This is a genomic window from Epilithonimonas sp., from assembly GCF_056329745.1.
The window spans coordinates 1-115,343 of record NZ_JBWEYV010000011.1; the positions used below are offsets into that span (position 1 = coordinate 1).

General features: G+C 37.8%; 95 protein-coding genes and 2 pseudogenes (1 of these 97 running past the window's edge). 31 read left to right on the forward strand and 66 right to left on the reverse strand.

Features of this window, described 5'->3' with window-relative positions:
* Positions 1–35: 35 nt before the first annotated feature.
* The 10 genes and pseudogenes from AC00Y6_RS09180 to AC00Y6_RS09225 form a co-directional block, all read right to left on the reverse strand.
* Positions 36–419: pseudogene (locus AC00Y6_RS09180) on the reverse strand (transposase); the annotation flags it as partial.
* A gap of 199 nt (positions 420–618) precedes the next feature.
* Entirely contained in the window at positions 619–1,908 is a 1,290-nt protein-coding gene (locus AC00Y6_RS09185; protein WP_474490321.1) for a site-specific integrase, read from the reverse strand.
* Between the two features lie 231 nt (positions 1,909–2,139).
* Entirely contained in the window at positions 2,140–4,161 is a 2,022-nt protein-coding gene (locus AC00Y6_RS09190; RefSeq protein WP_474490322.1) for a kojibiose hydrolase, read from the reverse strand.
* Between the two features lie 182 nt (positions 4,162–4,343).
* Entirely contained in the window at positions 4,344–6,500 is a 2,157-nt protein-coding gene (locus AC00Y6_RS09195; protein WP_474490323.1) for a glycoside hydrolase family 97 protein, read from the reverse strand.
* 6 nt (positions 6,501–6,506) lie between these two features.
* Entirely contained in the window at positions 6,507–8,981 is a 2,475-nt protein-coding gene (locus AC00Y6_RS09200) for a glycoside hydrolase family 31 protein (protein ID WP_474490324.1), read from the reverse strand.
* Positions 8,982–9,068: 87 nt separating this feature from the next.
* On the reverse strand, positions 9,069–10,535 hold the full coding sequence (locus AC00Y6_RS09205; protein WP_474490325.1) for a SusF/SusE family carbohydrate-binding protein: 1,467 nt from the start codon (positions 10,533–10,535) through the stop codon (positions 9,069–9,071).
* A gap of 21 nt (positions 10,536–10,556) precedes the next feature.
* Positions 10,557–12,032: a RagB/SusD family nutrient uptake outer membrane protein gene (locus AC00Y6_RS09210; RefSeq protein WP_474490326.1), complete on the reverse strand. Its 1,476-nt coding sequence runs from the start codon at positions 12,030–12,032 to the stop codon at positions 10,557–10,559.
* A 12-nt stretch (positions 12,033–12,044) separates the two neighbouring features.
* Complete coding sequence (locus tag AC00Y6_RS09215; RefSeq protein ID WP_474490327.1) at positions 12,045–14,843, reverse strand: SusC/RagA family TonB-linked outer membrane protein; 2,799 nt, start codon at positions 14,841–14,843, stop codon at positions 12,045–12,047.
* Between the two features lie 19 nt (positions 14,844–14,862).
* The gene (locus AC00Y6_RS09220) at positions 14,863–17,346 is read right to left on the reverse strand and encodes a T9SS type A sorting domain-containing protein (RefSeq protein WP_474490328.1); all 2,484 of its coding nucleotides are present in this window, start codon (positions 17,344–17,346) and stop codon (positions 14,863–14,865) included.
* Positions 17,347–17,550: 204 nt separating this feature from the next.
* Positions 17,551–19,152, reverse strand: a complete 1,602-nt coding sequence (locus tag AC00Y6_RS09225) for a DUF6377 domain-containing protein (RefSeq protein ID WP_476589240.1) — start codon at positions 19,150–19,152, stop codon at positions 17,551–17,553.
* Positions 19,153–19,334: 182 nt separating this feature from the next.
* Between AC00Y6_RS09225 and deoD the strand changes: the two genes are divergently transcribed.
* Positions 19,335–20,042 (forward strand): purine-nucleoside phosphorylase, encoded by a 708-nt coding sequence (gene deoD, locus AC00Y6_RS09230; protein ID WP_474490330.1) that lies wholly within the window; start codon positions 19,335–19,337, stop codon positions 20,040–20,042.
* Between the two features lie 41 nt (positions 20,043–20,083).
* Here the strand turns inward: deoD and AC00Y6_RS09235 are convergent, their stop codons facing one another.
* The 3 genes from AC00Y6_RS09235 to AC00Y6_RS09245 all read right to left on the reverse strand — a co-directional run bounded on the left by AC00Y6_RS09235 (position 20,084) and on the right by AC00Y6_RS09245 (position 23,000).
* Entirely contained in the window at positions 20,084–21,457 is a 1,374-nt protein-coding gene (locus tag AC00Y6_RS09235; protein ID WP_474490331.1) for a DUF4403 family protein, read from the reverse strand.
* Between the two features lie 96 nt (positions 21,458–21,553).
* A complete protein-coding gene (locus AC00Y6_RS09240; protein WP_474490332.1) occupies positions 21,554–21,886 on the reverse strand; it encodes a YkvA family protein in 333 nt (110 codons plus the stop codon).
* Between the two features lie 97 nt (positions 21,887–21,983).
* Positions 21,984–23,000 (reverse strand): NAD(P)H-dependent glycerol-3-phosphate dehydrogenase, encoded by a 1,017-nt coding sequence (locus AC00Y6_RS09245; RefSeq protein WP_474490333.1) that lies wholly within the window; start codon positions 22,998–23,000, stop codon positions 21,984–21,986.
* A 225-nt stretch (positions 23,001–23,225) separates the two neighbouring features.
* Between AC00Y6_RS09245 and AC00Y6_RS09250 the strand changes: the two genes are divergently transcribed.
* A complete protein-coding gene (locus tag AC00Y6_RS09250; RefSeq protein WP_474490334.1) occupies positions 23,226–24,101 on the forward strand; it encodes a M23 family metallopeptidase in 876 nt (291 codons plus the stop codon).
* Positions 24,102–24,196: 95 nt separating this feature from the next.
* Here AC00Y6_RS09250 and AC00Y6_RS09255 read toward each other — a convergent pair whose 3' ends face one another.
* The 7 genes from AC00Y6_RS09255 to smpB all read right to left on the reverse strand — a co-directional run bounded on the left by AC00Y6_RS09255 (position 24,197) and on the right by smpB (position 32,681).
* Entirely contained in the window at positions 24,197–25,531 is a 1,335-nt protein-coding gene (locus AC00Y6_RS09255) for a trigger factor (protein WP_474490335.1), read from the reverse strand.
* Between the two features lie 118 nt (positions 25,532–25,649).
* Positions 25,650–28,106 (reverse strand): TonB-dependent receptor, encoded by a 2,457-nt coding sequence (locus AC00Y6_RS09260; RefSeq protein WP_474490336.1) that lies wholly within the window; start codon positions 28,104–28,106, stop codon positions 25,650–25,652.
* Between the two features lie 134 nt (positions 28,107–28,240).
* Entirely contained in the window at positions 28,241–28,600 is a 360-nt protein-coding gene (locus tag AC00Y6_RS09265; RefSeq protein WP_474490337.1) for a hypothetical protein, read from the reverse strand.
* A gap of 50 nt (positions 28,601–28,650) precedes the next feature.
* A complete protein-coding gene (locus tag AC00Y6_RS09270; RefSeq protein WP_474490338.1) occupies positions 28,651–29,679 on the reverse strand; it encodes a nucleoid-associated protein in 1,029 nt (342 codons plus the stop codon).
* A 105-nt stretch (positions 29,680–29,784) separates the two neighbouring features.
* Positions 29,785–30,525 (reverse strand): YebC/PmpR family DNA-binding transcriptional regulator, encoded by a 741-nt coding sequence (locus AC00Y6_RS09275; protein ID WP_474490339.1) that lies wholly within the window; start codon positions 30,523–30,525, stop codon positions 29,785–29,787.
* A gap of 94 nt (positions 30,526–30,619) precedes the next feature.
* Positions 30,620–32,149 (reverse strand): OmpA family protein, encoded by a 1,530-nt coding sequence (locus tag AC00Y6_RS09280; protein ID WP_474490340.1) that lies wholly within the window; start codon positions 32,147–32,149, stop codon positions 30,620–30,622.
* Positions 32,150–32,216: 67 nt separating this feature from the next.
* Positions 32,217–32,681 carry an SsrA-binding protein SmpB gene (gene smpB / locus AC00Y6_RS09285; RefSeq protein WP_474490341.1) on the reverse strand — a complete coding sequence of 155 codons (465 nt, stop codon included), beginning with the start codon at positions 32,679–32,681 and terminating at the stop codon, positions 32,217–32,219.
* 72 nt (positions 32,682–32,753) lie between these two features.
* On the opposite strand from smpB, the gene AC00Y6_RS09290 reads away from it, so the two are divergent.
* The 3 genes and pseudogenes from AC00Y6_RS09290 to AC00Y6_RS09300 all read left to right on the forward strand — a co-directional run bounded on the left by AC00Y6_RS09290 (position 32,754) and on the right by AC00Y6_RS09300 (position 35,401).
* Positions 32,754–34,376: an ABC-F family ATP-binding cassette domain-containing protein gene (locus AC00Y6_RS09290; RefSeq protein WP_474490342.1), complete on the forward strand. Its 1,623-nt coding sequence runs from the start codon at positions 32,754–32,756 to the stop codon at positions 34,374–34,376.
* A gap of 77 nt (positions 34,377–34,453) precedes the next feature.
* Positions 34,454–34,969 carry a hypothetical protein gene (locus AC00Y6_RS09295; RefSeq protein WP_474490343.1) on the forward strand — a complete coding sequence of 172 codons (516 nt, stop codon included), beginning with the start codon at positions 34,454–34,456 and terminating at the stop codon, positions 34,967–34,969.
* A 96-nt stretch (positions 34,970–35,065) separates the two neighbouring features.
* A pseudogene (locus AC00Y6_RS09300) lies at positions 35,066–35,401 on the forward strand (tRNA-binding protein).
* An 8-nt stretch (positions 35,402–35,409) separates the two neighbouring features.
* Here the strand turns inward: AC00Y6_RS09300 and AC00Y6_RS09305 are convergent.
* The 6 genes from AC00Y6_RS09305 to AC00Y6_RS09330 form a co-directional block, all read right to left on the reverse strand.
* Positions 35,410–35,760: a hypothetical protein gene (locus AC00Y6_RS09305; protein WP_474490344.1), complete on the reverse strand. Its 351-nt coding sequence runs from the start codon at positions 35,758–35,760 to the stop codon at positions 35,410–35,412.
* Between the two features lie 16 nt (positions 35,761–35,776).
* Entirely contained in the window at positions 35,777–36,121 is a 345-nt protein-coding gene (locus AC00Y6_RS09310; protein WP_474490345.1) for a DUF1801 domain-containing protein, read from the reverse strand.
* Entirely contained in the window at positions 36,121–37,959 is a 1,839-nt protein-coding gene (locus AC00Y6_RS09315) for an ABC transporter ATP-binding protein (RefSeq protein WP_474490346.1), read from the reverse strand. Before AC00Y6_RS09315 ends, AC00Y6_RS09310 begins: the two co-directional genes overlap by 1 nt.
* Before the next feature lie 227 nt (positions 37,960–38,186).
* The gene (locus AC00Y6_RS09320; RefSeq protein ID WP_474490347.1) at positions 38,187–38,396 is read right to left on the reverse strand and encodes a hypothetical protein; all 210 of its coding nucleotides are present in this window, start codon (positions 38,394–38,396) and stop codon (positions 38,187–38,189) included.
* Between the two features lie 51 nt (positions 38,397–38,447).
* Entirely contained in the window at positions 38,448–38,618 is a 171-nt protein-coding gene (locus AC00Y6_RS09325) for a hypothetical protein (protein WP_474490348.1), read from the reverse strand.
* A gap of 87 nt (positions 38,619–38,705) precedes the next feature.
* On the reverse strand, positions 38,706–39,095 hold the full coding sequence (locus tag AC00Y6_RS09330; protein ID WP_474490349.1) for a DUF4293 family protein: 390 nt from the start codon (positions 39,093–39,095) through the stop codon (positions 38,706–38,708).
* Between the two features lie 174 nt (positions 39,096–39,269).
* Between AC00Y6_RS09330 and rho the strand changes: the two genes are divergently transcribed.
* Positions 39,270–41,018: a transcription termination factor Rho gene (gene rho, locus AC00Y6_RS09335; RefSeq protein ID WP_474490350.1), complete on the forward strand. Its 1,749-nt coding sequence runs from the start codon at positions 39,270–39,272 to the stop codon at positions 41,016–41,018.
* A gap of 111 nt (positions 41,019–41,129) precedes the next feature.
* Here the strand turns inward: rho and AC00Y6_RS09340 are convergent, their stop codons facing one another.
* Both AC00Y6_RS09340 and AC00Y6_RS09345 read right to left on the reverse strand, forming a co-directional pair.
* Positions 41,130–41,423 (reverse strand): GNAT family N-acetyltransferase, encoded by a 294-nt coding sequence (locus tag AC00Y6_RS09340; protein WP_474490351.1) that lies wholly within the window; start codon positions 41,421–41,423, stop codon positions 41,130–41,132.
* A 45-nt stretch (positions 41,424–41,468) separates the two neighbouring features.
* A complete protein-coding gene (locus AC00Y6_RS09345; protein WP_474490352.1) occupies positions 41,469–42,680 on the reverse strand; it encodes a type IX secretion system plug protein in 1,212 nt (403 codons plus the stop codon).
* A gap of 100 nt (positions 42,681–42,780) precedes the next feature.
* Here AC00Y6_RS09345 and AC00Y6_RS09350 point away from each other — a divergent pair, with 100 nt between their 5' ends.
* Entirely contained in the window at positions 42,781–43,419 is a 639-nt protein-coding gene (locus AC00Y6_RS09350; RefSeq protein WP_474490353.1) for an MBL fold metallo-hydrolase, read from the forward strand.
* Between the two features lie 131 nt (positions 43,420–43,550).
* Here the strand turns inward: AC00Y6_RS09350 and pckA are convergent, their stop codons facing one another.
* The 30 genes from pckA to AC00Y6_RS09500 all read right to left on the reverse strand — a co-directional run bounded on the left by pckA (position 43,551) and on the right by AC00Y6_RS09500 (position 77,079).
* Positions 43,551–45,149, reverse strand: coding sequence for a phosphoenolpyruvate carboxykinase (ATP) (pckA, locus tag AC00Y6_RS09355; RefSeq protein ID WP_474490354.1), 1,599 nt, complete (start codon positions 45,147–45,149; stop codon positions 43,551–43,553).
* 116 nt (positions 45,150–45,265) lie between these two features.
* Entirely contained in the window at positions 45,266–46,168 is a 903-nt protein-coding gene (locus AC00Y6_RS09360) for a GYDIA family GHMP kinase (RefSeq protein ID WP_474490355.1), read from the reverse strand.
* Between the two features lie 73 nt (positions 46,169–46,241).
* A complete protein-coding gene (gene fabD, locus AC00Y6_RS09365; protein WP_474490356.1) occupies positions 46,242–47,117 on the reverse strand; it encodes an ACP S-malonyltransferase in 876 nt (291 codons plus the stop codon).
* Positions 47,118–47,202: 85 nt separating this feature from the next.
* Positions 47,203–49,212, reverse strand: coding sequence for an amino acid ABC transporter substrate-binding protein (locus AC00Y6_RS09370; RefSeq protein WP_474490357.1), 2,010 nt, complete (start codon positions 49,210–49,212; stop codon positions 47,203–47,205).
* Positions 49,213–49,250: 38 nt separating this feature from the next.
* A complete protein-coding gene (gene bshC, locus AC00Y6_RS09375) occupies positions 49,251–50,825 on the reverse strand; it encodes a bacillithiol biosynthesis cysteine-adding enzyme BshC (RefSeq protein WP_474490358.1) in 1,575 nt (524 codons plus the stop codon).
* A 211-nt stretch (positions 50,826–51,036) separates the two neighbouring features.
* The gene (locus AC00Y6_RS09380) at positions 51,037–52,959 is read right to left on the reverse strand and encodes a putative porin (protein ID WP_474490359.1); all 1,923 of its coding nucleotides are present in this window, start codon (positions 52,957–52,959) and stop codon (positions 51,037–51,039) included.
* Between the two features lie 210 nt (positions 52,960–53,169).
* Positions 53,170–54,306, reverse strand: a complete 1,137-nt coding sequence (locus AC00Y6_RS09385) for a glycosyltransferase (protein WP_474490360.1) — start codon at positions 54,304–54,306, stop codon at positions 53,170–53,172.
* A 2-nt stretch (positions 54,307–54,308) separates the two neighbouring features.
* A complete protein-coding gene (locus tag AC00Y6_RS09390; protein ID WP_474490361.1) occupies positions 54,309–55,226 on the reverse strand; it encodes a glycosyltransferase family A protein in 918 nt (305 codons plus the stop codon).
* Positions 55,213–56,394 carry a glycosyltransferase gene (locus AC00Y6_RS09395; RefSeq protein ID WP_474490362.1) on the reverse strand — a complete coding sequence of 394 codons (1,182 nt, stop codon included), beginning with the start codon at positions 56,392–56,394 and terminating at the stop codon, positions 55,213–55,215. The genes AC00Y6_RS09390 and AC00Y6_RS09395 overlap by 14 nt, the downstream gene beginning before the upstream one ends.
* Before the next feature lie 15 nt (positions 56,395–56,409).
* Positions 56,410–57,435, reverse strand: a complete 1,026-nt coding sequence (locus AC00Y6_RS09400) for a glycosyltransferase family 2 protein (protein ID WP_474490363.1) — start codon at positions 57,433–57,435, stop codon at positions 56,410–56,412.
* The gene (locus AC00Y6_RS09405; RefSeq protein ID WP_474490364.1) at positions 57,432–58,241 is read right to left on the reverse strand and encodes a glycosyltransferase family 2 protein; all 810 of its coding nucleotides are present in this window, start codon (positions 58,239–58,241) and stop codon (positions 57,432–57,434) included. The genes AC00Y6_RS09400 and AC00Y6_RS09405 overlap by 4 nt, the downstream gene beginning before the upstream one ends.
* Before the next feature lies 1 nt (position 58,242).
* Entirely contained in the window at positions 58,243–58,800 is a 558-nt protein-coding gene (locus AC00Y6_RS09410) for an acyltransferase (RefSeq protein ID WP_474490365.1), read from the reverse strand.
* A gap of 56 nt (positions 58,801–58,856) precedes the next feature.
* Positions 58,857–59,864, reverse strand: coding sequence for a glycosyltransferase (locus AC00Y6_RS09415; protein WP_474490366.1), 1,008 nt, complete (start codon positions 59,862–59,864; stop codon positions 58,857–58,859).
* Positions 59,865–59,869: 5 nt separating this feature from the next.
* Positions 59,870–60,940, reverse strand: a complete 1,071-nt coding sequence (locus tag AC00Y6_RS09420; protein WP_474490367.1) for an acyltransferase family protein — start codon at positions 60,938–60,940, stop codon at positions 59,870–59,872.
* On the reverse strand, positions 60,940–62,094 hold the full coding sequence (locus AC00Y6_RS09425; RefSeq protein ID WP_474490368.1) for a glycosyltransferase family 4 protein: 1,155 nt from the start codon (positions 62,092–62,094) through the stop codon (positions 60,940–60,942). The genes AC00Y6_RS09420 and AC00Y6_RS09425 overlap by 1 nt, the downstream gene beginning before the upstream one ends.
* An 18-nt stretch (positions 62,095–62,112) precedes the next feature.
* Positions 62,113–62,961, reverse strand: a complete 849-nt coding sequence (locus tag AC00Y6_RS09430; protein ID WP_474490369.1) for a capsular polysaccharide synthesis protein — start codon at positions 62,959–62,961, stop codon at positions 62,113–62,115.
* A 20-nt stretch (positions 62,962–62,981) separates the two neighbouring features.
* On the reverse strand, positions 62,982–63,956 hold the full coding sequence (locus AC00Y6_RS09435; protein ID WP_474490370.1) for a glycosyltransferase family 2 protein: 975 nt from the start codon (positions 63,954–63,956) through the stop codon (positions 62,982–62,984).
* Between the two features lie 24 nt (positions 63,957–63,980).
* Positions 63,981–64,943, reverse strand: a complete 963-nt coding sequence (locus tag AC00Y6_RS09440; protein WP_474490371.1) for a glycosyltransferase family 8 protein — start codon at positions 64,941–64,943, stop codon at positions 63,981–63,983.
* Positions 64,944–64,955: 12 nt separating this feature from the next.
* Positions 64,956–65,939, reverse strand: coding sequence for a glycosyltransferase family 2 protein (locus AC00Y6_RS09445; RefSeq protein WP_474490372.1), 984 nt, complete (start codon positions 65,937–65,939; stop codon positions 64,956–64,958).
* Positions 65,932–67,050: a UDP-galactopyranose mutase gene (gene glf / locus AC00Y6_RS09450; protein ID WP_474490373.1), complete on the reverse strand. Its 1,119-nt coding sequence runs from the start codon at positions 67,048–67,050 to the stop codon at positions 65,932–65,934. The genes AC00Y6_RS09445 and glf overlap by 8 nt, the downstream gene beginning before the upstream one ends.
* A gap of 45 nt (positions 67,051–67,095) precedes the next feature.
* A complete protein-coding gene (locus AC00Y6_RS09455; protein ID WP_474490374.1) occupies positions 67,096–67,977 on the reverse strand; it encodes a glycosyltransferase family 2 protein in 882 nt (293 codons plus the stop codon).
* Positions 67,974–68,771, reverse strand: a complete 798-nt coding sequence (locus AC00Y6_RS09460; RefSeq protein WP_474490375.1) for a glycosyltransferase — start codon at positions 68,769–68,771, stop codon at positions 67,974–67,976. Before AC00Y6_RS09460 ends, AC00Y6_RS09455 begins: the two co-directional genes overlap by 4 nt.
* Before the next feature lie 112 nt (positions 68,772–68,883).
* The gene (locus AC00Y6_RS09465; protein WP_474490376.1) at positions 68,884–69,741 is read right to left on the reverse strand and encodes a glycosyltransferase family 2 protein; all 858 of its coding nucleotides are present in this window, start codon (positions 69,739–69,741) and stop codon (positions 68,884–68,886) included.
* The gene (locus AC00Y6_RS09470; protein WP_474490377.1) at positions 69,738–70,619 is read right to left on the reverse strand and encodes a glycosyltransferase; all 882 of its coding nucleotides are present in this window, start codon (positions 70,617–70,619) and stop codon (positions 69,738–69,740) included. Before AC00Y6_RS09470 ends, AC00Y6_RS09465 begins: the two co-directional genes overlap by 4 nt.
* An 11-nt stretch (positions 70,620–70,630) precedes the next feature.
* The gene (locus AC00Y6_RS09475) at positions 70,631–71,521 is read right to left on the reverse strand and encodes a hypothetical protein (RefSeq protein WP_474490378.1); all 891 of its coding nucleotides are present in this window, start codon (positions 71,519–71,521) and stop codon (positions 70,631–70,633) included.
* A gap of 149 nt (positions 71,522–71,670) precedes the next feature.
* Positions 71,671–72,924: an ABC transporter ATP-binding protein gene (locus AC00Y6_RS09480; RefSeq protein ID WP_474490379.1), complete on the reverse strand. Its 1,254-nt coding sequence runs from the start codon at positions 72,922–72,924 to the stop codon at positions 71,671–71,673.
* A gap of 54 nt (positions 72,925–72,978) precedes the next feature.
* A complete protein-coding gene (locus tag AC00Y6_RS09485; protein ID WP_474490380.1) occupies positions 72,979–73,830 on the reverse strand; it encodes an ABC transporter permease in 852 nt (283 codons plus the stop codon).
* Positions 73,831–73,852: 22 nt separating this feature from the next.
* Positions 73,853–74,713 carry a glucose-1-phosphate thymidylyltransferase RfbA gene (rfbA, locus tag AC00Y6_RS09490; RefSeq protein WP_474490381.1) on the reverse strand — a complete coding sequence of 287 codons (861 nt, stop codon included), beginning with the start codon at positions 74,711–74,713 and terminating at the stop codon, positions 73,853–73,855.
* An 18-nt stretch (positions 74,714–74,731) separates the two neighbouring features.
* A complete protein-coding gene (gene rfbB, locus AC00Y6_RS09495) occupies positions 74,732–75,811 on the reverse strand; it encodes a dTDP-glucose 4,6-dehydratase (protein ID WP_474490382.1) in 1,080 nt (359 codons plus the stop codon).
* Between the two features lie 101 nt (positions 75,812–75,912).
* Positions 75,913–77,079, reverse strand: a complete 1,167-nt coding sequence (locus AC00Y6_RS09500; protein WP_474490383.1) for a nucleotide sugar dehydrogenase — start codon at positions 77,077–77,079, stop codon at positions 75,913–75,915.
* A gap of 185 nt (positions 77,080–77,264) precedes the next feature.
* Here AC00Y6_RS09500 and rimP point away from each other — a divergent pair, with 185 nt between their 5' ends.
* The 10 genes from rimP to AC00Y6_RS09550 all read left to right on the forward strand — a co-directional run bounded on the left by rimP (position 77,265) and on the right by AC00Y6_RS09550 (position 88,372).
* Positions 77,265–77,732, forward strand: a complete 468-nt coding sequence (gene rimP, locus AC00Y6_RS09505) for a ribosome assembly cofactor RimP (RefSeq protein WP_474490416.1) — start codon at positions 77,265–77,267, stop codon at positions 77,730–77,732.
* A 68-nt stretch (positions 77,733–77,800) separates the two neighbouring features.
* Positions 77,801–79,036, forward strand: a complete 1,236-nt coding sequence (nusA, locus tag AC00Y6_RS09510) for a transcription termination factor NusA (RefSeq protein WP_474490384.1) — start codon at positions 77,801–77,803, stop codon at positions 79,034–79,036.
* Between the two features lie 108 nt (positions 79,037–79,144).
* Positions 79,145–81,988, forward strand: coding sequence for a translation initiation factor IF-2 (gene infB, locus AC00Y6_RS09515; protein WP_474490385.1), 2,844 nt, complete (start codon positions 79,145–79,147; stop codon positions 81,986–81,988).
* 110 nt (positions 81,989–82,098) lie between these two features.
* Complete coding sequence (locus AC00Y6_RS09520; protein ID WP_474490386.1) at positions 82,099–83,052, forward strand: ketoacyl-ACP synthase III; 954 nt, start codon at positions 82,099–82,101, stop codon at positions 83,050–83,052.
* An 8-nt stretch (positions 83,053–83,060) separates the two neighbouring features.
* Positions 83,061–84,212, forward strand: coding sequence for a glycosyltransferase (locus AC00Y6_RS09525; protein ID WP_474490387.1), 1,152 nt, complete (start codon positions 83,061–83,063; stop codon positions 84,210–84,212).
* Between the two features lie 9 nt (positions 84,213–84,221).
* Positions 84,222–84,773 carry a serine O-acetyltransferase gene (locus AC00Y6_RS09530; protein ID WP_474490388.1) on the forward strand — a complete coding sequence of 184 codons (552 nt, stop codon included), beginning with the start codon at positions 84,222–84,224 and terminating at the stop codon, positions 84,771–84,773.
* Positions 84,774–84,926: 153 nt separating this feature from the next.
* Entirely contained in the window at positions 84,927–85,592 is a 666-nt protein-coding gene (locus AC00Y6_RS09535; protein WP_474490389.1) for a carbonic anhydrase, read from the forward strand.
* Between the two features lie 12 nt (positions 85,593–85,604).
* Positions 85,605–85,901, forward strand: a complete 297-nt coding sequence (locus AC00Y6_RS09540; protein WP_474490390.1) for a hypothetical protein — start codon at positions 85,605–85,607, stop codon at positions 85,899–85,901.
* Between the two features lie 189 nt (positions 85,902–86,090).
* A complete protein-coding gene (locus AC00Y6_RS09545; protein WP_474490391.1) occupies positions 86,091–87,686 on the forward strand; it encodes a SulP family inorganic anion transporter in 1,596 nt (531 codons plus the stop codon).
* Positions 87,687–87,736: 50 nt separating this feature from the next.
* Positions 87,737–88,372, forward strand: a complete 636-nt coding sequence (locus AC00Y6_RS09550) for a carbonic anhydrase family protein (protein WP_474490392.1) — start codon at positions 87,737–87,739, stop codon at positions 88,370–88,372.
* 70 nt (positions 88,373–88,442) lie between these two features.
* Here the strand turns inward: AC00Y6_RS09550 and pth are convergent, their stop codons facing one another.
* Positions 88,443–89,006: an aminoacyl-tRNA hydrolase gene (gene pth, locus AC00Y6_RS09555; RefSeq protein ID WP_474490393.1), complete on the reverse strand. Its 564-nt coding sequence runs from the start codon at positions 89,004–89,006 to the stop codon at positions 88,443–88,445.
* Between the two features lie 98 nt (positions 89,007–89,104).
* The gene (locus tag AC00Y6_RS09560; RefSeq protein WP_474490394.1) at positions 89,105–89,827 is read right to left on the reverse strand and encodes a hypothetical protein; all 723 of its coding nucleotides are present in this window, start codon (positions 89,825–89,827) and stop codon (positions 89,105–89,107) included.
* Between the two features lie 360 nt (positions 89,828–90,187).
* On the opposite strand from AC00Y6_RS09560, the gene AC00Y6_RS09565 reads away from it, so the two are divergent.
* Complete coding sequence (locus tag AC00Y6_RS09565; RefSeq protein ID WP_474490395.1) at positions 90,188–91,834, forward strand: helix-turn-helix domain-containing protein; 1,647 nt, start codon at positions 90,188–90,190, stop codon at positions 91,832–91,834.
* 52 nt (positions 91,835–91,886) lie between these two features.
* Here the strand turns inward: AC00Y6_RS09565 and AC00Y6_RS09570 are convergent, their stop codons facing one another.
* Positions 91,887–93,308: a T9SS type A sorting domain-containing protein gene (locus AC00Y6_RS09570; RefSeq protein WP_474490396.1), complete on the reverse strand. Its 1,422-nt coding sequence runs from the start codon at positions 93,306–93,308 to the stop codon at positions 91,887–91,889.
* Between the two features lie 220 nt (positions 93,309–93,528).
* The gene (mfd, locus tag AC00Y6_RS09575; RefSeq protein WP_474490397.1) at positions 93,529–96,876 is read right to left on the reverse strand and encodes a transcription-repair coupling factor; all 3,348 of its coding nucleotides are present in this window, start codon (positions 96,874–96,876) and stop codon (positions 93,529–93,531) included.
* Positions 96,877–97,101: 225 nt separating this feature from the next.
* Between mfd and AC00Y6_RS09580 the strand changes: the two genes are divergently transcribed.
* From AC00Y6_RS09580 to AC00Y6_RS09600, 5 genes are all read left to right on the forward strand, one after another.
* Positions 97,102–97,491: a hypothetical protein gene (locus tag AC00Y6_RS09580; RefSeq protein ID WP_474490398.1), complete on the forward strand. Its 390-nt coding sequence runs from the start codon at positions 97,102–97,104 to the stop codon at positions 97,489–97,491.
* Between the two features lie 98 nt (positions 97,492–97,589).
* Positions 97,590–97,967, forward strand: coding sequence for a hypothetical protein (locus AC00Y6_RS09585; RefSeq protein ID WP_474490399.1), 378 nt, complete (start codon positions 97,590–97,592; stop codon positions 97,965–97,967).
* Positions 97,967–98,578, forward strand: coding sequence for a hypothetical protein (locus AC00Y6_RS09590; protein WP_474490400.1), 612 nt, complete (start codon positions 97,967–97,969; stop codon positions 98,576–98,578). The genes AC00Y6_RS09585 and AC00Y6_RS09590 overlap by 1 nt, the downstream gene beginning before the upstream one ends.
* Positions 98,579–98,683: 105 nt before the next feature.
* The gene (locus AC00Y6_RS09595; protein WP_474490401.1) at positions 98,684–98,944 is read left to right on the forward strand and encodes a hypothetical protein; all 261 of its coding nucleotides are present in this window, start codon (positions 98,684–98,686) and stop codon (positions 98,942–98,944) included.
* A gap of 139 nt (positions 98,945–99,083) precedes the next feature.
* Positions 99,084–99,422 carry a hypothetical protein gene (locus AC00Y6_RS09600; RefSeq protein ID WP_474490402.1) on the forward strand — a complete coding sequence of 113 codons (339 nt, stop codon included), beginning with the start codon at positions 99,084–99,086 and terminating at the stop codon, positions 99,420–99,422.
* An 11-nt stretch (positions 99,423–99,433) separates the two neighbouring features.
* On the opposite strand, the gene AC00Y6_RS09605 is transcribed toward AC00Y6_RS09600, so the two are convergent.
* Together AC00Y6_RS09605 and AC00Y6_RS09610 are read right to left on the reverse strand one after the other, a co-directional pair.
* Complete coding sequence (locus AC00Y6_RS09605) at positions 99,434–101,446, reverse strand: AsmA family protein (protein WP_474490403.1); 2,013 nt, start codon at positions 101,444–101,446, stop codon at positions 99,434–99,436.
* A 43-nt stretch (positions 101,447–101,489) separates the two neighbouring features.
* Positions 101,490–102,281, reverse strand: coding sequence for a DUF2797 domain-containing protein (locus AC00Y6_RS09610; protein ID WP_474490404.1), 792 nt, complete (start codon positions 102,279–102,281; stop codon positions 101,490–101,492).
* 117 nt (positions 102,282–102,398) lie between these two features.
* Here AC00Y6_RS09610 and AC00Y6_RS09615 point away from each other — a divergent pair, with 117 nt between their 5' ends.
* The 8 genes from AC00Y6_RS09615 (at position 102,399) to msrA (ending at position 113,417) form a co-directional block, all read left to right on the forward strand.
* Positions 102,399–103,424: a GDP-mannose 4,6-dehydratase gene (locus AC00Y6_RS09615; RefSeq protein WP_474490405.1), complete on the forward strand. Its 1,026-nt coding sequence runs from the start codon at positions 102,399–102,401 to the stop codon at positions 103,422–103,424.
* Between the two features lie 121 nt (positions 103,425–103,545).
* Positions 103,546–103,767: a DUF2795 domain-containing protein gene (locus AC00Y6_RS09620; protein WP_072997379.1), complete on the forward strand. Its 222-nt coding sequence runs from the start codon at positions 103,546–103,548 to the stop codon at positions 103,765–103,767.
* 89 nt (positions 103,768–103,856) lie between these two features.
* Positions 103,857–106,928 (forward strand): preprotein translocase subunit SecA, encoded by a 3,072-nt coding sequence (secA, locus tag AC00Y6_RS09625; protein WP_474490406.1) that lies wholly within the window; start codon positions 103,857–103,859, stop codon positions 106,926–106,928.
* Between the two features lie 147 nt (positions 106,929–107,075).
* Positions 107,076–109,226, forward strand: a complete 2,151-nt coding sequence (locus tag AC00Y6_RS09630; RefSeq protein WP_474490407.1) for a TonB-dependent siderophore receptor — start codon at positions 107,076–107,078, stop codon at positions 109,224–109,226.
* Positions 109,227–109,257: 31 nt separating this feature from the next.
* On the forward strand, positions 109,258–110,460 hold the full coding sequence (locus AC00Y6_RS09635) for a PepSY-associated TM helix domain-containing protein (protein WP_474490408.1): 1,203 nt from the start codon (positions 109,258–109,260) through the stop codon (positions 110,458–110,460).
* A 68-nt stretch (positions 110,461–110,528) separates the two neighbouring features.
* Positions 110,529–111,506, forward strand: a complete 978-nt coding sequence (locus AC00Y6_RS09640) for an ROK family protein (protein WP_474490409.1) — start codon at positions 110,529–110,531, stop codon at positions 111,504–111,506.
* 133 nt (positions 111,507–111,639) lie between these two features.
* Complete coding sequence (locus AC00Y6_RS09645) at positions 111,640–112,533, forward strand: hypothetical protein (RefSeq protein ID WP_474490410.1); 894 nt, start codon at positions 111,640–111,642, stop codon at positions 112,531–112,533.
* Positions 112,534–112,868: 335 nt separating this feature from the next.
* A complete protein-coding gene (gene msrA, locus AC00Y6_RS09650) occupies positions 112,869–113,417 on the forward strand; it encodes a peptide-methionine (S)-S-oxide reductase MsrA (RefSeq protein ID WP_474490411.1) in 549 nt (182 codons plus the stop codon).
* Between the two features lie 32 nt (positions 113,418–113,449).
* Here msrA and AC00Y6_RS09655 read toward each other — a convergent pair whose 3' ends face one another.
* The gene (locus AC00Y6_RS09655) at positions 113,450–114,358 is read right to left on the reverse strand and encodes a DUF3078 domain-containing protein (protein ID WP_474490412.1); all 909 of its coding nucleotides are present in this window, start codon (positions 114,356–114,358) and stop codon (positions 113,450–113,452) included.
* A 21-nt stretch (positions 114,359–114,379) separates the two neighbouring features.
* Positions 114,380–115,343, reverse strand: the 3' portion of a protein-coding gene (locus AC00Y6_RS09660) for a DUF3078 domain-containing protein (protein ID WP_474490413.1). The gene runs 149 nt beyond the window's last position; 964 of the gene's 1,113 nt are visible here — the last part of the coding sequence; its start codon lies off the right edge, out of view; its stop codon occupies positions 114,380–114,382.

The following is a 115,343-nucleotide window of genomic DNA, read 5'->3' on the forward strand; positions in this document are numbered from 1 at the left end:
TTTTTCTAAAAAAAACAAAAAAAATCGGAAGAAAAAATCTTCCGACCATGACTAGCTTTGACTTCACCCTTTAATCGCTCGCTACGAAACCTGTTCAACGTATTATGATCAGGACGGCTCATTGCCGAAAGCCACATAAAATGGATGTTTTCCTTCAATGCCTGTTCCATTTTCCGACTTGAATAAATGTTACTCAAATAGCCATAAATCAATACTTTCAAAAGCATTTTCGGGTGGTAAGATGAAGTTCCTCCCGGTTTATAGCTTTTGATTAAGTTTTTAATATCCAAACCATCGATGATGTTTGAAACTATTTTCACAGGATGCTTGTCATCAATCAACTCCGATAAATTCGGAGGAAAAAGCAAATTTTGTTTGGGATTGTAATCTTTAAAGACTACTTTTGACTTAGTTACCACACAGCAAATTACGAAATTTGCAACTATTAGGAAAGCCGAGGCTTTCCTTTTTTGCATAAAAAAGGCTATCTCGCTTTTGAGACAGCCTCATTATATTGTGGTAATACATCGATAATCTGATATAAAGAATCGTTTTGTTGATTATTGTTTTCTCCCATCAATCAAATAATTTGAATTTTACAAACTTACAATAGAAATATTATAGCTGATTAAATTTATCCATTGCACTAGCTTTGATTTCATCGGCAATGTCAATATAGGGTTTCATTGCCTTATAATCGCTATGCCCAGTCCATTTCATGACCACTTGCGCAGGAATACCCAATGACAGGGCATTACAGATAAATGTTCGCCTTCCTGCGTGAGTCCCCAAAAGAGCATGTTTCGGAGTCACTTCATCAATGCGTTTGTTACCTTTGTAATAGACCTCTCGTACAGGCTCGTCAATTTCAGCCAATTCCGCCAGCTCTTTCAAATAATCATTCATCTTCTGATTGGTGATGACGGGAAGAACTTTATCATATTCAAAATTAACTTCTTTATACTTGTCCAGTATTGCCTTGCTGTGATTGTTCAATTCGATGATTAAGCTATCTGCAGTTTTGACAGTGGTAATTTCGATATGGTTCTCTTTTATATCACTTCTTCTAAGATTGAATACATCGGAATACCGAAGCCCCGTAAAGCATTGGAATAAAAAAACATCTCGAACTCTTTCCAGATATTTTTTTGTTTCGGGGATTTTATATTCTCTCAATTTCGTTAGTTCTGCCCAGGTCAGAAATATAACTTTCTTTTGAGTGGTCTTTAATTTTGGCTTGAATAATTCAAAGGCAAAATTAGACGTATATCCTTTCTTTTTGCTCCAGCGAAGAAACCATTTTAGAAATCCCATCTGCTTACCGATGGTACTATTTCGAAAACTCTTTTTATCACGGAGATAGTGTACAAATTCGGTCAGTTTTTTCTCGTCCCATGATTCGAAAGTCAAATTTTTGTCAAAATCTTCCAAATGCTTTTTCGTGGTGGCAAATTTTTCATAGGTAGCTTCTGTCCAATTGTTATGAACCCCACAATCCCGTACAAATTCGTCAAATTTATCCATAAACGAGAGGATGCCTGTTTCTAGCATCAGATTATTGGGCAATTCCTTATTTTGTCGATTATTGAATGCTACTTTAAGTTGTTCAGGATTAGGAATGATTTCATTTACTTCACACTCTTTGAAAATATCCTGAATATCCGAATAGTATTTTAAAAGGTCTGAATTGATTTCGGCTGCGGCCTGCTTGAGTTTATTGGTACAGCCATTTTTTACACGTTGCTTGTCTTCATCCCATTTGGAAATGTCGATACGGTAACCTGTTGTAAACTCTATCCTTTTATTATGGTAAATAACACGCATACGGATGGGAACATTCTCTACCACAGGGACACCTTCTTTCTTTCTTTTTTCAAGCGCAAAAACTATATTTCGTTTGATATTCATGGGTGTAAAACTTAATAATCGACACCCAAATTTACACCCAATTTTTAATATGTACAAAGATTATTTATGATACTTTATCATAATCATAAAAAATGTTATCTATTGATTATCAATATTTTGATATTTTGTGATTACCTAAAAGAGTTCAGGAGAAAGAGCCTCCAACTCCACTTAAAAAACCATCTCAATTGAGATGGTTTTTTTAATTAAATAAGTATTAAAAAGTAATGCTTACTGCATCACAGAATAATCCTTCCTATCCACACCAATACCTTTCAGTGTCAATTTTTTCCAGTGTTTTGGAAGTACGCTTTTATGCTGAATAATACCTTTATCTGTTATATCAAGTCCTCCAAAACCATTAATGAAGGTTTGCAAAATTCCGCCTGCTCCTGTCATAAAATAAGGATTGGAGCTGGATGGCGTTTCTGCCAACACGCCAAAAGGTGGTCTTTGGTTCGGTTGATATGCTTTTTTGAACATCGCATACGCTTTATCAGCATCGCCTAATCTTGCATATTGAACAGAAAAAGCTGAAAATGTCATTGCCGGCCCGTGGTCTTTGTCAATTTTTGACGTGTAATATTCCAGATCTTTTTTAATTTGATTGGCATCGGTAATGATCCCCAAAGGATACGCCAACAGATTGACATCTGCCTGCTTAATCATTTCACCTTTATAGCCTTTATATTCCTGCGTTACACCATTACTCATTTTAGAAATCACCAAATGATCACTGATGTCTTTCCATATTTTAGGGGCTGTTTTCCCAACAATTACAGCAGCATTGGTGGCATATTCCAGTGCTTTTTTAGCAGCAGCATTGGTATAAGCATTGTCATCCACCCCTTCGGCATATTCATCGGCGCCAATCACGTATTTGATAGAATAGCTTCCGTCCTCATTTCTACTTGCTCTGGAAGTCCAGAATTCAGCAATCTTTTGCATAACAGGATAAGCTTCTTTTGTAAGCCAGTCCTTATCTTGAGTCATTAGATAATAATTCCAAAATGCGATGGCAATATCTGCCGTAATATGATGTTCAAACTGACCTGTGAGTGCATTAATTGGCGTTGCTTCTTCACCTTTATCATCAGATTCCCAAGGGAACATGGCGCCTTTGTAACCGTAGGACATAGCTCTGTTTTCAGCCGCTTTCAGGCGATCTGTACGGTAATCAATCATCGATTTGGCGATACCCTGATTCATAAAGAGCATTGGTGGATACATCCAGATTTCGGTATCCCAAAAAATATGACCGCTGTAAAAAGTGCCAGACAATCCCATCGGAGAAATACTCAACCTAGAGTTTTCCAACGCATTAGAATACAGATTAAACAAAGCGGACCTTGCTACCAATTGTGCTTCATCATCGCCTTCAACCACAATATCACCTTTCCAAAGATCTTCCCAAAGGGCATAATGATCTTTCAGAATACGGTCTGTTCCTAAATAAGAGACATAGATCACTTCCCTCTCGGACTCACTTTTTGGATCGTTAAAATCTCGGGATGTACAAATGGATCCTACCAATGAAAATTGGATGGTTTCGCCCTTTTTCAAACTGCCTTCAACGATGTTCTTAATCTGATCTTCATTTCGGGAAATGAGTTTTTTATGATCGAACAAAAATTCTGACGACGCCACAACTTTATGGGCTTTTTGGGCAGATTGGGCTTCGGTTTGCAGAATTATTTCCTTACCGGCATCCAGGCCAACGTGAGCTTCTTTTACCCGCTTTTTAACATCGATATAAGAATCGGGCACATCCATTTGATTGATGCATTGCATCTGGATCTGATCTAATGCTTTTACTTCAACCGTAATCAATCCCGAATAAGGTAGATTGCGAAGAGCGGTAATGGTATACTTGATTTCGGCTTTCCCAGGAATGGTAAATGAAGTGGTGTGGGTGGCTTTTTTAAGATCTAAAGACTGCTTCCATTGGGTGATGGAACCCATCTCGACTTTTTGATTATTCAAAAACATCTCCATATGAAAGGGATTAATCCCCTGCAAAGCCTGATTAACACCGGCATCTCCAATATCGAAAACGTGATTGAGCATCACATGTCGCACAGAGAATGGCTCCTTCCAAGGTAAAATACCTATTTTTCCACTGGCAATAGGGGCGCCTACATAATTATCCGAATTCTTGGCTTCTATAGTCCACAATGATTTTTGGTTTTGCGCGAAACTATTAACCGCTAAAAATAGAACCAAAAACAGTGTGATCCTGAATCTTTTATTCATACTTCAGTTTTACTAATTTTATTATTGAGCTTTTTGTCTGCATCAATTTTATATTAAAAACGGCTCCGTTTAATCTGACAATCAATTATAAAAAATATCAAAATGTCAATCTAAGCGGAGCCGAATTAATAATCAATTGATTATGGTTTTAAACCATTTCTACATATCCTATAAATGATGAATTACAATGATTTAAGACCTTTTGTTTCTGCTTTATCTTTTACAGGAACAATGCTTACGGCATAACCGCCACCTGCTACAGACACCTGCTCCAATTTTGATTTTTTAGTTACCAAAACTTTGCGAATGTTATAAGCCTGAGGATTTTTAAGATAATCTGCATCTTTTGCATCAGAATAAATAGTTGCGATGTACTGCTTACCAGCATCTAGGAAATCCAAAGAAATTTTTGATGTAAAAGGTGTATAACCTGCTACATTCCCTACAAACCATTTGTCAGATCCTTTTGCTTTTCTAGCTACGGTAATATATTGTCCTGGTTCAGCTTCTAGGTACTTGCTTTCATCCCAATCGATTGCGACATCTTTGATAAACTGAAAAGCATCGGCAAATTTCTCATAATTCTCTGGGAAATCTGCAGCCATTTGCAATGGACTGTACATGGTAACATATAATGCCAATTGGTTAGCAATAGTTGCATTAACATGGGAGCCATTGGTAACATCCATCTGGAAAATACCTGGCGTGTAATCCATTGGGCCACCTATTAACCTTGTGAAAGGTAGAATGGTAACGTGGTTTGGATTGTTTCTTTCATTTCCAAAAGCTTGGTATTCTGTTCCCCTGGCAGACTCGTTGCCGATAAGGTTAGGATACGTTCGCGCAATTCCAGTTGGGCGTACAGCCTCGTGAGCGTTCACCATAATTTTGTAATCTGCAGCTTTTTCTATCGCATACTGGTAGTGGTTATTTGTCCATTGGCTGTAGTGTGTTTCTCCCACAGGAAGGATGTTTCCTACATATCCACTTTTCACGGCATCATAACCATACTTGTTCATCAGTTTATAGGCAGCATCCATGTGGCGCTCATAATTTCTTACAGAACCTGATGTCTCATGGTGCATGATCAATTTAACACCTTTTGAATGCGCATAAGCATTAAGGGCTGCAATATCAAAATCTGGATACGCTGTTACAAAATCAAAAACATAATCTTTATCGTGGCCAAACCAGTCTTCCCAACCAATGTTCCAGCCTTCTACCAAAACGGCATCAAAACCATTTTTTGCAGCAAAATCAATGTACTTTCTTACGTTAGCATTGTTGGCACCATGCTTTCCATTAGGCTTAGCTTTAGCATAATCGGTAACACCTAGCTGTACAGACGGGAACTCATCTGTATATGACCAACTGCTTTTCCCGGAAATCATTTCCCACCAAACGCCTACATACTTCGTTGGTTTAATCCACGATGTATCGGTAATTTTGCTAGGGTCATTCAAGTTATAAGTCATTTTGGAGGCCAAGATATTTCTGGCATCATCGCTTACGATAATCGTTCTCCAAGGTGTGTGGCGTGGTGCCTGCATTTTACCTTTGTCCCCATGAGAATCCGGCGTTAACCAAGACTCGAAAACCATGTTTTTGTCATCCAGATTAAGGTGCATACAAGAATAATCAATCAAAGCTGCCTCGTGAAGGTTGATGTATACGCCATCTTTGGTTTTCATCATTAATGAAGTCTGTACTCCTGTTGGTGAAAATGAAGTTTGGGAAACATTTCCTTTTTCATAAGATTTTGTCATCAATCCTCTGATTTCGGAGAGTTTAGATGTTGTATAGTTGTATTCCTGCGTATCGTAATCTCCCGGGATCCAATATGCAGTATGGTCGCCTGTCATTGCGAACTGCGATTTCTCTTCTTTTATCGTGAAGTAAACCAAATTGTTCTGCTGAGGAAACTCGTAACGGAAACCTAATCCATCATCAAACAAACGGAACCTAACGTCCATCAAACGATCTGTCCCTTTTTGCTTAAGGTTAATTACAATTTCGTTGTAATGGTTTCTGATATTTTTTTGCTCACCCCAAACCGGTTGCCAGGTTTCATCAAAGGAGGCAGTCTTAGAGCCTACTATTTCAAAATTATTGTTTAAAAAATTTCGCGGATCATTGGCCGGCGCATCTTTGGTTGAAAGTAAAAAACCTAGTCTGCTTGGCTTAACCACTTCTTTGCCTTTGTAACTAAGTTCGTAGGAAGGATACCCACCATTTTGCACTGCAAAATTCATTACAAATTTTCCGTCCGGCGACTGCAATTTCTGAGCTGCAACCAGCCCTACCAGAAATAATGCTACAATTAAAAAAAACTTCTTCATTTACTACTAATTAACGTTAATATTTATTTTAGTTCTGTTATCAGGTATTTTGATTAGGATTTTGTTTCCTTTTTCGTCCCAGCTCCACAAGGTTTTGGTGGTATCTTTATCGATGTCCAACGCATCAGCCGCCACAAAATTGATTTGCTTGCCATTCACTAGAACCGATTTAGGCCTTTGTTCTGCTAAGATGCTCAATACAAAATTACGCTTGTCCGACTGGCGAAAGCCTTTATCTTCTGGAGTAATCTCAATCTCGTAACCAGCAGCCTTGGTAGTGCAGACGATGTTGGTACGGGAAAAAATATTTTTAAGATAATCCTGATTTTCGCCCTCATCTTCATAAAGGCTAAAACTTGTCTTCTCATCCTCATAATTGGGGAAAATATGAAAATAAACAGGATAATCTTTTTTCTCGTGAATGTATTGCATAATAGGCATCATTGGGATAATAGATGCTTTTCTCACAAAAATAGGAATGGTGTTGAGTGGTGCTTTGTAAGCAACAGTTTGGCCGCCAAGGTATTCGGTTTTTTTATCATTAAAATCAATCCATTCGCCATCGGGCAAGTATACTCTCTTCACGCGTTCTCCTTTTTTAAGGACAGGAGCCACCAGCAATTCCTCGCCGAAGATAAACTGATTATCAATTTTTGCCGCTTCCAAATCATTGGGATATTCCATAAATAAGCCTCTGGTAATAGGCAGTCCAGTATCGTGTGCTTTCCTTGAATAGGTGTAAAGATAAGGAAACAATTGGTATTTTAACTCTATTGCAGCCTTGGTATTTTTTTCTGCTACTTCGCCAAACATCCAAGGTTCTACGGCATTGTCTCCCTCATGGTGGGCACGGCTCAGCGGACAAAACACGCCAAACTGCATCCATCTTGTATAGAGCTCTGCCATTGCAGGATAATCGGTAATATCACCACAATACCCGGAAATATCGGTTGTCCAGAACGGGATTCCGCCCAAACCGGCAGAGATGCCAACGGCTACTTGATTTTCCATCTGTGCCCAGCCATCCAAGACATCATTTCCGTTACCACTGTCATTGGTCCAACCAAATGTATAACGCTGCAAGCCTGCATAAGCAGAACGGGTCATTTGGAAAATACGACGGTTGGGATTGCGTTTTTCAAACTGCTCTTTCACCACTTTGTCCCAAGTTAAACCATACACATTATGGATCTCATCATGCATGCCAAGCCGGTGCTTCATATTTAAGCGGTCCGTATCTTCTTCGTTGCTCCAGGCAGGTTCTCCCATATCGGTCCAAAATCCTCTAATGCCATCATCAATTGGTTTTTGCTGATATTTGCCCCACCAGTCGGCCACTTCGGTAATGGTAAAATCTACCACGCCACAGTTTCCTCCCCAAGGCCAAGGCATGTCATACGCCTTGTTGGTACGGACATCTTTTACAAAATACCCCAACTTATCGGCTTCTGCCCATTGTTTATTCCCTTTTTGAGAAATCACAGGATCCTGGGAAACAATCATTTTGATACCATTGTCTTTCAGTTTCTTCAACATCGCTTTTGGATTGGTATAATTGCCTTTTCGCCATTCGAAATCCTGAAGATTCTGAGTCCAGCCAATATCTTGATAAATGATGTCAATAGGGATTTTTCTTTTTCGGAATTCTGCGGCTACTTCCAGCGCCTGATCCTCTTTGGTATAAAGACCACGACTTTGTGCAAAACCTAACGCCCATTTTGGAGGCATAATCGGTTGCCCTGTGAGTGTGATGTATTGCTGCTGTATCTCCTTATAATCTTTGCCATAGATAAAGTAATAAACGAAAGCACCATCCGGAGCTTCGAAAGAGTAATAGTCTTGGGACTCTGTCCCGAATTTAAATTCGGTTTTATAGGTATTATCAAGGAAAATTCCATAGCGGTAACTGCTCATAAAAAACGGAATGCTCTTGGCTATCGGGTCTTCGGTAACGCTGTAACAAGGCCTGTCGCTGTTCCACATTTTGTAGTTTTTCCCCCGGCGGTTGAGTGTTCCGGTTTTTTCGCCAAGCCCAAAAAATTGCTCATCGCTACGCAAAACCTTATAGGCTTTCACACTTTTGTCTTTGGAAACCTGTCCCTGATCTTTGTAATCACTATAGATCAGTTTTTGATAATTATCAAAAATCTGAAGCTGCATCGGGTTCTTGTTGATCCGTATACGAAGTTTTGAGGTAAAAATTTCGTATGCGGAAGTCTCTTCATTAACGCCGATGTCTCCAATATTTTCAAGTTTCTCATTAACCACTGCAAAAGTGGGGTTGCTTCTAGTGAATTTGCCAGATTGATCAAACCATATTTTTATGACGAAATTGCTATTCACGGTTAAAGAAAGTTTGGAACCGTCTTTCCCATTGAATATCACCTGATTTCCTTTCTTGTTGTACGATGTACATTCGGTTGCCAGCAACATCGCCGAGTGGAGCAATGCTAAAGCAAGGAAAATCATTTTTTTAACCATTGTTTTGCTTTTTAATTCAATTTAATTTAAATTATTAAGTATAAAATCACACGGCATTGCTACCGTGTGATTTTTGATAAGAAAAAATTACTGAATATTAAGTGTATTAGTATCTAAATTAAGTGTAATGGTATAGTTTCCGGCAGCCGGCACTCGCCATTTAAGGTCTGTTGCATCACCACCTTCACATTTTACACGTTCTGAAAATGCACCATTTGTAATGCTTTGATCTTTGGTTTTAGCCACCAACTCTGTCCCGTCACACCAAGAGGTGTTAAACTTAGTAAATTTAAGAGACCCAGCTGTCAACGGACCTGTATAGGTATACACACTTCCATTTTTCTGCATTGGTGCCAATGTTCCCATGTTCCATGAGTTAGGCGTTGCATCACCAATAATGTAAACATCTACTTTCTCAAATTTGATGGTATTATTAGCAGCATTTAATGTGATCTTGTATCTGGCTGCCTCTGCGGAGGACACTTTCCATTTTAGATCATTGTCGCAACCTTTTAGCTGTTGCACAGCACCGTTTACCAGCCCCTGGTTGTCTACCATTGGACGGTACCAGTTACCACACCAATCTCCTGTAGTTCCTGCAAGGATCTTGAAATTACCCGCTGTTAAAGAGCATTCTAAAGTAAAAATAAACGGATTGGTTTTATCCTGAGTAAATGACTTAGGATCTTTGATATCCCAACCACTTGGCGACGCATCTCCAACAATGTAGATATCACTAAACTGTGGCGCATTCATCTTTTCTACTTTGATAGAAAGACTAACCAGGTTTACCGTAATCTTGTACAGACCAGCTGTATCTATAACCCATTGTAAATCTGCACCGCTGCCACCTTCGTTATAAACGATTTTGTTATCATCCGATGGATCTTTGGTATAGAAGTCCTGCTTCCAATCGCTGTTTTGATTAACAGCAAATTTGAAATTACCTGAAGACAATTGCCCGGAATATGTGAACTCCGACGGGTCTGTCTTACTTCTCATAAGTTCTGTTGATTTGGTAATATCCCAACCACCAGGTGTGGCGTCACCCACGATAAACAAGTGATCTGTAAATGGCTTGAATGGCGTTACTGTAAAATCTGCCACTGCAGTCTGTGCGTTTACAGAACTATCCCCAAAGCTGGCAGTTATGCGGGCCTGCATCGTAAAAGGTTTCCCCGGTTGAGCCCCGTAAGTTTTTACCAGAATGTTGTTGAGATCACCAATTTTCATATCATACGAGTAGATATTTTTACCGATCTCATAAACCTGAGGATGTGCAAAGTTATTATCCTTCTTGTCGATTTCCAACTTGTAGGTGATAGACGAGCTGGTTCCCATATTGTTTCCAGCAGTCCATGAAAAATTATAGTTGGAATTGTACATGTTAGGCAGAAGCTCGTTGATCTCGGCTGTTTTTATAGACAGCGCACTTATCTCATGCTCCTGGCTTGCCAACTCCTCTCTACAGGCCAGAATGCCCAGAAAAGCCAGTAATGGCAAAAGAAGCAACAACTTTCTATTCCACTTGTTTAAGTTATATAGCTTTTTCATATTTTTTCTATTATTAGATGATTAATAACCAGGATTTTGTGTCAAATTTGGATTTCTGTCTCTCTCAATCTGAGGAATTGGTAACAGAAGATGCTTATTGGCTGCATTGGACTTTCCAATAGAGTGAAGGAAGTTTAGGCCGTATTGTCCATTGTTAACCCGCACAAGATCAAACCAACGCTGCCCTTCGAAAGCCAACTCCATCCTTCTCTCATGAAGAACTTTGTCTCGGAAATCCGCTTGCGATAAACCGGAAACAGGTGCTAGCCCAGCCCTTGCTCTTACAAGATTAAGCGGAATTGCGGCCTGCGATGTTTGCCCCAATTCGTTAAGAGCTTCGGCTTTCATCAGCAATACTTCGGAGTAACGCATGATTGGGAAGTTAAGCGGACTGTTGTTATATGATGGGAAAGCGGATAATGGCACCAAGAATTTTCTTACGTTGTAACCCGTTAGCGAGTAAGAAGGTTTGTAATCTTTACCGTCAAACTGAGGACATCCGTCGTAGAAAATACTTTTTGCTTTTCTGTTGTCGCCGGTCTCATAGCTGTCTACAAATTCCTGTGTAGGCTGGTTCCATCCGTAACCACCTCCTACAAAATTGGATCCTCTAGGCCCCATGAACGGACTCGCCCATGATGCTTGATTTTGGTTACCCCAGAAATCATAATTTCCATCTGACGCATATTGTACCTCGAATAGAGACTCGGCAGAGTTTTCTGTATTAACGTTGAAGTTATTTGAATAATCTGCATTAAGAGAGTAGCCCATACCTTCTAACTGATTGGTCAATTCTACCACTTTCTGCCAGTTGCCCAATGTGAGATATACTTTTGCCAATGCTCCTATCGCTGCACCTTTGCTTGCTCTACCTTTGTCGGCATCGCCATAAGTTTGTTTTGTAGGAAGTAATTGGATAGCTTGCTCCAAATCTGCAATGATTAGTTTATAAACATCTGCTTTTGGTGAACGGGCCGGATACAAATCTCCGTTTACATCCTGCGGCTCTGTTACCAAAGGAACGTCACCAAAAAATCTTACCAATACAAAATAGTAATGAGATCTTAGAAAGTAAGCTTCTCCCAAACTACGATTTTTAACGGCGTTGTCTATGTTAAGACCTGGAGCCGTTTTGATGACAATGTTACTGGAAAGAATCCCCGGCCATGGACCTCTCCACAGGTCTAAAACACCAGGATTATCTGTACTGGTAACAAAATTGGCCAGCTGTGTGGTCTCTATACCGTCATCACCACCACCAGCGCCTACAATACTGTTTCCGGCAAAAATATCGGTGGTCCACATTCTCATGTTATAAAGCTTTGGCCATTGCAATGGCTGGTAAGCACCGTTTACCATTGTTACCAACTCTTCTGCAGTTTTTGGATAGTTACCTGTATTAATGGTATCAGGTTGCACCTTGTCCAGAAAATCATCACTACAATTAATCATTGAAAGTGTAAGAAGTGCGAATAGTGTAATTTTTATCTTTTTCATGTCTAGTTGTAATTAAAATCCGATATTAAGGCCTAGTGAAACAGTTCTTGTGATAGGATAAGTCCCGTTATCTATCCCGTTTACAGGTACTTCAGGATCAAAACCGGAGTATTTTGTCCATGTAATTAAGTTCTGTGCAGATATGAAAATCTTAACAAGGTTTAGGTTTTCTCCAAACACACCTTTTGGAAGGGTATAACTCAGGTTAATATTTTTCAGTTTGATGTAAGAACCATCTTCTACATAACGGTCACTCACACGGGAGTTCTGGTTTGGATCTCCAAAAATAGCACGCGGCATGTTGTAGCTGGTTCCTTCTCCTGTCCAACGGCCTAGTACTGCCGTACTCTGGTTTTGGATAACAGACATCGCCTCGGTATACATCCTGTTGACATTCATAATGTCATTACCATAACTACCTTGCAGGAATATCGTTAAATCAAAATTCTTGTACGTAAACGTATTATTAAGTGAAAATGTGAATTTAGGATTTGGATTTCCGATGATGGTACGGTCTTTATCATTGATCACACCATCATTATTAAGGTCTTTGAAACGGATATCACCTGGCGCTGTACTTGTAGTTGAGCTGGATCCTGGTGTTTGAACCGCATGAGCATTTACCTCTGCCTGATTTTGGAAAATACCATCGGTAACGTATCCGTAGAATACATTAACTGGGTAACCTGCCATTGTAAGACCTAGCATACGGTTTAGGTTGTTGCCATCCTGAGCTCCCGGAATATATGTTTTGCTATTGATATCTACTGCATTGTTTTTGTTGTATGAAAAAACAACATCTGTGGACCACTTAAAGTTTTCGCCTACAAAGTTTTTGGTAGATAATGTAGTCTCTATCCCTTTGTTCTGAATTTTACCGGCATTAATAGATGGCGTATATACATCGGAGTAACCAGACGTTACAGGTACCGACATTGGAACCAACATGTCATTGGTATTTTTAAGATAACCATCTACGATTAAGCTAACCCTGTTGTTGAACATATCCAAATCAAATCCAACATTGTACTGCTCCTGCCCTTCCCATTTTACATAAGGATTGGGTAATACAGTTGGCATTACCGCACTTACAAAAGTATTGTTGAAGTTATACTGGTAGGTGTTATACGACGATGCAAATGCATAATTCCCGATATTCTGGTTACCAGTAATACCATAGCCTAGTCTAAGTTTTAGGTTATTAATGGTTTTGGAATCCTTCAAGAAGTTTTCATTGGAAATACGCCATGCCAATGCTGCAGAAGGGAACCAACCCCACTTGTTACCTACTCCAAATCTTGATGACCCATCTCTACGTATGGTAGCGGTTAAGTAGTATTTGTCTGCAAAATTATAGGTAGCACGACCCAGATACGACATTAATGCCCATTCAGCTGCATTCCCATGTTGCACTGGCTGCAAAATCCCGTTATCTATCTGCTGTGTATTTTCACTGGCAAATTTTTGAACAGATGCATTAAGATAATTGAACTGGTTGGTCTGCGCACTGGTACCTATTACTGCATTGATATGATGTTCACCAAAGTTTTTATCATACGTTAAGGTATTATCCCATAACATAGTAATGCTACGGTTGCTTCCTTCATACAGGTAAGAGTTGTCCTGGGTCTTTACGCCCCATGCATATTTTGGAGACCATGTTCTGTCATACCAAAGGTTGGCTTCTACCCCACCTAAAGATTTGAACTTTAAATCTTTGATAATATCCAATTCTGCGTAAATATTACCCTGGATATTGTAACCCTTTGTAGAAGTATCTATGATACGTGCTTTACCTATTGGGTTATCTATATCACCATAAAGCATCGGGTTGCTTCCCGGACCCGCATAATTGCCGCTGGCATCATAAATTGGTCTTGTAGGTAGGGAAAGAATGGTGTTTTTGATATCAAATCCGCCCTTCGTTTTCAAATCGTGCTGCAACTTAACGCTGTTACCAATTTTTAGGAAAGGTTTTATTTTGGTATCGCCGTTCAACTGTACAATATAACGGTCGTAGTTGGTATTAAGAACCACTCCTTTTTGATTAAAGTAGCTGGCAGACACATAGATATTGCTTTTATCAGACCGGTCACCATATGACAATGAGTAGCTGGACATCATGGCAGGTCTAAAAAGCGCCTTGATCCAATCTGTGCCATTACCCAATGCTGCTGGATTAGCAAATTCTGGGTTAGTAGCCTGGCCGCCATTTGCAAGAAGCTCGTTATTAAGTTGAGCATATTGTGATGCATTAAGAACTTTGGTCATGTTCGTCACACTTTGCACACCTGTAAATGTATCAAAATTGAGTACCCCGCCTTTAGCTCCTCTTTTTGTAGTAATCATTACCACACCATTGGCACCACGTGCACCATAGATAGCAGTAGATGATGCATCTTTTAAAATATTAATAGACTCCACATCACTCATATTGATCTGGTTAAGACCACCATTTAGTGGCATCCCATCTACTACGATAAGTGGATCATTATTTTGGATGGTACCCGTTCCACGGATACGGAATGCAACATTACTTCCTGGCTCACCAGAATTGATCACATTAACACCCGATGCACGCCCCTGAATGGCTTGCCCAATATCTGCAACCGGCTGATTCCCGGCTTTGTTAAGGTTAATAACAGAAACAGAACCTGTTAAATCTTTTGCCTTCGCCTTTCCGTATCCAATGACTACAACCTCGTCAATCTTCTGTTCTTTTTGAAGACTGTCCGTTTGCTGAGCATATAAATTTCCGGAAAAATAGAGAGCCGCTACTGCAACGGTACTTCTCAAATATTTTGATTTCATTTATAAAGGGTTTTATATTTTACTTAATAATAATTTTTTGTCCCACAATCTTGTTATCAAGATTTACATTCAACATGTATATGCCCTTGGCGATATTGGTTACATTAATTTCGAACTTGTTAGCTCCTATACTCTCCTTCCTTATCAGTTTCCCACTCATATCATATAGCTCGTAGCTTTTCATTTTATCATCTTTGGAAGAAAGAAAAACTGCCTTATCTGCTGGGTTTGGATATACCGACAGGGCTTGTTTTGCAACTTCTGAAACAGCTAGCTGATCATAAATCCTGTACTGCAAAGTCATGTCATTAAAATCAATATTATAAGTGCCTGCTGTTGGCAAATTAAAACTGATATTAGCGCCACCTCCAGTGGTCTGTTGTGCAAATGCATCAGTACCTGTGGCATTACCCCAGTCGTTGCCCGACCAGTTATTGGTGTTGGCAAATTTCATTTGGTAATCACCGGCAGCTAAAGAAAGTCCTACTTTTTGCCACTTATCATTCTGAAGGGTCATTTGCTGTGGCGCCCAGCCACTGAATGATCCTGCTACAAACATATTTTGCTGATGAGATGGTGTAAACTGAATACTATACTGCAATGTGATTTCATTGAAATCAATGGTATATGTTCCTGGCGTAGTGATCGTAAAACTAACGTTACCGCCACCTCCTGTGGTTTTCTGTACAGATCCCGATAAGCCTGTAGCGTTGCCCCAGTCCTCTCCACTAAAGTTGTTGGTATTGGCAAATTTTAATTCATAATTACCTGCCAGAAGAATTTGGTTTTTGAGCGTCCAAGAATTATTTTCAAAAGTCATTGGCTTCATACTCCAGCTATTGTAAGTTCCGCCCACATACATCTGCTGATAATGCCCGCCGGTTACATTGAAGCTTTGCAGCTTAGGAATAGCAGCACAGTAGCCTCCAGTTCCTCCTTGTTTTGCTAGCACATATACTGTTCCGTTAAAACCGGTAAGCTGAACTTGGTTGTTAACAATCTTTGCTGGTCCCGACGCAATCTCGTACTGGATAGGTTGTCCAGAGTCTGATGAAGCTCCCGGATCAAAAGCAGCATCCGCAGAATTTCTATCGGCAATTGCCGGGAAAGTGATGGTTTGCGCATTACAACTTTCCGATGAGTTTTTTGATAATTTCAAAATCACACAGCCGTGCGGTGGAACTGTTACAGAGATATCACTCATTTTACCAAGATTGGCATGTTGCCAAAGATCTCTTACCATCACCTGGCCAGATAGCCCCAACTTGTTTTGAAAATTTAGACTTCTGGTCTGTGCAGTTGTTTCTCTATTAAAAAATCCGATAATCCAGTCACCGTTGGACAACTGCCCTCTCCATGTCTGGCTATCTACAGTTGTAGGATCATTACTAAATGGTTTTCCTACAAATTTTGCAGCATTTAGCGCTAATAATTCAGCATTTTGGTAAAGCCAAAGATCGTTGCCTATAGTATTGTATTGATCGGCTATTGTCACAGGTCCACCTGCTAATATATTAAGAGAAATAACACTTCTTTTCTCTGTATCTTTGGCAAAAGTATTGATTCTAAGAAAATCGCCATCTAGTTGTACCTTATTATTTCCTGTAACTTGGGACCAATAAACAAAACCATCAAATGCATTGGCATACTGAGACCAGGTAGTATAATGATGCCCTCGGTCTTTATCACTGAATTTGTACCAAGTTCCCTCACCCGCATCTTCATTGATTCGGAAAAGATGCCCGTATTGTTTTTCCAGCTCTGCTGTATTAAAAAGGTTGGGCATAACAAGGCTTAGGTAAACACCATTAGCATCACAAGCCTCACGCATCCACCGCAGTGCCTTCTCATACTGCTGCTTTGTTCTTTGCGGGCCCACTGTCCCCAGGTTACGGTCATATCCAGACTCAAACCAGGATAAGAAGTCAACCCGAAGGTACTTGATGCCCATATCTGCATAATATTTGACATAACCCTTCACATATTCTTCTGCTCCCGGTCTGTCAACTTGAACCCAAGTGAACCATTTCGCATTCTCACTCGTATCGATAAGAGAGGAAACATTAATATTAGTACCAACAATCTTTTTGGTAGTATCATTAGGATCTACATGCAGCCATAATGGATTCTCATACATCCCAAAGGTCATTCCCTTGCTCTGAAGGTACTGGGACCACCAGGCGTAGTCATGTTGCCAATGAGAAGAGTGACTACTTCTATAACCGTTTTGGTTAATCTGGCTTGTGTCTCCCCACCCATCCATACACACCATATTATAGCCATAGGATTTAAGGTTTTTTTCAAGCCAATCGATATTATTAGTGAGTGCTTCTTCTGTAAGATAGTTATCCTGTACACCTGCCATCTCTCGTGTGATATGGTATTCGTAAGGATTCCAATACAAAGGTGCTTTATAAGGATTTGTCTGTCCCTTATAGAAATTACTACCCATGAAAATAATTCCAACTAGGCAGTAAAAAAGATGTAGTATAATTTTTTTCATACAAAAAGAATTAGCTTTTAAAACTATTAACACAACATTAATGAAATGTTAATTGTGTGTTGCTAATATATTTCTGTTATGATGCGAAAAATGGAACTCTGGCTTGTTTGTAAGCTGAAAGTAAACGTTTTCAGCACTATATAAATATTAAAAATTTGATTATCAGCATTTTATAAAATTACAAAGTCAGTCTTAAAGTAAACATTATGCATTAGAAATAGCCCCAATTTGCATAATTTTCTTCTCAAAATCATCATTTTCAATCACAGATTTTACCTTGACCCGGCTTCTGTAGTTATAAATTGTCCTTACAGAATATCTTAAGAAATCAGAAATCTGATTAGAATCATTAATGCCCAAACGGATCAAAGCAAAGATTCTCAGCTCAGTATTTAATGTGCCGTTTTTGATTAAATACCGCTCATTAGGCTTTATCATTTTATTAATTTCTTCAACAAAATTTGGATAAATTCTTAGAAAAGCTGTATCAAAATTTTGGTAAAGTTCATTAAGATCCATCTCGTCACTTTTCTTATTATTCACCATTTCCGTCAATTTATCCACCTGTCCCAACGAAAGCCTTCTGGAGATTAACTTTTTGTAACGCTCAAATTTCTCAAGATAAATAGAACATTGATTGATAAAAAATGCCACATATTCTTCCATCACAGTATTGGCCTCGTCCAACTTGCCATTAACAAGTTTGAGATCCTGATTAACTTTCTTGAGTTCGTTACGTGATTTTGCAATGGTTTTAAGCTGTTTGTAAATAAAATAAACTGTAATACCCAGTATCACAAATAACAAACTGATAACAATGATGGATAAACGAAGTTTACTATTCTGATTATTAATAGTTAAAAGATAGGTTTCCTCTATAATAGGCTGTACCTTGCTAATCTGTATACTACGGAACCTGGCGTTATAAAAATTGGCATCTTCTAGCGCAGATTGGATGTAGATATACGCCCGCTCGCTCTCTCCTTTTTTGTAGAGAATGCTGGCCAATTCCTGCATAGATCTATTTTCTTTGGTAGAAGATTCTATATCGGAAATCGCAGAATATATAAGGCATTTTTCCTGAGAATCTACATTACCTAGCCTGGCTTCTATCACGGCTTTACAAAAACTACCAATTGCGAAGAGCCTCGTTCCGGGCTTGGTTGTCTTTAGAAACCTATCTATATTATAATTGGCCTCTTCCCACTCATTATTGATTCTGTTCTTGTGACTTAGAAACAAAAAATAAAATGGGTCGGACGGCGCCAAGGATTTATAAGCCGAGGTATAGTAATCGTTAAGCTTTCTTTTATAAGCTTTCCCGTAGATATTATTATCATTGCTGTAGTCCACAAGGTTATTGTAGAGACATTCGTAGGCGGAATTGTATGAAAAACGCAGTGCTTTTGGTAACTGCTCTGGATTAATTTTATCTAAAATTTCTTTGGATTCGGTAAAAAGACCTGTAGTAGAGAGCAGTACAGACCTCTGCAAAAGGGTCTGGTAAAGCCAATAATTATTATGATTTTTGATGGCCAACTCCTTATTACGATCTGAATAGATATAAGCTGAATCACATTGGTATCCCAGATACTCCTCTACAATCTGATTATTAATATTATATGTAATACTATCGTTATCAGTATGCTGATGAAGATCATTCTTCAAAACAAAAATCTTTTTCTTTTTGAGATTTTCGTAGCGTTTTTTAGCATTGATTTTTTGGTCCAGCTTTTTTAAAAGCAACTCGTTACCACTATCTAAGGCTTTATCTTTCCTGCAACTAAAACAAACAATGAGAAACAATGATAAAATAGAAAATCGTAACGGGGCGGGCATATGTTAGAAAAATTTTCAGCAAGTTATGATTTTTTTAAATGATTATAAAGTGCATAAGAGATTACAATTGCCGATTAGCATATTTATGAAAAAAGCATTTTAAAATCAGAGTATAAATAATTATATTCACGGTTCTAAAAATATCTATTATGAGTGTCCATATCAGCGCAAAGAAAGGGGAAATTGCCAAAACCGTTCTAATGCCGGGAGATCCGCTAAGAGCCCAATACATTGCCGATAATTATCTTACCGATGTCCATTTGGTAAGCAAAACCAGAAATATCTACTTTTTTACAGGGAAATATAAAGATAAAACCATCACAGTTGGAGCCAGCGGAATGGGTTTTCCCAGCATTGGCATTTATTCCTATGAATTGTTTACAGAATATGAAGTAGATACCATCATCCGCATCGGAACCTGTGGTGCCTACAGTACAGAGTTGCAGTTATTCGACATCCTGAATGTACAAAATGCAGCCAGCGAAAGTACCTATGCCAAATATGCTTGGGGAATAGAAGATGAGTTAATCTCCTCTCAGGGCAATGCTTTCGGTAATATTATCGATACGGCAGAAGAATTAAATCTCAATATAATACCTACCAATATCCATTCTAGTGATATTTTCTACAGGAAAGACCCTGCTGTTCCTGCCATTGCAGAAAAATATAATTGCCCAGCCGTAGAGATGGAAGCGTTTGCTCTGTTTGCCAATGCACAACATCTTGGTAAAAATGCCGCAACCATATTAACCGTGTCCGACATCATCCCTACAAGAGAATTCATCTCGGCAGACCAGCGCGAACAAGCTCTGAGAACCATGATGGAACTTGCCCTTGAAACGACACTTAAATACTAGTATAAATGCTTCTTAACAGAAGCATTTATTTTATAAGGATTCTAAAAGTTCAATCCTGAAATATTCAGTTGCAATTGCGCTTTGGTGTCAATTACCACGGTAATATAATTATCTGATAGCAAAAACTGCGTGGGTTTAAGATCCAATACTCTTCCCTGAAGGCGCAACCCTTTATAGTACTCTTTATTAAAATTATCGGTTAGGCTCTTTCTAGACGTTGTTTCTATTTCTGCCAAAGGGATACCATAATCTTTTTCTATCATGCGACGGATTTTCCCTTCAAAAAGTACCGTAAGCATTTTTTGAAGTAGGTTTTTAGTTTTCAAATTAAAATCGGTGTTGGTGAGAACAATTTTATGATTAACTGCATCATAAGCCGGTTTTCCTTTAATAAAAGCTGTCCCATTAACCGCTCCTTCGGCTTTCACCTCTATCACGATTTGATCTTTTTCGGGATAAACCTTTATATCATCCACTTTTACTGTGTTCTTACTATTATTTAGGGGAAATTCCTTATTTAAAAACTGCTGCCTGGCCAGTTTTGTAGCTTCATCAAAACCAATATTAGCTGTAGTTTGCAGGTTGAATATATTCTGTAGATTAGGGTTTATTGTAAAATTTGGTACAGTACTCACATCATTACTGCCCAAGGGAATCTGCCCTACATATGTTTCGGAATAGAGATCGATCCCAATGGTGGTTTTAATCTTGTCTGCAAATACTTGCAAAGGTGCCATGTAAGTATTCTGCGGTGTGATTTTGAGCCATGTATTATACTCTTCGGAGATATTTATCGGTTTAGAAAACTGGTTCCAAGCCATTACGAGATAAGGCTGAAGGTTAAATTTTGACTTAACCTGCTGATCAATCAAATCCGTGAATTTACTTTGTTGTTCCTTTAATGTGGATTCTATAAAACTGGCAATCGGAATCTTGACTTTCCCATAATCCAAAACTGGTTTCTGTGTCCAGACAAAGCCTGCGGTGGTAGTTTTGGTAGCCAGTTTCCAATCCGGCGTAGCCGAAATACTGGTGATAAAATTCATGATCAGGTTAAAATTGGTATCTTTATAAAGATAATATCCCAAGGTTCCATAACCCTTTTCTGACCAAATTTTTAGCGGCACCGATATCATCAGCCTATTATTGGTTAACGCTTTCAACGCAATATTGCCTTGCTTCTCTACCTTAACTTTGAACTGGTCATTATTATTATCGGTAAAGGATTGATCTTCGTACAATACACCTTTTACGGACTGATTGATCAAATTATTAATTTCAGAAACAGGTAAAGAGACCGGCAACGTAATGCTGGACTTGATTTTTGGTAATGTATATGAGGGAGCAGAAACCTGAGCTAACAAGATGGATTGAATAAAAATTGAAAATAAAAAGAATACCTTAAGCCTAAACATATATTAAATGAATTGATTCTTTACAAATGTACAATGATTAAAGAACGTGAGAGCACAGAGGTAATAAAAATTCCGATTCTCACGAACCGGATTTTTTTATTCTATAATCTCTGCATCCACTATTTTGGGATTCTTTTTCATACTCTCCCAAAGCAGAAATTTATCTACTTCTTTCATCAGGAGAGGGATTGCAAATGCCAGTATTGCAAGATCATCCAAAGCGCCAATCACAGGAATAAAATCTGGAATAACATCAATGGGAGATATGACATATATTAAAGCTAAGGCTGGTAAAAGGACATCTGTAAATTTCATCTTATACTCACCTTTGTAATACAATTTGAACATGCGAAATACAGAAGGTATCTTTTGAAGAAAACCCTTGTGCTTAATCGCTTCCTGAGCCAATTTAAATTTTGAATATTTCATTTTGTGTTGAATGTTAATTTATTGAGCAGAAAATTTACAAGATTTGTTCCAATCCGCAAACTCCTAATATAATTAACGTTTGTTGGCAGAAATTACTTTAGGTCAATCTTTCGGTCAGTTTTGCAAATTGTTTCTCTGCATTTTTATCTTCGTAAAGGATGTCGTACACCGTATTGATGATTGGTAGTTTTAATTTTTTATCCTTACAGATGGAATAAATTCCATTGGTAGCATAATAGCCCTCTGCGACCATACTCATAGACTGAATTGCCGACTTCACGGTGTAACCTTTACCAATTAGGTTCCCCAGATTCCTGTTTCTTGAAAACAGTGAATAGGCTGTAACAATAAGATCTCCAAGGTATGCACTGTCATTCACGTCTCTAGGCTCCGGATAGATCGCCTCTAGAAAAGTTTCCATCTCGCGAATGGCATTAGAAACATAGACTGCAATAAAATTATCACCGTAGCCTAATCCACTTGCAATACCAGCCCCGATGGCATAAATATTTTTAAGAATCGCCGAATACTCATTACCAAGAATATCCTTACTTGTATTAACTTTGATATAACAGGAAGACAAAATATCTTTCATCACCTCGGCATCCTCATGTTCGGCAACCGCTACCGTAAGGTAAGATAAGCGCTCCATAGCCACTTCTTCTGCGTGACATGGTCCAGCAATAACCGCTTGATTCTTAAATCCAATCTTAAAAGTATCCCTTAAATAATGGGCAACGATATCATTATGTTTCGGAACAATACCTTTAATCGCCGAACAAAACAGTTTATCTTGAAAATCACAAGTTAATTTTTCCATAGATTCTGCAAGGTAAATCGAAGGAACTGCCAGTATAACAACATCGCACTGAGATACCATCTCATTAATATCCGTTGTAAGGCTAAGTTTTTTGGTATTGAAAGATACCGTTGTAAGATAAGTAGGATTGTGGCCACGTTGTTCTATAGCACCTTTCACAAACTCATTCCGAACGCACCAATGAGCCGTTTTACAATTTTCCAACAGCATTTTTACAATCGCTGTGGCAAAACTTCCGCTTCCTAAAACGCCAACTCGTGTATTCTTTGAGGTTTTAGTCAATTTCTTTGTCATTATGATTGGACTTTTTAAGTAATTACAAATCTAATATAAATTATATGTTTACAGTAATAAAATGAGATAACATCAAATCGGAAACCTAAATTTTAGATCAATTATCTATTGACAATTCTAATGAGATTGACAACAAAATATGAATATCAAGAACCTAGATTGAAGATAATGAATGATTTCAAAAAATAAAATTTCTTACTTTTGCGATCCATTTAAAACTGATTGATGCTAAATTTCTTAAAATCAAAGAAGAAAAAAAATATTGTTCTCATCCTGCTTCTCTTTATCTGCTTTTTTCAAGCTTTGCTGATTGCAAAAATGTACAATAGCAAAGATGACAAAGTCTATGATGTAAATATTGTCAAAATCAATACCGAAAAAGACAGTATAGACCATCTACAACTAAAGACAGACCTCGCCATTGTTGATCAAAGCGTCAGAAATATTGACGGATTTCTAAAATCCAAAAACGCCTCGGACCTTCAAATTGAACGTCTTGCCAAAGATAGCCTGGAAAATGAAGTTTACCTGGCAAAAGTAAGCAACCGCTATAGCCAGTATCTTGTAGATCTAGAGCAAAGATTACAGCAAATCCCCTTGGGAATCCCTACAGACGGCTATATCTCGTCCAATTTTGGCATCAGAAAAAACCCGATTCCTCCTAAAGCTAATGAGCTTGCAAAAACGGCAAAAACTACAGAGAAAGATAGCATCTCTCTTTTGGCGCGCCAAAACATGGTAAAAGAGGATAAAAATGCTTCTGCAAATGCGCCGGCAGAGAAAGACCAAATGCAGTTCCACAAAGGTGTAGACATTGCAGTTGGGTTTGGCAGCCCTGTAAAGTGTGCTGCATCTGGCAAGGTGATTTTTGCAGGCGATAAAGGTGGCTATGGGCATTGCATCATCATAGAACACAACAACGGTCTTGCAACACTCTACGGTCATCTTTCCGAAATCTTGGTTGAAGCCAATGATCGCGTAACAACAGGCCAGGTTATAGCAAAATCCGGTAACAGCGGTAGATCTACAGGGCCGCATCTGCACTACGAAGTGCACAAAAACAATCAGCCCATCAATCCCAAATTATTCCTGAATTTTTAAGGGACCATTTTTTTTCAGCATTATTCAGTTACAAAAAGGCATAAAAAAAACGCTCCAGATTCGGAGCGTTTTTTTATCAAATATGAGAAGAACGATTATTTTTTCAGTTCTTCCAAAAACTCATCGTGAGAGATTTTTGTTTCAATCTTTTTAGATTTTTCAAGAATGATATCTTTCAATTTAGCCATAGCTACTTCAGAAGAAATCTGTCTTACTTGATTCTCATCTTTTAGCATTTCTGCTGCATATTTTTGAACTTCTTCGTCAGACAAATGGTGGATACCATAGATAGCTAATTGGTTTCTTACCAATTGCTCAGCTTGTCCCAAAACTTCTGTATAATCTAGTTGGATATCATTATCATTCATCAGTTTACCTTCTAGGATCTGACCTTTGATGATGGTTTTTTCTGCTTCAAGAATTTCTTTGGCCTGCTCTTCAGAAGTGATATTCTGGTTAGAGAACAATAACCATTTGATAAGGAAAGCCTCTGGCAAAGCTACTTCCTGCTTTTCGTTCACTTGCTCAAGAATCTTGTTTACAAAGTGTACATCAGCATTTTGTTGGAAATATTCATCCAATTCTTTTTTAACTCTTTCTTTAAGCTCTTCCTCAGATTTGATTTCGTCTTTACCGTAAACTTTATCAAATAACTCCTGATTAAGCTCTGCAAGGTTCAATCCGTAGATATCTTTTACAGTTACCTCTACCTCGTTGTGGTGCAGGTGTTCTGCTTCTTCTTTGCTGAATCCTAATTGTTTTGCCAACTCTTCTTTTGCTACTAAATCTTCTTTAGAAACTTTTACAGAATCGTCTTTTTTCAATTTTTTAACCAAGTCGTAAGCTTCCTTTTGCTCTTTGGAGATGGTTACAGTTTTTGGTTGGTGGTGGTGCTCACCGTCTGCCTCTGCTTCTACAACTTGAGAAACTTCTAATGCTACGTAAGAATTTTTACCAATTTTCTCCTCTGGCACTCTTTCTGCAAAACGTTTCTGCATATTCTCTACGCTAGTTGCAATTTCTTTATCAGAGGCTTCTACGGTATAGTGTGGCGCTTCGTATTGAGTCAAATCAACTGTAAATTCCGGCTCATAACCTACTTCAAAAGCTACGGATAGAGAATCTGCATTGTGATCAAAATCATTTACAGGCTGAGGAACAGGCTGACCTACCAATCTCAGTTTGTTTTCATTAACATAACCATTCAACGCTTCAGAAATCTGTCTGTTGATCTCTTCATAAGCGATACCTGCTTCATATTGTTTTCTCACCATGCTCAATGGCACTTTTCCCTTTCTGAAACCAGGAACCTGCGCATTTTTCGCATAATTGATCAATTGTTTCTCTACTTTATCTTTATAATCAGATTTTTCCAAAGTTACCGTAAGCAATGCACTTACATCATCGTGGTTTGTCGCTGTAACGTTCATTAATTGAATTTTTTAGGTTGCAAAAATAACAATTAATAATCAATTCTGAAAATTAATGAGCATCAAAAAAGACCAACCTTTTAAGATTGATCTTTTTATAATTAATAGATGAAAATGCTTAAAAATTCTTTACAAGCTTGATACTGATATTTCTTCCCATATTGTAAATACCCAAATGACCATTGGGCGAAGAAGAATATTGTTCAAAATATTTTAACCTGCTTAAGTGATCCTGATAAGCGGTATCAAAAATGTTGTTTGCCAGGACGTAAACATCGATAATATTGTTACCCGAACGGTTGATGAAAGAGGTACCGACACCCAAATTAAGCAAAGTGTAACCTTTTGTAGGCGTCTCTGTATTTTCGTAGCTGTAAACTCTGTCCTGAGTTCCTGTATATTGCAACTGAGCCTTCACAAAAGCATTTTTGAATAATTTTGAGTTTTCTGCCAAGTCGTATTTCAATTCAGAGATGTAGCGGAACGGCGGCATTAGCGGGACATATCTTGTTTCATCAGTCCTCTCGCTTTTTGGAAAACTCTTGTTATCACCATAAATTAGTGAGAACGAGTTGTCAAAATGAAGCCTTGGAATAAGGTGCAAATCAAGATTACCTTCGATACCATAAAGCAAAACCTTACCTTGCTGAAACTTGTAAGTAGGGTAATCCTGCCCGCCACTTACACTGATGGAGTCTGCACCGGCGGCTGTCAAAAGTCTGGAATTGTAAATGTAATTATCAACCTGATTTACAAATAAACTTGCTCCCGCATTGACGATTTTGGAAGAATATGCTGCACCCAGATCAATCTGGTTACTAAACTCGGGTTTAAAATTTTGATTACCGATCTGATAAAATCCTGTCCCAGGGTGAACACCATTTGCTGAAATCTCTGAAATATTGGGAGCTCTGTAGCCTCTAGCTACATTCGTTTTCACCACCCATTGATTATTGATGGCATAGCTAATCCCCAAACTACCTGTAAAACCGTCAAAAGATGTAGTGTAATTGCTAAAAGGCTGATCTGCATCTTGTCTCGCCGCTCCATACACAGCCTCATCAAAACCACTTACAGAATTAGGTTTTGTAAAAAGTTCATCGTTACGGAATTTTCTGTAATCATAGCGGAGCCCACCCGCCAGACTTAACTTATTAAAATCCTTTTTGAAAGTTACAAATGTCCCGAGGTCAAATTGGTTGTAAGATGGTATTACAAACTCAGTTCCTTGCGTAACATCATTTTTCTGCAACATACCATTCACACCTATGGTAATATTCCAGCGGTCAATTTCGGGTAAGAAGTATTTTACATCATAATTAAATGTATTGAGCTTAAGAAAAAGCCCTAGAGTATCCTGATAAGACTCTTCTGGATGACTATACTCCCTTCTCCAGCTTCTCTGCAGTGCAAAGTTAGCATCTAAGCGGCTGTTTCCTAAAAAGAAACTGTTTTTCAAAAATGCTCTGTAGTGCTGTACACGCTGATGCAGTGGACCAATTTTATAAGAATTAAGCTCAGAATCACTTACAATTGGGCGAAATGCATCATCTTCAGTAATTTGTTGCGTGAATTTTCTGCTAAGCGAATCTCTAGTGCCATCAGGTATTTCCTGCAAATCATCATATAATGAAACATTCAAATGGCTAAATCCCCAGCTTTTGTGGACACCAATAAATGCATTGGCTGCGGTTTCTTTATAAGCGGTGTTGAAAACCCTTCCATCAATGGCGTTTTTATAATTTTTAGCTTCTCTTTTGGAAAAACGTCCGCCCCACTCAAAACCGTTTTTATTACCGGTAAGAAATAATGAGCCTCCAAACATCCCATTATTGGTCTGATATTCGGTAAGCGCAGATCCAGAAATTTTATTTGGTAAACCAACTGTGCTTGGTAGTAAGTTAACAACACCGGCCAAAGCATCGGAGCCATACATTAAACTTGCCGGCCCTTTGATAATTTCAATTTTATTAATCCCATACTCATCTACCTCAATACCGTGCTCATCGCCCCATTGCTGACCTTCCTGCCTTACACCGTCATACAGCGTAAGGATTCTGTTAAATCCCAATCCTCTGATGTAAGGTTTAGAAACATTAGGACCGGTAGTTACCGCATTGACCCCGGGGATTCTTGCTATCCCATCAATAATATTGGTAGAGATATTAGTCATTAGATAATCCTTTCCAACGGTAGTTATGGGAAGCGGGGATTTTTTGATTTGAGTCGCTTTCGAAGAACCTGTAATCACCACTTCCGAAATCTCCGTCGCCGTTTTGCTCATTGTAAAATCTTGCCTGCTCTCCCCTTTTACAACAACAGTCTGAGAGTAGGATTTGTACCCTGGCTGTACAACTTCTACCTCGTATGAAGATGACGGTAGGTTTTGAAAATTGTAATTTCCATTTGTATCGGTTTGTACCCGTACATGCAAGTCATTTATTATGAGAGTGGCACCACCAATAGGATTATTATTATCTTGATCTGACACTTTACCTGATAATGTGTTTTGCGCATAAGCAAAGCACGAGAAAATAAGCCCTAACAACAGGGCGTAGCTATATTTTAATTTCATTATTTTTTAACTTTATATATGAATTATGGGACAGAGAAGATCAAATCTCTGACATCAACAAGAATATAAACAACAGTTATAACTATAGTGGCAGCTATCTTTTGATAACTGAAATGCTGTTGTTTCGGAAAAATTTATATAAAGTAAGGAGGTCCTCGAAGCTGAAAACTGAATTTAATCTGTTCCCAAATTTTTTCCTGAGCAGATACAATCTGTTCGGTTTCTTGGGTATGCTTCTCGAAATGAAAATTAAACTGATCCGGAACCAGAGAATTACCGGCAACTAAAAAATGACAGGCAAGACAATCTCCTGGCGGATTGCCTACATGCTGTTTTGAAATCGTTTTTTGCGTTTTTGTGGAACCCAGATTGTTAAAAAACGATTCACCTTTGTGGTTATGCAAGTCCGAAGAAAACAAAACTACCAAAACGTACATGGCGGCAAAGAATACCGCTATAAGTTTTTTTGTTTTAATATTATTCCTGATAAGCATGGTTACAAAGGTAGATATTTTTTATAATTAAATAAAAATGACGACCAATGTTATTTTTCTTCTTCGAAATAAAGTCTGTAATATTTACCCTTTTCGTCCTGCCCCGTTTCAATCATTTTACGGTCTCCGTGAATATAGATATGGAAATTTTTGTCCAGTTTTATAATCGACTTAAAATGGCGTTGCTGCTTTTTAACGGCCTGTGTATTAATTGGGAAATCCTCAGAAATTGAGATTTGCAAATCCTGCTCATAATCGGACTTAAAGTTGGAAAAACTTTCGATAACATTTTCGTCCTCCAACACTTCTTTTACAAAGTCGTCATATTTAAATTCTTCTTTCTCTTTAAAGAAATTAATGGATTTATTTAAAAAATCTGCTTGGTCAGCCTTGGAAACTTCAAATTCTTCTGGCAATTTCTGCGTAATAAAATCCTTATAAACCGTAAGTGTTTCCTGAGTATGAAAATATTCGTCATCCCGTTGTTTCACCTTCAGGAAGTCCTCAAACCAGTAATACATGTCGCCATTTTTATTATTATCAACAACGGACAGGATGTAACCACTCTCTTTGTCATTGTTATAAATCAAAGCGGCTTTATCAATTTTTGAAAGGCTGATACCCTGATCCTTCTCAATGTCAAAAGATTCGTTTTGAGGAAAAATCTTGAGGAAAGATTCCCTTTTTTCAGTTTTAAAAATTCCTATGGAATCAATCGGTTTGTTATCCCCATTAGAGGATTCAATCACCTCACCCTGAAAATAGACAACAAACAACTCACCAGCTTGCACCCTTGGGTTTTCTGCCGCTTCGTAAAGATGCTTGGCAATGTTTTCTGATTCCCATTGGAACTTGTCTTTGTCTTCAAAAATCTCAGAAACCGAACTATAAATAGGATTATTAACGAGATAAGAATCACTGTAAAACTGAAACTGTTCTTCGGACTTAAAGGCACTTAGGAAATAATTACCCAACAATTCCTTCAAATCATCCTCCAGTTGCAATTCCTCTTGGGAAAGCATTAATGATTCTCCGTTGATTTTATTCCCGACTCTGTGAACTGTAATTTTTGAAAACATGTTATCTAATTGAGGCTGCAAATATAATGATCCCAAAATAAAAAGTGGCTCACTATATAACGAGCCACAATATGCTTTGTATTAAATCAAAACGTAAAAGGAATGTTAGATCGTTTCCAGATGTTCATCTGTAATCTCCATATTATGGAAAACGTTTTGTACATCATCATCTTCATCAAAACGTTCCAACATCTTCATGTTAGACTTAAACTGCTCTTCCGTCACCTCTTTGGTATTGTTGGGGATTCTTTGCAATTCTGCACTTTTTGCCTCGATGTTAAGTTCGTCCAGCTTATGTGACAATGAACCAAAATCTTCAAAGGCTGTTGTAATCATCACTTCTTCTTCATCTTTCTCCACATCTTCTGCACCACCATCAATCATTTCCATTTCAAAATCATCCCAATCCATTTTGATCTGAGCCAAATTGATGGTAAAAATCCCTTTCCTGTCAAATATAAATGCTAACTCACCATTTTTACCAAGATTGCCATCAAATTTATTAAATATAGCTCTCACGTTGGCCACGGTTCTGGTGGGATTATTGGTTGTACATTCTACAAAAAAAGCAACACCACCCTGTCCATATCCTTCGTAAGTGATTTCTTCATAGTTTTCCGCATCAGCACCACTTGCTTTCTTGATAGCGCGCTCCACATTATCCTTGGGCATATTGGCACCTTTTGCATTTTGGATACACCTTCTTAAGGCAGGATTGGATTCGGGATCAGGACCACCGGCTTTTACTGCTAAGGCGATTTCCTTACCAATCTTTGAAAATGTTTTAGCCATCTTGTCCCATCTGGCCATTTTTGAAGCTTTTCTGTATTCGAACGCTCTACCCATCTTAATGATTATTTATTATGCAAAAATACACAAAACAAAAAAATACCTCCAATAAATTGGAGGCATTTTTTATATTGAAATTAATTATTACTAATTATTTTCTTTTTTTAACAGTTGTTTTTTTAACAGCTGCTTTTTTAGCACCAGCTTTTTTAGAAGTTGCTTTTTTAACTTTTACTGGAGTTGGATCATCGTAGTCTCTCTTTTTAAGAGCATTCCATTGAGCCGCATCTTCGATAGCAGTTACAACTACTTTTCTGTCAACTTGTCTTTCAGCATCACTTGCTTTAGCAGGTACAGTTGCTTTAGCAGCACCTACACCAATTGATTTAAGAGCAGATGGATCTACACCTCTAGAGTCTAAAGCAGCAACTACAGCAGCAGCTCTTTCTCTAGAAAGTTTCAAGTTATAAGCAGCAGCACCTTTAGCATCGGTTCTACCTTCTAGTAAGTAGTTACCACCCTCTTTTTTGATTTGTTCAGCTGCAGCATCTAAAGCGTCTTTAGATGAAGCTTTGATAGTTGCTTTGTTGAAATCAAAGAATACACTTCCAAGTTTAGTTTCAACTTCTTTAGCCGTTACAGTTTTTGGTTTTGGACAACCTTGGTATTCAGGAAGACCTGGAACTGTAGGACAAGCGTCGTCTTTATCCAATATTCCATCACCATCAGTATCTGGCCAAGGACAACCTTTGTTTTCAGCTGGACCTGCAACTGTAGGACAAGCATCATCTTTATCTAGTACACCGTCACCGTCAGTATCTGGCCAAGGACAACCTTCGTTTTCAACTGGACCAGCAACATCTGGACATTTATCAACTTTATCAAATACACCATCACCATCAGTATCTGGACAACCGTTAAATTGTGGATCAGCAGAAGGTATACCTGGAGTATCTGGACATGCATCTTCTTTATCTGGGATACCATCCTTATCTCTGTCTGTGTTTCCGAATCTAAACAATAAAGACGCAGAAGCTTGCCAGAAGTTAGCAACATTAGACTTATCGACTGGAGTAGTTACATAATCTCCTTGAACACCAAGACCGAAGTTCTTAGTAAGCCAGAAGTTAATACCAGCACCAGTACTTACTGTAAAGTGATTAGCTTTACCTGTAAGGTTACCATCTTTGTCATAAGCAGCTTGAACTTCTCCTGACTTTCTATCAGTAGCAGGGAAAGACAATCCTGTATAATCATGTCTTAGGTAGTTAGCACCTACTCTCAAGTAAGGATCAAACCAAGAATCCTCGTCCCAAAGTAAACCGGCACCTTTAAACTGAAGACCAAGACCTGTCATAAGGAAAAACTCCTTATCCATACCAAATCTTTTGTTGTCTACGTTTCCAACAGTCGTTTGCCAGTCAAGAACCAAACCTTTACCAAGGCTTCTTGCAACAGTCAATTTTGAAAGTGGTGGTGTAATAGAATACTTAGAAACACCGAATAAGTTTTCCTTAAAATTGTTGAATGAGAACGTATTGCTGAAATTGTTTCTTTGAGCAACGTGATTCACTCCATGAGCACCTACGCCTATCACCCAAGGATTGGTAGTAGTTTGCGCGAAAACAGTAGAGGCAACCGTAAGCGCCAGTGCTGAAATTCCTAATTTTAGATTTTTCATAGAATTAAATGATTAAATAATTGATAATGCAAAATAAATATAATTTTTCTTTATAAACAAAGTTTTTTTAACTTTTCTTTAATAACCGCTGGATGTTCAGCTTATTTTCCCGGTCTTTTATAGCTTCTCTTTTATCAAAGAGCTTCTTACCTCTACCCAAAGCTATAAGCAACTTAGCCTTGCCTCTTCCATTAATATAGAGCTTTAACGGTATTATTGTATTGCCAACATCCTTTAACTTTTTTTTAAGTTTTTGCAATTCGTATTTATGCATTAGCAACTTCCGTTCCCTTTTTATTTTATGATTGTAAAAAGTTCCCAATTTATACTCATCTATCATCATATTAATAACATAGAGTTCATCTTCTATAAACTGGCAAAAGCTTTCTGTGATAGAAGCCTTAGAGGATCGCAGCGATTTGATCTCAGTACCTGTCAGTACAATCCCAGCTTCATACTCCTCTAGGATTTCATATTCAAAACGGGCGCGTTTATTAAGAATATTAACAGATTTTTCAATTTTAACTTTCATATAATGCAATGGTTGGCAGACTTCAGTAAACCAACTAATTTTTGTAATTTTGCCACAAATTTACAAAACTATATGTTAACAGTCTCTAATTTATCATTACAGTTCGGGAAGAGGGTTCTCTTCGACGAAGTTAATATAAAATTTACCAAAGGAAATTGCTATGGTATTATTGGTGCCAATGGAGCCGGGAAATCCACATTCCTTAAAATATTAAGTGGAAAACAAGAATCTACATCCGGAAATGTAGCTCTGGAGCCGGGCAAAAGAATGTCTGTCCTAGAGCAGGACCACTTTGCTTACGACAATTTCACCGTATTGGAAACCGTGATGCGTGGTAACAAAAAACTCTTCGATATTAAGGAAGAGATGGATGCGCTTTATGCTAAAGAAGACTTTTCTGATGAAGATGGGATCAAAGCCGGCGAATTGGGCGTGATCTACGACGAAATGGGCGGATGGAACTCCGAAGCCGATGCTCAAACGATGCTTTCCAACGTAGGGATCAAGGATGATATGCACTGGCAAATGATGTCCGAACTGGAGAACAAAGATAAAGTAAGGGTATTATTGGCTCAGGCACTGTTCGGTAATCCGGATGTTCTGATCCTGGATGAGCCTACCAATGACCTGGACATCTCAACAATCGCCTGGTTAGAAGATTTCTTGGCAGATTACGAAAATACCGTGATTGTAGTATCCCACGACCGTCACTTTTTGGATGCGGTTTGTACACACATCGGGGATTTGGATTATTCCAAACTTAATCTTTATACTGGAAACTATTCATTCTGGTATCAGGCTTCTCAATTAGCAACCAGACAAAGAGCGCAGGCCAATAAAAAGGCTGAGGAAAAGAAGAAAGAATTACAGGATTTTATCGCGAGATTCAGCTCCAACGTAGCAAAAGCCAAGCAGGCCACTGCCCGTAAAAAGATGATTGATAAATTGAACATCGATGACATCAAGCCTTCTTCGCGCCGTTATCCAGCTATTATTTTCGATATCGAGAGAGAAGTTGGTGATCAGATCCTGGATGTTAAAGGCCTTGAAAAGACCAAAGACGGCGAATTATTATTCTCTAATATCGACCTTAATCTTAAAAAAGGTGATAAAGTTGCAGTCCTGTCCAGAAACTCATTGGCTATTACCGAGTTTTTCCAAATTATAGCGGGGAACGAAAATGCTGATAAAGGTACCTACAACTGGGGTGTTACTACTAACCAGTCCTACATGCCACTGGACAATACAGAGTTCTTTCAGGTTGATGACAATCTTGTAGACTGGCTAAGACAATTTACAAAGAATGACGAAGAGCGTCACGAAGAATTTATGCGAGGTTTCCTTGGAAGAATGCTTTTCTCTGGAGATGAAGCTCTTAAATCCTGCAAAGTCCTTTCCGGAGGAGAAAAAATGCGTTGTATGTTCAGCAGAATGATGCTGCAAAAAGCGAATGTGCTTCTTTTAGACGAGCCTACCAACCACTTGGATTTGGAAAGTATTACTACACTTAACAACTCTTTGAGCAACTTCAAAGGAAATCTTTTGTTGTCTTCCCATGACCACGAATTGCTGGAAACTGTTTGTAACAGAGTGATTGAATTGACACCAAAAGGAATCATTGACAGGGAAATGAGCTATGATGAATACCTTTCTGACAAAAAAGTGAAAGAGTTGCAGGAACAGCTTTACGCTTAATAAAAACAAAACACTCATATTTTTGTCCTGATATTGTAATTTTGATCAATATCAGGACATTTTATTTATAGGAACGAATGAATTACTACCAATTGAAATTTAACATCCGTGCGTATGTTGAAACAGGCGAAACACTGTCGGCTGCCAAATTTTTGGTACATCAGTTTGACTTGGATGATGAGAATTTTGCTGGATTTGGTTTTCGGGAAGAGTTGGAAAAAGACTCGATTCTGTTGACCGCTAATGGAGAAGTTGGAACACCTCAACAGGTTTTGATTCCAAGAAACCTTTTTGATTTTGACTTGACATTAGTTATCAATATGTTGGCACATGAGATGCTGCACGTCCGCCAAAAGTCACCAAAAATGATGATTTTGGACAAAAACGAACGGGAATGGCAGGCTTATTACGAAATGCTTTTCCACATCAATTTCCCACAAATCCCCGAACTTTCTGATTATTACAAAAAATTCTTTGGCAAAAAAGCTTTGATTTATTACTCAAGAATGGGCGAAGGAAGCAAACTTCAATTGAAATATCAGCAACAGAAAGTGGAGGTTGAAAAGCTTTTGGAAATTTTAAATAAAAAATAAATTTAAACCCCACAGCTCTTAAAAACCTTTGAGTTTTAGCAAGAGAAAAATTTCACATCAAACATTTTCAAAATTTACAATAAAAATTATGACAAAATCAGAATAACTTGGCAAGACTTGGATAGAATCGTCGTTGGAGTCGGAGCAGTTACTTCCGTTAATGATTTTGAAAAAGCCAGAAACCCTTCTTATCAATTAGAAATCGATTTTGGGCAATTTAGGCATCAGAAAATCCTCTGCACAAATCATAACTTTATAATCGAAAGAAGAGTTGATAGGAAAACAAATTCTCGCTGTGGTAAATTTCCGAAAGAAACAAATTGCCAACTCTTCAACGAATTTCTTGTTCTTGGTGTTTATGGAGAAAATAAAAGTGATGTGACGTTGTTGAGTCCAAGCTTACCTGTGAAAAATGGGCTGGAAGTTGGGTAATCTAATTACTATTTAAGCAAGCCGTCTTTCCAAAAGTAATAGGAAAATTGAGAATATAATTTACGCTGATTATCTTTATTTATCCATTCATATTTTTGAAAAATATTATCATTTAAACGGTTTTCTAATTCATTAATAAGAATAAAATCACCTTTATAATCAACCAAATTCCAGCAATCATCATGAACACTTTTACACAAATTTTTATAGCATTCTATTTCTGACCTATTAAGCTCTGGAAATTTTTCTATTAATCTTTCGGATATATCTTTTCCAAAATTCTTGCCCAGCTCTAATGACAACTTTAAAGCACGGTTTTCTATTTTAAATGGTTGATTTTCTCTAAATAATGAAAACATAATTTACCCCTAAAATTTACTGAATATAAATTTTCACCTCATCAAGAATATTGAGAATTAATTCCATTGGTAAATCGTCATCTATATCCAAAAGCAGAATTTTAAACTTCTTTCTACCTTCGGATAATAGCTCGGGATAATCTACCCTATCGCAGTGATAAAAACTGAGATAATGTTTCTGATGCTGTTGGCTGTAGTAGAAATAGCAAAGCATTTTCTTTTTATATTTCAAAAAAGGAAGTCCAAAGCTGAAGGTTTCGGTAATCAGTTCATCAGAATTTAGAATTTTTTCTCGGATAAACAGAAGTGCACTTCTAGCCGGTTCATCAATTCTGTAAAAATACTCCAGAATTGGATTCATTACTCAAAATTCTGAAGCTCTACCAACTTTCTGTAAGTCCCGTTAATGGCCATCAGCTCGTTATGGGAACCTTGCTCTACAATATCGCCCTTTTCCATCACCACAATGTGATCCGCTTTTTGAATGGTAGATAATCTGTGGGCAATAACCAGAGATGTCCTATTTTCCATCATCTTTTCCAACGCATCCTGAACGTACCTTTCAGATTCGGTATCCAGGGCAGATGTAGCCTCGTCCAAGATCATAATCGGTGGATTTTTAAGAACGGCCCTTGCAATAGAAACCCGTTGTTTTTGCCCGCCGGAGAGCTTGTTCCCGTCGTCACCAATATTGGTATTGTAACCATCTGCCAGGTTTTCTATAAACTGATGTGCATTGGCAATTTTAGCCGCTTCTATCACCTCTTCTTTCGTAGCATTCTCTTTTCCCATGGCGATATTGTTGTACACAGAATCATTGAAGAGAACCGACTCCTGCGTTACCATCCCCAATAATGAACGGTAATCTTTCAGGTTAAGATTTTTAATGTTTTCGCCATCTATTTCTATGCTGCCTTCGGTAACATCATAGAATCTGGTGAGAAGGTTAGCAATCGTGGTTTTGCCGCTGCCGCTCTGCCCTACCAACGCAACAGTTTTCCCTTTTTCGATAAGCAAATCAAAATTTTTGATAATTGTCCTGTCCTGGTTATAATAAAAACCAACATCTTTGAAATTAATCCCCGATTTCAAATCGTGGATTGGGACAGGATTGGCAATTTCATCCACACGAACATCTGCATCCAAAATTTCCATAACCCGCACCAGCGAAGCTTCCGCCTTTTGCACATTGGAGATGGAGGATGACAAACTCTTGATTGGCGGAAGAATCTGGAAAAATATCCCCAGAAACACCAAAAAATCTTCTGGGCGAATGCTGTGGTTCACGATAATCTCTTTACCTCCATACCATGTAATAATAAGGAAAGTTACCGCGCCCAGAAATTCACTCATGGGAGAAGCTAATTCCTTTTTACGACCTAGGCTTACAGAACTGCCTATCCACTTGGACATAGAACCGGTAAATCTTTTGCTGAGCAACTTCTCTGCATTAAAGATTTTGATAATCTTGGCAGACTTAAGCGTTTCGTCCACAATAGAAAATATATTGCCCAACTCGTGTTGCGCCTCGTGGGAATCCTTTTTCAGGCTTTTACCAATCAGCGAAATCAAGGTTCCCATAATTGGCAAGACAATTAAACTAAACAATGTTAACTGCGGACTGAGATAAAACAGTGTTACCAAAGTACTGAGCAACATAAACGGTGAATTGATAAGATCCACAAGGCTTCCCAAAATATTATTCTCTACCTCGCCCACGTCATTGGACATGCGCGACATCATATCGCCTTTTCTCTGCTCTGTAAAAAAAGAAACCGGCAATGCGAGAACTTTATTATACATGGCACTTCTCAGGTCTTTAGTCACGCCTACCCGGTAAAAAATCAAAAGATAAGCCCCAAAATAACGGAAGACGTTCCTCAGCAAAAATGTAAAGGCCGTAATCACACAAAGCCACGCCAAAACGGTAAGTGCGCCGCGCTGATTGACTTCGGATTGTATAAAATAGTAACTATATTCTTTGGCATAACCAAAAAAGCTGGAGATACGACCATCATACACGGGTTCTTGCAGATTGGCATCCATTTTAACGCTTCCAAACAGCATCCCCAAAACAGGGAGAATAGTCCCTAAAGAAGCAATTTGAAAAACTGAATACAGGATATTAAAGAATAAACTGGCGTAGATATATTTCTGATGTGGCCGGGCAAACCTGAGAATCCGTCGGTATAAATTCATTTAAAAAAATTGAATGGCAAAATTACACTAAAATATGTAGCTATTTACAGCAAGACGTTACAAAACGGGAATTACTTTATTCATTAATAGAGATAATACCTTTTATAGATAAACAAAATTTCAAAAATTATAAAGAAGATTAATGCGGCAGCATAATAAACCGTTTTTTTCGATTTTAGAAAAACCAGCCCAAAACAAATGGGAACATGCGAAATAATCCTAATTCCCTATAACGGCATTAGCGTCTCCAGATAATCTTCGCCTTTGTAAAGCGTATCTACCAGATCCAGGCAATATAGGATACCAAGAAAAGCAAAAAGCCACTTCCTGCAGGAGAAAAAATAGTTTTTGAAATCATCGTTATAATCTTTAAGATCGGTAGGATAAAGCAATGTGCAGATTACAAAAAAGAGCAGGATGTAACTGATGATAAACACATATTGGGTAAAAGTCCACGAGCTGATGTCCCGCAACCGATACTCCCACCATCAAAAGTGGATCATTAGGATAAAGATATAAAGCACAAACAGCAGATGCACCCAAAAGGGTTTATTCCTGCCGGGATGTTGTATAAACCTCACGCTCCCGTTGAGCAACGTCCCGATTCCCAAGCCAAGAATAATGCTGATGATGGTTTTGAGATGGTTAAATGTATCCATGCTTTAAGTTTTATTCAAATGTAATCAAATAAAAAAACAGCTCCCAAAAATTGGGAACTGTTCTCACTCAAAAAAATCGTCGTAAGTCTATCGCAGTCTGTCTACAGATTTTACGAGCCTCTCATCTTTCCTGATGTATACATTTGCCAAAAGCAAACATATTACAGAAATCAATGGGAAAACCGGCTCAATACCCTTCTCAGGAAAATGGATTCCTCCGGATAAATTAAGTAGCCAATACGTCAAAAGACCAATCAACAAAGCGTTTATAATAATGCTGATGTTATTCAGCAGGATTTGTCTTTTTCTGTTTTTGAAATTAAAAATACTCAAAACCCCAAATAAAATTAAAACCACGGTAGAAGCATTAATAGTCAAATACCTGCCCAGGATGTCAAAATCCTGCGCTGTGATATTGAGAAAAACAGCTCCCAAAACGGCTAAAAATATCCAAACGGTTTGTATTCTTTGTAACATTTTTGATTGTAAAAGCTTTAAAAAGAAAGCATTAAACCTTGGCAAAATTAAAATAATTTTTGCACAATTCAAAAATTAATGTAGATTTGCACTGTAATCACCTATTTAAAAATGCTAACCTCCTGGTTTTCATTCTTACTTATACACAAATAAAAATTACTTTTTACGTATAATATGTTTAATATTGAAACGCTAAGGTCAAAATCCGACGAGGAATTGACTCAACTTTCTAAAGATTTAGGCGTTAAATTGGCAAAGAAAAGCTCTCCGGAAGACACTGTTTTCGCCATTCTGGATTATCAGGCTTCTAACCCAAAAATCATCAAAGATTATCTAAACGCCACTCAAGAGAATATGGTAGAAAAAACAGAGGAGACTCCTATAGAAAGTGTACCTCCTGCAAAAAAAAGAGGCCGGAAACCTGTAGAGAAAACGACACAGGAAACAGAAACTCCAAAAGCAGAAACTATTGCTACAACACAGGAAACCACTGCAGAAGAAACCAAAACACCTCAGCAGCCTAAGAAAAAGCCAAGAGCCCGGGTAAGCCCAAGCCAACAAGAAGACGCAAAAGAGGAGATCCAAAACAACAATGTTGAACAAGAACTCCCAAAGGCTGAAGAAAAAGTGGAAGACAACAAAACGCCCAACATTCCTGCGGCAAAAACGCCTCAACCAAAAACGAGGAACAACAACAATAATCCCCGCAACCAGCAAAGGGCACCACAGAATAACCCACACCAGAACAACCACAAAGAGCCATCCGAATCTCAACAGGATGCTCCGGCTCCCAAAAAAGAATTCAATTTTGACGGCATTGTAACCATAGAAGGTGTTTTGGAAATCCTTCCTGACAATTATGGATTCCTGCGTTCGTCAGATTTCAGTTATATCTCTTCGCCTGATGATGTGTATGTTTCCACCAACCAAATCAGGAATTATGGTTTGAAAACCGGAGATTCTGTAAAAGGTATAGTCCGTTTACCAAAAGAAGGTGAGAAATATTTTTCTTTGTTAAAAGCTACCGAAGTTAACGGCCGCGACTTGGCATTTATCAAAGATCGCGTTGCTTTTGAATACCTTACACCTCTTTTCCCTCAGGAAAAATTTAACCTGGCAGGGAGAAGCTCAACATTATCCACCAGAATTGTCGACCTTTTTGCACCTATTGGTAAAGGCCAAAGGGCCATGATTGTGGCACAGCCGAAAACCGGTAAAACTATTCTGTTAAAAGAAATTGCCAATGCGATCTCTGCCAATCACCCAGAAGCTTATATGATGGTTCTTCTGATTGATGAAAGACCCGAAGAAGTTACCGATATGCAGAGAAGCGTGAATGCGGAAGTAATTGCATCCACGTTTGATGAAGCTGCCGACAAGCACGTAAAAGTGGCTAACTTGGTTCTCTCAAAAGCACAAAGAATGGTAGAATGTGGCCACGATGTTGTCATCCTGCTGGACTCTATCACGCGCTTGGCAAGAGCTTACAATACGGTAACACCTGCGTCTGGTAAAATACTTTCTGGCGGTGTAGATGCCAATGCGCTTCACAAACCAAAACGTTTCTTTGGGGCAGCCAGAAAGATCGAAGGAGGCGGCTCTCTTACTATTATTGCTACTGCATTGATCGATACAGGATCCAAAATGGATGAAGTGATTTTTGAAGAGTTCAAAGGAACCGGTAATATGGAACTTCAGTTGGACAGAAAAATTGCCAACAAGCGTATTTACCCCGCAGTAGATTTGGTATCTTCAAGCACAAGACGGGATGACCTTTTGCAAGACGAAGCCACACAACAAAGAATGTGGATTATGAGAAAATACCTGGCTGATATGAATCCTTTGGAGGCTATGGAATTTGTCCAAAAACAAATGAAAGGCACCCGAAACAATGAGGAATTCCTGATGTCTATGAATAGGTAACATGCTTTAGATCATTGCATTAAAATATTAGACTTTTTTGCACGAACATAAAAAAATTCCGGCTCTTTTACAGAGCCAGAATTTTTTTATCAATCCATAAAGGATTAACATCTATGCTGTAAAAACATCTGCAACATCTGTCTTTCTACTAAGCACAGCGTGTGCATATGAGCAATGCGCTTTGATGGACCAGCCATTTTTTCTAGCAAATTCCACAGATTTTTCAACTAATGTCTTACCCATGCCTTTGCCTTCAAATTTGGGGAACACCATCACATAGCTGACGATCAATTTCTTAATCTCCGGCACGATGGTGTAAGTGAGGCGGCCAATTTCTTCCTGCGCATTTTTCATAGAGATAAAACCGCCGTTACCCGATTTTTTATTTTCGAAAAGAAGTTCCATAAAATCCTTTTTAGGAATGGAAGCGAAAATTATTCCAAAAAAACATTACCGCACCGGTGTCCTAAACTCGCCGTAGCCAATAAGACCGTCAAAGCTTCTCCCAAATGGCGTGTAGTATAAAAATGCCTGATAAAGGTTTTCGGTCTGCCAAAAATTTCCGTTCACATCACCATAGTTTAGTTGGCCATCTGATCCTTTTGTTGCAATGATGTAACTATAAAAACCTTGTTTCAGATAGATTTTGGCAATATATTTTTGAGATTTTTCATCATATTGCATTTGGCTTTTGTCATCGGCTTTGTAATCGTTGAACATCCCGAGGACATAAAAATATTTGTCAGATTTTTGACTGTCCAGCGCAAAATAAACCCACGAGTAATCTGCCTCACGATCAGGATTACGCTCAATCCCCAAATCGTTTCTTCGGAAATAAAACGCCCCATTTACATCCGGCTGATATTGGTAATCTGCAGGAAAAGCCCAGACGGGATGCAGGTATGTGTAGTTTCGGCCGTCAATATTTTCTGTATTCGCGACCATATCCATCGCCTGATTGATAATCTTATTATCGAAATAATAAAACTCATTATTCCCTGGAAAAGCCAGGCTCAACTGCTGGAAGAGCAACTGATTGCCCAACGTAGAACTTGGGCGCAGGTTACGCAGCGCAATGCCCCAATTGTTATTTTGGATCACACTAAGGCTGAGCGAGGAAAGGTTATTGGTAATTCCCGCACCATTGCCCGTCGCTTGAATCTCCAACCGTTGCTTGAGATTGGGATTTTTGGCATCCATAAATCGTGTAACATTAATCCCCAACTTGGCTCCATCTTCATAAATCGAGAAACGTTTTGTAAACAAAGGTTTGTCTTGAGAATCTTTGAAAACGATAATCTCATAATTACCAGAGATTTTGGGTTGGATTTTATCATTAGGAAAAGTCAGTTCGTAATGCGTGTACTTTTGATATGTATTGAAAGAATACTGGAAATTATCAATCAAAGCATTCATACTTCCATTGGCAAATTCAGTAAAAAAGAGGTTGTCCTCTTCCCAATTTCTGTTGTAATGTTTATAGGTATAACGGTAGATTTGGCTGGAGTTGGACAGGTCATCAAACCGAAGGACCAACTGCTCGCCTTGTCCAATTACCGGTGTTTCATCATTGGTTTTTGGATTAAAAACCTGAATGCTCCTAATCTCTTGCGCCCAACTGAAAATGCTTAAAAAGAGCGCAATTATTTTAATTAATTTCATTTCTTGTCAATTGATTGGATAAAGAAAAGTTGAATAATAAAAAATAAACTTTTCTAAAGGCTAAAATAATGTTTTATATTTTTACACTAAATAAAATTAAATGCTAAACGTAGAATCTTTCACTTTTAATCCTTTTTCGGAGAATACATATCTTGCTTATAACGATGAAATAGACGCCTTTCTGATTGATCCAGGCAACATGCCGGAAGCTGAAACAGAAATCCTGGGCAACTTTATCTCATCAAAGGGTCTTAAAATCCAAAATATCCTGCTTACACACGCCCACATAGACCATATCATTGGTTTACAATGGGCTTATGATACCTATAAAGTGCCGGTCCTGATTCATTCTGATGAGATTGAGATCCTAGAGCGGGCACCATTGACGGCTAAAAATTATGGTTTCTTTTTCCCGGCCTTTAAAGGAGAAATCCAGCATATAAAAAATGGTGACGAGATTAAGTTGGGTCCTGAAACTTTCAAAGTTTTGGATGTTCCGGGACATTCGCCGGGCAGCGTTGCATTTTACAGTGAAAATAATGAGTTTGTCATTTCCGGGGATGCGCTTTTTATGATGAGCATTGGCCGAACCGATCTTTACAAAGGTAATTATGATCAATTGATTTCCAGCATTACCAACCAATTACTGACCTTGCCGGAAAACACGAAAGTCTACAGCGGCCACGGCGAAATGACCTCGGTAGGTTTTGAGAAAGAACATAATTCTTTTTTGAAGTAATTTTTTTTAAACCATTTCGGAAAACTCAATTTCACAAGCCATTCTATCAGAAATGTCTTGCTGAATTTTCCCATTTTATAAAAACAGAAACGCTTCCAGATTTGGAAGCGTTTCTGTTTTAGGATTTAATTTTATGATAAAGTTGGCCCGGAAGATACTAATTCCTTGGCTTCGTCATTATCTGCAAATTGATCAAAATATTTGATATACCTTGCGGCCAAATCTTTGGCTTTGGTTTCCCAATCAGCGCTGTTTTCGTAGCTGTCACGTGGATCCATAATGTTTTGTGAAACGTTTGGCAAAGAAAGCGGAAATTCCAAATTCATTACAGGAACTTTGTTGGTTTCGGCTTCATCAATACTTCCATCAATAATTGCATCGATAATCGCTCGCGTATCTTTTAGGGAAATCCTTTTGCCGGTTCCGTTCCAACCAGTATTAACAAGGTAAGCTTTGGCTCCGTGTTCCTTCATTTTACCAATGAGGGTTTTAGAATATTTGGTGGGATGAAGCGTTAAAAAAGCCTCCCCGAATGCTGGCGAAAAAGACGGCGTTGGTTCGGTAATTCCACGTTCTGTTCCTGCCAATTTTGATGTGTAGCCACAAAGAAAGTGGTACTGTGCCTGTTGGTCTGTTAAAATGGATACCGGAGGTAAAACCCCAAACGCATCTGCCGACAAATAAATAATTTTTTTGGCGTGGCCTGCTTTTGACGGCAATACAATTTTATTGATGTAATAGATTGGATAAGAAACCCTTGTGTTTTCGGTAATAGATCCATCGGTATAATCTACGTTTCCTTCGTCATCCACCACTACATTCTCAAGCAATGCATCTCTACGTATTGCCCCGAAAATATCCGGTTCTTTCTCTTTACTAAGGTCGATAACTTTGGCATAACAGCCGCCTTCAAAATTGAAAACGCCTTTGTCATCCCATCCGTGCTCATCATCACCTATCAGGTAACGTTTCGGATCTGCGGACAGCGTGGTTTTTCCCGTTCCGGAAAGTCCAAAGAAAACTGCAACATCACCCTTCTCCCCTACATTTGCGGAGCAATGCATAGACGCCATCCCTTTCAGCGGAAGGTAATAATTCATGATAGAAAACATCCCTTTCTTCATCTCGCCACCATACCAAGTACCGCCGATAATCTGCATTTTTTTTGTAAGGTCAAACATCACAAAAACCTCGGAATTAAGGCCTTGTTTTTCCCAATTGGGATTAACCGATTCTGAAGAATTAATGACTACAAAATCCGGTTCTCCATAATTTTGTAAATCATAATTCGACGGGCGGATAAACATATTCATTACAAAATGCGCCTGCCAGGCCACTTTGGTCACAAATCTTACTTTGAGCCTTGTATCCTCGTTAGAGCCACAAAAAGTGTCCACAACATAGATTTTTTCTCCGGAAAGATCGTTGGTGACAATCTCTTTCAATTCATCAAAAATCTCCACTGTAGTGGGGCGGTTAATATTGCCATCCCACCAGATTGTATCCTTGGTAATTTTGTCTTTTACAATGAACCGGTCTTTTGGTGACCGCCCTGTAAAAATTCCTGTTTTTACCGCAACGGCCCCGGACTTTGTCAATATACCTTGTGCAAACCCAGAATTATCAGGATGCATCTCTGCCTGAAAAATTTCTTCGTAGCTGGGATTATGAATGATTTCCTTAGGATTAGAAATGCCTTGACGTTCAAGATAAGATTTTAGCTTGTCCATTTTTAATTTTTTTGAAGATTAGGGTGTTGCGACAAATGTAAAAATATCAGCCAATTATCAAAGTTTTAATAAACTGACATTCATCAGGTCAATAAAAATTCATAATTAATTAATAATCAATTAATTAATTCTTGCCAAGAAAAAATTTTGCTAAAACCCAGCTCTTTAAAATAATTCTTGTAATCGCCAAATTTGGATGTCAGAACAAAATCTCCGCCCCAAGCTCCCAAACTTTTGACAAAGCTGGGACAGTTTTGGAAATATTTTTCCTTCACAGTAGGCACTTCCAAAAATGCCGATAACTTTTCCTCGTGAATGGTCATTAATCTGGAAAAGTCTTCCAAAGTTTTGCAGTTAACAATGGTTTTGGTCAACTCCGTATAGAAATTGATCATTTCCAAAGAACGCTGTTTTGACTTGTAGTGGGAAATACCTTCTCTGGTATCCTGTTTCTGATTGAGATGGATAAACAATAATTCATCTTTAAAATCCGGCTGAAAATTAATTGTTTCATAAGTTCTTTCCGGGAAACGACTATAGAGAACAGCAGAATTTTCCTTGGCAACTGCCACATCATAACCACTGCCGCCCAAGCTGGTCTCATTAAGGATAAACGTATCAATACCTGCCCATTCTGCTAAATTATTCATCAAAGTAGAGCTGCTCCCGAGCCCAAAATCCGAAGGAAATTGCAGATTGGTTTTGAGATGGTAAGAAGCATCACTTTTCAGTTTGGTTTCAGAAAGGTTTTGGACATTATGGAGTACTTTGAGAATAAATTCGGCAGCTTTAAAGTTGTTGGTCTCAACAATTTGCCAATTTTTGTAATCGATAATGGCACGCAGCCACAGATGATCCTGATGATAAGCTTCCCAAAGAATCAAGGCTTTTTGATCATCTTCTTCGGAATAAAAAAGCTCTTGTCCTAGCTTTGTAGGTATAGCCAGGACAAGAGCACCGTCAACAGCAACATATTCTGAGGTAAGCATTAATTTGCCGGGAGAAAAGATCCTCTTCATATATGCGCGGTTATTTTTTTGAATTGTGAATTTGGCAAAATACCTTGGTCACAAAACAAATAATTAATTAAAATTAGATAGCTGAGGAAACCGTTACTTCCGGATTAATTTTTTTAATCAAACCTTGGAGTGTTTTTCCGGGACCGACTTCTACAAAGTTAGTAGCGCCGTCTTTTATCATATTTTGAACACTTTGCGTCCATTTTACAGGTCCCGTCAACTGAGCAATCAGATTTTTTTTGATTTCTTCAGGATTAGAAACTGCCGTTGTCGTGATATTCTGATAAACCGGAATGGTTGCATTCCTGAATTTTGTATTTTCAATCGCCGCAGCCAATCTTTCCTGCGCCGGCATCATCAATGGCGAATGGAACGCTCCGTTTACCGGCAACAGCAAAGCTCTCTTTGCCCCGGCAGCTTTCATCGCTTCGCAGGCTTTTTCAACCGCAGCGGTTTCCCCCGAGATGACCAACTGTCCCGGGCAATTATAATTGGCCGGTACAACAATGCCATCAATGCTGGCGCAGATCTCTTCTACCTTTTCATCGGCCAAACCAAGAATGGCTGCCATAGAACTTGGATTCAGATCGCAAGCCATCTGCATGGCTTGAGCTCTTTCGGACACCAATTTTAGCCCATCTTCGAAAGACAGAACACCATTTGCAACCAAGGCAGAAAACTCGCCCAAAGAATGCCCGGCCACCATCTGTGCGCCAAGGCCATTCACCACTTTCACCGCTGCTACAGAGTGAAGAAATATAGCAGGCTGTGTGACACTGGTTTTTTTAAGATCCTCATCTGTACCATTGAACATTACAGAAACAAGATCAAAACCAAGGATGTCATTGGCAGAATCCATCAGATCTTTCACGTCTTTTCGGGAATCGTATAATTCTTTTCCCATCCCGACAAACTGTGAACCCTGCCCGGGAAATACAAGTGCTTTCATTTAGTATATAACTTTTATTTATTATTAAATGGTTTAATGTAAAACCTATTTAACTTTTATTGAGGCTAATGCCTATAAATTTTAATTAAGGAACTAATCTCAACACACGGTAGCCGCTATTGATATAGGCTCCATTGGGTTTTGCTCTTACGAATTCAAATTTGGTAGCCAACTGAGTTTGGGATTTACCAATCTGTTTGAAGATCTCACCTTTTTTGTTTTCTCTTGTCAACATGTCGTTCATGACATCAAAACCAATCACAGCGTATTTAGAAGGTGTTTTGCAGTATTTTGATTTGTAAGAAGCCAAAACTTCTTTCTCAAAGCTACCATCGTAATCAATCTTTCTGTCCATCAGGTAAACCAGACTAACCTTAGAAAGATCATCCACATTCTTCTCAAAACTTGGGTTATAAAACATACTAAAGGCTTTTATACCGGCGACCTGTTTGCCCAGCGCAATCATTTTGGATGCAAAAGCAGCTCCGGCAGCGTCATCATCATCCGCCAAAATAGCAATCACTGGAACAGCCTGCCCCGTCATCATATTGTTATCCAACTTAATCTCCGAAGATGAATTAACAATCACAACATTTGGTTTTGACAAGGATTTTTCTAGGCCAGCCTTTATCGCATTGGCATTAGCTTTTGAGCTGTCTGCCACAATATAAATTTTTTGATCCTGATAGACCTGGCTAACTTCCTTCACAATCCTATCCGAATAAACAGAACTTTCCGTTTCTATGATGATCAGATTATTGTAGTCAAACAAATCCGAAGAGTTAGCAAAAGGTGCTACAACAGGAATTTTTTTGTCATTAACATAATTCAGCACTTCCAAAACGCTCGATTTGAAAAATGGCCCAACGATAAGATCCGTATTATCCTGATTGATCTGGGACAAACTATTTTTGAAGGTATTTTCGTTACCTGCATCCACTACTTTGATATCCAGTTTTTGACCGTTTGCGGCATTTCTTTCCGCTGCCAGTTTAGCTCCGGTTAAAAAATCCATTGCCATCGTCCTGTATTTGGCATCGTTGGCATCAAATCCAAATGGCAACATCAAAACAACGCTGAGTACATCGCCGCTTTTTTTGGAGTACATCGGATCCTGTTTCTTAATCTTTAGCGTCATCCCGGCTTTAAGGCCATCAGCAAGATTGGGGTTTAGGCTGATTAACTGATCCAAGGTCACATTAAAGCGGTTCATAATTCTAAACATTGTATCGCCACTTTGAACCGTATAGGTTACATAATCATCTGCAGACGCAGAATTAGCCTGATTGGTATTATTAGAAGCAGACGTTGTTTTTGTAACAGGAGCAGACGTATTGCTGCTCTGCGAATTATCCTCAACCTGAATAGAACCCGAATCCGAAACAGGCGCAGCCGATGCCGAACCGGCAACTCTGATAGATTCACCAGGTTTAAGACCCGTGGATTCAAGACCCGGGTTGAGCGCAAACAACTGTTTTTGCGTCAGGTTAAATTGTCTGGAGATTTTATAGTAATTATCTTTGGACTGAACCACATACAAACCACTGTCTGCAGAAACTGTTTCAGTTTTAGCTTCTGTTTTTACAGTTGGTTTTACCTCAGCCGGTTTTTCTGTAACGGTTTGTGTTACGACTGTTTGAGCCGGAACCGATGAAGCAGATCCAGCATATTTCTGAATATTTTCTGCCGGTAAAGTAACCAAATCGCCAATTTTCAAATGAGAATCCAGTTCGGGATTCAGTTTTCTGAGGTCGGCTTCGGAGATATGATACTGTTTGGTAATGCCATAGATGGTTTGTTTTGGGAGCAAGGCGATAGTTCCTGTTTTTCCGCTTTTAGGCACTGAAGAAGCCACAACATGAGCAGCAGTCGGTTTTGTAGAATTGGCTCCGTTTTTTGAAACCACCAACACATCACCAATATTCAGATTGCCATCTTTTTTAGAAGGATTGAGCTTGTAAAGCTCATCCACCGTCAAACCATATTGCCTAGAAATCCCATAAGGTGTTTCCTTTTGTGCCACGATGTGCGTTTTCTGCGCAGAAAACCCTAAAAAGCTGATAAGTCCTGATAAAATGAAAATCTTTTTAACCATCCTTTTTTTATAATGTTTACAAAAATAATGCTTTCAAATTAAATGGAACAAATTATCAGTTCCGATTTTTGAACATCCATTTTGTGGTAGCAATCATCAATCCATTGTTTCCCAAAATCCGCATAAAACACGCTGAAATTGAAGATCCTTTCTTGCCAAACGCCACCTGGATGTACTTTTAAAAATAAATTCTGCATCTGATCGAACCTCTCGGATTGTTTGATTTTTTCAGCTTTCAACAGGCGTTTTTGCATTCTTTTAAACGACTTTAGCTGACGCGTTTCCTCGGCATTCACAAGGTTGGCAAAACTTTTATCCGTTTTTTCAGCCTCGGTTTTTATATCTGAGAAAGAACCAACCAGCTCCTGTTCTTTTTGTAGAAGGAGCGACTGTATCTCATTATTTTCTAAAATTTTCTGATTGATAACTTCGGCAAAATTTCCAAAGAAATCTTCGATACTTAAGCCTGACTTTTCGATTTTCCTAATCGTTTTTTCTTCCAAAAACAACATTGAATTTCTTGGAATGAGGATAGGGAAAGGAAGGTGAATGGACTTGAAATAATCTTGGAGTTCTGTCCAATACATAATCTCAGCATTCCCGCCCACATACGCCAGATTGGGCAATACTGTTTCCTGATAAGCCGGGCGAAGAACCGCATTGGGACTGAATTTCTCCAGATGATTATCCAGTTCTGCAAGGATTTCTTCCCTTGAAAATTTCAGATCTGTATCCAGAATAAAATAGTCTTCATTGATTTTTTCAATCCTATTTCTGGTTTCAGTCAGGTAAAAAAGATTGATTTCCCTTGGGTTGACTTGTACCTTATGATATTTTGCCTCAAGAAAATGGCGTTGATCTTTAGTTGTTTCAAAAAGCTGATCAGACAGTAATTCTTTTCGAAAAATATCCTTCACCTGGTTTTTAAGCACTTTGTCGTTGCCGTCAATCGTGAGTAATCCGTAATCTGAAAATAATTGATTCACGAGATAACGGATGGCTTGCGTGTGCGTATTCCCTTTTTGGTAAGCTTTTTTGATCCAGAGAATCAGTTCGGTACCATAGAGGTTATCTTTGAATTCTTTTTCGAATTCATCGATGAAAAACCGGTCTTCTATCACGATATTTCCCACGTCGCCACCAGATTGACCCTTGATTTCATAATAATGATCCCGCGTTTTGAAATGGTTGATCTCTTCGAAATCGTGATCCTCTGTAGCCATCCAGAATATAGGAACAAAATGATGTTCCGGGAAATGGCGTTTAAGAAAATGGGCAGTTTTTATCGTCTGCAAAATCTTATAAACAAAGAAAACTGGCCCCGTAAACAAGTTTAGTTGATGACCTGTAGTAATGGTGAATGTGTTATTTTCTTTCAGAGAAAAAAGATGTTCCAACTGTTTGGGCGACATCTGCTGCTCTTGGTTTTGCGAGAAAATAGTTTGGTAGAGCATCTCTCTCTGGCTGTCAGAAAAAGAATCTTTTTTCTCTGCCATCTGATTTTTAAAATTATCCAAATCGAAGGTTTTATCCTGAAACCCAGCCAGATTTCCCTGTAAAAAGTCCTTGATCAACTGTGGAATGCTCTCTATATTGTTGAAACCGATGGTCATTTGTATAATTCTTTACTTGTCTAAACTTTTAATAAAAAAAGTTGTTTTGATTTTTATTAATACACCTTTTGCTTACAATTTTGAACAAAGGTTGTTTTTCCCTTCAATCTGCAGCCCGACCTGAATGAAGCTCATTTTTTGCAGGGCCTGAGCGCTGGTAAAAAATAGCGGGAATGGAGGGCGGAAAAGCTGCCATAATGATTCTATCCAATTAATTAAAAAGATACCAAACAATACCAATATTCAGTCGGAAATCATAGACTGGATAGTAGGGCGCCGCAAATGATTTGTTCTGCATAAAGGTTTGGTTGATATGCTGCCCTTCTACATAAAAAAACATTCTTTTGACCTTCATATTCACGTAGACATCGGCAATAGGCTGCCCGCCAATAGAATAACCATTGGCACCTGGAAGGATATATTCGTTGAGGATAGGCGAAAATGCACGAGACGCAAATTTGGTAAAATAATACAGTTTTACACCCGCCTGTATGGTAGCCGCTTTTTTGAAAGCCGGAGCCTGATAGTACAAATTAACCCTGCCAATAAAATCTGGAACAGGCAGGAGGTCCTTATTGCTCAACACTTGTTGAAATAATGCCCTGCCATTGAGATGAAATCTTCCAAAGCCTGCCGTAGCTTCGCCACCAATCTGTGACATATTAAGCGAAGACGAACTCTGTTGAGGCTTGGCATTGCTATCAAAATAAGTATAGTGATCTATCCTGTAATAGTCTGCGAAAACCTGTGTATCCAACCATTTTGCAAGATGCAACGTCCCTCCCAGTTGTGTTACCGCCTCATTGTCCGGGTTTTGCAGATTGTAATTGTAATTGACATAATGCGAGGAGTTCATCAAATAGTTGAAACTGGGATAAGCCGATTGAAAATTAAGCCGCGCTTCTACCAAATAATCTTTAAATGGTTCAAAAACCAGGTTGTTGGTTGTCTTGATATAGTTGCCAAACTCCGAGCCTTTTGAAATTTCCAAAAATGATTTGAGTTGGATTTTGTCAAGTAGTTTGATTTGCAAATTCCCTACAGCACCCAATCTCTGCTCCTTGAAATACCCAGGAATCCCCATTACTGGATAGGCATTCTTATTACCCAAAGTAATGTACTGATGCCTGAAGCCTGCGTCCAGCTTAAACTTATCATTATCCCAAACCAGACTGAAAGTATTGCTGAGATTGTCCGAAAATTTTTTGTTGGTTAATGGGAAATTATCAATACTCTCCGAATTAAAAAAGGCCGTATTGGCTGCAGATTCGGAAAAATAATATTTATTGCCTTGATGAAAAATTGTGTGCCTTAGTTTGAAAGGATATTTTGTCGGGTCAAACGGTGATAATTCCTGACTTAAGTAATATCTTCTGTAGGCCAACCGGGACTCGGCACCAGAAAGATTGGTTTCTATATTCTGGCGGTTGTTAAACCTAGAATCTCCACTAAGGAAGACATCCAGTCCCGCGATGCCACCACTTTCCTGATTGTTGACATTCTGATGGATATAATGGGCATAAGCCTCATATTTTTTGTTTTTCGAGATATAATGGCCGCTGAATATGGTATTATTACTCGCTGCAAGGCTATTCCTATATAAGCCTTGTGAGCGCAGACCCATATATTCTATTGCAAAGTTGAAATTCTTGCCAATGTTTTGGGTGTAGGTTGTCTGAAGCTGACCTCCATTCCGCATGGCGTTGTTATAGAAAAATGTTGTGGTAGGTGTTTTGACATCATAATAGTTGATATCGTTTTCCCCCAGAATAAAAAAGGATTTATTTTCGGGAAGCAGACTCAGGTTAGCCTCTGGATTTTTGCTGTAGAACAAATTTTGAAAACCAGAGCCAATGTTAGCATACTGAATTTTGCCGAAGTTGTCTTTTTTATTGTATTGCGTCACCACGTAGGAGCGCTCTATATTGAAGGCTGTATCAAACTGTTTCCTGTCTGTAAACCTTTGTTTCACAAGATAATCATTAATGGTAGGTTTATAGATTTGCAAAGAATCCTTCTCCCCGGAGTCTACCTTTAAGGTATCGGAAGGTAGTTTGTTGGTATTCGTTTTATTAAGCTGCTGCGCATTCATCATGAGATTCAAAGCCAGCAACAGCGCAAGAATATATTTCATCAAGGAAATTTGAGTACAAAAATACTAATTCTGTGGGAATAAAAATTGCTAGATGACAAAGCAGATTTTTAACCATCCAGCTTTTAAGAATCTGAGTGCATATCAACGTGAATACCTCGTAAAAATAGATACTTTAGTTTAACATTTTTTATTGAGTATCTATATCATTACAAAATAAATTGTGATAATAAATTAGAATCACTGAAAAATCTAAAGGAGTTCTTTCCATTGTCTTATCGCGGACTCTTTTTTCCATCTTTTTGCATCTTTATAAGCCGAGACATTAAGTTTTTTCAGCAACTCTGGATCTGAAATTAAATTTCGGAGTGTTTCAACATACGATTTTTCATCATGCAGCGGAATTAAAAATCCATTATTATAATTAATGATTTCTGCCGGGCCATGCTCACAATCATAAGCCAACAGTGCACAACTGTTAAACACGGCTTCTACTAAGACCAATCCAAAAGGTTCATTTTTAGATGTTAAGCAAAATATTTTGGACTCTGACATGGTTTGCATCACCTCATCAAATGAGACTTTACCTAAAAGCTGAACCTGATCTTCCAGATGATTTTCATTTATAAAACTCTTTGCCAAGTTCATCTGAACACCATCACCAATCAATTTTACAGTCCAATCTTTTGGTAAATCCACTTTTTGGATGATCCGCAGAAAACCTAACACATTTTTCTCGGGATGCAAATTGGCTGCAAACACAATTTGATTCTTCTTATGCTCAAATGAGACAAAAGGTAGATTGTACAACTCATCATTCATAAGGTTGTAAATTAATTCCGTTTGAGCTCCTATGGACTGGAAATAAACTTGAGACTTAGAAGTGATGGATACAACTGCTTTCAATTTTTTTGAATACCATTGTCTCAATGTTCCCCAAAGAAGGCCACCACCTTTGAAATTGTTATGCTCCCATCCTATCGTTTTATAATTGACATTTTTATTAAGTGACAGCCCTGCAGACAATTTGTACATACAACTGATGATTCTATCATATTTATCAGCGTTGTTATTCATCCATTGATCTAAGGTTTGGTAAGCTCCAAAATCGTACAAATAACCTTTTAGTTTATTTTGAAAAGGCAACCATCGCATATATTTGTCCAGCCATACACAGATTTTGCTGAAAGCCCAATGATCAAATGTGTCAATAAATTCTAATTTAACACCCTGATCTACTTCATAAAAAGGCTGATGAGGAGCCATTAACAGTAAAATGGTAATGTCATAATCTGTAGAAACAGAATTAACCAAATCTGTCAAAACCCGATTGATCCCACCAGAACGGTTCATTTTGTAATAGACAAACAGCAGCTTTTTCTTTTCCATTGTTACATTTTATTCTTTCTATAATAGAGGTAGGATAACGGATAAAGCACAAGCGAAAGACCTCGGAAGACTTTAAGTTTTTTTTGCATATCAGCAAAGCTCCTACTATTGCCAATGGCATAAGCCTGATATCCCATCAAATTTCTGACTAACGCTTTGGGATAACTCAGCAATTGATGACCATAGGAATTGATAAAAGATAAATGCCCTTCCATCAAACCAAAGGTATTTTTCCCGGTCCATCGTGTATTGGAAACCGATGACGCATCGTCTTCATCAAAATGATATATTCTCACAAACATGTTGACAAACCTGGTTTTGTAGCCCGCCGCATCATAGGTATTGAAGAAAACACTTTGTGGAATATAACCTTTACCTACATAAGGTGAATAATCGAATTGACTCAGCAACTTCTGATACGTCTTGCTGATGAAAATGCCAAATTTATCACCCCTTACTTTGTACTGATAGCGCATTTGCAGAATACTTCCATCAAAACCGTCTCCTGGATACAGATGCCCAACAATTTGCCCGTCCGGATACTGTGACAATCCCATGACTGCAATATAATTATCCTGATTTTTGATTCCCTGCGCTTCCTGAAAAAGGATTTCCAAAGCATTATCGGGATAAGAATCATCCGAATCCACGACCATGAAATATGGTGTTTTCACTTTTTCCACGCCCTTGAAAACAGTAATGAATTTATGTTGATTGCTATGATAATGATATTCTATAGCCAACTTATTTTCTGATTGAAAGCCTTCTACCAAAGCCTTTGTATTATCTGTGGAGCCATCATCCATAATTAACCAGATAAAATCTTTGAAACTTTGCTTCTTCAACGATTCATAAACCCTGGATAATGTATGTGCCCGGTTATAGGTTGGTGTAATGACGGTAATTTTAGCCTCGCTCATTGTCAAGTTTTAATTGATATTGCTGTTCCAGAATTTCAGTGACCCGATTATATATCTTTTGTGAATCCAACTTTTTATAAGATTCTTTCACGTTTTGTTTAATTTTTTCTAACAATTCTGGATGAGTAAAGACTTTTTTCATCGCGTTATAAATCTCTTCTTCATCATCGTTTACCAAAATCCCGTCAACACCATCTTCTATCATCTCGGGGATGCCTCCCACATTGGTGCTTATGATAGGTTTTTCCAAGGCTAAAGCCTCGTTAATAACTAATGGATAAGCCTCTGATCTTGTTGGCAATACAAAATAATCAGCATTTTTGATGTATGGGTAAGGATTGATTTTTGTACCTAACAACTTAAATGATCCCTCAATGCCCACTTGACTGATTTGTTGCATCAAATTAGTTTTTTCCTCTCCATCGCCTAAAACCACAATGCTATGCTCAAAACCTTCATCAATTAACCGGCGATGAATGTTGATCAAATTATGATAACCCTTTCTGCTGTGTAAACGGCCAACAGAACAAAAAACCGGCCTTTTAAGCTCTTTATAATTGACTTGAAAATCAGAAGCCTTTTCTTTAACCTCATCGGCATGGATGGCGTTGTACACCACCGAACTACTTAGGTAAGTGACATTATAATAGGTTTCGATCACATTTCTGATATGTGCCGCGCAGAAAATAACATGATCAAAATTCTTCATTATCTGTACTCTTGATCTTGCTCTATCCTGATTGACATCATAGGTCACATCTGTATGAAACCAGGCAATTTTCCGCGAATTTTTATTCGGTGAGTTGAGCACCATATCAAACTCCGCATAACTCGAAGCGATTTCGATGTCGTATTTTTCTGGGACTTTTAGCTTGTACAGAACGGAAGGGAATCTATCATAAATTTCCAGCTTCACCCGTCGCCAAATCAATTGCAATTTCTGTAAAAAAGGATTAGAACTCATCTGCTCTTTCCCTTTTTCTACAACAATGAGTTTTATATCAACCGGAATCTCTTTGATTAATTCGCCCTGATACAAATTAAGCATGAGTGTCAAATCAAATTTATCCTTGGGTAAGTTTTGCAATATATCCAAAATCACCCTCGGAACGCCGCCCATTTCCAAAGAACGAAGCCTGAAGAGGACTTTTATTTTCTTATCATTCATATTTTCACATTGCCTTTATTCTACTTCTGCGCCTAAGTTTCGGTATTGCTGGCGGAATTTCTCTGCCCAATTAAACCATTCTGAAAATTGAGCATCGGGATGATTTTCTTGATCTAAAAACTTTTTAATATACTCATCAGAAAAATCTTTCGGATAGTTTTGCATGGCATCGAATCTGTTGCTTAGCCAGGCTTCGTTTAAGATATAATTCATCCGGTTGACATCAAAATGATTGCCGTATTCATGATAAGAACCTGTTGCCGAGGATTTGAAGGTTGTTTTTAGCACCTCTTTATTCGTTCTGGCAAAAACAGCATTTTTATTCTTATGATACCAAGCTGCTGCATTTCTCAGCTGTTGTTTTTCGTCCACTTTACCTTTTGCATCCTCCCAAATAGAAAGCCAATAATCTTTTTGATACAGCCCCATCAGAATAGAATTGATGCCCCAATACTTACGTTTCGTTTCGTTATCAACTAAGCCTAATTTGTACAAAATGGTAAACAATTTATATTTATTGTACATGAATAAATCCATTACCATCTTATTGGACGTCCATAACTTAACCGGTTGACTTTGACTGATATTACCCGACAATTTATTAATTTTTAAAGCTTTGTCATCAGAATAATTCCCCAGCCAACCTAATTTTAGCAGTGGGACTGAAAATGATTTCATATCATTAATAACATCATCAATATTTAATGTTTCTGTAAACCAAACATCGTCTTCTGTTACCAGAACATACTCTGATGAAGATTTAACTTCATCAAACCATAAATCTGTCGGAATGGTAAAACCATCTATTTTTTTGCCTTTTGTAATATGATCTTCAATCGCTTGGATTTTATCCCCGTATTGATCAGAAGTTATAATTTTAGCCTTAGGAAATTTGGTTTTTATGCTTTCAAGATACTTTGCAGGGGTGCCATCGTCTAAAATTTTGATCTCAAAATTACCTTGTATACAAGAATAGATGGACCGCAAACAACGTTCTAAATAATAAGGCCGATTGAAGGATTTGATAACAATTGAGGTCATAAAATTTTTCTAACAAGTTTTTTAAAAATTGTATTTTCCTTTTTAAAAATAAATTTTGCAAGATCATCAATCTCATCAATTTTTCTCCCGTAAAGCTTTTTAAGACCTCGTCTCTCACATGTCTCTAATAAAACCTGATTCCAGTCGGCTTTTTGTTGTTTTGTTTTATTTTTATTTTGAGAAATACCATTAGTATGAATTCTATAATAATATTGTATCGAATCTATATATTCAAAAGTTCCTATATCATACAACTTTAGATATAAATCTTGATCTTCAGAAATTAACAATTTTGGGTTAATACCTGTCGTTTTATTATAGGCCGATCTTTTAAAAGAAAAAAAATGAGCCACTTCAAAGTTGATATTGAAAAACGTTTTTTTATTATTAGGTGTTTTTCTAGTTAATTCAAAATTACCAATATCCTGAGAATTACTGTTTATCAATTTTATTTTTGAGTAAGTAGCAATGATATTAGGATTCGCTTTATATACATCGATAATTTCCTCCAAAGAAGTTTCCGAAATCTTATCATCCGGATCCAAAAAACCACAAATGTCACCGAAAGCTTCTTCTACACATCTGCGTTTTGTAAATCCTACTTTTTTATTCTCATGATTTTGGAACAATTTTATTTTATCATTGTGCTTAGCCAATTCTACAAGCTTTTCATACGAATCATCTGTGGAACAATCGTCTACAATTATAATTTCATAATCCTGATAGGTTTGATTCAGAATTGACTGATAACATTCCTGAAAATAATTCCAATTATTATAATGCGCTATGAGAATGGAAAAAGTCATCTTAGATTGATTTTATTAGATGTTCCTGTTTGTTCACAATAATAGAATTTGCCGGAATATCCTTATGAATCACACAGCCTGCACCAATAATAACATTATCACCAATGGTAACATCTTTTAAAATAACGACGTTGGCACCAGTCCACACATTATTTCCCAATCTAATAAAACCTGTATTAAAATCTGTTTTAGAAACACTGAAGGGGTTTTTACTATACTGATGATTATGATCAAAAAGTTTCATTCCTTCTCCCAAGATACAGTTTTCTCCAATGGTGATTTCTCCCAAACAAGCAATCGTTGCTCTTGTAATGTAGGTATTTTTACCCACGGAAAACTTGGCATTTCCTTTAATTGTCAGATAATTAGACTCATTAATCATGACCTGATCTCCAATGTTGATTTGTGCTGATGAGGAGATGTCGTAATAATTATTGGCTCCTAATTTGAAATTTGACGGTACATTGGATTTGGGATTACTTCTGAACGATTGATAAGCCGACTCTTTTTTAGCTTTTTGAATAAGTTGATCCAGAAGTAGAAAAAATTTATAAAACATATGATTGAGATCTGTTGTTAGTTTGTTTGATGAATACCTGTCTGTTATCAATTCTGCTAAGAATCCTTATGCATTTCTATGAAACTTTCAGTCCACTTTTTCCATCTTTCAGCAAATTCTTTATTTTTCTTTTCTACTAAAATGTTATAAATATACTCTTCAGAAAAATCATCAGGATAATTCTCATATTCATCAAACTGATCCTCTAACCAAAGTTCATTGAGGATGTAATTGAACCTGACTAAATCAAAATTTTCTTTAATATTAAAGGCATTAAAAGATGCGGATGACCGATAAGACGTTGCCATTACACGAGTGGTCATCAAAGTATATTTGTTCTTCCCTTTATGTGTAAATGCCCAATCTACAGCATTTTTCAGTTGTAATTGTTCAATCACCCTTTTGTATTGATCTTTCCAAAGAAACTGAAGATAATCCTTTCTGTACATTCCCATGGGAATATCATACATGACCCACAATTGCATTATCCATCTTTTTGGCAGTAATTTATATTGCTCCATAAAATCTCTAATATTAAAAGTGTTATTAAGCAGCAGGCTATAAAATTTCTTTGATTTGATGATAAAATGAGGCTGATGAGAAGAAATAGTATCTGTCAATCTATGATAAGGGATTATATCCGAATCTTTTTCCAAGATGCGCCCTAATTTAAGAAGTTGGATATCATAATTTTTCATCTCTTGCGCATAATACAACATATCAAAATCCTCTATAAACCAAACATCATCTTCTGTCATAATTAGTATTTCTGAAGAGTCGGCTATAGCATCGTACCACAAATCTGTAGGTATTCTAGTATCTTGATATTCTTTTACGCCTTTCAGGTGATTTTCAATTTTTTCAATTTTTTCATCCCTATATTTAGAAAACCTAAAAGTTACCTTCGGATATTTTTTTTGGATTTTATCAAGGTATTTTTGAGGTGTTCCATCATCCAAAATTATAATTTGCAAATTTTCTAAACCAATCACTCTTTCGTAAATACTTCTGAGGCAACGATCTAGAAGATGTGGGCGGTAATAGCTTTTGATAAGAATAGTCATGTAATCTAGATAGACAGTTTGTTTCTAATTTTATTTTTGAATGGTATTTCTATCCATTTAAATGAAAAATGTGCCACCATTACTAAGACAATAAATGATGTGAAAAATACGACATAAGGATTAACAATATTAATTGCTTTAAATATTTTTAATGATAGATCATATACAGAGCCTTGTAGCAAGTATATTGCAAAACTTATTTCGCCCATATAAATGAGAAATTTATTTCGAAAGAATTTAGTTAAAAATCCTTGATTGGCAGAAATCAAACTTATTAATATTGCAAAATTAATTGCCAAAAGGCCATTCTGCACAAACATATTACGTAAATAATAAATCAACAATAACGTTATTAATGCAAAAAAGATTATAAGTACATCATATTTTCCTTGAATATTTGTATAATTCATTACAAAATATTTCCCGAATAATAACCCTATACAGAATTGATTTAAATGTAAAAAAGGATTAAAGCGTAAAAATGAATTCTCGATTGAAAATGGAGTATGATTAAAAAATGGAGATAAGAAAAACCAATTCATCACAATTTGACAAATCAACCAAAAAGAGAGTATGACAAAGCTTACAACTTTTAAACTATTCTTCTGTATAAAATTTTTAAATAAAATTGGGAAGCATATATAGAAAAAAGCTTCAACAGAAATAGACCAAGATACCAAGTTTAATGAAAGTGCATCTTGAGGAATCCACGCTTGGACTAAAAAAATATGTTCTAATAATATAGTTATAGGAGGAAAATGGTAATATTCCAAATAATTTAATGAAACTAATATAGAAACTATAATTACTGTTATAGAACTAAATATATGAAGAGGATATATTCTTGCAAACCGATTGATATAGTAAGACCTTGAATTTACCAAAGGCTTATTACCATAAGCTAACATCATGACGAATCCTGACAATACATAAAAGTAACTGACACCTAGATCAAAATTGTTTTTAATCTGTTCAATAAACTTGATATTCGTTGTAAAAATGCCATGATGATAATGAAAAAAAACGATAGCAACAGCTGCTATAAAACGAGTAAACGTTAATTGAGATGTGTTCATTATTTTTTTAATTGATTAAACATATTTTCCCAAATTCCCATTATACTTCGTAGTTGATAACGTTTTGATATACTTGCGGCTTCCTCTGACATTTGCTTTCTTAATGTTGGATTCTCAATCAACAATTTCAATTTTTCCGCCAATGTTTTTACATCCTGTGGCTCTACCAAAAATTCTGATAACCGGCTATCTCCCATCATTTGCCTTGGTCCGTTTTTACATTCAAAGGCAACAGGAGCCAAGCCACATGAAAGTGCCTCTACAAGTACCAAAGGAAATCCTTCAAACCGCGAACTCAGTGCAAATATAGAGTGTACAGCGAATACTTGGTTGATGTCTTTTCTCGGTGGGCAGAGGTTGATACTGCTTTCCAAATTTAAATCTTGGATTTGTTTTTTCATATCCTCTTCCAGCTCGCCACTTCCGTAGATATCCAACTGCCAGGCGGGGAACTCATTTGCCAGTAACGCCCATGCTTCTATCAGATAATTGAACCCTTTTTGATAGGTGTAGCGCCCAACGGCCAGTACTTTTTCTATATTATAGTCCGCTTTAGTTGGTTCTATTGTAATAGGATTTGGGATATTGGTGACATTGGTAAAAAACTTCGCCCATTCCTCCTCATCCTGCTGTGTAAGTACCACAATACGGTCGTATTGATTAAGTGTTCTTTGAAACATGGCCGTCTGAATTTTCATCTTCAGATTTTTGAGTGTCCATTTTGCTTTTAGTTTTTGGCTTAATGGTGTAATATCAAAATGGAAATGGTACTCCAATATTTTTTTGCTCCCGTCTTTGATAAGTGACAAAAACTTATGTTCTGCCCCAAAGTACATCGATATAGCTATGTCGGTTGGGTTATCAAACAAAAATTTTTCTACCTTTTGGCGATAAGTCTGCATAAAGGTTTTATACTTTTTCCTTTTTTGCCAGTAGCCCAAACCGTTCAAATCCCTGGTAGGATCCGGGATATTAAAATGAACCATCCTGATCTTATCACTAAACTGAAAGAATACAGGATCATCAAACTGACGATAGGTGATGATCGTAACCTCATGATGAAGGACATCTGCCAAATAATTAGCCTTGACATTCAGCATGCGTTCTGTGCCGGCAGAATCTTTAAGATTCGGAAAAAAATAAACAATTTTCATTCAATCAACTTATGTAAATTATCTGTAGTTGTCTAATACAGGTAAAAGATTTTTGTCGTGCAAAATATGTTTATTATACTTAAGCACAATTGGATGGAAAACCTGAACAAGATAAAAATATGGAATAAATTTTACAATATTAGCATTATAACAGTCACACAACTCATCCATCCTACGATGTACTTCATAATACCATTCGGTAGTCACAGGAGTATTTGGTTTACAAATAAATCCACAATTTCCTATTAGTAGTGGTGTATATCTTGTTAAATCTTTATGTATCAAATTTTCTGTGCTCAGCATCATATCATAATCTTCATATACATTATTCTCAATAAACCGGTGTTTTGCCGGCGCAATACCTCCATGTAATAGTTCCGGATAACCAATGGCATATTGATCTTCCTTATTATTCAATTTCTTAAAAGCAGGTTTCCAAGAATGAGCAAAAGGTTTGATATCTGCGTAACCACCACCATAATGGTGCATAAAATAACACCTTAGATAATCTGAACGCATTGTGAGACTCAACAGCTCATAACCTTTATGGAGCGGAAAATCAGGCTTAATATATTCTGGCAGATTCTGTGGCGTTATCAGTTTTACAGGAACTCCGGCATTCTTCTCAAGGGCTTGAATGCCTTTTTCTCGGTTTTCGGTTAAAGGATTGTCTCCTGTCCAAAAACAATAAATAACTTCTGGCGCTTTTTCCCCTGAGTAATCAACTGGATAATCATTGGCTAAAAAACTATAGGGATATTTTTCTTTCTTAAAAGTATAGGAATATCTACCTTGCTTTATATTTAATAAAACCTGGTAGGCATTTGGAAACCTTTCCCTGATTTTCAGTGCTATTTTGTTGAGCATTGTGTTTTTTTCTTATGTGTTTATTTAAGTAGCTGTTTTATGCTGTATCTCAAGTAATGTTTATAAAGCCTGAAAGTTGTTGTATCTTCAAACATTTGAGTTTTTAAAATTGTTATAAAAGAACCTCTAAATATATCCCTAAATGTATGGTCTTTTGACCACCAATCGAGCATCTCTCTCTTTTTTACCGCCAATTTTTCTTTTTCAAGATCAACTAACTTTAAAGTAGAAAAAACCACATTCGTTACTTCTAGCAATCCCTTTTGTTTTTTTTCTATGCTTGGATAATTGCGTGTTGACTGTAGAGAATGGCGAAAATAGTTCAATTTTTCTTTTCCCCTGAAGTAAACATAAGCCTTATCTTCTGAAAGAATACTGTTCCAAAACAACCAATCACCGGCCTTTTTATAGTCAAGCACTTTATCGATATGATTGATTCCTAAGTCTTTTTTGAAAAGAACAGCACTTGCATTTACTATAAGGCATTTGTTAAGCATAAAATCCTTGACATAATCCTTTCCATAATAGTAATGACTGTCTAACCATAAAGTGGGGTGAGCGTATCCTGCATATTCAGTAAAAGATTCTTGTATTTCTTGACCATTCTCATCTACATACAGCATATCGCTGTAAGCCATTGCCACGTTTTCTTTTTCGGCAAATACCGAAACCATTTTTTCCAGAAAAGTGACATCTGCCCAGTCATCACTTTCTGCGATCCAGATTAATTCACCTTTTGCCAATTCCAAGCCTTTTTTCCACTGTCGAAAGGTGCTGCCTGAGTTCTCTTTATTATAAACCCTGTGTGTAATCCTATAATCCTGGTAAGAATCGAGAACTGGCACACTGTTATCCTGTGACAAATCATCTAACAAAATAACTTCAAAATTCTTATAGGTCTGATCAAATATAGAATCCAACCTTTGCTTCAAGTACTTTGCATGATTATAGTTTGGGACAATTATCGATACTAAAGGATTACAAGACATATTCATTGTTATGGTTAAAAATCTTCACATCTAGGAAGAAAAATATTTTAAAAACAATTTCCAGTATAAAGGATATATTGTTTTATCTTCTTTTAAAATTTGGTTTTTAAATTTTTGGGGTGGATTAATCAGATATATAGAAAATAAGAATTTATAAAATAATCGTTTGCTAATTCTTGAGGAATTCCACGGTTTTGCCCCAGTCGAAAAATGATATATATAGAAGGGAGTATTTTTTGTATTTCTAAAATTAAACAATCTGCATAAGCTATTCTTTAATATAAAACTGTATGATATATTAATATCATTTTGATAAACGGTTAAAAAATTATATTTCTTAGAAATTAATGTTGTATCCCCATACTTTCCTATAACACAGTTCAAAAGATCTTGATCGTGATTAATTGGTTTATCAATTGTATGTATAATTTTGATAAACTCATCTTCTATTCCTAACTCATATATTTTTTTAATATTTAATAAAGCTACACCTGCATTAATATATTTTTCTGGTTCTTTTAGTTTTAATACTTCATAAAAATATTTACTCGGAAACTTTGGATTGTTTTGTTTGACATAATCACAAACATAATCTGTAACGCCCATCATTAATGAGTTTTCAAAATCCATTGTTGCCAGTTTAGAAATATCATAATCTACAATTAAATCACTATCAAGATATAACACCCTCTCATAATCTTTAAATAATTTGGGAATATACAGCCTATAATATGTAGCAGTTGTCAAATGAGCTTCAATGTGAAAACCCTCACTTTTAATATCTTTTAAAATTAAAAACTCTAAAGAAAAATTATCAACACTATTAACCCATTCTCTAATAAGAGTTTGATTTTCCTGACTAATATTTTCTGACAGAATAAATATCTTGTAAAAAAAATTTTTATTAGCATTGGACAATATAGAAGCAATAGATACACTTGTGTACTTTATGTAATTATCATCGCATGCAAATACTATTGGGAACTCTTTCATAAGATTATTTTTTTATTTCTTCCAGACTGATGATGTGTATCTGAAAACAAAGTAAGGTAAAACATGATAATAACGGATCATCTTACTATCGGAGAAATAATCATAATCTTCCGTGCTTTTAATGAATTGATGCCACTCTGCCATTTCTTTCTTAGACTCCGCATAAGGCAAATGGTACAAAATTCTGTAATACATCTCTACCAAATTTTTCAGAGACCGGATTGTATATTCTTTTTTGTTTGGTGACAATTGCCCCTTATTCTCAAGATATTTTTGATAATAATATCGGATCACCGTTTCTACACTTTTCCGGTTTTTCTGTACTGTTGCCGGTGCTACGGTTTGCCCTTCCCTACCTATAAAATACCGGTATAGCTGCAGATTGGTATAATATAAATCCTTCGCAAAAAATAAAGGGACAGAAGCAAAAAGCGTATCTGTATAAAACACTTTTTCCGGAAAATTGATATCAGCTTTTCTTAAGACTTCTGTTTTGTAGGCCAAACGGTGCATTACAAAAACATCATCATCCATTGTAAGAATATCTTTATCCAACTGATAAATCTGTTTATTTTTTACTTTGGAAAGGGTCTGTAATTCTGAACGGTTTTCAAAAACAAATTCTTTTACAAAATCGGTTACTACCACATCACAATCAATGGATTGCAATTCCTCCATCCATTGTTCCAATGCCTTTGTATCATACCAGTCGTCGGAATCCAACACTTTGCAGTATTTCCCTTTTGCTTCCTGTATGCCTCTTTTGAGCACAGATCCATAACCACCGTTTTCTTTATCAATAACAATAAATGTTTCGGGATATTGAGCCTCATATTCTTTTGCTATGGAAATGGCATTATCGGGACTGCCGTCAATGATTAAAAGCACTTCTAGCAGCGATAACAACTCCTTTCTTATAAGCAGAGAATCCAGGCATTTCTTCAAATAATCCTGAGTATTATAGATAGGGATAATTAGAGTAAGTAGCTTATTCATTTGTGGAATTTTGAGTTTTTACCACTTCAAAGGCTTTTTCTACCACCTGGTGCATGTCGTAGTATTTGTATTCAGCTAGTCTGCCACCAAATATAACGTTACCTAGTGTGTCTGCCAATGCTTTATACTGCTGGTATACTGCCTGATTCTTTTCATCATTAATGGGATAGTAAGCTTCTCTCCCTTCGGTCATATCCTCAGGATATTCTCTGGTAATCACCGTTTTGGGCTGAGTACCAAACTCAAAATGCTTATGTTCTATAATTCTTGTGAACCGAATATTGCGTTCGGTATAGTTAACCACTGCATTCCCTTGGAAGTTTGGCCTATCCAAAATTTCATTTTCAAACCGTAAACTTCGGTAATCCAAATGGCCAAACCGGTAGCCAAAATATTCATCTATTTTACCGGTGTAAACTACCTTGTCTGCTAAAGAATCCAGATGGGCTTTATCCGCAAAATAATCGGTATCAAGCTTTACTTCTATCCCATCCAACATTTTTTCTATCAATGCTGTATAACCACCGGTCGGAATCCCCTGATAGGTATCATTAAAATAATTATTATCAAACGTAAACCTGAAAGGTAAACGCCTAATGATAAAAGCCGGAATCTCAGTAGCCGGCCGGCCCCATTGCTTTTCGGTATAGCCTTTTATCAGTTTTTCATAGATATCTTTTCCTCCAAGAACCAGAGCCTGCTCCTCTAGGTTCTGAGGATTGGTGATATGTTTATATTCTGCCCGTTGCTCCTCTATCTTGTCCTGTGCCTCCTGCGGGGTCTGCACGCCCCAAAGCTGATAAAAGGTATTCATATTAAAGGGCAGGTTGTAAAGCTTGCCTGCGTAACGGGCGATTGGCGCATTGGTAAACCGGTTGAACTCCACAAAAGAGTTGACATAATCCCAAACATTTTTGTTACTGGTATGGAAGATGTGTGCCCCATATTTGTGAACATTGATGCCTTCTACTTTTTGGGTATAGATATTACCGGCTATATGGCTTCTGCGTTCTATAACCAGACATTTTTTGCCCTGTTTGGTCATTTCGTAAGCGAATATGGCTCCGAACAGTCCACTGCCTATAATTAAGTAATCGTATTTTTTTTGCATCTCAAAATATTGTGCTTTTTCCAATTATTTATCAGAATTGAATTGTTATTTAAATATTTTATATTTATACATCAAACGAACTGCTCTATCCAGAAATGGATACTTATGATAAAATATTAGTTTTTTTTGTAATCTACTTAAACTTTTATTGAATTTTCTATATAGCATCTGCTCAATAATATGACCTTCATCTACCTTAGAATTGGCATTAATTGTTGAGGCTTGATTCTCGTGAACTCTAAAAGAGATTAACTTTTTATTAATGATTCCGATATTTGTATGCAACAATATTTTTAAATAATACTCTAAGTCTAAAACTTGTTTTAAACGAGAAGAATATTTCCCTATTTTATAAAAAAGTTCAGTTTTGAACAAAGCCGTTACAGGCTCTCCTATAAAATTGTATGATAATTCATTCTTTGTTCCCAACCTATACAAATCATCTTTTTTGAATAAATAAAAATCATCAAATTCCAAACTAATCCCTTTTTGCAAATCACCATATTTGTTAATCCATTTTTCGGCATCTGATAAACCCATGCTGCCAGTTATTATATGTCTTTTACAAATAACAATATCCAAATCTCTTTCTAATATATATTTCAGCATCTGCTCTACACAATCATCCTCCAATAAGTCATCCTGAAACAAAAACTTGATATACGCTCCGTTTGCATTATCTATACAATGATTCCAATTAGCACCAATACCCGAAGGCTTATGATGAAAAATGGACACCGGAAAATCTACCTCCCTTTTAAACTTTTCACAGATATGTAAAGTATTGTCTGTTGAGTTATCATCTGAAATGATTACCTCAATATTTTTGTAAGTCTGTGACTTTACAGACTCCAATGCTTCCTGCAAATATTCTTCACCATTGTAGGTGGGAATACAGATAGAGATTAAAGGTTGTTTATCTTTCATTTTTTTAGAATAAATTTTAAACAATTCAGCAAAGTATTTCTGTCCGTTCCCAGCTTAAGTGCATATGACAATCTATTAAAAAAACTTATATTTTCAGTTTTTAGTCTTTTGTACCAAAAGTTCCTTAAATCTTTTTCTTCTCTTTTAGAAATAGTATCATAAGAATATCCTTCTAAACCATTAAATTTTAAACAAGCCTTAATCCAATCATTACCAAAGTTACCTTTTGAGAAATGTTCAAACACAATATCTGTCACAAGATAATTTTCATACTTTTCCGAAGATCTTAATGATAAATCAATATCGTAGAAATGATATCCTTTAATCTTTTCATTAAACTTTAAAAATTGCCAAGTTTCCTTTTTCATTCCTATGAATACTCCATCTATTACCCGTAATTTTTTTATAGTTTTTTGAAGTATTATATTGGAATCCTGACCACTATGATAGAGATTTAAGTAATTCTCATTCTTTAAACCAGAGAAATGGCCATAGGGCAAATGAAATTTCCTAATGCTTCCTGCAAGTCCAAAAACGCCAACATCAGGAAGGTGATAGTACTTTTCCAAAGTTAAACCCCAATTTTGAGAGTGAAACTTAACATCTTCATGCAAAAAAAGCAAATTATCATACTTTGCCATTTCTGCCCCTGTATTATAAGCCTCGCAAATACCCATTAAACCAGGATTATCAATCTTGATAATCTCATAAGGAATACCGCAAGTCTCTGCAATGTTTTTTTCCAGTGCAGTAAAGTAATTGGGTTGGTATGAGGAGATGATGATGGAGAGCATGATTATGTTTCCTAAATATCTTTTTTAAAATAATAACATTAATGCCTAGAGATATTCACTTAAGAATTTATATACTTTCTGAAAAGAATGTCGTAATAACTTAACAAATTCATTACAATTTGAAAATTTTATAGATCAATTTTCTTAATTTAAAATATTTGTTATTGTATAATTTATCTAACTGATTAATTAAGATATTATTATCATATTTCAAATTAGTATACTTACTTAATATTGACTCAAACAGTAAGCCCTTTTGATCAGATAAAATAATATTATTATATGCATAAATATAAACAGAATATAAATTAGCTTTTAATTTTACATTATTTTTTGTTGTACTTTTTTTATGATTCCGGTAAATCGAAAGTGGCTCTTCAATATGCCTTACTTTAACTTTATTTTTTACAAATATAGTAAGCCAAAACAACCAGTCTTCATGTAATCTAAATTCATTTATAAAACAAATATTATCTATCAAATTTCTATTAAAAATAGGACAATGTATTGGAATGTTAAACCCCTCATCCCAATATCTTATAAGATTTTCTGAATTTAATTCATATTTAGACATATCTGAAAACCCCGGAAATAATTGATTATCTACTAACATTTGAAAGTCACAATAAACAAAATTTACGCTTTCATCTAAATTATCAATAACTTGTAGTTTTGATGGTAAAATTATATCATCACCATCTAAGAATTGAATCCATTCTCCTTTTGAATTATCTATTCCCAAATTCCTTGCTGATCCGGCACCTCCATTAACTTTTCTTAAATAGAAAAATCGACAATCCTTCTTTATCCATTTTAAGGCAACATCTTCTGTGGTATCAGTAGAGCCATCGTTCACAATAATACATTCCCAATTCTGATAAGTTTGATCCAAGACAGACTGTAGACATTCGTCCAAATATTCTGCTTGATTGTAGCATGGTACAATTACCGAAATTAATTGATTTTTCATTTTCTGTGTATTAGAGATCCAAATGCCTTTCTTATTAAACCTAATTTTAAATAGATTTTAAATATTGGCACATTGGTCTTAAAATTATGTTTCCACAAATCCTCTCTATATTTCTTCAGCTCTGTTGTGATAAATTCTTTTGGTAGAATTGAATAATAATTTTTTATCAAATATTCTCTATACAAATGGCTTGCATAAAATTTAACCGCATAATCATCCTTTTTATTGGAAATATTTACGCCGGACATTCTTACCATTACTGTAGTATTCTGTAAAAAAAAAAGTTTATCAAAACCTGATGTCTCATATACAGCTAAGTTGTCAGAGTGCCAAGCCAAAGGAAATTTTTTAAATTCAGATTTAGAAAAATTTAATCTATTAAAAATATGTTCTGATAAGCTTGACCTAAATTGATGATAGTACTCTACTAAAAAATGTTTTTTTGCATCAATTATAGGTTGTAAAAAGGTTCTTTCATTTAATTCAATATTGTTTTCATCTATCCACATTTGGCTAACCTTAATCACATTTATCTTTGCCTTATCAATCTCCGTAATATTCCGATAAAACTCCTCTACAAAATTATCGGCAATCATATCATCATCACCCAAAATTTGAAACCATTCTTCCTGAACATTTTCTAAAATACGTTCCCACTGTAAAACAAGATTTTGTCCTCCTAAATTGTCTTTATAATTATAATAGTGGTATTCTTCTTCTTTAAAATACTTTTGTATAATAGGCAAAGGATCATCCAGACTTGCATCATTTCCGATGTACAACGCAAATCTACTATCCGTTTGTGCTGCGACGGATTGTAGCGTTTTTTCAAAAAAATCAATTTTGTAATATGGTATAACTATCGCAAGTTTTGTCATCGTTGGTTTAATTAAAGAATTAATTTAATAAAACTTTCTACCTGCGTATTAAAGACCTTTTCTTCATTTAAAATCTTCTGTTTATATGAGGAAAAACTCTTCAGATGTCTATTGTAATTTTTAAAAATATCATCAATCAATTTAAAAATCTTAAACTTTTCTAAAATTGGATCTTTAAATTTATAGAGATCGGGAATCGCAATATCAACATTATTATTTGCGGAACCCTCTCTATTGGTAATTATACAACAATCATTGATAGCTGCTTCTCTCGGGATTCTGTCCTTTCCAGGATGATTTCCGAAATCAACATATATTTTTGCCTTTTTAAAAAGATTTTGCACTTCCTGTGGTGTCATATTTTCTATAGCAACCCACTTAAAGTTTTCTGCACTCAATAATTTGAGAGTGTCAATATTTTTTATTCCTTTTTTTGGATTGTATAGGATTATATCATCTTTTTCTATATGATTAATCTTATCAGTGCCTTCAAATAGATCTTCATTAATATAATCTGATAATGGCAAAGGATTTTTAAGATTAAATCTTTTTATAAGTTTCAATGCATATTCGCTCTGATAAAAATTGCAAAATACATTTTTATTATTAAGTTTTATATCCAAAGCATCATAAGGAAATCTCTTTAAAATTTTTTTAATATAATTTTTGACTTTCTGTAGAGGCTTTTGGATAAAAATCTCTTGCTGGTCAAAATTTCTTTGATGTACAAAAAAATTATCAACACTTAGCCACCATTGGCAGATATTTATATTTTGGGTAGATATTTTTCCAAAAAAAATCTCCGGTATTATAAGATAATTCTTTTTATCATCTATAATATCCACAACCACTTCCTTATCGTAATCAATAAAGTACTTTTTGAAACGCTCTGCTACCAACAAATCCTTTTCCGAATTTTGGCTGTCCAGATAATAGATAAAAGAGTTGACCCCTCTTTCTTTAAATTTATGATGTAGCTGGTGCAATAGTTCTGTACCTCCAGTGGCAAAAAGCGGTGGGCAGGCAATATAAATCTTCATAAAAATACAGTTTAACAGTTTTTATCCAGTAACCAGTGATTTGGATTTAACAATTTACCCAACACCTTACCTCCCTGTTTCTCCATGGCATTTCTTGGTTCCACAACAATAGAAAGATAATATTCTTTTTGTTCTATTGAGCCAATTCCTTTCCGCCACATAGCACCTTCCAAGTAATAATCTCCAGCTGTCAACAATTGGTGTGGAATTTTTATTCTTACTTTTGATCTACCATTGCTGCCTGCCATATTACTAAGAACTTCAGAAGATATCAGAGCTTCTCCCTCCTCTGTAAAAATAGTACAACCAAATTCTACATTTGAAAAGTCATTGGCCTTAAAAACAATATTAAGATAATAATCTTCATCAAAAGAACTAATAGAGTCTCTTTTTTTACCATCATCATCGGTAATAAATATGCTTTCTATCTTTTCCAAGCTAATACTATTATTGAAATACTGAGTATTTTTATTTTTAAAAAGGAAACGATTGTAGTGTGATATTGCATTATTAACGTTACCGATATACTTTACATTTCCCTTTTCTAAATAAATACCAGTATTACAAAGTTTTTTTACAGCATCCATATTATGGCTTACAAACAATACCGTTCTTCCCTCGCCCTTACTCACATCACCCATCTTACCAAGGCATTTTTTTTGGAACTCGGCATCTCCTACGGCTAACACCTCATCTACAATCAGGATTTCAGATTCCAAGTGTGCAGCTACTGCAAAAGCGAGGCGCACATACATCCCCGAAGAATATCTTTTTACCGGTGTATCGATATAACGCTCTACCCCGGAAAAGTCAACGATTTCATCAAATTTACGGGTAATTTCTTTTCTTGTCATTCCCAAAATAGCACCATTGAGATAGACATTTTCCCGGCCTGTCATCTCGGGATGGAAACCGGTACCAACTTCCAATAATGACGCAATACGTCCTCTGGTATGGATTTGCCCTGTGGTTGGCTTAGTAACCTTGCTTAATAATTTGAGCAGCGTGGATTTTCCCGCACCATTACGGCCAATAATCCCTACTGCATCGCCCTGCTCGATTTCAAAATTAATATCTTTGAGTGACCATACATATTCGGATTCGCCTTTCTGCGACCTGTCGTTGGATTCACCAATCCTTAGATAAGGATCTTCCTTGCCACGGATCTGATGCCAAAAACGGTTGAGGTCATGGGACAGCGTACCTGTTCCCACCTGACCCAAGCGGTAAAGTTTTGATATATTTTCTGCCTTAAGTGCCAGCATGTCTTAGTATTTTTTATTGAAATAAATTAATCGGGAAAAGTAAAGGTATTGATATTATACCGTATCCATAAAACTCTTCTCAACTTTATTGAAAATGACCGTCCCGATAATCAGGATAACCGTTATAATCAGCGTGCTTACCAGCAGCATCCCGGTACTGAAATCGCCTACACCCAACCATGCGTATTTGAAACATTCAAAAATACCTGTGAGAGGATTATAGTAAGCAATGGTTTTGAAAATCCCTTTGAGGCTGGATGCCGGATAGATGACCGGTGTAGCATACATGTACAGACTAACACCAAAGGTTAGCAACATTTGCAAATCACGATATTTGGTCGTCATTGACGAAAAAATCATGCCCACACCTAAGGCAAACATCGCCATCAAAATAATCAAAAACGGTGTGGCCAGAATCCACCATGTTGGCTGCACTTCGCCTTTCGCGAGATAATAGAAAAAAACAATAAGGAATAACAGCATCTGTACCCCAAAACGCATCAGGTTGGACACCACAATAGATAACGGCATCACCAACCTGGGAAAGTAAACTTTACCAAAAATTGAGGCATTGCTGGTGAAAACACTAGCTGTACCGGTAAGGCAGCTTGAGAAATAATTCCACAGTGTGACACCCGCCAGATAGAAGAGCATCTTTGGGGCACCATCTGTTGATAAATTGGCAATATTACCAAATACAATCAGATAAACCAGCGTTGTAAAAATAGGATTAATAAAAAACCAAACAGGACCTAATATCGTCTGCTTAAAGCCGGAGACAAAGTCCCGCTTGACAAACATATACACCAGATCGCGGTAGCGCCAAACCTCTTTTAGATTAAGATCAAACAGAGAATGGCTGGACCCGATGGTTTCTGTCCATTGATTATTTTGAGCATCACTCATCAAATTGTGTTTTTGTTTAAAATTATTTTATCAGGTTTTTGAGATAAGCACCATAGCCACTCTTACCATATTTGCCGGCGGTTTCCAACAATTTTTCTTCGTTGATAAAACCATTGCGCCAGGCAATTTCCTCGATACAGCCGATTTTGAAACCTTGCCTTTTTTCGATGACGCTTACAAATTCTGACGCATCATGCAGGGAATCAAACGTGCCGGTATCCAACCAGGCTGTTCCTCTGTCCAAAACGCCCACTTCCAGTTTTCCTTTTTGCAGGTAAACATTATTGACATCGGTAATTTCCAGCTCTCCCCTTGAGGAAGGTTTTATATTTTTGGCAATTTCCACTACCTCATTGTCGTAGAAATACAATCCCGGAACCGCATAATTGGATTTGGGGTTCGTAGGTTTTTCTTCGATAGACAATGCTTTGAAATCCTGATCAAACTCCACCACACCATAGCGCTCGGGATCTGTAACGTGGTAAGCGAATACTACCCCACCATCGGGGTTGGTTTTATGCTTCAGCAATGTTCCCATCCCTGAGCCGTAAAAAATATTGTCTCCCAACACCAATGCTGCGGCATCATTCCCAATGAATTCATCACCCAGGATAAAAGCCTGCGCCAATCCGTCCGGGCTGGGTTGTACCTTGTACTGGATGTTGCAACCAAGTTGCGAGCCATCGCCCAGTAGTTTGATAAAACCTTCCTGGTCATGAGGTGTTGTGATGATTAATATATCTTTGATTCCTGCCAGCAATAATGTGGACAACGGATAATAAATCATGGGTTTGTCGTAAACCGGCATCAGCTGCTTGCTTACAGCAATCGTTAGCGGGTAGAGCCTTGTTCCGGAACCTCCGGCGAGAATTATTCCTTTCATGTTGACAAAAATTACTGATTAAGAATATTGCTCCTCATAATACTTCTGATAATCACCGCTTGTAACGTGCTCCAGCCATTCTTTGTTATCGAGATACCAGTCGATGGTTTTGCCGAGGCCTTCTTCGAAGGTGACCGATGGTTTCCAACCCAAGTCCCTGTTAAGCTTTGTAGCATCAATGGCATAACGTTTATCATGCCCAGGCCTGTCTTTGACATAAGTGATTAATTTATCCGAATGACCGTCCGGTTTACCCAATTTGGCATCCAGCTGTGTGATCAATTCCTTAACCAAATCGATATTCTGCCATTCGTTAAAACCTCCGATATTATATGTTTCCCCAGTTTTGGCTTCGTTAAAAATCTGATGAATCGCTCTGGCGTGGTCAATCACATAAAGCCAGTCTCTTGTATATTTACCGTCGCCGTAAATAGGCAATGGTTTTTCGTTAAGAATATTGGAAATACAAAGTGGAATCAATTTTTCCGGGAAATGATTGGGTCCATAATTATTGGAACAGTTGGACACAATAAATGGCATCCCATATGTATTGCCGTAAGCCCTCACCAAATGATCAGACGCCGCTTTGGAAGCCGAATACGGTGACTGCGGGTCATACGCTGTAGTTTCTAGGAAGAATCCTGTTTCTCCCAAGCTACCATACACCTCATCCGTAGAAACATGGTAGAACAAATTGGTTCTCTTTTCATCAGGAAATCTGCCATGTGTATGATCCGGATTGAGTGTCCAAAACTCCTTACAAAGATTCAGCAGGTTTGCCGTTCCGTTGACATTGGTATTGATGAACGCATTGGGGTCTGTAATACTTCTGTCCACATGGCTTTCCGCCGCAAGATGCACTACGGCATCAGGATTGTATTTTTCAAAAACCTTTCTCAGTTCCTCTGGTTTTGTGATATCAGCTTTCTCGAACACATAATTCGGTTCGTTTTCTATATCCTTAAGGTTTTCGAGATTTCCGGCATACGTGAGTGCATCCAGATTAATAATGGTTGTATCTGGATTATTTTTAACAAATTCCCTTACCACGTGGGAGCCTATAAAGCCGGCACCACCTGTAATGATAATGTTTTTCATTTATGCTGTATTATATCTTTTATAAATTATTTTTCCGTAAATTTTGATGTGAATCCGACTGTTTTCATTTATATGTAAACTTTTTTCAAACTCGGTTTTTTTTAATCGTTTCCAAAAATATCACGAGTATAGACCCTTTCTTTCACATCTGCTAATTCCGGAGTATTTCGGTTGGAAATAATCACATCGCATTCTTTTTTAAATTCTTCAAAATCCCTTGAAACTTTTGATCCAAAAAAGGAATCTTCTTTCAATACCGGCTCATACACCACCACTTCAATACCTTTGGCTTTGATACGTTTCATTACGCCCTGTATGGCTGAAGCCCTAAAATTGTCGGATCCTGATTTCATAATTAATCGGTAAACGCCTACTTTTTTTGGATTTTTAGCAATGATGGAATCGGCAATAAAATCTTTTCGTGTTCGGTTAGCATCTACAATTGCCTGAATCAGATTATTCGGCACCGAATCGTAATTTGCTAGTAATTGTTTGGTATCTTTCGGAAGGCAATATCCACCATATCCAAAAGAAGGATTATTGTAATGGGAACCAATTCTCGGATCCAAACCAACACCTTCGATAATTTGCCGGCTATCCAACCCGTTCATCTGCGCATAGCTATCCAACTCGTTGAAAAAGGCAACACGCATCGCCAAAAATGTATTGGAAAACAACTTAATGGCTTCAGCCTCCGTAGCGTTCGTAAACAATGTGGAAACCCCTTTTTTAACCGCTCCTTCTTTCAACAGGTTCGCGAATACTTCTGCCCGTTCACTTTGTTCCCCAATGATAATTCTAGAGGGATACAGATTGTCGTACAAAGCTTTTCCTTCTCTTAAAAATTCTGGAGAAAAAATGATATTTTGAAAATCCAGTTCTTTTTTCAATTTTTCTGTAAATCCAACCGGCACTGTAGATTTCACAATAACCACCGCAGATGGACGATGTTCTTTGACCTCTTTAATCACATTCTCCACGCTGGAGGTGTTGAAATAATTGGTTTTCGGATCATAGTCGGTTGGCGTTGCTACAATTACATAATCTGCACTTTTGTAGGCTTCCTTTTTATCCAAAGTCGCTTTGAAATTCAGGGATTTTGTGGTTAGAAATTCGGTAATTTCCTTGTCTTCAATAGGCGAAACTGCTTTATTCAGCATTTCCACCTTTTCAGCCATAATATCCAGCGCAATCACTTGATGATGCTGTGCTAATAATACAGCATTGGATAAACCAACATATCCGGTGCCTACAATTGTAATATTCACAAAGAATAGTTTTTAAAATTCTGACAAAAATAAGAAAAATTTACTTGCCGCCCCGAGAACAGAAAATATTGGTTTCTTGCATATTAAAGAATAAACACTTATCTTTGCCAAAGATTTACGGGAAAAATGGGAAGGCTTTCGCAAGAAATGCCTTTTTTCGTAGATGTAACCTGACGAATTATAGTATGGATTTTAAAACAGAAATAAGCCGACTGATTAACGAATTTCTTGCCACAAGACCAGATCTTTTTTTGGTGGATCTCAAGATTTCTGCATCATCAGATATTACGGTGATATTAGATGGGGATCAGGGCGTTACGCTTCAGGATTGCCTAGATGCCAGCCGTGCTGTTGAGTTTAACCTAGATCGTGAGGTGCATGATTTTGGGTTACAAGTTATGTCGGCAGGCCTTAGCGAACCGCTAGAATCGCCGAGACAGTTTAGGAAAAATATCGACCGTGAGATTGAGGTTATCCTAAAGGATTCGTCTAAAGTGGAAGGCCGACTGGTAGCTGTAGATGAGGAAAAGATTGTTTTGCAACTGGAGTATAGAAGGCCAAAACTAATTGGCAAAGGTAAAGAAGATGTGGTGGAGGACAGGGAAATACCTTACACGGATATTAGCAAAGCATTAGTAGTAATAAAATTTTAACATAAGGTGATTGGATAGGATTGTAAACAATCGATTATCATTCACCATTTATCAATTATAGATTAAACATGGATAATTTAGCTTTAATAGAAGCCTTTGGTGATTTTAAAGAAATAAAGAATATCAGTAAGATAGACCTGATGGCGATTATAGAAGATGCCCTTAAGACACTTCTCAGAAAACGCTATGACTCTGATGATCACTTTGATGTGATTGTTAATCCTGACAAAGGTGACTTTCAGATCTTCCTGAACAAAGTAATTGTTGAGGACGAGATGTCCGAGGATGATGATCTTGAGATTGAGATCTCTGAAGTTAGAAAAATCGATCCCACTTTTGAAGTCGGTGAAGAATATACTCAGGAAATTCCTGTGGCTAAACTGGGAAGAAGAAGTATCCTAACGCTTAAGCAAATCCTGGCTACCAAAATACAGGAGCATTTTAATGCGTACCTGTATGACCAGTTCCGTGATAGGATTGGCGAATTGGTAATTGGCGAGGTGCACCATATCCGTCACAAACATGTTATTTTGCTGGATGATGAAGGCAACGAATTTATCCTTCCTAAAGAAAATCAAATCCCTTCTGACTTTTTCAAAAAGGGTGACAGCGTAAGAGCGATAGTAGAAAGCGTGGACTTCCGCGGATCAAAACCTCAGATTATCGTATCGAGAACAGCGCCAAAATTCTTGGAAGAATTGCTGGAGCTTGAAATCCCTGAGATACAGGATGGTACTATTATCCTTAAAAAGGTCGTGAGAATCCCTGGTGAGAAAGCCAAAATTGCCGTGGATGCTTATGATGACAGGATAGACCCGGTGGGTGCCTGCGTGGGTGTGAAAGGATCCAGAATCCATGGCGTGGTGCGCGAACTTAGAAATGAAAATATTGATGTCATCCAATGGTCCAAGAATCCGGAAATTTTCGTGAAAAGGGCTTTAGGAAACATCACCATTAATAAGATTGAGATCAATCAAGATACCAATTATGCATTGGTTTACACACCGGTGGATGAGATCTCCAAAGTAATTGGAAAGCAAGGGCAGAATATCAAACTGGCTTCTTGGCTTACCGGTTACGAGATTGACGTTTACAGAGAAACCTCTGAAGATGATGATGTAGAATTGGTAGAATTTGCGGATGAGATCGAATCATGGATTATCGATGAATTCAAAAAAGTTGGCCTGAATACTGCAAGAAGTGTTCTTGACAAAGATACAGAAGCACTACTGAACATTGTTGACCTGGAGGAAGAAACCATAGAAGAGGTTAAGCATATCTTAAGAGAAGAGCTGGAAGGATAGTGGAAACCGGTGCGCTTCCGGTTTTTAGAAAACGTAATTTAAATTTAATAAAAAGAAAAAATAAAGCTGCAAGCTTAAAACGCTAAAGCCAAAAGCAAATTAATATTTATGCCAAAAATAAGATTAAATAAAGCCGTTAAAGAACTTAACATATCTATCCCAAGAGCTGTGGAATACCTGCAGGGGAAGGGCATAGATGTGGACAGTAACCCTAACGCTCTATTGGAAGAACAGGCATTTTCTGCATTAGAAGCTGAGTTCCGAAAGGATGGCGAACAGAGAAAAGCTTCTCATGAGGTGGTGATTTCTAAAGTTCCTGAAGAAAAATTAGCAATTGAAGAAAAAGCTCCTGAGGTTATAAGAGCCAAATCAAACGTGACTTCTGAACCTAAAGTTCTAGGTAAAATAGACCTCGGCACCAACAAACCTGCTGAGGAAGTTCCTGCTGCCCCTACAAAAGAAGAGGTAAAACCTCAGGAACCAGAGGTGATCAAAAAAGATGAAAAACAGGAGTTTAAAGTTCTGGATAAAATTGATCTTTCCAAACTGGAAACCGGAAGGCCAAAACATTCGCCTAAAGTTAAGAAGGAGGAAGAAGTAAAAGCTCCGGCACCGGAACCTGCCAAACCAGAAGTGAAAGCTGAGGCTAAAGTTGAACCAAAAGTTGAAGAAGTTGCCCCAAAAGAAAAAACAACCCCTGAATCTGAAGAACCTCAGAAAATTGAAACGGTTTACCAAAAACTGGACGGACCAAAAATCCTGAAGCAAACCGTTGACCTTTCTCAGTTTAACAAACCAAAATCTTCTTCTAATGCCAATGCGGCCAAAAAGAAGAGGAAACGCATTACAAAAGATACACCAGGGCAAAATACTGCAGGACACAGCAACCAGCAGGGCAACAATAGGCCAGGCCAGGGTGGCCAAAATGCTAACCGACCACAAGGCCAAGGCGGCAACAACCGTGGTGGCAATAACAACAACCGCGGCGGCGGCAATAACCGCGGTGGTAACAACAGAGGACAGGCGCGTGTAATGCCGGTGGAACTTACCGACGAGCAGGTTAAAAACCAAATCAAGGAAACGCTGGAGAAACTTACCAACAAAGGTGGTAAATCCAAAGGATCCAAACACAGAAAAGAAAAAAGAACATGGAGAAGGGAGCAAGACGAACTTCAACAGGAAAGAGACGCACAAGATACAACGCTTAAAGTAACTGAATTCATTACTGTAAGTGAGTTGGCATCCCTGATGGATGTGAGTGCTACTGAGGTAATCTCTGCATGTTTTTCACTGGGTGTGATGGTTACCATGAACCAACGCTTGGAAGCTGACACATTGACTTTGGTAGCAGATGAATTTGGTTATAAAATCGAATTTTCTGATGCCGATATCGAAGAAGCTGCGACAGAAGAAGAACCCGATGCGGCAGAAGATTTGTTGCCAAGAGCACCAATCGTTACGGTAATGGGACACGTAGACCACGGTAAAACGTCCCTACTCGATTATATTAGAAAAACCAACGTGATTGCCGGGGAATCCGGAGGGATCACCCAGCACATTGGTGCTTATAACGTAAAACTGGAAAACGGACAACGCATCACCTTCCTGGATACACCTGGTCACGAGGCGTTTACCGCCATGAGAGCCAGAGGTGCACAGGTTACCGATATTGCAATTATCGTAGTTGCAGCCGATGATGATGTGATGCCACAAACCAAGGAAGCCATTGCCCACGCACAAGCGGCAGGCGTACCAATGATTATCGCTATCAACAAAGTTGATAAGCCGAATGCCAATCCGGATAAAATCCGTGAGCAGCTATCTGCCATGAACATTCTTGTAGAGGAATGGGGTGGTAATGTTCAGGCTCAGGAGATCTCCGCAAAATTTGGTAACAATGTAGATCTTCTTTTGGAAAAAGTTCTACTTCAGGCAGAAATCCTGGAACTTAAAGCCAATCCTAATAAACAAGCCAGCGGTGTTGTTATAGAAGCAGCATTGGATAAAGGTCGAGGTTATGTAGCAACCATGTTGGTACAAAACGGTACTTTAACTGTGGGTGACTACGTATTGGCAGGTAAAAACCACGGTAAGGTAAAAGCCATGCTGGACGAACGTGGAAAAACCATGGAAAAAGCGGGGCCATCTATCCCTGTAACAATTCTTGGTCTTGACGGCGCGCCGACAGCGGGTGATAAATTCCGGGTGTTTGCAGACGAGAAAGAAGCTAAAACCATTGCTAACAAGAGAGAGCAATTACAAAGAGAACAATCCATCAGGACTAAGAAACACCTCACTTTGGACGAGATTGGAAGACGTATTGCATTAGGCGACTTCAAAGAACTTAATATTATCTTGAAAGGTGACGTGGATGGATCTGTGGAAGCATTGGCAGATCAGTTGCAAAGACTATCTACCGAAGAAATTCAGGTGAATATCCTTCACAAAGGGGTTGGTCAAATTACAGAAAGTGATATCCTTTTGGCAGCAGCATCAGATGCTATTGTTATCGGATTCAACGTAAGAGCCAGCGTCAACGCCAAAGATATTGCGGATAAAGAAGAAGTGGAAATCAGAACTTACTCGGTAATCTATAAAGCTATCGATGAAGTGAAAGAAGCGATGGAAGGCTTACTTTCCCCTGAAATCAAAGAGCAGGTTATTGGTAACGTTGAGATCCGTGAGGTTTTCAAAATTTCCAAAGTGGGTTCTATCGCAGGATGTATGGTATTATCCGGTAAGGTGACCCGAAACTCGAAAATCCGATTGCTGAGAGATGGCATTGTGAAATTCGATGGTGAGCTGGAAAGCCTTAAACGTTACAAAGATGACGTGAAAGAGGTAACCAAAGGCTACGAATGTGGTCTTAACCTGAAAGGTTACAACGATATCGAAGTCGGTGACATTCTTGAAGTTTACGAAGAAGTAGCTGTTAAGAAAAAACTTAAATAATTACAGAAGGCTGGTTTAATTAACCAGCCTTTTTATTTTTCACCAATTTTGATATTCTCAGCATAGTATATTATTGAGATCGGTTATCTTTGCAGAAACAAGAAGCATTTATGATCGCTATTACAGCAACCGAATATTATCTCCCAGAACAAATTTTAACCAACGATGACATTGCCCTGGAATTCCCGGAGTGGAGTGCCGATAAAATCAAATCTAAAATAGGCGTAGAAACGCGCCATATTACAAGACCTACAGAAACGGCGCTGGACCTGGCCTACAAAGCCTGCGAAAAGCTTTTTCTCTCTAACGACAAATCACAAATCGACTTTATCCTGTTTTGCACGCAAAGCCCTGATTATATTTTGCCATCGTCAGCCTGCATTCTTCAGGATCAATTAGGTCTTTCAAAACAAGTGGGCGCCTTAGATTTTAACTTAGGATGCTCTGGTTTTGTTTACGGTTTGTCATTAGCCAAAGGCCTTATATCCATCGGAATGGCGAAGCATGTTTTGCTGGTAACCTCGGAAACCTATACCAAATACCTCAAACCATCCGACAAATCTAACCGTACTATTTTTGGTGATGGTGCGGCCGCGACTATTATTTCTAAAGATGACACCAAAAAGGATTATCAATTTTCGGTAGGCACAGACGGCAGTGGCTATCAAAACCTGATTGTACAAGATGGCGGCGCCAGGTCCGGACACGGTCATCAGCCATTACTTTTGATGGATGGCCCAAAAATATTTAAATTTGCCATAGAAGCTGTTCCTGCACTTGTTACAGATAACCTTGCAAAAAACAATTTGACGGTTACGGACATTGATCTTTTTATTTTTCATCAGGCCAATACCTATATGCTGAATTATCTGAGAGACCTCTGCAACATCCCCGAAGAAAAGTTTTTTGTGGATATGAAAAATGTGGGGAACACTGTATCCGCAACCATCCCAATTGCCATGCAATCTGCGGAGGATCAAGGCCGGCTAAAAAAAGGTGACCGTGTGATGCTTGTCGGTTTTGGTGTTGGTTATTCCTGGGCAGCCAGTATTATAGAATATTAAAATTACCATTGAAGAAAAAAATACTTATCCGGATTGGTTCTCTGCGTCACGGCGGCGCCGAAAAAGTGCTGGTGACGTTTCTAAAAAACTTACCGCCCAAAAAGTACGATATTGATCTGCTGCTTAACCTCCATTCCGGGAAGTACCTTGCAGAAGTCCCAGACTGGATTAACGTGGTTTACCTTAACAAAGGTGAAATGATTACCACCAACAGGCTGCAGGACCTGCCCCCAAAAGCTTACCGCAAGATTTACCAGGCATTACTGAAAAAATTCCCCAAGCTTCTCTATAAAGGAATTCTTAAAGGGAAACAATATGACCTTGAAATAGCGGCTATCCACGGGATGAGGGATGAAATTCTAAACTCCCCTATTAGGACTTCGAAAAAGATCGTCTGGATACATAATGACCTCAAGCGTACCGAATCTTACAATTACACCGATGAAGAGATTCGGAAATTCTTTGGTTTTGACAAGATCATGGTGATATCGGATATTATTAAAGAAACATTTTTTTCTTTAGCCAAAAATGATGCTGAACGTCAAAAAATTGTAAGGATTTATAATCCTCTTGATACACAAGAGATCCTTAGAAAATCGCAGGCTCCGCTTAGCGGCTATACTGTTGAGACGTCTGTTCCAACTTTTATATCCATTGGTACAGTGTTCCCCCAAAAAGGATTTGACAGGTTACTGAAAGTCCACAAAAAACTATTGGACGAGGGTCTGCAACATCGTCTCCTCATCGTGGGCGACGGTTATGATTTTGAAATGACTAAAAAATTAAAATCCGATCTTGGTGTGGACGGTACAGCTACCATGTTGGGTTTTACAGATAGCCCTTACCCTTATCTTAAAAAAGCGGATTATTTTGTTCTCAGTTCTCGGTATGAAGGTTTTCCCACCGTCCTTTTTGAAGCCTTAACCCTTAAAAAGAATATCATTGCCACGGATGTTTCCGGCGTGGGCGAAATGCTGCAAAACGGACAACTTGGCCTGAAGACAGAAAATTCTGAACAAGGGATTTACAACGGCATGAGGCAGGCTCTTCTTCATCCCGAAACATTCATTGCCTATCAGGATGCGTTGCAAAATTACCAGATGCCCTTTGACTTGGAAAATTCGGTGGAAGCTATCATGAAAATCATTGATAATTCTTAATTTTACGTCATGAGCTATTCTACCATTCAGAAGGATTTTTACAGAGAGAGCGGCCAATACCTTTCGGGGTTGCAGATTCTCAAAAAATGTTTCAGCCCCAACCTGCATTATGTTTATCTTTTTCGGAAAGCTCAGAAGTATTATAAATCACCCGTTTTAGGAACTTTCTACAAATTGGTTCTAAGGCATTACCAGATCAAATACGGTTTCCAGATCTATCCCGAGACCCAAATTGGCGAAGGCCTTTACCTTGGGCATTGGGGACAGCTTGTCATCAACCCAAAAACAATTATTGGCCGCAACTGCAACATTGCGCAAGGCGTTACCATCGCCCAATCCAACCGCGGTAAACAAAAGGGAACGCCAATTATTGGCAACGAAGTCTGGATTGGTCCTAATGCTGTGATTGTTGGCAATATCAGTATTGGGAATAATGTGCTGATTGCTCCTAACGCCTACGTCAACACCAATGTTCCCAATAACTCCGTAGTTGTAGGCAATCCTGCGGTTATTACTTCCAGATCAGATGCTACAGAAGATTATATCAATAATAAAATTTAGACTAAACCATATTAATTAAACTATTGTGACTTTTATCAATATTAAAAGAATGTTAAATATGGTAGATTTAAATTCGAAACAATTACATTTGTATAATTATTGATTGAATCTATTGAAATAGAAAAATTAATTACAATCTTTAATAATTGAATGATGGCAAAATCTTACGAAGCTATTTTTGAAAATAATAGAAAATGGGTAGAATCAAAAATTTCTGAGAACCCGGAGTATTTTCATGAGCTTGCAAAAACCCAAAACCCCGAATATCTTTATATCGGCTGCTCAGATAGCCGTGTAACTGCAGAAGATATGATTGGCGCACAGCCCGGTGAGGTTTTTGTCCACCGTAATATTGCCAATGTAATCAATACGCTGGATATGAGCTCTACCGCTGTTATCCAGTACGCTGTGGAACATCTGAAAGTCAACCATATTATCGTATGTGGTCATTATAACTGTGGCGGCGTGAAGGCGGCGATGAGCTCTCAGGATCTAGGGTTACTTAATCCATGGCTAAGAAACATCCGAGATGTGTACCGTTTGCATCAGGCAGAACTAGACGCTATTACAGACGAAGCTAAGCGCTACGATCGTCTTGTGGAACTAAATGTGCAGGAACAATGTATTAATGTGATTAAAATGGCCTGCGTTCAGGAACGTTACATTTTAGAAGAATTTCCTGTAGTACACGGATGGGTTTTTGACCTGCGATCAGGAAAAATTATTGATCTTGAAATAGATTTTGAAAAGATATTAAAAGACATTCAAAAGATTTATAACCTAACAGACTCTGACTGGGTTATGAGCAGAAAAAAATAATATTATTAAGGAATGAAATTCTGGAGTATCATCACTTTAACGGTTTTTCTCAACTTCACAGCATTGCCAGGCATTGCTGCGGTATTTGGTTGGGAATTGCCAAGAACCAATGTGGTGATTAATGAGGAAGAGACTCACTCCGGCACTATCCTTATCAATTTTGAAAAAGCGATACCTAAGACTTTGGATATCCATGATTTCCTAAAGTTTTACGAAACCAATATTCATAAAAAAATCACGGTGAGCCGCGGATCTGCATTGTATTTCCCGCCAGCGCTCAGCATCTTTTCTCCTCCTCCAGAGGCCTAATTTCCATTTCTTTTTGCGAAACACGTTCAAAGTGGGTTTGGTATTTTTTTAATATCCTGCTTAGTCTCGTCCTGTTCGCCCATCATTTTATAATAATTGACTTTTCAAAAATCAATTACATCTATTACTATTTTTTGCTGCTGCCTTTAGGTCAGGCAGTTGCATGTCGCAATTTTTATTTTCACTATTATGAAAAATACAACATCTTTGTTTGGAGGAATCAAAGAGAACTTTCCATCAGGCCTTGTGGTCTTTTTGGTAGCATTACCACTGTGCCTTGGTATTGCCTTGGCGTCTGGTGCACCACCTTTATCAGGTATCATTTCAGGAATTGTGGGCGGTATTGTCGTAGGACTTATCAGCAATTCCAACATATCCGTATCAGGCCCAGCTGCCGGTCTTACAGCTATTGTTTTAGTAGCCATTACCGACATTGGCGCCTTTGAACTTTTCTTGTGTGCGGGGATTATTGCCGGCGTTATTCAGTTAATTTTGGGCTTTATCCGTGCGGGAAGTATTTCCAACTATTTTCCCAATAATGTAATCGAAGGCATGCTTGCCGGTATTGGGATCATCATTATCCTGAAACAATTATCACATGCCGTAGGATTTGATAAAGATTACGAAGGCCACGAATCGCTTTTTGACAATGGTATTAATTGGGGATACTTTTCAGAACTGGCGTCGGCCGTTCATCCCGGTGCTATCATCATTACGCTTGTGTCTATCGGGATTTTGTTAGCTTGGGATCATATTACCATATTGAGAAGATTAAAACTTCTTCCCGGTGCATTGGTAGCTGTCATTGCTGGCATTCTTATTAATGAGTTTTTTAAATTGAGTGGTAGTTCTTTGGCAGTATCTCCACAACATCTGGTAACATTGCCGGTTCCTACCACCGCAGAAGAGTTTAAAAATCTAATCACTTTTCCTGATTTTAAAGGATTTGCCAATCCAAAAGTTTGGATTACAGGGGCAACTATCGCTATTGTAGCGTCAATCGAAACCTTATTATGTATAGAAGCATCAGACCGGTTAGATGTGAAACGCCGAATTACGGATACCAATCTGGAGCTTAAGGCACAAGGTATTGGCAACCTTGTCAGTGCATTTATTGGTGGCCTTCCAATGACATCGGTAGTTGTAAGAAGTTCTGCTAACGCCAATGCAGGTGCTACTTCCAAAGTATCGGCCATCATCCATGGTGTTCTTTTATTAATCTGTGTACTGTCGATACCTGTCGTTCTTAATATGATACCGTTGGCCACTTTGGCAGCTGTATTAATATTGGTTGGATACAAGTTAGCTAAACCTGCCACTTTCAAACATTTTTGGCATAACGGGAAATATCAGTTTATTCCGTTTCTGGCTACGGTGGTGGCCGTAGTGGCTACCGATTTGCTAAAAGGCGTGGGTATCGGTTTATTAATATCGATTATCTATATCCTACAAGGGAATATGAAAAGGGCATACTACCTCAACAGGGAGACTCTTAATGATGCGGACGAGATTACCATCAAACTTGCGGAAGAAGTTTCCTTCCTTAATAAGGCAGCCATCAAGAAGACTTTAAAAAATGTAAAAACCGGCTCCAAGGTGATCATTGATGCTAGAGGAACATCCTATATCACTACAGATGTATTGGAAATGATTCAGGATTTTGCCAATGTAAGAGCAAAAGAGGAAGATATAGTCGTTGAGCTGACGGGTTTCAAAACATCATACCGGGATTATGCCAGCGATGAGGATTCTCATATTGTCATCAACCACAGAAGAGCCATGTAGGTCAAAAAAAATCACATTAGACATTAAAAACAACATCAAAATTTAAATTAATGAAAGCACATACATTAGAAACACAAACTAGCATAACACCAGACAAAGCTCTGGAATTTTTGAAGGAAGGCAATGCCCGTTTTGTCAACAATTTAAAAGTTAACCGAAACCTATTGGAACAGGTGAATGACACCCGCGAAGGGCAGTGGCCGTTTGCTGTCATTCTTAGCTGCATAGACAGTAGAACTTCGGCCGAATTGATTTTTGACCAAGGACTTGGTGACATCTTCAGCGTGAGGATTGCCGGGAATTTTGTCAATCAGGATATCCTGGGCTCTATGGAATTTGGTTGCAATGTTGCAGGGTCTAAACTGATTGTGGTACTGGGACATTCTAAATGTGGGGCCCTAAAGGGTGGCCTAGACGCCGCTAAAATAGAAGGCATGGGTATGGATAATCTCAACCACTTGATTTATCATTTTGACCCAATTATCACAGAAATTATCAAAGATGGAGAAGAGCGCTCCTCCAAAAATGAAGATTTGTTGGAAAGACTAAACCAGCATAATATACAACATGCTTTGGCAGACATCAGACATAATAGCACCACACTTAGAAACCTCGAAAATGACGGTAAAATCAAAATTGTGGGCGCCAACTACGATGTAGAAACCGGCGTTGTTACTTGGTTATAGAAACATTTTTTTTCTTCATAAAGTTAGGGTTGTAGGCCGGGTAATTAATTTTCCGGCCTACTTTTTCTATCTACTTTCCGTTAAAAGAAGACATGGTATTGTTGATCCCTGCAAAAACAAAGGACAACGATGCTTCTGCAAATTTCGTGATTCTTTCCGGGAGTTTTTCATTTTCTTCATCCGTCCATTTTCCTATAACGTAATCGATCTGATGTCCTTCCTGAAAATCCGCCGAAATCCCAAAACGCAACCTCGCATACTGATTATTACCCAAAACAGCTTCTATATTACGGAGCCCATTATGACCTGCTGCGCTGCCTTTAGCTTTCATACGGAGTGTACCAAACGGCAGAGAAAGGTCATCTGTAATAACCAAAATATTTTCTAAAGGGATATTCTCTTTCTGCATCCAAAACTTAACCGCATTACCAGAAAGGTTAACATAGGTGTCAGGCTTGAGTATAAACAACTTGCGCCCTTTGTATTTTCCTTCGGCCATCAGTCCAAAATTAGAAGACTGGAAAGGCGCTTCGATTTTTTTGGCTATTTCTTCAGCGACTTTAAAACCTATATTGTGGCGGGTTTCTGTATATTCGTCGCCCTTGTTGCCGATCCCGACAATCAGATATTTCATAATTGTATTAGTAAGAATAATTGATGTACTGGTCATCGGCTGTACTCGTTATTGGATAATCCGATTTATCATACGTGTGAGAAAAAGTTAAATTTTTGCTAGAATTTCCTTCTCCAATGGTTACTTACTGTTTCAAAATTATTAACCGAAAGATAAGCGCCTCCCTGTGGGCTAAGCCCTGAAAGCTGCAATACATAAGCTTTTGGCAAAAGCAAATATGGTGATTTTTTGTTATCGTAAGTATAGCTTATGTTTTGTACAGCAGGATTCATTACAAGAGTTCCAGATGCGTCGTATAGCCCGGATTTGATAACAGATTTTGAAACATTGTCGCCAGCATATTGGTACTCTATCACGGTGAAAGTCTTCATTGGGTCAGGCAGCGAATAATTGTGAGTAGATTCCACCTTTGTCAGTTTACCTCCTGAGAAGGTGTAATTAGATGTTATTGTACCGACACCTTCCAGAGTAGTTATAATCTCCGAAACATTGCCGCCCGAATATTTAAAGTCAGAAACCGTGCCTTCTCCCACTATTTTTGAAATGTTAGTGTCTGCGTTGTACTCCAATGTTGTTACGCTGCCATCTTGGTCGGTATAAGAAATCAGTTTGGATCCTATATAGCTGTAGGTAAAACTTTCTGTTTCAAAAGTGCCGGTAACCTTATCCCTAAGGTGAGTTTCCATTTTGGTCAGTTGTCTGTTATCAAATTTGTACCAGATGTTATGCAGCAGGTCGCCATTGGTATCCTGATCAGACGTGCAAGAAACCATTAATAAAAGCCCAAAGATGGCAAAGCCATATTGTAGTAAATATTTCATGAATTTTTTTTCTGATACAAATTTAATTTTTTTTTAAAACATTAGTAAAATAATGACTTAATAACATTGTGATTAAAAGTTAAAGATAAGATTAAAGGCAATCTCATAATTTACATAATAGGTAAAACTAAAAAACACCAATTAATTATTATAAAAATATGACAACCAACTATTTAAAAAAAATTAAAACAATCAGAATTCTGTAATTTATTACAGCGTCAAAACCCTTTATTTTGTCTTATTTGTATATTTGAATCTTTTAAAAACGGCCCAAAATTTAAGATTTAGACAAGACCAATACATATAATCTGCTCTAAATACAATTTACAACCTCCACTTCTTTAAAGTAACAAAACACCGATGCGAAAATCCTTTCTAATTCTTATTTTTCTTTCCAGTGTAGCAATATATGCCCAAAAGATAGTAACCTGCCCAAAGAGTTTGCAAGTAGACCAACTACTGGACACCGCGGCACAACTCTCAAAGAAAGGAGACTATAAAAAAAGCACCGTTGCGGTAGAAGAAGCTTTAAGACTTTCTAAAATAGCAGCTTGCAAGCATGGGGAGCTGGCATCGCAAAGAAGCTTAATGTTGATTTATGCACAACAATACCAGTATAAAAAAGCACTTCACATATCTAGATATGTTGAAAAAATCGCCACTGAACTCAAGGATTACCATATTCTAACGACATTGTACGGAACAAGGGCTGTTCTCTACACCAATCTAGGCTTGTATAAAGAAGCCATTGGTTCGTATAACGCAGCCTTGGAAAATGCAACTCGTATCGAAGATAAAGACAGCAGAAATTATGAACTCGGCTTTATCAATTTTAATCTTTCCTCCTATTACCAGGAAACGTCTTTAGAAAAAGTAAAAGATTATCTTTTAAAGAGTAAATCACAAATAGAAGCGGTCAGCAATAACAGCAAAACGGTTCCTATGAACAAAAAAATGGACATGCTGGTGTCTGTTAATACCAATTTGGGTATATTTTACTACATGCATAACAATCCTGATCGCAGTTTTAAAAAAGCAGAGGTCTATTATGGTGCTGCTCTGAATTTTGCCGAAAAATATAAAGAAGACGTTGGAATAGATACCAAAATAGATTTATATGAATCCTTGTTAGAATTCTATAACGGGAAAAAGGAATATCAAAAAGCTATCCTATATGGTGAAAAGATGCTGTTGCTGGAAAAAACCTACAGTATGCCCTATAACAGAAGAGTTGGTTATATGGTTCTGGCAAAAGCTTATTTGGGGGCCGGCAAAAATGAAATTTCCAAAGATTATCTTGATCTCTATTCAAAAATCAACGACAGCATCACTTCTGTGGAAAAAGAAGCTGTAGAAGAACCGGTAAAACAGAGCATCAAAAAAAATGAAACCAATTATTCCGATAAAGTTAGAACAATCTTTAAGATTGCAGGGATTCTAGTACTTTTAGTTCTGGCAGGATCATTTTTTCTTTGGCATTTCCACAAAAAAAAATTAAAGAAAAAGTATGAAGCCGTTATAAACAATCTTCAGGCAACCCATAACGCCATCCCAGAAACACCAATTCGCATTGAAATAGAAGAAGACACTAATCATGCAAACATCACTATTTCCGATGATACTTTAAAAACACTTCTCAAGCGACTCGAAAAGTTTGAAACATCTAACCGTTTCACAAAACAAGATGTCAACTTTGGCTATCTTTCAAACTATTTGGGCACTAACTCAAAGTATCTTAATAATATCCTAAAACAATATAAGGGCAAAACATTCAGTCAATACATTAATGACCTTAGAATCAATTACATAACAAAACAACTTTACGAAAAACCAAAATACCGAGAGTATAAAACCAGTTATCTTGCTGAAGAATGCGGTTTCTCTTCTAGGGAAGTTTTTACAACGACTTTCAAAAAAATAACCGGAATACCACCATCTTATTTTATTGAAAATCTAAAGAGAGAGAACTTGGAAAACAATACCTCCCAAAACTCCGCTATCGAATAAAAAAATGGCTACAACACAAGTCTGCAGCCATTTATTAAAAATACAAAAAACTTTATTTCTTAATTAGTTTAATTCCCTTCAAATCGTTTTGAGTTTTAAGGAAATATACTCCAGCCGGGAGATCAGAAATGTTAAGAGACATACTATTTTCTACTGTAGCAGATTTTACCAAAGTTCCGTTTGCAGAATAGATTTTAACCTCTTCGGATTTCTGATGTGATTTTATCTGAATCATATCCTTCGCGGGATTTGGATAAATGGCAATTTTTGAAGTGGACGCAACATCGTTTACAGCCAATTGATTGTCAGTACATGTGACCTGAGTTGGGGCACTGCTACTAGTTTGTGTACCGTCGTTATTTCCTAACTGCCAATAACCATCCCAGCCCCAAGACCATAATGAGCCATCTGTTTTGATACCCGCGGATGAGTTTGCACCTGATCTTTGCGGAATATATTTCCAATCAGTCCCAGTTCCAACTCTTGTAGGAACATTAACGTCTGTAGTTGTTCCAATACCTAATTTACCGTTTGAATTATATCCCCAAGTCCATAAAGATCCGTCGGTTTTTGTAGCAGAAGAAGCTTCTTTTGTGGCACCAATAGAAGACCAATCTGTCCCTACAACTTGCTGTGGTGTGCGGTAGATATTTCCAGTAGTGCCAATTCCCAATCTACCATTATTATTGTGCCCCCAGGTCCATAATTCGCCGTTGGACTTAAGCCCCAAAACGTGGTATGCACCTCCTACTACTTTTTTCCAATTTGTATCTGTTCCTATCTGCGTAAAAGTGTCAGTTTCTGTAGCGCCCGGATGGCCTAAACCTGTCTGACCTTCCCAATCGCTCCCTGCGGACCATAAAGTCCCGTTTACTTTGATACCATAAGAATTCCAATGTGTAGCTAATACAGATGCCCAGTCTGTTCCTTTGGTAACCTCTTGCTGCCAAGACGTGTAATATGCATTACTTGTTCCTACTCCTAGGCCACTCCAGTCATTGTAGCCTGTCCCCCACATGGTACCATCTGCCTTAATAATCATGGTATGAATATCCCCAGCCGAAAAAGCTTTTACATTTTGCTGGATTATCGTAGGCACGTAAAGGTCGGTTTGGTTTCCAAGCCCAAACTGCCCATAGCCATTATTTCCCCATGCATAAAGATCCCCATTATTTTTTTGGGCTAAAGCAAAAGAACTTCCTACAGACAAATCTTTCCAATCATTTGCTGAGCCAATCTGAACAGGGTGTTTAATTTCCTCTGAATTACCCACTCCATTTCCTAAACCATAAGTACTCAATCCCCAAAACCATAGCGTTCCGTCTTCTTTCAATGCAATACTGAAATTTTCCCCTTGTTCCACTTTTTTCCAGCCCGTTAAAGAACATTGGGCATTAGCCATAACGGCCAGCAAAAACATCAATAAACTAACTAATGATTGCCATCTTTTTCCAAAAAATACATTTTGCAACATAATAATAAAATTTTAAAATTGATGTTGCAAAGAAACCGTTTACTATTCACAGAAATAGTATGTAATCTGTAATGATTTCTGTAAATAAAACCAATTAAAAATTACCATTAGTCACTGTATATCAAATTTTTATAAAATTAATATACAAACATTCGTCTCCTATTTTTGGACTTTTATGAGAATGGATGAATCATTAGAACTAATTCTTAAAAAAAAGATCTTACTTCAAAATTTTTGATAAAACCAAATTCACCTCATCCACATTTTTGACATGATTTTTCCGCATCATCAGCTGGTTATTTTTTTCTTTCAGTGTAGCTTCTGATGGATTTTGTGTAAGATATGAAATGATTTTTTTGAACTTCTCACTCTGGTAAAATTTATCCTGTGGATTGGCAGGAAAGTAACCCAGAAAAACATGGTTCTTAACCACCAGCTTATCAAAACCAATATCTGCAGCCAGCCACTTAAGCTCAACGGACTTCAACAGATTTACAGCCTCTTCCGGCAATTTACCAAAACGATCTGTCAACTCATTCTCAAACTGATGAAGGTCTTTCGGGGTATTAATATCAGCCAATTTCTGGTAGAGCATCAGCCTTTCCTCGGTACTGGATACGTAAGAATCCGGCAACATCAGCTCCAGATCGGTATCTATATTCACATCTTTTACAGAGTTAAAGAGTTTTTGACGTTCTTCCTCATTCTCAAAAAGATTTTCAAAATCTTGATCATCTTTCAGCTCTTCCAATGCTTCCTGCATCAGTTTTTGATAAGTCTCAAATCCCATTTCGTTGATAAATCCACTTTGTTCGCCACCCAAGAGATCGCCGGCTCCGCGGATCTCCAAATCCTTCATCGCAATTTGGAAACCACTTCCCAAATCCGAAAATTGTTCGATTGCTTCCAAACGTTTGCGCGCATCTGATGTCATCATATCAAAAGGCGGCGTAATGAGGTAGCAGAAGGCCTTGCGGTTGCTTCGCCCCACTCTTCCGCGCATCTGGTGAAGGTCGGCCATCCCAAAACGTTGGGCATCATTGATAAAAATCGTGTTAGCATTTGGCACATCCACACCACTTTCCACGATAGTTGTAGATACCAAGACGTCGTACTTGCCATCCATAAAATCCAGGACATTCTGCTCCAGTTGCTTGCCATCCATCTGGCCGTGACCTGTTATCACTTTGGCATCAGGAACCAATCTCTGGATTAACCCGGCAATGTCTTTCAGGTTTTCAACCCTGTTATTGATGAAATAAACCTGCCCGTCCCTTTGCAATTCATAAGAAACGGCATCTCTTATGATTTCTTCACTAAAGCCGATAATGCTGGTATCCACTGGTTGCCTGTTGGGCGGTGGTGTTTTGATCACCGAAAGGTCGCGCGCCGCCATCAATGAAAACTGTAACGTCCTTGGGATAGGCGTTGCCGTCAGCGTCAGCGTATCCACGTTGGTCTTCATTGTTTTGAGCTTATCTTTTACAGAAACCCCAAATTTGTGTTCTTCATCAATGATTAATAGTCCAAGATCCTTAAACTTTACTTTATCCGACACCAACTGGTGTGTCCCAATTACAATATCGATTTTGCCGTCTTTGAGGCCTGCCAAAGTTTCGGATTTTTGTTTTGCAGTCCGGAACCTGTTTAAGTAAGAAATATTGACCGGGAAATCCTTCAGCCTTTCTTTGAAACTGCGGTAATGCTGGAATGCCAAAATAGTTGTAGGCACCAGAATCGCTACCTGCTTGCCATCCGTTGCCGCCTTGAAAGCAGCCCGAATAGCTACCTCGGTTTTACCAAAACCTACATCGCCACATATCAAACGATCCATCACACCTTCGGCTTCCATATCTTTTTTCACATCCACAGTGGCCTTTTCCTGGTCGGGTGTATCCTCATAAAGAAAACTGGCCTCCAACTCATTTTGCAGATAAGAATCTGGGGAATACTGGAATCCTTTGGCCGTTTTTCTTTGAGCATATAGTTTTATAAGGTCAAAAGCAATCTGTTTGACTTTGGCTTTAGTCTTCTGTTTCAAAGATTTCCACGCCGGGGAGCCGAGTTTGCTTAGCACAATTTCTTTACCGTCGGGGCCATTATATTTAGATATTTTATGAAGGGAATGGATGCTTACATACAACAGGTCGCCATTCTTGTACGACAATTTGAAACATTCCTGAATTTTGCCATCATTATTAACCTTTACCAAGCCCATAAATTTCCCGATACCGTGATCGATATGGGCAATGTAATCTCCAACTTTCAAAGACATCAAGTCTTTCAGCGTCAGTTGCTCAGATTTGGCAAAGGTATTTTTGGCCTGGTAACGCTGGTAACGATCGAAGATCTGGTGGTCTGTATAAACCAATATTTTATTGTCCAGATCTACAAAGCCGCCGTGCAACTCGGACTTGAAACTCTTAAAAGGCAACTCATGTTCCAGCTCTTCAAAGATTGATTGCAGCCGTTCTTTTTGCTTTTCTGTAGAAAAAGAAATCCAAGTATCGAAGCCCTGATTTTGCTTGCCTTCGAGATCTTCTATCAGCAACTGGAAATTTTTGTGGAAACTCGGTTGTTGCGTTTGGTTGAGTTCCACGGTTTTAGGGTTGCTTAGCTTTAGAGATTGCGGGCTGAAGTCAATGGTTTTGAATTTTCCAATACCTTCTGAAAATTCATCTTCCGAAACAAATAGCTCCTGCGGTGTCCTGTGCTTGATATCCTTGCTAAGGGTTTCAAATTTTTCCAAGGATTTTTCGTAAAACGTATTAATTTTACTGAATCCTAGATCGAGATTTTGTGAAACCACAAAACTGTCCGCCGCAAGAATGTCAAACAGCGGAACCTTGCTGCCTGCAACAGAAAAATTCATATTGGACACTAGCTGAAAGTCCTCAATTTTGTCAACCGAGAGCTGTGTTTCTATATCAAACGTTTTGATACTCTCTACTTCGTTCCCAAAAAACGTAATCCTGTAAGGCTTCTCATTAGAAAAAGAAAAAACATCCACAATCCCGCCACGCACAGAGAATTCTCCCGGCTCGGACACAAAATCTGTCTGGTTGAACTGGTAATGATTCAGGAGTTCGTCCACAAAATCAAAGTCCAGCTGATCGCCCACTTTGATATGGTGGGAAATGGCTGTAAAGTCTTCTTTTTTCAGAACTTTTTCCGCCAATGCCCCTACAAATGCAACAATCATCTTCGGAGATTTTCCCGCGTTGATTTTGTTAATTGCTTCGGTGCGCAAGACCAAGTTGGCGTTTTGAGTCTTTTCTACCTCGTACGGCTCCAGGTGAGTAGCGGGAAAATAAAGAACATTGTCTTTGCCCAAAAGATCCTCCATCTCTGCATTGGCATAGAGAGCCTCCTCCTTGCCGTCAAGCAGGTAAAGCACCGTTTTTTTTCGGGTAAGGAATAATTCTGCCGCAAAAATTGAAACCGCAGATCCGGCGCTGCCTCTCACAGCAATATTATGATGATTGGTTATTTGTGAAAAAATCTCATGTCCAAATTCTTTTTGTAAAAAATCCGGCAGAAGATTTTGACTGATTTTTTTTAATTCCATCCTGTAAAATATACACCAAGTAAACAAGGTGATTTTTGGTTATCAATACAAACGCAAAAGCGATCCCGAGAATATTTTCGGAACCGTATTGCATTGCAAATTTACATCATTTTTTACAATTAATTAAAAAGTCCATCCCGCTAACCTAAAAGCTTAGTTAAGACCTGCAGCATTTTTGTTGGCACAGTGTTTGAAACTTGCCATTGAGTAAAAAATAAAATTATTATGAAAAATGTATTCAAAATTTTAGGCGCATTCCTATTTGCTTTTGCGCTATTGTCAATCACTTCGTGCTCGAAAGATGATGACCCTGTAGACAACGATTTCTTTGCCGGAACTTACAAAGGCAAGATTAGCTATTATGACGGATCTACAACAAAAAATGTTGATAACGGTAGTGTTTTTGTAACCAAAATCGCAAGCGGTACAAAATATAACTTTGCGTTCTCCGACAACATCCCTAATATTAATGGTGTTGAGTTTGAGAAAAAAGGTGATAACATTCTTGTAAGTGTGGGAGCTAATGACACCGCTTACATTAGAATTGATAACAATACACTCAAAATTGCTTATCTTAAAGACGGCAAAACTTGGACTGCAAACTGTACCAGGTAATACACAAAATTTTAACACAAATCCCGTTTCTTTAATAGAGACGGGATTTTTTGTTCTTATTCTAAAAATGCTAATTTTGCATCATAAAATTATTTAAGTTGAAATCTGTTTTAAAAAAAGGTCTTCTGCTAACATTGTTATCTCTGATGACAATGCAGTGCAAAGATGACGACACGCAGATTTTCCGTACCTATGCCGAAGGTAAAATCACTTATTCCGACGCCAAATTTCTCCAGGATCCCATCCATCTTATAAAAGACAAAAAAATTATTGCGGAGACTTACCCAAAGGACAACGGCAACTTTGTTCTGGCTGGCCCGTATGACAAAGGCACTTATCAGCTGCAACTCAAGAATTATAAAATCAAATCTTTCTCTACCGACACGAAAGGCTGCCAAATCTCCGCTGATTCTTTGGCAATAGAAATCCCCGATGGTATCACCTATGTTATTTTTAATAATATTGAACTGAAATAATGAGAAAACACTGTACGGCTTTTCTCTTATCAATTTCGATGTTGGCATTCTCCCAAAAAAGAAAGCAGGATTGGACAGAGAATGTCCGATTTTCCGTGGATCCACATTTCAAAATCATGACTGCCTTGGGTCATAATTTTCTAAAAGAATCCTTGGGTTATTTCTATGGATTTGGACTGGGTGTCAATGCCAACCTTTATAAAAATTTTGGACTGGGTGTAGAGTACACTTATTTTTTGGCCAACATTAAGGATCCCGGTTTGTTTGGTTATCTCGGTGCTCCATCTATGAATAACTTTGATTGGTATATTTTCAGGAAAAATGAGATCAGCGATCAATTCTTTATAGAAGCACTTGCCGGCTACAGTACCTATAGGATGAAAAGCCCTTATCTTGCAGGGTCAGGAAGTTTTGATGAAGGTAATGGCGGTGTTCATTTTGGGGCAAAGGGTGTTTATACAATAGACACAGAAGGTTTTCAGCAAGTAGTTTTTGGGACAAGGCTTAATTTTTACAATGCAAAAATTGGTAATCAAAACTCTGCAATTGCCAATTATTATTCAAAAGCTACACTCCTTAATTTCAGCTTGGCGTACCGGTTTAATTTTTAAGCCCTTTTTAAGTTGTTATAATTTCTGGTTAAAATCAATTTAAATTTTAGTTTTTTCAAATTTTAGAATAAATTTGCTTCATCAAACATTACAAATCAGACTGATATGAAAAATTTATTAACAGCATTGATGCTTACTTTGGGCCTTGGCCTTGCATCTGCTCAAACTGCAGCACCTGTAGTTGCTCAAAAACAAGCTAAAAAAACAGAAAAACAAGCTAAAAAAGCAGAGGCCAAAATGGAGAAAACAGCAGCCAAGGCTGAGGTTAAACTCAAAAAAGATGGGACGCCAGATAAACGATACAAAGCCGCAAAAACGCTGAAAAAAGATGGGACACCAGACAAGCGTTACAAGGTTAACAAATAATTTTCCTAATCTGTGAAGAAGAGAGGGATGATTTAATTTTTCATAACTTTTATTTTTTTAAGACTTTGCATTCTTTGCAAGGTCTTTTGTGTTTGGTGCATGATTTGTTGGATAAGTAACATCAATCAAAAATATTATTATGACACCCAAACCAATGCTTACCCTATCTCAGGTCATGGAAAAACTGAGAGAAAAAGGAATTACGGACGAAATCAGGATGAACAGTCATAAAAAATTTGTTGTTTCTGGAACTGGAAAATCCTATAATGCCCAAGATCTTAAAATAATTCGCGTTTATCGGTTCGAAGGAGCTAGTGATCCAGATGATAATATGGCACTTTACTTGGTAGAAGATTTTTACGGCAACAAGGCCATGATTATCGATTCCTATGGCGCAGCCAGTAATTATGACGGACCGGAATTTGATGAATTCCTAAAAGCCATCCCAACAGAAGAAAAAGAGGAATTTGATTTCTAATTCCTCTTTTATCAACTAACTTTGATAACAAGCAAGGTCTTTTTAAGACCATCTTCTATACCTTTCCAATAATAATTGAAGAAGGATCGTTGCTTGTTGCGCTCCACATCTACATCCACAGATTCGGGGAATTTTTCAGAATCTTTTTTTACGAGTAGGTTGGCAACGGCCGACAAAATGTTTTTCTTCTTTTTTGTATCTTTATCCAACAGGTTGACTTTAAGATCCTGATGTTTGATTCGGAATTTGCCCATCATCCTGTCATTATTCCCTTTGAAATCAAAAGCCAAACTGGTTATTGTTCCCGTAGCCGTAATGTTCATATAAGGTTTTATAAATGGCGTAATGTCCTCAGCAGGAAGTTTCCCGATAAAACCCCTAATTGTGAAATCATCCCGCATGTTGGCCGTATCAAAATCCCAGTTCACCTTCATTGGCGATGCATCCATAAACCTGCAATTAATAGCAATCGGAACCTTTGTTGGTGCACCTTTTTCCTTGTTAGAATTCAGGTTTTTAACATTCATATTGAAATCTGTAAATATCACTTTACCAGGACCGTTGGTATCCGGCTTATCTTCCTCATATACCAGTTTTGACTGGACTAGATTGAGGTTTTCCACCACCAGAGGAAATTTAATTGACCTCAACAATTTGGAGTACAATGGTTTTTCTTTGGGATTATCCTTTGGGATTTTGCTTCGGAAAATATTGGCATCCACACGGGAAAACTTTGCATTCTTAATCATAACATCTGGCTGATCCCTTTTAAATTTCCATTGCAAGCCCGATAACTGCACACGATTAGCCGATAGATTAAATAGGTCATTTTCCATCGGGATCATTTTCACAAACTCGTTGCGTGTTACTTTTGGTTTCATGGCAAAATATTGCAAATCAACATTGGCTGGCGTAAGGTCAAACGCCGATAAAGTCAAATGATAATACGGCCCAGCATCATAAAAAAACTGTTTCCCGCTTATCTTATAATCCTGATAAGTAAATGGAAATTTGTTTTTGGAAGTTTCTTGGTTCATTAAAAAATGACTGACATTGGCGTTGAGTTCTGCCACCGAAATAGATTTTTCCCCATTAGCTTTGAAAACAGAAATACCTCCATTAACAAGGTCAAAATTCTCAAGATTCAGGTTAAGATTGTTCTTTTTGGTTGGATTTTTTTTAACCACCTGATCTCTATTCCTGACGACAATATCCGGAGAAGTTATCTGAAGGTTTTTAAGATTGATTTTATTTTTACCAAAAGCCAAATTGGAAAAAGTCATCAGTTGACCCTTGACCTGAAACAGGCTTTTTTGATTTTTGAATTGATTTTCCCATGATTTGAAATTGATGACAGGTTTCAGTTCAAAACCTTTAATTTGCAGTTTTTCGCCATTAGTATTTATTTGAGCCGCAGAAAAAGCATATACCGGACTGATGCCGGCGTACAGTTCTTTGGCATTAATAGTTAAACCATCCAACGAAAAAGGAAGGTCTTCAGCATTTTGATTGAGTACAAGATTTTTGACATCAAGATCCAGATTTTTAGCAAAAAACACTTGGAAATTATCTGCCTTCTGAATGTTGATACTACCATTCTCTATTCTGATGTTACTGACGATGAATGGCATTGGATCATTCTCCGCTTTATCCTTGTTTGGGCGTGCCAGCCTTATCCTTAGATTAGGTTTTTTAAGCTCAACAACCCTAGCATCAACCTTTTTATTTTTGAGCAGCTGAACCAGTCCGAGCCTGCTGATTTCCAAATGTTGCAGTGTACCATCCAGTTCTAAAACATTGTAGTCGTTGGGCTCTTTGGTTTTTATAATAACATCATCTGCCGTAATTCCACCACTTAAAATTGATACATTAAGCGTCCTGTAACTGATCTCGTATGGCGTTTTATTTTTAAGATAACCAGGAAGTTGGTATTTCAGCCAAAGGCTAAAGCCAATATTGATAATCAGAAACAATCCCAGTAGAGAAACAGCAACAATCAGTGGTATTTTTAACGATTTTTTCATCCGTATTATAATTATGAACAGAGGACTAAAAACCGTTCCAAATTTACACCGTCAATTCTATTACATAACCTTCATGCCCGCGGACGTTGATAAAATCGCCCCCTTCAAATGACAGATACTGGCCTTTGATCCCATTCAGTACTCCACTGAATTCGGGTTTTTTGTCTAGTGTAAACACATTAATTTTTTCAGGTTTCTCATAAGGATAATCCAACTTCACCACATTCTCATCGCTGACAGCAAATTTCTTGAATTCATTAGGGAAATACTCAGCAACTTTATTACGGAAATCAATCAGATCCAGCGTATCTTCGTAGTCATCCTGCAGCATTTTTTTGGGATTGGTTTTGTCTGGCATGTGGTTTTTCAGTTCTACCTCAATCATCCCGGCTTCGTATCGGTTGTCTGTTACGGCAATGGGCAGCGCAAAAGTAGCTCCCTGATCTATCCATCGCGTAGGGATCTGATGTACCCGTGTAACACCTACTTTGACATCTCCCGTGTAAGCAAGGTAAACAATATGCGGTACCAACTGAATTTCCTTTTCTACCTCCAAGTCTCGCTCGGCAATCCCAAGATGCGCCGTAGAAAGCTCCGGGCGAATGATGGTATTACTGGCGTACGGACTTTCAAAAAAACATTTTTTACAAAAACCCATGCGGTAAATCTTTTCATCGCTCCCACAATTCACACACTCGTAGCCGACATGCCGGATATGAAGCTTTTTTCCAAAAAGCTGATTCATATTAATCAGATCATTTTTAAGATTGAGATAATATTGGATGGGCTGCCCATTTTGAGTTGTCATTTTGAGAATTTGACCTGCAAACTGCATGAGATAGATTTTTTATTGGTCAATAAAAGTAGACAATAGAACTATTGAAACCAAAAAAACCATAGAAAATAAAAGACTTTTTTCTTTAATGCTTATCTTCGCGATACAATACAAATTATGAATTATCTTGTTACCGGAGGAAGCGGGTTTATTGGCTCTCACCTGACAGAACAACTTTTAAAAAATGGACATTCTGTCATCAACATCGATAACTTTGATGATTTTTACGATTACAAGATCAAAGTTAAAAATACACTTGCCGCAACAGTGCATTCCGAGTTTAGTTTTGATAGCAAAGAAACAGACATCAAAAATCTTATAATCAAAACAAAATCAGATAATTACCAATTACACAACCAAGATATTAAGGATAAAACCGGTTTGGAAACCATTTTTCAAAATAACCCTATCGATATGGTCATCCATCTGGCGGCATTAGCCGGTGTACGGCCTTCTATAGAGCGTCCCTTGGATTATGAAGCCGTCAATATCCGTGGAACGATGAACCTTTGGGAGCTGTGTAAAGAATTTGGTATAAAAAAATTCATTTGCGCCTCTTCATCAAGCGTTTACGGGAATAATGACAAAACACCTTTTGCCGAAACCGATAATGTTGACAATCCTATTTCGCCTTATGCTGCTACCAAAAAATCGGGCGAAATATTAGGCCATGTGTACCACCATCTTTATCATATCGATATGATCCAGCTTCGGTTTTTTACCGTTTATGGGCCTAGGCAGCGGCCGGATCTTGCGATTCACAAATTCGCAAAACTTATCGCAGATGGACAGGAAATCCCTTTCTACGGCGATGGTTCCACAGCCCGTGACTATACCTACATCGATGATATTGTAGACGGCATATTACAATCTGCTCAATACCTGCAAACACACGATCATGTTTACGAAATCATCAATCTGGGTGAAAGTGAAGTGGTTACATTGAATGAAATGGTTTCTACGATTGAAAAAACACTCGGAAAGACCGCTATCAAAAAAACACTGCCAATGCAGCCCGGCGATGTGCTGAAAACCAATGCAGACATCCAAAAAGCCAAGACGCTGCTGGGCTATAATCCTGCCACCAACTTCCAAAATGGCATAAAAAAATTTGTGGAATGGTTTTTGGCAAATCGGGATTAATACTGTGATGGGATAATAGCATCTAAAATAAATCATCAGATTATTTTTAAATATTATTGAAAATCAGTAGAAAAATATATAAAATATCACCTAATTTTTTACTTTTGCAAAAAATTTAATTATGTATTGGACATTAGAATTAGCTTCCTATTTAAGTGATGCACCTTGGCCGATGACCAAGGCAGAGTTGATCGATTACGCCATCAGAACAGGCGCTCCTATGGAGGTTGTGGAAAATCTTCAGGCCATTGAGGATGAAGGTGAGATCTATGATTCTATAGAAGAAGTATGGTCAGACTATCCAACGGACGAAGATTTCCTTTGGAACGAAGACGAATATTAAGATAGCAATTGGCTGATGGCTTCTTGCTATCGGCTTTTAAAATAATTATTAATGCAATTAGCCACTGTTAATTGCCAAAAGCTGAATAAATGAGTTTTTTAAACACCGTTCTTAAAAGTTTTTTGGGAGACAAAAATGCAAAAGATTTAAAAGAAGTAAAAAAAGTTGTCGCAAAGATAAAAGCAGCAGAACCTAATATCCAATCTTTGACAGATGACGGATTGAGAGATAAAACTGCAGAGTTTAAAGAAAAAATAAAAACTGCAGCTGCCAAATTTACAACCCAAATAGAACAGGTTAACGAGCAGATAAAAAACTCTAGTAATGTAGATGAAAAAGAGGCTCTCTTCAACAAAATCGAAGGTCTTAAAAAAGAATCTTACGAGGTAGAAGAAAAAGTCCTTAACGAAATCCTGCCTGAGGCTTTTGCTTTGGTGAAGGAAACATCGCGCCGTTTAGCCCAAAATGGAGAAATCCGCGTAACTGCAACCGACAGAGACCGTGAATTGGCCGCTACCAAAGACTTTGTAGTTTTGGAAGGCGATACCGCAATCTGGAAAAACGCTTGGGATGCTGCCGGAACGCCCGTTGTTTGGGACATGGTACATTATGACACGCAGTTCATTGGTGGTGCCGTATTGCACTCCGGGAAAATTGCCGAGATGGCAACCGGTGAAGGTAAAACATTGGTAGGGACACTTCCTATTTATCTTAATGCACTTCCGGGACGTGGCGTACACGTGGTAACTGTTAACGACTACCTTGCCAAAAGGGACTCGGCTTGGATGGGGCCATTGTACGAATTCCACGGTTTGACGATTGACTGTATCGATCTTCACCAGCCTAACTCCGATTCCAGAAGAAAAGCTTACCAATCCAGCATTACTTACGGAACCAATAACGAATTTGGTTTCGACTACCTGAGAGACAACATGGTAACCAATCCATCAGAACTTGTGCAAGGTGAACTGAACTTTGCCATTGTGGATGAGGTTGACTCTGTATTGATTGATGATGCAAGAACGCCATTAATTATCTCCGGGCCCGTACCACAAGGTGACAGACAGGAATTTGATGTGCTGAAACCATCTGTTGACAGGATTGTAGAAGTTCAGAAAAGAACTGTTACAGCCATCTTTAACGAAGCCAAAAAACTTATTGCCAATGGCAATACCAAAGAAGGTGGTTTCAAACTGCTTCAGGCTTACAGGGGTCTTCCTAAAAATAGGCAATTGATCAAGTTCCTTTCAGAAAGCGGAAATAGAGCATTATTACAAAAAGTTGAAGGCCAATATATGGCAGACAACAACCGTGATATGCCAAAAGTAGATAAAGACCTTTATTTTGTCATCGATGAGAAAAACAATCAAATCGATTTGACGGACAAAGGTGTAGAATATATGTCTGCGGGTAACGAGGACCAACAATTCTTCGTGCTTCCTGACATCGCTACAGAAATTGCCGAACTCGAAAAGAAAAATCTTTCCAAAGAAGATGAGTTTGCAGCAAAAGAAGACTTATACAGAGACTTCGCGGTGAAATCCGAACGGGTACACACGATGAATCAGTTGTTAAAAGCATATACATTGTTTGAAAAAGATGATGAATATGTGGTAATTGACGGCGAAGTAAAAATTGTAGATGAGCAAACTGGCCGTATTATGGAAGGTCGCCGTTATTCTGACGGCTTACACCAAGCGATAGAAGCCAAAGAAAATGTAAAAATTGAAGCAGCGACTCAAACCTTTGCGACAATTACCTTACAGAACTATTTCCGTATGTATAACAAACTGGCCGGGATGACCGGTACTGCGGAAACCGAAGCTGGAGAATTCTGGCAAATTTACAAACTGGATGTAGTGGTAATCCCTACTAACAGGCCTATCCAGAGAGATGACAGACAGGATTTGGTTTACAAAACCAATCGTGAAAAATACAATGCCGTTATCGAGGAAATCGAGAGATTAACTTCTGCAGGACGACCTGTCTTGGTGGGTACTACCTCGGTAGAGATTTCCCAATTACTTTCGAAAGCATTACAGTTAAGAAAAATCCAACACCAGGTACTGAACGCGAAACTTCACAAAAAAGAAGCAGAGATTGTTGCCGGAGCCGGTGGACCAGGCGTTGTAACCATTGCTACGAACATGGCAGGTAGAGGTACCGATATCAAACTGAAAGGCGAAGTAAAAGATGCCGGCGGTTTGGCCATTATTGGTACAGAAAGACACGACTCCAGACGTGTAGACAGACAGCTGAGAGGTAGAGCCGGCCGTCAGGGAGACCCGGGAAGTTCCCAATTCTATGTATCTCTTGAAGATAACTTGATGCGTCTTTTCGGTTCCGAAAGAATCGCTAAAATGATGGACAGAATGGGTCATAAAGAAGGTGAGGTTATTCAGCATTCTATGATATCCAGGTCTATTGAGAGAGCTCAGAAAAAAGTGGAGGAAAACAACTTCGGGGTCAGAAAAAGATTGCTGGAGTACGATGATGTGATGAACAAACAACGTGATGTAATCTATAAAAGAAGAAAGAATGCATTATTTGGTGACCACTTGAAATACGACATCGTCAACATGATCTACGATACGGCTGCTGCGATTGTAACCCAAGCCAAAGCTTCCGGTAATTATAAAGATTTTGAATTTGATATCATCAAATACTTTACGATGGAAGCGCCGGTAAGCGAATCTGTATTTGCAAGCACTCAGGTGGCGGCGTTGACAGATTTGGTTTTTAAAAAAGCAAAAGAAGATTATGACCAAAGGCTGGAATTGTTAAAAGAAAAAGCGTTCCCAATTATCGAGAATGTTTACCTTAACCAGGGTTCTATGTTCAAGATGATTCAGGTTCCTTTTACAGACGGAACCAAGACAATGACTATTGTAACCGATCTTAAGGAAGCTCATGATACCAAGTGCGAAAGCCTGATTACCGATTTTGAAAAGAATATTTCTCTTGCCATCATCGATGAAAATTGGAAAACGCATCTTAGAGAAATGGATGACCTGCGTAGATCTTCGCAAGGTGCTGTTTATGAGCAAAAAGATCCTTTGGTTATTTACAAACAAGAATCTTTTTACTTGTTCAGCGAAATGGTTGACAAGGTGAATAAAGAAATTGTATCATTCTTGTACAAAGGCGAAATCCCTGCATAGATTTACCCTATATCATTATACAATCCTGTTGATTACTCAACAGGATTTTTTATTTATAACCATTCTTAATAATCTGATAAAAATCACAATTATAGTTAATTTAGAACAATTAAAAATAATATATTTGCAGAAATATTTCCCTTAAAAATGAAGAAAACGATCATATCAGCTTTGGCACTCATTTCAACAGTTGCCTATGCTCAAAAGAAAGACTCAACCAACTCAAAGACTATAGAAGAAGTTATCATTGATAAAATGGTAAAAAAGCTGGACACCGAATCTTCTAACAAAATGCCAGTCAAATTTATTGAGAATCCACAAGTTTACTCTTCAATTGACAAGGGGATTCTGGAAAATGAAAACATTTTTACTGTTGACGATGCGTATAGAAACGTTACCGGCTTACAAAAAATGTGGAACCCAACAGGAAGAGCCGGAGATGGAGGATCTTACTTCGTCCTGAGAGGTTTTCCTTCGCAAGCCTCTACTAGAAACGGAGTGGTTGCGCCTGTTACATCTACTATAGATGCAATAAACATAGAGAGGCTGGAGTTTTTGAAAGGTCCTGTGGGAACTTTGTATGGGAGCAACGTTGCCTCTTATGGCGGACTTATTAACAGGGTTACCAAAAAACCTCAGCAAAATTTCTTTGGTGCGGTTTCCGCCTCCGCTGGTAGTTACAACACTTACAGAGCAACTGCAGATGTGAATGCTCCAATAACAAAAGACTTGCTTTTCCGGATCAATACAGCTTATACCAACGAAGGAAACTTTACCAAGACCGATGCTAAAAATCAATACACCACATTTGCACCGAGTTTAACCTACAATGTTTCTGATAAACTGCAATTGAATCTGGATTATGAACTGTTCAACAATCGAGTAACCGCTAATCCTTATTTCTTTTATCTTTCGCCAAAAACCCTTAATGGCATTGATAATATGAAGGATTTGGAAAGAGTTGCAGGCTTGGATTACAAAGAATCTTTCACCGGAAAAGATCTCTACATGAGAGCAAGAACTTCTAATATTTTTGGAAATGCAAGATGGAAGCTTAACGATAACATCACTTCCAATACTTATATCAACAATTCAGATTCTTATTCAGACGGTTACAATCCCTATTTTTCTGTGGCGTATAACCCTACGTCTACATCTTACAATGTTACCAGAGCTGACCAATCTACCGAAGGAAGTAAAAAATCATGGTTTCAAATCCAACAAAACTTCAACTTCAATTACGATTTCTCCAATGGGATGAAAAACCGAACAGTTGTGGGGTTTGATTACATGAGAACTACGGAAAGAATGCGTTACAAGTATTTGAATTTTAGTTTTGATACGGTAGCGGCATCGGGTGCAGATTATTCGGGAATGAATGGCAACGCACTCGCTTCCTTGTACGCAGTACCTACCAATGTTTCCAAATGGGACTATATACGGGATTTAAATACGTATTCCGGGTATGTATCCAACTTGTTTACCCCAATAGACAATCTCCATATTATGGCCGGAATCCGGTATGAAAATAACGATTATCTAGGTGGTACGTCCGGACCAAATGTGGAAAAGGCTTACAATCAGTCCGCATTTTCTCCTAAAGCAGGTATCTCCTACGAAATTGTAAAAGATAAATTTTCTGTCTTTGGTAATTATCAAAATTCTTTCAAATCCAACGGTTATTATGTGTCTGATATTGGAGGTAACACAACACTGTCAGATCCCCAAAGAGGAAACCAGTTTGAAGGAGGTTTCAAAACCAGTCTGTTTCAAAACAGATTCAACGCAACAATTTCGTACTATAATATCAAGGTAAGAAATCAATTATTATATACAGGAGAATATACTCCAGCTTTTTCTGCGGTTCAGAAGCAAGCTGGATCTACGCTCAGCAAAGGATTTGAACTTGAAGTTAACGCATATTTAGTGAAAGGATTTTCACTAGTTGGAGGCTTAGCATACAACGATACAATTGATCAATCCACCGGTTTAAGACCTACAACCGCAGGTTCTTTCTGGAATGCCAATTTTAACTTGGCTTACCAATTTATTGATGGCATGGTTAAAGGTCTTGGCTTTGGTTTTGGCGGTAACTACGCTAGTGACAACAATGTGACAGGTGATTTTGTTTTACCTAAATATTTCGTTTTGAATGCCAATGCGTTTTACGACGCCAAAAGATTCAGGATAGGAGTAAAAGTTGATAACTTTACCAATCAACATTACTGGACCGGCTACTCTACCGCAAACCCTCAAAAGCTTGCTAATTTCTTAGGAACCATTGTTTACAAATTTTAATAAACTTCTGTAACTTGGTTTTATAATCTGTATGATAAAGAAACACCACCATAAAAAGAAACCCGGGTTTTTCAAAAAATGGTCAGCCAAACTACATCTGTGGTTTGGCCTGTCCATTGGGTTCCTGATTTTTATTATTTCGATTACCGGGGCACTCTATGTTTTCAAAGATGAGATAGAAAATGTCACCCGCAAAGAATACATCTATCACAATGAGGCTAATATTGTCTCAAAAAAGGTCATCCCCATCCGTCAATTGGAAAAATTGGTGAATCGACAAACCAAGGAGAAATACCCGATCCATTGGGTAAACGTCCCGATAGATAAAAAAATGTCTTATCAGTTCTGGTGGTACGAGCATCAGCCAGATCAATGGAATTATTTTGATGAATTTCCTATTTACAAATTGGCTTACGTTAACCCTTACAACGGGAAAGTGCTTCAGGTTTATGATGAGAAAAACGGTTTTTTTGCCATCGTAAAATCCATTCACTGGAGTTTCCTCCTCAAACAGGATTGGGGGACTTACGTTGTTGGCATTCCGGTGATTATCTTTTTGATCATGCTAATAACTGGAATTATCCTATGGTGGCCAAAAAATAAAGCAGCAAGAAAGCAACGTTTCAAATTTCAATGGAAAGACACTACCAAATGGAAAAGGAAGAATTATGACCTTCACAACATCCTTGGTTTTTACTCATCGATTTTTGCATTGATACTAACGATTACAGGACTGTTTTATGCTTTTTTTGTAGTGCAGGCAATGATATATGTGGTGTTTTCGGGAGGCGAAACAACCTATCCCGATTTCTCCAAAATTGTTACTAAGGCACCTCTAGAAATGAGGACAGAACACACTTTGGATAAAATTTCAAACAAAGTCATAGAACTTTACCCCGATGCATATTCTTTTTCATTGGATTTGGGTCATCCCCACATTGATGATCACGAGCATCCTCATTATGAAGTGTATGTCAAACATCTTTCCTACTCTTATCACAAAAGCAGCAGCCTAATTTTTGACGAGAATTCGGGGGATTTATTACATACGCATGATCCAAAAGACAAAAACCTAGGAGAAAAAGCTGTCGCGGCCAATTATGACATTCATGTAGGTGCTATATTGGGATTGCCTACCAAGATCATCGCTTTTTTAACCAGTCTTATAATAGCGTCTATGCCTATTACAGGTTTTATGATTTGGTGGGGAAGAAGAAATAAAAAATTAAGCTAAGATTAATATTTAATACATATTACATTCAATTTTTTTTTAAATTTAGCCTTTGAAATTTTTAAAACCACATGTCATTACTAGATTTGTCCAGGCAAGTTGCCCTGGGAATAGATATAGGCGGGACCAATACCAAGTTTGGACTCGTTAACCATCGTGGAGAGATCCTTGCCAAAGGGAGTATTAAAACCGATGAGTATGAGAAAGTTGAGGATTTTATAGACTCTCTTTACCAGAATATAGAACCATTAATCAAAACATATTCCCCTCATAAAACCCTAGATGGTATAGGGGTTGGTGCTCCCAACGCCAACTATTACAGAGGGACTATAGAGCAGGCTCCCAACCTGCGCTGGAAAGGTGTTGTACCGTTTGCGGAACTTATGAGTAAAAAGTTTGGTGTACCCTGCAAAATGACCAATGATGCCAATGCGGCAGCCTTTGGTGAGATGATGTTTGGTGCAGCCAGAGGGATGCGGGATTTCATCATGATCACTTTGGGGACAGGCGTTGGCAGTGGCATTATTGCTGGCGGAAACTTGATTTATGGCCATGACGGATTTGCCGGAGAATTGGGTCATACCATTGTAAAACCTGGTGGAAGAAAACACTGGAGTACAGGATCCGAAGGTAGTCTAGAGGCTTATGCTTCTGCAACTGGTATTGCCATTACTGCAAAAAAGTTCCGGGCAGAGTTTCCGGATTCTATGCTGAATGAATATCCTGAAGACGAAATCAACTCCAAAACAGTCTATGAATGTGCATTGAAAGAAGACCCAACAGCCATCGAGGTTTTTCGCTACACAGGACAAAAATTAGGCGAGGCTCTAGCCAACTTTGTGATGTTCTCTTCACCAGAAGCTATTTTGCTTTTTGGAGGCGTTATCAAAGCCGGTGACTTCCTGCTAAAACCTACCAAACTACATATGGAGAGAAATCTGCTTCCTATTTTCCGCGGAAAAGTAAAATTAGTTTTCAGCGAATTGGATGAAGCCGATGCAGCTATACTTGGGGCAAGCGCCCTAGTATGGGAAAACAACAATAAATAATTGATATTAGAAATCCTTTGCCCTTTCTACTAATGGGAATAATTTTTGCTATTAGTCTTAGAAAATCAAAGGATTTTTTGTGCAATGACCAGAGATTTATTAATCATTCTAAGTTTTTTCCTGATCAATTGTAATGGGCAAAAATTATTTACGTACTCTTGCTATTAGAGTACCAGTACCGAAGCATAAGTTCATTACAAACGGACTAGTGTTATCAATTGCAGTTACAGCAGCAGGCTGTTCCAGCGTAGACAGCCAGTCACGCTCACCCGATACGGATAATACGCTAACCAAAGGGCAGGTTGCCACTTTCCCGATCAGTAAAGGTTTTAAGGTTTTCAACGGGACAAGATACAAAAACACAGGTTATTTCGATCAAATAGGATTAGTTCCTTTTACAACAGTCTATGACGTCTGGAATTTAACTTGTGATGCAAACAATTGCTATAACGTGCCAGATAAAGAGGCATTTAAGAAGGTACTTACGAGCTACGTGTCACAATTCCGCTCAAGCGAATATATTGCATTTGATTTTGAAAAGATTGTAATAGACTCTGCCACTTCAGAAGAGCAGGCAAAAAATGAAGTTACCTTGATTAAGCAATTAATCGCATGGGCGCGAGAAGCGTATCCCAATGCTAAGCTTGGCATGTACGACTACGACTTCAACGACAAATTCCGTGACATCAAAGCACAATTGTATCAACAAAGTGGATTTGATTTCTTTGCTCCAACCTTGTATCAACGCTGGCCAAACCATGCCTCATGGCGTGTAAATCTACAAGCTGTTGTTAATAATGACCGGGCAATAAACGCATCACTACCTATTTATGCATATGTGTCACCCTACAAAGCCGGACGGACAGCAAGTGGCTTACTGACTGATGCAGAGTGGCTGGGAGAATTATCTAATGCCGGACAAGCTCTTAGCGGTATAATCATCTGGACAGCAAATACACAAACCGATACGCTCAACACCACCCAAAGTTGGATAGATAACTTGCGCTGGATGATGTCTTCGCATTGATTGTTAAATATGATAACACCACGACAGTTTCCAGATTAAATAAAGAGAAAGCAGTTCTAAATTTTTAGAAATAATTTAAAATTAATTATAAATAAATTGGATGAAAAGACATAGCTGTCAAGGGCTACAATATAAAAGAACAACAAACAATGGATATATTAATCCTTCTATTTTGTTTCTTGGATAGGAATAATATTTGCTATCACCAATCCGGAAGATCAAAAATATTTTTCTTTTGAATAATGACAACACGTTATCTATTAATCATTCTAAGTTTTTTCCTGATCAATTGTAATGGGCAGGAAAAGAAATCAAAACCTTTAAACAATCAAACAATGGATAAAAATAATTTGGAACACGCCACATTGGCAGGCGGTTGCTTTTGGTGTGTGGAAAGCTGTTTTCACATGCTAAAAGGTGTCGCTTCTGTTACCTCTGGATATTCCGGAGGGCATAAGGATAACCCTACTTATGAAGAGGTTTGCACCGGAACCACAGGTCATGCCGAAGTGGTGGAAATAACCTTTGACCCAAAGATCATCACTTATAAACAGCTGCTGGAAGTTTTTTGGTTTCTGCATAACCCTACTACTCTGAACAGGCAAGGGAATGATGTAGGAACACAATATAGGTCATCTATTTTCTACCATTCTGAAAAACAAAAACAAGAGGCCGAAGAATCTATGAAAGAATCGGAAGCCAGAAAAGACTGGAATGGCAAATATGTAACCGAAATTGTTCCTTTTGAAAAATTCTGGCCTGCAGAAGCTTATCATCAAGGCTACTACAATGCCAATCCTACACAGCCCTACTGCAGCGCAGTAGTTGGTCCCAAGATCCAAAAGTTCAAAAAACATTTTGGAGAAATGGGCTGGTTAAAATAAAAAAAGTGGAACGCGATGTTCCACTTTTTTTGTTATTTCCATTCCTGATTTCGTTTGTTATCAGATCTTTTTTTGCCATTATCAATGTTATAGGCAAATCCAATTCCCAAGGTTTGTTTGAGCTGGGTTTTCTTAATTTGGTTATGATCATATAAAAGATCCAATGTCACATTGGTAGAGATATACTTGTTGACTTTCAAATTCAGGATACCACTATAAGATAATACAAGACGCTCCGGGTGATCCAGATAATTTGAAAAAACCGATGCGTTGTTTTTTAAAGAGATGTTCTCCATCAATTTCAATTTGTATTGTGCCGTTCCCAAAAAACCGAACTGGAACAACATCGCATCGCCATCATTTTTTAATCCGTAATTGCCGGCATACTGCAGATCTTTATCCAAAACAAATGTAAATCTGGCATTGGCAGGTCTTAGTGTCATAGTGAAATTATCGGATGGCTTGTATGTAAAACCGACACCCAAATTAAGGTAACCCGGCGACATAAAGTTGGAGATTTTGGCAGCATCTGGATTATTTCCGTCGCTGTAGCCTGGTGCAAACTGGGAGATGAGACCTGCGCCACCGGAAACGTACCAGTTGGTCTCGGCTAGCCTTCTACCATAATTGGTGGAAAGATTAATAACATCCTGCGTCTTCCTGTTGCCCACACCTTGGGTATTATTCATCCCATAGCCTAGAATAATAATATTTTCCCAAAGATCTTTACCTTTCTCATAGGTGAGGTTATAGTTGACACCAGCCTGCCATCCGATATTGTTGGCGCCACCGGCTACCCAATTAGAAAAAGCGGATTGGTTAAGCATCAGCGTATTTTGCCCAACAATAGACCAAGCTTTTGTAGAATCCTGCACAGGTTGTTCCTGAGCCTGCATTACCAAAGCGAACAAAGTACTGCTTAAGAATAGAATTTTTTTCATCGTTTTATATTTAATAAATTATTATCGGTTGATAAAAGGCTTTATAACGCCTGTATTACTGTCTCTCTCCATCTTGTACCCCAGATTGTACATAATACCGATGCCAAGCGTCTGCTTTCGTTGCAATTTTTGAATCTGGTCGTGGTCATACATCATTTCCAGGCTTACCACTGTCGTAATGTATTTATTAAATTTAAGATTAAGGCTAGCAGCATAATTAATATCCACGCGCTCCGAATGTTCCAGATAATTGCTGAAAAAATTAATCTGATTGACAAAGGAGGCATCTTTAAAAAGCTTGATCTTGTATAATACATTCAACATGGCACCCAGTTCAGATCTCATGCTTTGTCCATCCCTATCCAAACCGTAATTTCCTGCGAGCTGTAGTTTTTTATCCAGCACAAACGTAAACTTACCATTAATTGGCCTCATTATTACCTGAAAATTTTCGTTGGGGTTATAAGATAAGCCTAAACCGATATTAAGATAAGCAGGCGCCATAAATTTCGAAATCCGATCGTTATAGCTCGGATCCGGCGTATTGGAATAATTAAAACCAGGTGTAAACTGAGACAGAAATTGGAACCCTGTAGAGAGGTAATAATCCTTTGCCAGCTCATAACCATAATTGGTTAGTATATTAATATAATCATCTGTCTTACGCGTAGATTGCCCCGTAGAAGATACAAACCCATAACCCATCTGGATATTATTATCAAGATAGTGCCTGTCTTTTTTGTAAACAATATTGTAGTTGATTTTTCCAATTACCCCAATATTATTGTTCCCACCTGCGTACCAATTAGCAAATGAGGACTGATTAAAAACCAGGCTATTCTGTCCAAATATAAACCAACGCTTAAGTGTAGGGAGTGTAAGAATAGAGGACGGCGTCAGTGGGCTGGAGTCTCCTGCATTGGGCGCTACCACAATATTATTATTCAACTTTACAGTATCTCTGCGGATTGATTTAATTTTAACG

Coding starts and splice junctions, on each gene's coding strand:
- AC00Y6_RS09310 (WP_474490345.1), bottom strand. CDS start 36,121: ATGAATCCAATTCTGGAGTATTTTTACAGAATTGATGAACCGGCTAGA.
- AC00Y6_RS09470 (WP_474490377.1), bottom strand. CDS start 70,619: ATGACAAAACTTGCGATAGTTATACCATATTACAAAATTGATTTTTTT.
- AC00Y6_RS09590 (WP_474490400.1), top strand. CDS start 97,967: ATGAGAAAACACTGTACGGCTTTTCTCTTATCAATTTCGATGTTGGCA.
- AC00Y6_RS09560 (WP_474490394.1), bottom strand. CDS start 89,827: ATGAAATATTTACTACAATATGGCTTTGCCATCTTTGGGCTTTTATTA.
- rfbA (WP_474490381.1), bottom strand. CDS start 74,713: ATGAAAGGAATAATTCTCGCCGGAGGTTCCGGAACAAGGCTCTACCCG.
- AC00Y6_RS09270 (WP_474490338.1), bottom strand. CDS start 29,679: ATGTTTTCAAAAATTACAGTTCACAGAGTCGGGAATAAAATCAACGGA.
- AC00Y6_RS09210 (WP_474490326.1), bottom strand. CDS start 12,032: ATGAAAAAGATAAAAATTACACTATTCGCACTTCTTACACTTTCAATG.
- AC00Y6_RS09485 (WP_474490380.1), bottom strand. CDS start 73,830: ATGAGTGATGCTCAAAATAATCAATGGACAGAAACCATCGGGTCCAGC.
- AC00Y6_RS09315 (WP_474490346.1), bottom strand. CDS start 37,959: ATGAATTTATACCGACGGATTCTCAGGTTTGCCCGGCCACATCAGAAA.
- AC00Y6_RS09405 (WP_474490364.1), bottom strand. CDS start 58,241: ATGACTTTTTCCATTCTCATAGCGCATTATAATAATTGGAATTATTTT.
- AC00Y6_RS09570 (WP_474490396.1), bottom strand. CDS start 93,308: ATGTTGCAAAATGTATTTTTTGGAAAAAGATGGCAATCATTAGTTAGT.
- AC00Y6_RS09655 (WP_474490412.1), bottom strand. CDS start 114,358: ATGAAAAAAATTCTATTCTTAAGCAGTACTTTGTTCGCTTTGGTAATG.
- infB (WP_474490385.1), top strand. CDS start 79,145: ATGCCAAAAATAAGATTAAATAAAGCCGTTAAAGAACTTAACATATCT.
- AC00Y6_RS09290 (WP_474490342.1), top strand. CDS start 32,754: ATGTTAACAGTCTCTAATTTATCATTACAGTTCGGGAAGAGGGTTCTC.
- AC00Y6_RS09330 (WP_474490349.1), bottom strand. CDS start 39,095: ATGTTACAAAGAATACAAACCGTTTGGATATTTTTAGCCGTTTTGGGA.
- AC00Y6_RS09635 (WP_474490408.1), top strand. CDS start 109,258: ATGATAAAGAAACACCACCATAAAAAGAAACCCGGGTTTTTCAAAAAA.
- AC00Y6_RS09535 (WP_474490389.1), top strand. CDS start 84,927: ATGGCAAAATCTTACGAAGCTATTTTTGAAAATAATAGAAAATGGGTA.
- AC00Y6_RS09520 (WP_474490386.1), top strand. CDS start 82,099: ATGATCGCTATTACAGCAACCGAATATTATCTCCCAGAACAAATTTTA.
- AC00Y6_RS09430 (WP_474490369.1), bottom strand. CDS start 62,961: ATGCTCAACAAAATAGCACTGAAAATCAGGGAAAGGTTTCCAAATGCC.
- bshC (WP_474490358.1), bottom strand. CDS start 50,825: ATGACCATCGGTTTCAACAATATAGAGAGCATTCCACAGTTGATCAAG.
- msrA (WP_474490411.1), top strand. CDS start 112,869: ATGGATAAAAATAATTTGGAACACGCCACATTGGCAGGCGGTTGCTTT.
- pth (WP_474490393.1), bottom strand. CDS start 89,006: ATGAAATATCTGATTGTCGGGATCGGCAACAAGGGCGACGAATATACA.
- rimP (WP_474490416.1), top strand. CDS start 77,265: ATGGATTTTAAAACAGAAATAAGCCGACTGATTAACGAATTTCTTGCC.
- mfd (WP_474490397.1), bottom strand. CDS start 96,876: ATGGAATTAAAAAAAATCAGTCAAAATCTTCTGCCGGATTTTTTACAA.
- pckA (WP_474490354.1), bottom strand. CDS start 45,149: ATGGACAAGCTAAAATCTTATCTTGAACGTCAAGGCATTTCTAATCCT.
- AC00Y6_RS09215 (WP_474490327.1), bottom strand. CDS start 14,843: ATGAAATCAAAATATTTGAGAAGTACCGTTGCAGTAGCGGCTCTCTAT.
- AC00Y6_RS09580 (WP_474490398.1), top strand. CDS start 97,102: ATGAAAAATGTATTCAAAATTTTAGGCGCATTCCTATTTGCTTTTGCG.
- AC00Y6_RS09530 (WP_474490388.1), top strand. CDS start 84,222: ATGAGCTATTCTACCATTCAGAAGGATTTTTACAGAGAGAGCGGCCAA.
- AC00Y6_RS09550 (WP_474490392.1), top strand. CDS start 87,737: ATGAAAGCACATACATTAGAAACACAAACTAGCATAACACCAGACAAA.
- AC00Y6_RS09640 (WP_474490409.1), top strand. CDS start 110,529: ATGTCATTACTAGATTTGTCCAGGCAAGTTGCCCTGGGAATAGATATA.
- AC00Y6_RS09325 (WP_474490348.1), bottom strand. CDS start 38,618: ATGGATACATTTAACCATCTCAAAACCATCATCAGCATTATTCTTGGC.
- nusA (WP_474490384.1), top strand. CDS start 77,801: ATGGATAATTTAGCTTTAATAGAAGCCTTTGGTGATTTTAAAGAAATA.
- AC00Y6_RS09420 (WP_474490367.1), bottom strand. CDS start 60,940: ATGAACACATCTCAATTAACGTTTACTCGTTTTATAGCAGCTGTTGCT.
- AC00Y6_RS09245 (WP_474490333.1), bottom strand. CDS start 23,000: ATGACAAAGAAATTGACTAAAACCTCAAAGAATACACGAGTTGGCGTT.
- AC00Y6_RS09185 (WP_474490321.1), bottom strand. CDS start 1,908: ATGAATATCAAACGAAATATAGTTTTTGCGCTTGAAAAAAGAAAGAAA.
- AC00Y6_RS09220 (WP_474490328.1), bottom strand. CDS start 17,346: ATGAAAAAAATTATACTACATCTTTTTTACTGCCTAGTTGGAATTATT.
- AC00Y6_RS09255 (WP_474490335.1), bottom strand. CDS start 25,531: ATGAACGTTACAGCGACAAACCACGATGATGTAAGTGCATTGCTTACG.
- fabD (WP_474490356.1), bottom strand. CDS start 47,117: ATGAAAGCACTTGTATTTCCCGGGCAGGGTTCACAGTTTGTCGGGATG.
- AC00Y6_RS09415 (WP_474490366.1), bottom strand. CDS start 59,864: ATGACTATTCTTATCAAAAGCTATTACCGCCCACATCTTCTAGATCGT.
- AC00Y6_RS09350 (WP_474490353.1), top strand. CDS start 42,781: ATGCTAAACGTAGAATCTTTCACTTTTAATCCTTTTTCGGAGAATACA.
- AC00Y6_RS09340 (WP_474490351.1), bottom strand. CDS start 41,423: ATGGAACTTCTTTTCGAAAATAAAAAATCGGGTAACGGCGGTTTTATC.
- AC00Y6_RS09370 (WP_474490357.1), bottom strand. CDS start 49,212: ATGGTTAAAAAGATTTTCATTTTATCAGGACTTATCAGCTTTTTAGGG.
- AC00Y6_RS09360 (WP_474490355.1), bottom strand. CDS start 46,168: ATGAAGAGGATCTTTTCTCCCGGCAAATTAATGCTTACCTCAGAATAT.
- AC00Y6_RS09235 (WP_474490331.1), bottom strand. CDS start 21,457: ATGTTTAGGCTTAAGGTATTCTTTTTATTTTCAATTTTTATTCAATCC.
- rho (WP_474490350.1), top strand. CDS start 39,270: ATGTTTAATATTGAAACGCTAAGGTCAAAATCCGACGAGGAATTGACT.
- AC00Y6_RS09540 (WP_474490390.1), top strand. CDS start 85,605: ATGAAATTCTGGAGTATCATCACTTTAACGGTTTTTCTCAACTTCACA.
- AC00Y6_RS09410 (WP_474490365.1), bottom strand. CDS start 58,800: ATGTTTTATAAATTTTTTCTACTTCTGGATCAACTTATTCAAAAAGCT.
- AC00Y6_RS09395 (WP_474490362.1), bottom strand. CDS start 56,394: ATGAATGATAAGAAAATAAAAGTCCTCTTCAGGCTTCGTTCTTTGGAA.
- AC00Y6_RS09380 (WP_474490359.1), bottom strand. CDS start 52,959: ATGAAATATATTCTTGCGCTGTTGCTGGCTTTGAATCTCATGATGAAT.
- AC00Y6_RS09295 (WP_474490343.1), top strand. CDS start 34,454: ATGAATTACTACCAATTGAAATTTAACATCCGTGCGTATGTTGAAACA.
- AC00Y6_RS09275 (WP_474490339.1), bottom strand. CDS start 30,525: ATGGGTAGAGCGTTCGAATACAGAAAAGCTTCAAAAATGGCCAGATGG.
- AC00Y6_RS09345 (WP_474490352.1), bottom strand. CDS start 42,680: ATGAAATTAATTAAAATAATTGCGCTCTTTTTAAGCATTTTCAGTTGG.
- smpB (WP_474490341.1), bottom strand. CDS start 32,681: ATGAAAGTTAAAATTGAAAAATCTGTTAATATTCTTAATAAACGCGCC.
- AC00Y6_RS09205 (WP_474490325.1), bottom strand. CDS start 10,535: ATGAAAAAGCTATATAACTTAAACAAGTGGAATAGAAAGTTGTTGCTT.
- AC00Y6_RS09605 (WP_474490403.1), bottom strand. CDS start 101,446: ATGAAAAAATCGTTAAAAATACCACTGATTGTTGCTGTTTCTCTACTG.
- AC00Y6_RS09620 (WP_072997379.1), top strand. CDS start 103,546: ATGTATTGGACATTAGAATTAGCTTCCTATTTAAGTGATGCACCTTGG.
- glf (WP_474490373.1), bottom strand. CDS start 67,050: ATGCAAAAAAAATACGATTACTTAATTATAGGCAGTGGACTGTTCGGA.
- AC00Y6_RS09195 (WP_474490323.1), bottom strand. CDS start 6,500: ATGAAGAAGTTTTTTTTAATTGTAGCATTATTTCTGGTAGGGCTGGTT.
- AC00Y6_RS09615 (WP_474490405.1), top strand. CDS start 102,399: ATGAATTATCTTGTTACCGGAGGAAGCGGGTTTATTGGCTCTCACCTG.
- AC00Y6_RS09480 (WP_474490379.1), bottom strand. CDS start 72,924: ATGCTGGCACTTAAGGCAGAAAATATATCAAAACTTTACCGCTTGGGT.
- AC00Y6_RS09465 (WP_474490376.1), bottom strand. CDS start 69,741: ATGAAAAATCAATTAATTTCGGTAATTGTACCATGCTACAATCAAGCA.
- AC00Y6_RS09305 (WP_474490344.1), bottom strand. CDS start 35,760: ATGTTTTCATTATTTAGAGAAAATCAACCATTTAAAATAGAAAACCGT.
- AC00Y6_RS09385 (WP_474490360.1), bottom strand. CDS start 54,306: ATGGAAAAGAAAAAGCTGCTGTTTGTCTATTACAAAATGAACCGTTCT.
- secA (WP_474490406.1), top strand. CDS start 103,857: ATGAGTTTTTTAAACACCGTTCTTAAAAGTTTTTTGGGAGACAAAAAT.
- AC00Y6_RS09545 (WP_474490391.1), top strand. CDS start 86,091: ATGAAAAATACAACATCTTTGTTTGGAGGAATCAAAGAGAACTTTCCA.
- AC00Y6_RS09240 (WP_474490332.1), bottom strand. CDS start 21,886: ATGAAATATTCAAAATTTAAATTGGCTCAGGAAGCGATTAAGCACAAG.
- rfbB (WP_474490382.1), bottom strand. CDS start 75,811: ATGAAAAACATTATCATTACAGGTGGTGCCGGCTTTATAGGCTCCCAC.
- AC00Y6_RS09200 (WP_474490324.1), bottom strand. CDS start 8,981: ATGGTTAAAAAAATGATTTTCCTTGCTTTAGCATTGCTCCACTCGGCG.
- AC00Y6_RS09565 (WP_474490395.1), top strand. CDS start 90,188: ATGCGAAAATCCTTTCTAATTCTTATTTTTCTTTCCAGTGTAGCAATA.
- AC00Y6_RS09600 (WP_474490402.1), top strand. CDS start 99,084: ATGACACCCAAACCAATGCTTACCCTATCTCAGGTCATGGAAAAACTG.
- AC00Y6_RS09645 (WP_474490410.1), top strand. CDS start 111,640: ATGGGCAAAAATTATTTACGTACTCTTGCTATTAGAGTACCAGTACCG.
- AC00Y6_RS09455 (WP_474490374.1), bottom strand. CDS start 67,977: ATGAAAGATAAACAACCTTTAATCTCTATCTGTATTCCCACCTACAAT.
- AC00Y6_RS09250 (WP_474490334.1), top strand. CDS start 23,226: ATGCTAAATTTCTTAAAATCAAAGAAGAAAAAAAATATTGTTCTCATC.
- AC00Y6_RS09435 (WP_474490370.1), bottom strand. CDS start 63,956: ATGAATATGTCTTGTAATCCTTTAGTATCGATAATTGTCCCAAACTAT.
- AC00Y6_RS09595 (WP_474490401.1), top strand. CDS start 98,684: ATGAAAAATTTATTAACAGCATTGATGCTTACTTTGGGCCTTGGCCTT.
- AC00Y6_RS09280 (WP_474490340.1), bottom strand. CDS start 32,149: ATGAAAAATCTAAAATTAGGAATTTCAGCACTGGCGCTTACGGTTGCC.
- AC00Y6_RS09390 (WP_474490361.1), bottom strand. CDS start 55,226: ATGAGCGAGGCTAAAATTACCGTCATTACACCAACCTATAACCGGGCA.
- AC00Y6_RS09445 (WP_474490372.1), bottom strand. CDS start 65,939: ATGAATAAGCTACTTACTCTAATTATCCCTATCTATAATACTCAGGAT.
- AC00Y6_RS09425 (WP_474490368.1), bottom strand. CDS start 62,094: ATGAAAATTGTTTATTTTTTTCCGAATCTTAAAGATTCTGCCGGCACA.
- AC00Y6_RS09460 (WP_474490375.1), bottom strand. CDS start 68,771: ATGCTCTCCATCATCATCTCCTCATACCAACCCAATTACTTTACTGCA.
- deoD (WP_474490330.1), top strand. CDS start 19,335: ATGAGTGTCCATATCAGCGCAAAGAAAGGGGAAATTGCCAAAACCGTT.
- AC00Y6_RS09190 (WP_474490322.1), bottom strand. CDS start 4,161: ATGAATAAAAGATTCAGGATCACACTGTTTTTGGTTCTATTTTTAGCG.
- AC00Y6_RS09440 (WP_474490371.1), bottom strand. CDS start 64,943: ATGAAAGAGTTCCCAATAGTATTTGCATGCGATGATAATTACATAAAG.
- AC00Y6_RS09265 (WP_474490337.1), bottom strand. CDS start 28,600: ATGCTTATCAGGAATAATATTAAAACAAAAAAACTTATAGCGGTATTC.
- AC00Y6_RS09630 (WP_474490407.1), top strand. CDS start 107,076: ATGAAGAAAACGATCATATCAGCTTTGGCACTCATTTCAACAGTTGCC.
- AC00Y6_RS09400 (WP_474490363.1), bottom strand. CDS start 57,435: ATGACCTCAATTGTTATCAAATCCTTCAATCGGCCTTATTATTTAGAA.
- AC00Y6_RS09260 (WP_474490336.1), bottom strand. CDS start 28,106: ATGAAATTAAAATATAGCTACGCCCTGTTGTTAGGGCTTATTTTCTCG.
- AC00Y6_RS09610 (WP_474490404.1), bottom strand. CDS start 102,281: ATGCAGTTTGCAGGTCAAATTCTCAAAATGACAACTCAAAATGGGCAG.